Raw genomic sequence first — 115,343 nt, 5'->3', positions numbered from 1 at the left:
GACCACTGGTACGGCCCCAACGGCAACGCGCGCAGATTTACTGCGCGTGCATCCCAACGACTACATCGATGCCTTTAAATCAGCGTCAGACAACGGCGGAGGTGAATTGGGTCTGCGCACACCTTTTGGGCCCGGAGGATATGAAATCGCAGCACAATCTGCAGGACTAGCAAAGGAAGCAATATGCGCTGTAGCCCGGGGTGACTTGCAAAACTCTTATGCCTTAACGCGCCCTCCCGGGCATCATTGCACACCAGATTTTCCGAATGGATTTTGCCTGCTGTCTAATATCGCCATCGGCGTCGAGGCCGCTATTGCGCAAGGCTACACCAAACGCATCGTTGTGTTGGATTGGGATGTTCATCACGGCAATGGAACCGAAGCGGTGTTTTATGAACGCGCCGACGTTCTAACTATTTCAATTCATCAAGAGCATAACTACCCGCTTGATACTGGGGATGTAACGGACCGGGGTGCAGGCCCTGGGCGCGGAGGGAACATAAACATCCCTCTTCCCCCCGGCGCTGGTCACGACACCTATCTGGAGGCGATGCAGCGCATTGTATTACCGCAGATCGCGGCCTTCCGCCCTGATATGATTGTGGTTGCCTGTGGATATGACGCGGCGGCCATAGATCCGCTGGGACGTATGCTCGCAACCGCAGATACGTTTCGCCAGATGACACAGATGATATCTGAAGCCGCAGCGACCTTATGTCGTGGCAAACTCGCCATGGTGCACGAGGGAGGATATTCAGAAGTTTATGTGCCCTTTTGCGGCCATGCTGTGATCGAAGTGCTGTCAGGCACTAAGATCACGGTTGATGACCCATTTGCCCAAACCTTTGCCTTGCGCCAACCCAACGCACGCCTTACCTCTTTCTATAGCCAGCTGATTGACGAAATGCAGGATTTTTTCAACACCCCTGCTTGAGTTTCGCGCGCTACGTCCCACATCAACATCAGAGATTTATCGGAGCCCCGAATGCCCACACCCAATCCCGCTGCTATGGAATTCCTTCTGACACGCAGATCCCGTCCGGCAAAAACCTTATCTGGCCCAACTCCGGATCGCGCCGATCTTTTACCGATCCTCACTGCGGGGGCTCGTACGCCCGACCATGGCAAACTAGAGCCATGGCGGTTTATCGTTCTGGAAAAGAACGCAATGCAGCGTCTGGCTAAGTTGACCGCAAAACGCGGGGCTGAGTTAAACTTCGACGAGGCGAAAATCGAAAAATCCTATAACCAGTTCGCCTCTGCCAATCTCGCTATTGCTGTCGTTGCATCGCCCAAAGCATCAGAAAAAGTTCCTCGGATTGAACAAGAACTCTCTGCCGGTGCCGTCTGCCTATCGCTGCTAAACGCAGCACTTGCCTCTGGTTGGGGTGCCAATTGGCTATCAAATTGGATGGCTTTTGATCGCGATTTTTTAACCGAAGGGTTAGAACTTGCAGAACATGAATACATCACAGGTTATATTCACATCGGTACAGAAACCAGCACACCACCCGAGCGCCCCCGCCCCGACCTTGACGCCATAACCACATGGGTTGATGTATGATCTTTACGGATTTTGCAAAGGCACTTGGCCAATGGTCAGACCCTAAGTTCCGCCGCGTGGTGTTCATAGGGCTTGGCCTAGCCATAGCGCTTTTGTTTGGTATCTATGCGTTTTTTGTGGGCATGATTGGCTGGTTTTTACCTGGGACTTTAACCCTACCTTGGGTGGGTGAGGTCACTTGGCTTCATGACCTGCTCTCATGGGGATCAATCCTCATCATGGTGGTGATGTCGATGTTTCTTATGGTGCCCGTCGCCTCAGCCTTTACCGGGCTGTTCTTAGACGATGTCGCGGTGGCCGTCGAAAAGCGCCATTACTCCCACCTTCCTCAACCTCCACGCATCCCATTTCGCGAAGCATTACAAGACAGTCTGAACTTTCTTGGCCTTATGGTCGTTGCGAACCTTTTTGCGCTTATACTCTACGCAATTTTCAACATCTTCGCGCCGGTGATTTTTTGGTCGCTTAACGGTTTTCTTTTGGGGCGTGAATATTTTCAAATGGTCGCAATGCGGCGCATTGGGCGTACTGCTGCACGTCAACTTTGGCGACAGAATGGTTTGCAAATTTGGCTCGCAGGGGCATTGATGGCAATGCCCCTTTCGATCCCAATCGTGAACTTATTTGTACCAGTCTTTGGTGTGGCAACCTTTACTCACTTGTTTCACCGTATATCTCGCGATCATAGCTAAGTCCCCAGTAATCGAGGTCGCGCACGGAAATCCCACCATAAAGGATCACGTACGAAATACCGGCCCATAGAACGAAAGCAATCAAAGTTGTTATCTTGGCCCGCTTTTTCAACTGCGGGTCATGAGGCGCACCTGCATGGGTGCCAGGAACGATTTCTCCCATATCCCCTTGCGTTTTCAAACGAATAGGGAGCACGATCAAAAATGTCATGAACCAAATAACAGCAAAAAGAACAATGGCTGCAGTGATGGTCATTAGACTTGTTCCAACTCAATCAGGCATCCGTTGAAATCTTTCGGATGTAAGAAAAGGACAGGTTTACCGTGCGCACCAATCTTCGGCTCTCCCGTGCCTAGCACGCGGGCGCCTTCGGATTTCAAGTGATCACGTGCGGCTAAGATATCGTCAACCTCATAACAAACGTGATGAATGCCACCTGAAGGGTTCTTTTCAAGAAACCCATTAATCGGGGAATTTTCGCCAAGCGGATATAGCAACTCGATCTTGGTATTTGGCAGTTCAATAAACACCACGGTCACGCCATGATCGGGTTCATCCTGCGGAGCGCCAACATTTGCCCCCAAAGTCGCACTATATTGCGCGCGCGCTGCCTCAAGATCAGGGACAGCGATTGCAACATGATTCAAACGACCGATCATCATCATTCCTTTCCAAATTGGTGTGGCCGTTATGACTATTTGCCATTCGTTACGCAAGCGACGGTTGGACGCATCAGCTTTGTTAACGCTCCATTAGCCTTGAACGCGTCTAATCAGAATCAGCTACCGAAAGGAAAGGAAATGGACGATCTCGTCTCTCTCATGACTCCACGCAGCCCGACCAACGAACGCCCTTTGCTCGGCGTAACGGTTCTGGTTGTTGAAGACAGCCGTTTTGCCTGTGAAGCTGTACGGCTTTTGTGTTTGCGAAGTGGTGCGCGTATTCGACGTGCAGATTGCCTGGCGTCAGCCCGCAAGCATCTTCAGGTCTATCGCCCCACCGTTGTTTTGATTGACCTTGGCCTTCCTGATGGATCTGGTGCGGATTTGATCCGTGAACTTCATCTGGCGACACCGCGTGTTCCGGTCATCCTAGCCACCAGTGGGGATGATTATATGGCTGATCTCGCCCGTGATGCTGGCGCAGATGGCTTCCTGTCCAAACCGATCGAAAGCTTGGCTATTTTTCAAGAAATGGTTTTGGAAAACCTGCCAACAAATGACCCAAATGTGCCAATACGTGCATTACCAACTGGGGTCGTGAAACCAGATCCGATCGCATATCGCGATGATCTCGCCCATATCGCGAGCATCCTTTCGATGGGCACAGACGACGACACCTTGGCCTATATTGCACAGTTTCTAAGCGGCGTTGCCAAATCTGCGCATGATGAACCCATGCAAAAGGCCGCGACGGATTTAATGGAATTGAAAAAGACGTCTCCGTCTAATGTGTCCCACCTTGCCGATTTGGTACAGGACCGATTGCAGGCCTGCGCACAAATCTAACGCGCAAGAACCGGATCTGAACCAGAACGCACAAGCGCTGTCATATCGCCTAACCGCTCTATTTGATGGCCTTGTGCGTCGAAATTTTGTGGCAAAAGCCATGTTTTGAATGCCTCAGACAGGGCCTGCCATTCCCCATCAAGAATACTAAACCAAGCTGTATCGCGGTTGCGGTCGTTGACAACCAAATGCTGGCGAAACACACCTTCATAGCTAAAGCCATAGCGCTGTGCGGCGCGGCGCGACCCAATGTTTGCGGCATCACATTTCCATTCATACCGGCGATACCCGGCCTCGAATGCCCATTTCATCATCAGATACATCGCCTCGGTCGCGGCTGGTGTGCGCTGCAGTTCAGGCGAAAAATTGATGTGCCCAACTTCAATCGACCCGGCCTCCGGTGCGATGCGCAGATAGCTCGTAACACCGCAAAAATGGCCTGTTTGCAGAGATTTTATCGCAAAAAATACCGGATCTTGGCCCTCGGCCATTTCTCGTGCCCAGCGGTGATAGGCTGCGGCTGACGCAAATGGGCCATAAGGAAGGTAGTCCCAAATGCCATGATCCGCTGAATTGGCGCGATGTAAATCCGCAGCGTGGCGATCGGGTGAAAGCCGTTCAAGCCGCACATATTGACCCAGAAGATGATCAAAGTCTGGACGCGCCGGAGTTTTCCAATTTAGCTTTGGTCGTTCTGCTAAAATGTTGTTTTTCATGCAATCCGCACCCTTCATCCGCCGTCTTTTGTCACAGTGGCAAGGGTTGCTGCATCGTTTCAAGTAAAAACAACCGTCCAGCCACAATTCAGATCAAATTCAACCGTAATTTCCGCAAATTTGCCCTGCAAACATTCTTAACAAATTCTAAACGCCACAGATTTGGCGCTCTTGCAACTCGGGGACAACCAATGACACAGAACAAACTTCGCGCATTTTACAAAGACGAAAACGGCGCTGTTGCGTTAAATTGGATTGTCATGCTGTCTGCGTCTTTTACAGCGATGATTGCAATCACCGCGCTTTTGGGCGCGATCTAAGCTATCACACCCGGCGCCGTTGTTAAATCGACGCCCGGAAAGATTGAGCTTTCGATTTGACTGCGTTCTAAACCGAACAACCCGCTTATGACCTGCCCCGCGTAGGCCCGAATATCTGTGGTCGGCATGAGATCGCGCCCTTGATAAAGCGCGCCCTCATCAAGCCCGGGCCAACCGCCATACACTTGGCCGCCACGAACGGCCCCACCCGCCATAAACATCAGGCCACCCGTTCCGTGATCGGTGCCCCTTGTGCCATTTTCCCGCGCTGTACGACCAAACTCGGTCATTGCTAACACCGCAGTTTTAGACCAATCCGCGCCCAAACCTTCACGCAATGTAAGTATCACGTCAGTTAACTGCGTCGTATTTCGACGCATACCACGTGCCTGATTTTGGTGGGTGTCCCAGCCGCTCAGCGAAAATGCTGCAATCCTGGTTTCGGCCCGTAACCGTTCAGCTGCAAATTGGGCGAGGCGCAAATGCCCATCCCCGCCACGGCTACCTTCCACCATGCTTTCCATTGTGTTCAAGGCTTCAGCGTAGCTGTCCGCAACCGCGTCTCTATTCATGATTTGCGTCAGATCCATTGCCTCGTCTAGCGCGTCGCGAAATACGGGGTCATCGTGATAAACCACTTCCAACAACCGACGCGACGGCTCCGACAGGCGCAACTCTGTTTCTGGGGACCAGTTAGATACAGGCGCATTACCTGACATCACCAACATAGCCTCGGCCCCGATCGAGAACCCAGTTTGCGCCCGCGCCCCCGGCATGCGTTGCAACAGCCGGTTCAACCACCCCCCTTGGCCAAGCGAACTTCCAGTTCCGGCTTCCAATAAATCTTGGCCGTCGAAATGACTGCGCTTATCGCGGTAGGGTGTAGAAACGGCATGGGCAAACCCCAACTCACCAGATTGCCACAGGGGCATCAAAGGCGAAGCCGCCTCGTGCAAACCAAAAAAACCATCTAGATCAACGGATGCAGATGCAGCCAAGGTCGGGCGCAGTGCGCGCAGGTTGGGATCGCCATACGGGCGCACCATATCCAGCCCATCCATGCCCCCACGCAAAATAATAACCACCAAGCGCACATCCCCAGGCGCGCTGGCAAATGTAATTGGGGTAATCAAAGGGCTGGCGGCTAAAGAACAGCCATATCCAGCGGCACGTGTTAGAAATTTTCGACGTGAGACGACCATGTTTCTATCTCCGCTGGAAGGATGGCGAAGCAAGGATAAGCCCAACCCCTTCCCATTTTGTTTGGGCACCTTCTGCGGCAAATCGCACAGCGCTGTTCATTTGACTACCAAGTGCTGTTTCTGCAAATGCACGAGGATCAGGTAAATCAGGTTTCAGCACGCGCGGGATCGTGATCGCCCATTGAATACGTGCTGCAATTCCCTGCGGCGTTGTCCATGCAGAGACGGACTCTGGCCAGCCATCAGGGCCATTTGGATATTCCCAAGCCTGCCCCATCAATTGCATCGGCGCCCAAATATACTGGCGTGTTTTGGCCGCGTCCGCACGCAACAAACGGGACGTATCTGGGTGCAAAGCCCGCAGAGCAGATGCCACAAACTCCAATGGGCGTTTGACTTTCTGCGCTTCCGGATTCCATGCATCAGGGTGCGAAAGCAGGGCCTCGTAGACATCTGGCAAGTCCCCATTCGTGACAAAAAACCGATCAGCAATGTAGCTAACCAATGCCTCAGACGGGGAGTCCGACACAAAATGCACAGCCAGTTTTCGGGCTATATGGCGCGCCGTTGCAGGGTAAATGGACAAATCATCAAGCACAGCATAAATATCATTCACATCCGCTGTTTCGCCGCCGTAGGCTGATCCGAGCACCACCTCTGCCCCAGGCTCAGCAAAACTGGGATGAAACCGAAAGCTTTGCTCAACCCCCGTCCCCAGCCCCGTCAAAAGCAGAGCAAACTCGGTAACATCACCCTGTCGATAGGGGGCATCAACGCCCAATGTGTGTAATTCAAGCACCTCTCGCGCAAGGTTCTCATTCAGCCCGCGACCGGGACGCACCGCGTTTGAATTCGGCCCGACTGAAGATGTCTGGTTCAAATACCTTAACATCATGGGATGTGTCACAGCCGCCTTTAGCATATCGGCGAATGATCCACTTATATTTGGCCGGATCGCATCCGCGACAAAGGACGAAACAGCCTCACGCAACACCGGCCCTTGTCCACGCACAGTAAAATGATCTGCCCAAAACCATTCCAAACGTTCCCGAAACCCAACCGGAGCCTGTATCGCCCGCAGCAAGCTATGCCGCAAAGCTTCGGCCTGCCATTCACGTGTTTCACGTCTAATCGCGCGGATTTCTTGGCGTGCAGCTTGGCCTGTTTCTGTACCACGATTGGCGCGTTCAAGGCTGCGCGCTTCGCGATGAAGTCTGAATTGACGCCCCCATTGTGCAAAGTCCCGTATGGGAAACTGAGCCGCTGGCGCATCCCCATCAGACAACTCATCCAGTATCGCAGACATTCCGGAAATCGGCGACACATTCGGACTCAAGCCCGTTCCAAAACGTATTGCAGCAATATTAGGGTCAAACGGCATTACGAAACCTGCTCATCAATGTTGTGGCACCAATGTATTCTAGTTCACCAACATTTACAGCGCCCAAACGAAAAAGAGGCGCAAAAGCGCCTCTTTCAATTCTCAATAGGATATCGAATTATTCCTGTGGGATAACCCGCAACCCCAATTCGCGGAGCTGTTCGTTCATCGGATCGCTTGGCGCGGCCATCATCAGGTCTTCGGCGCGTTGGTTCATCGGGAACATGATCACTTCGCGAATGTTTGCTTCATTCGCCAACAACATCACAATCCGGTCGATCCCAGCAGCACAACCACCGTGGGGCGGTGCGCCATATTTAAACGCGTTGACCATGCCGCCAAAGCGCTTTTCAACTTCGTCATTGCCGTAACCAGCCAATTCAAACGCTTTGAACATGATTTCTGGTTTGTGGTTCCGAATAGCGCCTGAGATCAGCTCATACCCGTTACAGGCAAGGTCATATTGGTAACCCAGAACATCCAGCGGATCACCGTTTAACGCATCCATTCCGCCCTGCGGCATAGAGAATGGGTTGTGGCTAAAGTCGATCTTGCCGGTTTCTTCGTCTGCTTCGTACATTGGGAAATCAACGATCCAAGCAAAAGCAAAGCGATCTTGGTCCGTCAGACCCAATTCATCACCGATAACCGTACGTGCACGACCAGCGACAGATTCAAACGCGCTGGGTTTTCCGCCCAAGAAGAACGCCGCATCACCCAGCCCAAGGCCAAGCTGCTGACGGATTGCTTCTGTGCGCTCTGGACCAATGTTTTTCGCCAAAGGACCCGCCGCCTCAAGACCTTCGCCTTGATCACGCCAGAAAATATAGCCCATGCCCGGCAGGCCTTCGCCTTGGGCAAATTTGTTCATCCGGTCACAGAATTTGCGCGATCCACCTTTGGGGGCCGGAATGGCGCGAATTTCAGTGCCTTCATTTTCCAGAAGGTTCGCAAAGATTGCAAAACCAGAACCGCGGAAATGATCAGACACAACTTGCATTTTGATCGGGTTTCTAAGGTCAGGTTTATCGGTCCCATACCAAAGTGCTGCGTCACGGTAGGAAATCAGCGGCCAGTCTTGGTCCACCTTACGACCACCACCAAATTCCTCAAAGATGCCGCCAACAACCGGTTGAATGGTGTCAAACACGTCCTGTTGTTCAACAAAGCTCATCTCAAGGTCGAGCTGATAGAAGTCAGTTGGAGAGCGGTCAGCGCGCGGATCTTCGTCACGGAAACACGGCGCGATTTGGAAATACTTATCGTATCCAGACACCATGATCAGCTGTTTGAATTGTTGTGGTGCCTGTGGCAACGCATAGAATTTACCTGGGTGCTGACGGGACGGCACCAAGAAATCGCGCGCCCCTTCGGGCGAAGACGCGGTGATAATCGGCGTTTGGAATTCGTTGAACCCTTTATCCCACATCCGGCGGCGCATAGATGCCACAACGTTTGAGCGCAGGATCATGTTGTTCTGTAGTTTTTCGCGGCGCAGATCGAGGTAGCGATATTTCAGGCGGGTTTCTTCAGGGTATTCCTGATCACCAAACACCATCAAAGGCAGCTCATCAGAGGCACCCAAGACTTCGATGTCGCGCACAAACACTTCGATTTCGCCGGTTGGCAATTTCGGGTTGATCAGCGATTCATCGCGCGCCTTAACAGTGCCATCAATGCGGATACACCATTCTGAACGCACCTTTTCCACATCAGCAAATGCAGGGCTGTCCGGGTCACACAAAACTTGGGTGATGCCATAATGGTCACGCAGGTCGATAAACAGAATGCCACCGTGGTCACGAACCCGATGCACCCAGCCAGACAAACGAACAGTATCGCCCACATTGGCTTTGGTCAGTTCCGCACAGGTTTGGCTGCGAAATGCGTGCATAGATTTTCCCCTTGGGCATAAAAAACGGTCTGGCCCGATACATAGGACCACAGGGCGATTGTCAAGTCGCCAAGCCCACAAGTTCGGCCCGGATCAGCCCCCTGAGCGAATTCCCGACGTAAATTTCGTCAGCCGCCCGTAAATCGGCCACGAACAACAGCTGTTCACGACATTGCCCGGCGCCAATCAACGCGCGCCGCAACACCCCCGGTAACAGTCCGGATGACAGAGGCGGCGTTAACATCTGCCCCCCCGTTTTGAGGAAAATTGACGTGATGGTGCCTTCGCACACCTCGCCGCGTTCATTACAGAAAATCCATTCATCAATGCCGCTAGGCAACGCCGCACGCGCCTGATCATAGGTGTCGCGTTGTGTGGTTTTATGGCGCAGCCATGCATTGGCTGCGCAAAGCCTCTGCTCAGATACAGCAATTTTCCAAAGCTGCGGTTTTTCCCCGGCCTCGGCAACCGTCAGATCAAATTTCCCGTGCGCATCCAGTGTCAATCGGCACCGCAAAGCGGGCGCTGACGCCCCGCCAATCGGGCATGCCAAAGGTTGCGTCACCACCCCCGCCAGTGCGGCCCGCGCATGATCTTCGTGAAACGGATATCCCAAGACCCGCGCCGTTTCCGCCATCCGCCCAAAATGGAGCGGCAATCGGCCAAAGCCGCCTGCACGATCAAATCGAAAGGTTTCGATGATCTTTACCCCTGTGGGGATAGATCCGCGTAGCGCGCTTTCCATAGGGCTTCCTCATACTCAGACGGGGCGGTGCTGTCCCACACAACGCCACCACCGACGTTCAGACGCACACGTCCACCGTCAAACAGGCTCAGCGTGCGGATGGCAACATTAAAGGACGACGCACCATCCGGCGCCATCCAGCCAATTCCGCCACAATAAATGCCGCGCGGGGCATCCTCTAATTCATCAATGATCTGCATCGCCCGGTGTTTTGGCGCACCCGTGATGGAGCCACAAGGAAACAAGGCGCGGAAAATGTCGGTCAGGCTGGTTTCTGGCAACAACTGCGCCGTCACCTTGCTGACCATTTGGTGCACCGTGGCAAAGCTTTGGATCGAATACAGCTCAGGCACTTTCACAGATCCAATCTCAGACACCTGCGAAATATCGTTGCGCAGCAAATCCACAATCATCAGGTTTTCGGCCCGGTTTTTCGTGTCGTTGTGCAGCCAATCTTTGCGCGCCTCGTCCTCGGCATCTGTAAGCCCGCGCGCCACTGTGCCCTTCATTGGTAACGTTTCGATCTGACCTTGCGCATTTGTGCGGAAAAACAGCTCAGGCGAACGCGACAAAATCGTCGGCCCAACGCCAAGGTCTACAAATGCCCCATGCGATACAGATTGGCGTGCAACCAATTGCTGATAAAGCGCCTGCGCGTCGCCCGTGTATTCGGTTTCAATCGGAAAGGTCAGGTTGATCTGATAGGTGTCACCGGCTCCAATATAGGCCTTCAGCGTTTCAAATGCCCGCCTGTACCGCGCCAAATCCCAAGTCGGGCGCAATGGGCCAAGTGTGGCCTCTCCCGCGTCCAATTTTCCTTGTAGCGGTGCATCAAACACCCCAAATGCCATCAATGGCGTGTCGCGTTCAGTCGGCATTAAATCCGCCAATCCCGGCATCATCACATAACCAAGCTCATAGCTGCCATATCCCGCGATCCAGAGCCCATCTGCCTGCGCCCGCGCAAGTTCAACAAGCGCACCCGGCACCTCCTCAGGTGTATGCGCAACAATCAAACGCTTTGGGTTGCGAAACACTGTTCCCGCACCCATTGGTCCTTGATCAAAATAAATTTGCGGCTCTGACACGCGGAATCGTCCCTGCATTGCTAACAGGGACGATGTTTAACGTGAATTGAAACCAAATACCTGCGGAAAATTCGACAGATTATCTGTCATGCGCGTCATGCAATGCCGGTTGCCTGACTGCGTTGGTTTTCCATCCCCATCGAAATCAGACGTGGGGTGGTAGACTGCTGCGCCTGAAACGCTGCTTTGCCGTCCATACCGCGCCAGTCAGCGGCGATCATGGATTGCGCCACAGCCCCGCCCAGCGTCGTGCCGGGCCCCAATACGATAAACACATCTGGCATTAATTCGCGCGTTGCCGTGCGAATAGCGGCCGTGAAATCGTAAGGCTCCACCACTTGATGTCCCAAGGTATAAGACCACAGCGCCGATAGATCAGAGGCCTTAGGTGCCCAAAGCGCGCCGCGTCCATCAATCAGAGGAATGGAAGGTTGTGCAAACAAATCTGCAGACAGGCGTTCCCGCCCTTGCGCCGCCACCGGGCTTTGCAGATGTGTGTGAAACGCCGCGTGGTTTGGTAAACGCATTGGGAAACGCTCTTGCACACGGGGCATTTCGCGCTCGAACGCGGCCAGCCCGGCCTCATCCCCTGCCAAAACCAACATACCGCCCAATTCAATCGACAAGCCAAGCGTCGCGTTTGACCGTCCGTTGATCTCAGAAACTTTCGCAAACACCTCATCACGGCGGCTGGGGATGGCTTGCCAGTTTTCATCGACCACAGGGTAAATCAACTGCCCACCAATCAGGCTTTCTTGCATCAAGGTGCCCATAGTATTCACCACATCCAGCCCGGCCAGAGGGCTAAGTGCCCCCGCACAGGCAAGCGCGATATACCAGCCCATCGAATTCCCGGTCACGCCGACAATATCAAAACGATCCCGGTCAATAGACAGAAAATCCGCATAGGCGCAGCTATAGATCAAAGGCGACGCATGATCGCCACGCGTGTGTTTTGCGCCCTGAAACCGTGCAGCCCCGTCCAAATCGGAAACCGTTTCTTGGCCCTTTGCTGTGCGATACGCGTCAAATTCGGCAATCAACGCGGCCTTGTCACTATGGTGACGACGCAGATAGCCCAACTCAGTTTTGTTATAAGTGCCCCGGCCGGGTGCTACGACAACGGCTGTTTGTTTCATTTGGTCCCCCAAAGGGTTTCAGCAGCGGTTGCAATGCTGTCGGCTGAGGGCATCGTTGCCGCATAGGCTGGCCCGGTCGCGATAAAACTATCCTCGGCAGCGATGCGCGCTTTTGGCAAATCTGCTTGTTCGTGCAGCATCGCCATCAATGCCTCGGACTGGCTGCCAGTGGTGCGGCATTCATCCACGACCAAAACCTTTTCAGCCCCCTTAAGTGCGGCCAGGATGCCATCAACAGGCATCGGCGCAAGCCAACGCATATCAATAACGCGGGTTTGAATACCCTTTTCTGCCAATACCTTAGACGCTTGTTGGCTTAGGTAGTGGCCGTTCCCGTAGGTCACAATCGCCAGTGGGCCGTCACCCGTCACGCCAACCTCACCCAATGCAATACGTTCATCCGGTTTTGGATAGTGACGCATCCAACCGCCGTCTTTCACATCATGCAAATCCCGCATCGGATACAGCGCAATGGGTTCCACAAACACCACAACCCGTTGTTCTTCGCGCGCCAATCGCACACATTCGCGTAGCATTTTCGCCGCATCATCCCCGGCACTTGGACAGGCAATAATCACACCCGGAATGTCCCGCAGAACCGCCAGTGAATTGTCATTGTGGAAATGCCCGCCAAAACCCTTTTGATAGCCAAGCCCAGCAATCCGCAAAACCATCGGGTTGGTAAACTGCCCGTTGGAGAAAAATGATTGCGTCGCCGCTTCGCCGCGCAATTGATCCTCGGCGTTATGCAGATAGGCCAAAAACTGAATTTCGGGCATCGGGGTAAACCCGTTCTGCGCCATACCAATCGCAAGGCCCAGAATAGATTGTTCATCAAGCAATGTGTTGATCACCCGATCCGGCCCGAACCGATCACATAGTTTCTGAGTGACGCCATAAACGCCGCCTTTTTTCCCGACGTCTTCGCCCATCACTGCAATTTCACCGTGCTCCAACATCAGATCCGTCATCGCCCAATTGATAAGGCGCGACATGTGCTGCGGCTCGGCCATCGCCCGCATGTCAGAGCCAAACACATCGGCGCGCGCCTCATCTGATGGGCCATTTGTTGGCTTACAATCGCGTTTCGGCGGGATAAGGCTGGCCATCACATCGCCCGCCGTTTTCAACCGGGGCTTTGTTACGGCCTGATCGGCAACACGGGTGCATTGCGCGTCCGCCTCGTCATAAATTTCTAGGATTTCATCCGCTTTTAATGCGCCCGCCTCCTGCAACAGACGTGCGGAATGCAGCAATGGATCTTCGTCTTCCCATCCTTCAAAGACATCTTTGGACAAATAGGATTGCTGCATATCTGATCCCGCATGCCCATAAAGGCGCACAAGCGTCAGATGCAAAAACGCCGGTTTGCGCCGGGTACGCACATATTCCGCGGCCTCTTGTGCTACGCGGTAGGTATCGTACAAATCCAAGCCATTGGCGTGGAAATACTTTAGCCCCGGACGGTTCGAATAATTCGCCCCAACCCATCCCGTTGGTGTGCGGGTTGAAATCCCGATCCCGTTGTCTTCGCACACAAACAACAGCGGCATCGGCACCGATTGATAAGAGGTCCAAGCGGCCGAATTAATTGCACCCTGCGCGGTAGAATGGTTTGACGACGCATCACCAAATGAACACATGACAATGCTATTGTCATCTAAAACTTGATGCTCTGGTCGCACCCGTTTTGCCAACCCAATCGAATAGGCTGCGCCAACCGCCTTGGGCAAATGCGATGCAATGGTTGAAGTCTGCGGCGGGATCATCAATGCCTTTGATCCCAACACCTTATGACGGCCGCCGGAAATCGGATCTTCAGAACTCGACGCAAAGGATAACAACATATCCCAAGTCGGCGTGGTGCCCGGCACTTGGGCCGACCGACGGGTTTGAAACGCCCCATCCCGGTAATGCAAAAACGCCATGTCATCCGGGTTCAACGCAGATGCAACCGCCGCCATACCTTCGTGACCAGAGGACCCAATGGTGTAAAACCCCTGCCCCGCCTTTTGCATCTTGCGCGATGTCCGGTCCAGATTCCGCGACAGGCATTGCGCCCGAAAAATCGCGACCGCCTCCGCCTTGGTCAACGGTCCAGCAGGCCCCGCCCCACCGGGCAACGCCCCTGATTTCACCCGCGTTTGAAACGCCTCATGCACAATATCCGCGCGATCCATGCCGTATCCCTTCAAGCTGCATCCACCCCAAACGGATGGATGCAATATATGTCTTTAGAAAAATGCCTGTAGGCCAGTTTGCGCACGCCCCAAGATCAACGCATGCACGTCATGTGTGCCCTCATAGGTGTTCACCGTTTCAAGGTTCACCATATGCCGGATCACGTGGAAATCTTGGCTGATCCCATTGCCGCCATGCATATCACGTGACATCCGCGCGATATCCAGTGCTTTGCCACAGTTGTTGCGCTTCATCAGGGAAATCATCTCAGGTGCGGCATTTGCCTCATCCAAAAGACGCCCAACACGCAATGACCCCTGAAGACCCAGCGTAATTTCGGTTTGCATATCCGCCAGCTTTTTCTGGAACAGCTGCGTTTGCGCCAAAGGTTTGTTGAACTGTTTGCGATCCAATCCATACTGCAGCGCCGCATGCCAGCAGAATTCAGCGGCCCCCAAAACACCCCAGCTGATGCCATAACGTGCACGGTTCAAACAGCCAAACGGCCCCTTAAGCCCCTGAACATTGGGCAACAAAGCGTCCTCAGACACTTCGACCGCGTCCATCACAATTTCACCCGTGATCGAAGCCCGGAGTGAGAGCTTATTGCCGATCTTCGGGGCCGTTAGACCCTTCATGCCTTTCTCAAGCACGAAACCACGAATTTTTCCGCCGTGGGCTTCAGACTTGGCCCAGACCACAAAAACATCTGCGATCGGCGCGTTTGAAATCCACATTTTTGACCCGCTCAACACATAGCCGCCGTCGGTTTTCTTAGCGACGGTTTTCATGCCAGCGGGGTCAGACCCTGCATCAGGTTCCGTCAAACCAAAACAGCCAATCCATTCACCTGAAGACAATTTCGGCAGGTATTTCTGGCGCTGTTCCTCTGATCCATAAGCATAAATCGGATACATCACCAATGACGACTGCACAGACATCATGGATCGATACCCAGAATCCACCCGCTCCACTTCGCGCGCGACCAAACCGTAGGAAACATAGCCAGCACCGATGCCACCATATTCTTCTGGGATGGTTGACCCAAGCAGGCCCATTTCCCCCATTTCGCGGAAAATTTCCGGATCGGTTTCCTCGTTTTCAAAGGCTGACAAAATGCGCGGCTGTAGTTTTTCCTGCGCATAGGCCCGTGCAGAATCGCGGATCATCCGTTCGTCTTCGGTCAGCTGGTTTTCAATGCGAAACGCATCATCCCAAGTGAACGCCTCAAGATCAGGTTTGCTTTGTGGTGCTAAAGCCATGTCGTTTCCTTTTATTTCAAGTCAGCCAGCGCCGCAGCAATCCGCGCGCAGCCCGTTTTCAAATCATTCATGCTATAGGCATAAGACAGTCGAAAATGCCCCGGCAGCCCAAAGGCCCGCCCCGGCACCAGCGCCACCAATCCTTCGTTTAGGATATAAGCGCAAAGATCAGCGTCACTGGTGATCACATCCCCTTTGGGGGTGGTTTTCCCAATACAACCGCTGCAATCTGGGTAGACATAAAATGCCCCACCCGGCACGGCACAGCTTAGGCCCGGCACATTGTTCAACGCATCAACCACATAGTCGCGACGTTCACGAAACGCATCGCAGCGCTCTGCCAATAGGTTCTGCGGGCCCTCAAGCGCCGCGATCGCCGCCGCCTGTGAAATCGACGACGCGCCTGATGTTGATTGCCCCTGCACCGCGACCATGGCCTTGATCAAATTCGTCGGGCCAATGCCCCAGCCCAAACGCCAACCCGTCATCGCATAAGACTTTGACACCCCATTCACGATCAACGTGCGATCGGCCAAATCCGGCGCCGCCGCACGAAATGAAACAAAGGGTTCATAGGTGATGTGCTGGTAAATTTCATCCGCAACAATCCTAACATGCGGATGCTTGCGCAGTACGTCAGCCAAACTCTGCAAGTCCGCCTCAGAATACATTGCGCCCGATGGGTTGCCCGGCGTGTTTAACATCAACCACCGGGTTTTATCGGTGATTGCATCCTCTAGCTGCTCTGGTGTTAGGCGAAAATCTGCATTCCCTGAACATTCAACAGGCACCAAAACCGCTTCGCAGAAATCAATCATATCGGCGTAGCTGGTCCAATACGGCGCGGGCATGATGATTTCATCACCCGGATTCACCGTCGCCAAGAACGCATTCGACAGAACCTGCTTCGCCCCGGTTGAAACGATGATCTCAGCCGGATCGGGCGAAAACCCGGAAAATCGCACGGCGTCCATGGCAATCGCTGCGCGCATGGCAGGTGTGCCTTGCGTTGGTGGATAAGTCGTTTCACCACGCTTTGCTGCGTTCATCGCGCCTTCGATCACATGATCAGGTGTAGGGAAATCGGGCTCCCCCGTGCCAAATGTCAGAACATCAAGCCCCTGCGCCCTTAGCCCCCGTGCAGCCTCGGAAATCTGTACAATTTCAGAGAGTTGCAAAGATGCTGCGCGATCAGAGCGGCGAAAAGTAGCGTTTTCAGTCATATCATGCCATTTCGGAAAGGTTTCGAAAGCCTAGATTTCAATTTGCAGCAAAAGAATTGTGATATAAAGCGATAATCAGACATGACTTCATACCGAAATGGAATATTATGCTCGCCCCGCGTCGTTACCTCCCGTCGATCCATTGGCTCTCCGCGTTTGAGGCCGTCGCGCGCACCGGTTCTGTGTCTCAGGCCGCCGATGAACTTTCGTTGACCCAAAGCGCGGTGAGCCGTCAAATTCAACACCTTGAAACACAGGTCGGCACACCCCTTTTTGCTCGTGAAAAGAAACGCCTGCGCCTCACCCCCGCCGGTCAGGATTACGCCCGCGAAGTGCGCGGCGCCCTCACTAAAATTGCCAATGCCACCCTAAACCTGCGCGCAAATCCCGGTGGCGGCACGTTGGAATTGGCGATTCTGCCTGCCTTTGGCACCCATTGGCTCGCACCGCGCTTGGCCAATTTCATGACCCAAAGCCCCGGCGTGACCGTAAATCTATCGACCCGGGTGGTGCCCTTTGACTTTGACCAAGAACGCTTTCACGCTGCGATTCATTTCGGCACCAACGACTGGCCCGCAACAGATGCGCTAAAGCTGATGGATGAACGCGTGGTGCCTGTGGTATCGCCGGCCCTGTTGGAAAAGCACCCGGTCAACCACCCCAAAGACCTGTTAAACCTGCCACTTCTCCACCTCGAAACCCGTCCCAAGGCATGGACGCGCTGGATGGCAGAACATGATATTCCCTATCAACGTTCAGAAGGCATGGTGTTTGACCAATTCGCCACCATGGCCCGCGCCGCCGTGCATGGCGTTGGTGCGGCTTTGCTACCGGATTATCTGATCGAACGGGATTTGGCCGATGGTCAGTTGGTCGTCGCGACAGGCACCCCCGTCACGTCGATTGGCGCCTATTATCTAGTCTGGCCCAATGACACCGCCAGCCACCCCCCTTTGATCGCGTTGCGCGATTGGCTGCAACGCGAATGCGCGCCATAATGCAAGGGGCGACGCTCCGCCCCTTGCAAATCTACCGCAGTTAACCCGCGTATAATCCGCCAGTTTTAGTGGCGAGAAACGCCTCCAGCGGAATGTCTTCCTGCTTTAGGAAACCGTGTGATGGCAACACGCCATCGCGCACCATTTCGATCACTCCAACAACAGACCCCGCCGTTGTCCAGGCAATCGCGGTGCGGCTTTGGCCTGCGACCTCAATTGGGCGATAGCCACGCACAAATTCTTTGCGGGCCAAACGACCGTTGATCATCCCTTCGGCCGCGACATGCACGTACACCACGTCATCTTCGACCGGTGGCTTTGCATTGACCAAAATCCGCCCCGCCTCTTCGCGGTGGTCCCGCATCAACAGCTCATGGAAAAAGAAATTCATCTGATCCATATGGCCGGGATACCGCATGGTTTTGTAATCAATATTCGCCACACTATCCTGATAGGTTTCGCACATGGTGCCAAGACCGCCAGAGGTCGTGAAGGCCTCCAGTTTCACCCCATCGATATAAAGCGTTTCATGCCATTCCATCGGGGAAACCCACTTGCGTTCGCCCCCCTCAATAACTTCGCAATCGTTTAGGTATTCGTTCACCACACCTTCGGGCGACCAGTTAAACGCATAGCCCATTAACCCGGTTGGGTTCTGCGGCAACGCGCCAACACGCATGCGACACGACCGGCATTCATCAAATTTGGCAATCAAATCCGCCCCAACAATCCCGACAAATCCCGGTGCAAGCCCACATTGCGGCGCCATCAGCCCTTTGGCGGTTTTTGACATCTCTATAATCGCCTGAGTCGTCGGCACGTCCTCAGTCAGGTCAAAGTAATGTATGCCCGCTGCATGCGCCTCACTCGCAACGCCCACATTCAAATGATACGGCAAGCAGGATAAAACCGCATCCGTCGTCGCAAACACAGCGCCCAGCGCTGAAGGTGAACTCACGTCAACTGCCTGAGTATCAAAGGGAAAATCACGCCCTTCCACGTTCAGATCAACGCCAGTCACCTTAAACCCGGCTTCATGCAACAATGTCGCCGCCAGCGTCCCGACCTTGCCCAAACCCAAAACGATAATGCTATCCAAGACTTTTCTCCCCGTCTTTCTTTGCCCTTAGAATAGCAATTGCTTACAGTGGTAAAAATCACTAAATAAGCCTGCATTCATGAGGGAAAGGAATGATAAATGTCAAAATCCACCTACACGCCCATTCCATCCTTTGCTGCTTTACGCGCCTTTGAATCCGCCGCGCGCCACGGCAGCTTTACCCTCGCCGCCGAAGAACTGCACCTCACCCAAAGCGCTGTCAGCCGTCAGGTCAAAGATCTAGAGGCCATGCTTGGCTTTTCCCTGTTCCGCCGCAACGGTCGTCGCGTGGCCTTAACGGACGCAGGGTCCGGCTTTGCCGACGATCTCGCCGTTGATCTAGAACGCCTGAAACAAACCGTGACCCGCGCCGTCGCTGCAGGCAATCAGAAAAAATCCCTGCGTGTCGCAACTATTGCCTCTTTTGCCTCGCGCTGGTTGATCCCCCGCCTGTCAGAATTTGAGGCCCTGCATCCCGGTCTAGAAATCAGCCTGTCAGCCCGTACCAAACCGTTTAACTTTGACGAAGAACGCTTTGACCTTGCCATTCACTACGGCGTCGACGATTGGCCCGACACGCAAATGAGCAAACTCTGCTCGCAAGAAATATATGCCGTCTGCGCGCCTGATTTTCGCGAGAAACACAGCCTGTCTGATCCCGCGAGCATCGCCGCCGCCCCGCTCTTGCACGAAGAAAACCGTCCCACCTATTGGGCCGATTGGTTTCGCCTCATGGGCCACACCACATCCCATCCGCCGCGCGGCAAAATCTACGACCAACTGTCAATGACCATCGCCGCCGCAACCGCTGGCCTAGGCTCCGCGCTTGTCCCGCACTACCTCGTTGAGGATGAACTGACCCAAGGCAGCCTTGTCACTTTGGCCGACACCCCGTTGATCACCAACAATGCCTACTATCTCGTCACACCTGCCGGGGCCTCTAACCCCATGACGCACGCCTTTGCCCGCTGGATCAAAACCAAAGTATCCCGCCGCCCTAAATGAGTTATACGAACCAATAACCCAAGATTAGTAAATATTCACGAAGGCAAATTCAGCTTATCCTTGGATCAAACGCGCCGTTCCTTCTGCGCCTAGATCAAAGGATATCCCATGTCAGCCCCAACAGCCGCTGCTGAAATCAAAGACATCTTAACCCGCCTCGGCGTCGCTCCTTCTGCCTACACCGCAGGCGATACCGTGATCAAAAGCCCGGTCACAGGCGAAACCATCGCCCAAGTCAACGAAATGACGGCGGATCAGGCCAAGGCCGAAATCGAAAAATCAGCCACTGCCTTTAAGGCATGGCGCACCGTTCCCGCCCCGCGCCGCGGTGAACTTGTCCGCCTTCTCGGCGAAGAACTCCGAACAGCCAAAGAAGACCTAGGTCGCATTATCTCAATCGAAGTTGGTAAAATCCCGTCCGAGGGCCTCGGCGAAATTCAAGAAATGATCGACATCTGCGATTTCGCTGTCGGTCTGTCGCGCCAACTTTATGGCTTGACCATCTCAACCGAACGCCCCGGTCACCGTATGATGGAACAGTGGCACCCGGTCGGCCCCGTTGGCGTGATCTCCGCCTTCAACTTCCCCGCCGCCGTCTGGAGCTGGAACTCAGCTCTCGCCATCGTTTGCGGCAACCCCGTGATCTGGAAACCGTCTGAAAAAACACCGCTGATCTCTCTTGCCTGTGCAGCCGTGCTAGACCGCGCCATCGCCCGCTTTGGCGACGCACCTGCTGGCCTCCACACTCTCTTGATCGGGGATCGCGATGTGGGTGAGGTTCTCGTTGACCACCCCAAAGTCCCCGTCATCTCCGCCACTGGCTCCACCCGTATGGGCCGCGAAGTTGGCCCACGTGTCGCTGCGCGTTTTGGCAAATCCATCCTTGAACTTGGCGGCAACAACGCCGGTATCGTCTGCCCCTCTGCTGATCAGGACATGGCGCTCGCCGCGATTGCTTTTGGCGCGATGGGCACCGCAGGTCAACGCTGCACCTCCCAACGTCGCACCTTTGTCCATGACAGCATCTATGACACCTTCGTGCCCCGTCTTCAGGCCGCATATAAATCTGTCTCTATTGGCTCACCGCTCAACACCGACTCCCTTGTTGGCCCGCTGATCGACGAACGCTCTGACCGCGCAATGGTCGCCGCCCTTGACGCAGCCAAAGCAGCAGGCGGCACTGTCGTTGGTGGCGAAAAAATCGACGCGGGCTATCCAGACGCCTTTTACCGCCGTCCCGCCGTGGTCGAAATGCCAACCCACGACGGCATCGTCTGCGAAGAAACCTTCGCCCCGATCCTCTATGTGATGCGCTACACCGATCTCGACGACGCGATTGAACTGCAAAACGCTGTCGGCGCGGGCCTCTCATCCACCATCTTCACCCTCGATGTGCGTGAGGCCGAACAGTTCATGTCCGCCGCTGGGTCTGACTGCGGCATTGCCAACGTCAACATCGGCACATCCGGCGCTGAAATCGGTGGGGCCTTTGGCGGCGAAAAAGAAACCGGCGGCGGTCGCGAAAGCGGCTCTGACGCCTGGAAGGCCTACATGCGCCGCGCCACCAATACGATAAACTACTCCCGCGATCTGCCTTTGGCCCAAGGTGTGTCTTTCGACATCAGCTAGACGCGACCGCCGCGTGCCCGAAAGGGCGCGCAAACCGTGGCGGGAAAAGGCCGGGCGCAGCCCCGGCCTTTTTGCGTCGCCCCAAAGAAAAAACTGCAGACCCGCAAACTTCATGCTAAAGCACCAGCAACACCACAGTGGGCGAATAAAATCAGGACAATCTGTCCTTCCGGCGGTTTCGGGCTTGAACCTTTGACCGCGCTGTCTATAACCCACGACAATTTGCGCATATGGGGGCCGGAATCATGCCAAAAAGAACCGACATCAAATCAATTATGATCATCGGCGCGGGGCCAATTGTGATTGGGCAAGCCTGCGAATTTGACTATTCCGGCGCTCAAGCCTGTAAGGCCCTTCGCGAAGAAGGCTATCGCATCATCCTCGTCAACTCAAACCCAGCGACGATTATGACCGATCCGGGCCTTGCCGACGCAACCTATATCGAACCAATCACACCTGAAATGGTCGCAAAGATCATTGAAAAAGAACGCCCAGACGCGCTGCTGCCAACGATGGGTGGTCAAACCGGCCTCAACACCTCTCTCGCGCTCGAAGAAATGGGTGTCTTGGAAAAATTTGGCGTTGAAATGATCGGCGCAACCCGTGACGCGATTGAAATGGCCGAAGACCGCAAACTCTTCCGCGAAGCCATGGATCGCCTCGGCATTGAAAACCCCCGCGCTGCCATCGTGACTGCCCCGAAAAACGATGATGGCTCTGCTGACCTAGAAGAAGGCGTGCGCCTCGCACTGCAAGAACTCGAAGATGTGGGCCTGCCAGCCATTATTCGCCCCGCCTTCACCATGGGTGGCACCGGCGGCGGTGTGGCTTATAACCGCGAAGATTACATTCACTTCTGCCGCACAGGCATGGACGCCTCTCCGGTCAATCAGATCCTCGTTGATGAATCTCTGTTGGGTTGGAAAGAATACGAAATGGAAGTTGTGCGCGACACCGCTGACAACGCCATTATCGTCTGTTCCATCGAAAACATTGACCCAATGGGCGTGCACACCGGTGACTCTATCACCGTTGCCCCGGCGCTTACGCTCACTGACAAAGAATATCAGGCCATGCGCTCTGCTTCTATTGCAGTGCTGCGCGAAATCGGTGTTGAAACCGGTGGCTCCAATGTTCAATGGGCCGTTAACCCGGCTGACGGTCGGATGATCGTTATTGAAATGAACCCGCGCGTGTCGCGCTCCTCCGCGCTAGCGTCAAAGGCAACTGGTTTCCCAATCGCGAAAATCGCGGCCAAACTGGCGGTGGGTTTCACGCTTGATGAACTCGACAATGACATCACCAAAGTCACCCCGGCGTCGTTTGAACCGACCATTGACTATGTTGTCACCAAGATCCCAAAATTCGCCTTTGAAAAATTCCCGGGCTCTGAACCACACCTCACCACCGCAATGAAATCCGTCGGTGAAACCATGGCCATTGGCCGTACCATTCACGAAAGCCTGCAAAAGGCACTTGCCTCAATGGAATCCGGTCTCACCGGCTTTGACGAAGTTGAAATCGACGGTGCGCCAGAAAAATCAGCTGTGATCAAAGCGATCAGCGCCCAGACGCCAGACCGTATGCGCACCATTGCGCAAGCCATGCGCGAAGGTCTGACCAATGATGAAATCCACGGCGTCACCAAATTTGACCCGTGGTTCCTCGATCGTATCCGCGAAATCGTTGATGCTGAGGCTGACGTTCAATCAAACGGCCTGCCTGCGGACGAACGCGGGATGCGCGCGCTGAAAATGCTCGGCTTTACCGATGCGCGTCTTGCCATTCTTTCAGGTAAATCTGAAAACGACGTGCGCCGCGCACGGACCTCTGTTGGTGTGAACGCGGTCTTTAAACGCATCGACACCTGTGCTGCGGAATTTGAGGCCCAGACGCCTTACATGTATTCCACTTATGAGGCCCCAATGATGGGCGACGTCGAATGCGAAGCGCGCCCCTCTGATAAGAAAAAAGTCGTCATCTTGGGCGGTGGTCCAAACCGGATCGGCCAAGGGATCGAATTTGACTACTGCTGCTGCCACGCCTGTTATGCGCTGACAGAGCAAGGCTACGAAACCATCATGATCAACTGTAACCCTGAAACGGTTTCAACCGATTACGACACCTCAGACCGCCTATACTTTGAACCGCTAACCTATGAACACGTGATGGAAATCCTGCGTGTTGAACAGGAAAACGGCACCCTGCACGGCGTAATTGTTCAGTTCGGCGGCCAAACCCCACTGAAACTCGCCAACGCGTTGGAAGAGGCCGGCATTCCGATCCTCGGCACCACACCTGACGCGATTGACCTTGCCGAAGACCGCGAACGCTTCCAGGCGCTTGTGAATGAGTTGGGCCTGAAACAGCCCCGCAACGGCATCGCCTCCACCGACGCCCAAGCGCTCGAAATCGCCGAAGACATCGGTTTCCCGCTGGTCATTCGCCCATCCTACGTTCTGGGGGGCCGCGCCATGGAAATCGTGCGCGACATGGCCCAGCTTGAACGCTACATCAAAGAGGCCGTGGTCGTCTCTGGTGACAGCCCGGTTCTGCTCGACAGCTACCTCTCTGGCGCGGTTGAGATGGACGTCGACGCGATCTGCGACGGCAAAGAGGTCCACGTCGCTGGCATCATGCAGCACATCGAAGAGGCCGGTGTTCACTCCGGTGACTCCGCCTGTTCCCTGCCGCCCTATTCCCTCTCTGAGGACACGATCACAGAGCTGAAGAACCAGACAAAGGCCCTCGCCCTCGCCCTGAACGTCGTTGGCCTGATGAACGTGCAATTCGCGGAGAAAGACGGCGACATCTACCTGATCGAAGTCAACCCACGCGCCTCGCGCACCGTGCCGTTTGTGGCGAAATCCACCGACAGCGCGATCGCCTCAATTGCCGCGCGTGTCATGGCCGGTGAACCGCTGTCAAACTTCCCAAAACGCGCGCCTTACCCCAAAGACGCCGCCAAAGGCCTGCCCGAACCAATGGGCGATCCAATGCGCCTGATGGACCCCGAACAAATGCCGTGGTTTTCCGTGAAAGAGGCCGTGCTGCCCTTCAACCGCTTCCCCGGCGTTGATACGATCCTTGGGCCAGAAATGCGCTCCACCGGCGAAGTCATGGGCTGGGATCGCTCCTTCCCACGCGCATTCCTAAAGGCGCAAATGGGCGCTGGCATGATCCTGCCCCGCACTGGCCGCGCCTTCGTGTCCGTCAAAGACAGCGACAAAACCCCGATGATCATCGAGGCCGCAAAAACCCTCTGCGATCAGGGCTTTACTGTTGTGTCCACCGGCGGCACCGCGACATTCCTGCAGGAAAACGGCGTGGAGTGTGAGGTGGTGAACAAAGTCTATGAAGGCCGCCCAAACATCGTGGATCACCTGAAAAACGGTGAAATCCAACTGGTGATGAACACCACCGAAGGCGCCCAAGCGGTTGAAGATAGCCGCGACATCCGCGCCGTCGCCTTGATGGATAAAATCCCCTACTTCACCACCGCCGCCGCCTCCCACGCGGCCGCCTTGGCGATCAAAGCCCAAGCCGAAGAAGAACTCGGCGTGCGCAGCTTGCAGGGCTAAAATCCAAAGACCACCGACAAAAGAAAAGCGCCCTCCGGGGCGCTTTTCTTTTGTCGACTTTCAAGTAGATCTCCCGAAGATAAAATTTACTGAAAATAAACAATAAATTTCATAAAATTTAAATTTTATTAGAAACAGCCTTGAAATTCCCACCCGTCATCACAATTTCGTGAATATGGAACAAAAGTGAACACTCACACAAACACAAGTTTCCTAATCGGGTCGATGTACAAACCGGTTTTACCAGTAAAGGATAAATAAATGGCACGATATTACGTAAACAAAAATCAACAAGCGAATGGCGATCATGAAGTCCACAAAGACGGATGTTCACATATGCCTTTTACAACAAACCGGATCTATTTAGGCGATCACGCTTCATGTAGACCTGCAGTAACAGAAGCAAAGAAACACTATTCCAAATCGAATGGTTGTTACTACTGCTCAAACGCCTGCCACACATCGTAGAGGTCGCAAAAGAAAGGGCGCTCAAGAGCGCCCTTTCCGTCGTATTAAATACTCATGCAGCAGTATTTGATTTCGAGGTAATCCTCGATACCGTATTTTGACCCTTCGCGGCCTTGCCCGCTTTCTTTGACACCACCAAACGGCGCGACTTCGGTCGAAATCAGGCCAGTGTTTACGCCAACCATGCCGTATTCTAGGCCTTCCATCATCTGCCAAACACGTTTCAGATCATTGCTGTAAAAATATGACGCTAGGCCAAATTCTGTGTCATTCGCAGCAGCGAGCACTTCGTCAGTGGTGGAGAAGCGGAACACAGGCGCCAATGGGCCGAATGTTTCCTCTTTGGCTACAGCCATATCCGCTGTGACGCCCGCAATCAGAGTTGGTTGAAAAAACGTTCCGCCCAAGTCATGCGCTGCGCCGCCGGTGGCGATCGTTGCGCCCTTGGAGGTTGCGTCTTCGATATGTTCCTGCACCTTTGCCACGGCAGCGGGGGTGATCAGCGGACCAATCGCCACGCCGTCCTGCGCGCCATCGCCCACGGCCAATGCCTTTACCGCCACAGAGAGTTTTTCAACAAACGCGTCATAGACCCCATCTTGGACGTAGATGCGGTTTGAACACACGCAGGTCTGACCGGCATTGCGGAACTTCGAAATCATCGCGCCTTCGACAGCGGCATCAAGATCAGCATCGTCAAACACGATAAATGGCGCATTGCCACCAAGTTCCAATGACAGTTTCTTCACCTGAGCGGCACCTTGCTGCATCAAAATCTTGCCCACGCGGGTTGACCCGGTAAAGCTGATCTTACGCATAATAGGACTGTCACAGAAGGCTTTGCCAACCCCAACACTGTCCGTTGACGGCAATACAGAAAACACCCCGGCCGGAATGCCCGCTTCTTCGGCCAGGACGGTCATTGCAAGGGCTGACAATGGCGTTTCGCTGGCCGGACGCACAACCATCGAACACCCCGCAGCCAATGCAGGGGCCGCTTTGCGGGTGATCATCGCATTTGGAAAATTCCAAGGAGTGATTGCGCCAACAACCCCGATTGGCTGTTTCAAAACGAGGATACGTTTGTCACGCTGATGACCCGGTATTGTGTCGCCATAAATTCGCTTTGCTTCTTCGGCAAACCACTCGATGAAGCTTGCTCCGTACATGATTTCACCTTTGGCCTCAGCCAGTGGTTTGCCCATTTCTGCAGTCAGGATCGCGGCCAAATCATCGGCGTTTTCGACCATCAGTTCATACCAACGGTGCAAAATCGCGGCGCGTTCTTTTCCGGTACGAGATGCCCATTCTTTTTGTGCAACTTCGGCCGCATCGATTGCGTTGTTTACATCCGCGATCGTGCAATCTGTAACAGAGGCCAAAACCTGCCCAGTCGCGGGGTTCTGCACCTCAAAACGGGCAGTAGAGGAATGCCATACGCCATTGACATAGGCGTTTTCGGTCAGCAGTTCTTTGCGGTTCAAATTTAGCATGGGTGGTCTCCGGTCAATAAGAAACGGGCGGCAAAACACCGCCCGTTTGGTCTTTGTCAGTCAGTTAAGCGTGCAGGTCGCCGTCCAGAGCTGTGCCATCAGGTGCCGTTTTTGCAACTTGGCTAACAGCGGAAGGATCTTCCATCAGGGATTTGATAACTCCCCAAGACATCAAGACAACCAAGAGCGAAATCGGCAGTGCTGCGGCTATTGCAGCTGTTTGCAAAGCAGCCAGTCCGCCTGCCATCAAGAGAACAGCAGCGACCAAACCTTGGGCAGCGCCCCAGATAATGCGATGTTGCTTTGGCGGGTTTGCATTGCCCATGGATAGAATAGTCGTAACAACAAGCGTTCCAGAGTCAGAACTTGTGATAAACCAGGTTGCCAACAAGAAAGTCGCAAGCGCTGACACTATCCAAGACAAGGCGCCGTTTTCAGCCAAACGGTCAATTGTACCATACAGCGTACCACCGAGATTCCAGTTGTTCACCTGATCAATCAGGCCTGCCGTGCCAACACCATCAGCTGCATTCAATTCCATATAAAGCGCATTGCCGCTGAAAATAGAAATCCAAATGAACGCCATAGTGGTTGGTACAAACATCGCGCCTAACATGAACTCACGGATCGTGCGGCCCTTTGAGATGCGCGCAACAAACATGCCCACGAACGGTGCCCAAGACAACCACCAACCCCAGTAGAACAGTGTCCAACCACCCTGCCACTTCACATCGCCCGGCTCGGATGCAGTCCAGAAGCCCATTGACCAAAGCGTAGTCGCGTAATCACCCATCGCATTCAAGAAGAACCCAATCAACCATTGTGTCGGCCCCGCGAACAAGAAGAACAGAACCAAAAGGATGGACAAGATGATGTTCCACTCAGACAAGATGCGAATACCTTTGCCGATGCCGGAAACAGCTGACATTGTTGCAACGATCGAAATGACCACAACCAAGCCAACTTTTAGCATTGTGCCTGTGCCAGTGTTAAACAGCACGTTCAACCCCTCAGCCATCTGGGTAACACCCAGGCCAAGTGACGTCGCAATGCCAAATACTGTACCAAACACCGCCAAAAGATCGACAGCGTGACCAGCAGGACCATAGATTTTGTCACCAAGGATCGGATAAAGCGCGGAACGGAAAGTCAACGGGAGCTTTTTGCGGAATGCAAAGTAACCCAGAGCAAGGCCAGTCATTGTATAGATTGCCCAGCCGTGAAGGCCCCAATGGAAGTTGGTTGTACGCACCGCGTCCACCGCACGTTCCATGTTCATCTCGGTGTGGCCCGCAGCATCAGCAAACGGGTTGTTTGGATAGCCCCACGCCGAAGAGTTGTCGAAATAGAACAAGGGTTCCGCGATACCAAAAAAGAGGATCCCAATGGATACGCCAGCTGAAAAAAGCATCGCGAACCATGAAAAGTTCGAGAATTCTGGCCGTGAATCATCATCCCCTAAACGGATCGAGCCAAAGCGGCTGAACATAAGGAACAAACAAACGAAGAACAGGATTACAACGGAACTGATGTAATACCAGCTCAAGGCACCTTCGACCCAAGACCGGATTCCGCCGTAAACCTCCCCAGCGTATTCCACGTTCAAAATTGTGAACAACACAAATGCGGCGACCATTGCTTTTGATGCAATGCTCATCCCATTGTGTAGCCCCTTAAACAACCCTTTATCTGAGACCAGATGGTCCCCCCCTGAGGGCCTATTTTCCTGTGTCATGATGCGTTTCCTCCCATCAGAAAATTCAGGACTTCCTTAGGTACAGCGATGCGGCACCCGGCGATTGCTCTGTTTTGGTTACTTCAGCGCATTACAAATGGATCCGGAATCGGATCGTCACTTGTGCGCAACCAAACAGTCTTGATTTTTGTGTAATCCAAAGCGGCTTGCAGGCCGCCTTCGCGACCATGACCAGATAAGCCATGTCCACCAAATGGCGCGATCGGGCTAACGGCGCGATAGGTATTCACCCAGACGATGCCCGCACGGATCTTGCGGATCATGCGGTGAGCCCGAGTCAGGTTTTGAGTGAATACGCCCGATGCCAGACCGAACTCAGTGTCATTGGCTAAACGCACAGCTTCGGCTTCGTCCTCAAAGCTAACGACAGACAGCACCGGACCAAAAAACTCATTGCTAAGAGACGCAGCATCATGAGCCTCTGAACAATCTAGGATCGTCGGGGTGAAATAGAACCCTTCACGGTCCATAGCCTCACCACCTGTAATTAGTACAGCACCGGCTTCGACAGATTTTGCGATAAGTTCCAGCGCATGCTCACGCTGGCGCAGGGTGCACAGCGGGCCGACTTCAGTTGCCATGTCATCAGGCGCGCCAATAACCACGGCCTCGGCCTTGGCTTTCAGACGGCTCAAAAACTCATCTTTGATCGATGCCTGTACCAACAACCGTGACCCGGCAACGCAACTTTGGCCAGTGGCAGCAAAAATGCCTGAAACCTGCGCGTTAACTGCGCTTTCGATATCTGCGTCATCAAATACGATGAACGGGGATTTACCGCCTAATTCCAAAGACGTGGATGCCAAATTTTCGGCGGAATTGCGTACGATGTGGCGCGCGGTATCGGGCCCACCGGTAAAGGCAACATGATCAACCTTGCTGTGGCTGGTCAAAGCGACACCCGCCGCCGGACCGCCCGTAATCACGTTGAAAACACCTTTGGGAAAGCCTGCTTGATCAAAGATTTTTGCAAACTCCAGCATAGGTGCTGGCGCTTCTTCTGAGGCTTTCAGAACCATGGTGCAGCCTGCTGCCAATGCCGGACCAATTTTAACTGCGGACAGAAACAGCTGCGAATTCCAAGGAACTACGGCTGCAACTACGCCCACAGGTTCGCGGCGCAACCACACTTCCATATCAGGTTTATCAATTGGCAGATGTGCGCCTTCTATTTTATCAGCCAAGCCAGCAAAATACCTGAAATACTCAGCAACATATGCGATTTGTGCGCTGGTTTCGCGAATGATTTTCCCAGTATCACGGGTCTCAATTTCCGCCAAGCGTGGCGCATTTTCCGCAATTAAATCCGCGAGGCGAAATAATAATTTCCCCCGCGCCGTTGCTGTCATATCTGCCCATTCAGGAGCAAAAAATGCATCATGTGCCGCCTCGACAGCGTCATTGACATCCGCAACCTGAGCCTCAGCCATTTTGGCCCAAGGCGCTGCGGTAGCCGGATCAAGACTCTCGAATTGCGTAGTACCATCCGAAAACGTACCGTTTATGTACTGTTGAAAAATGTGCATTTTTTGCATCCTCTAGTCTCAAGCGAAGGCAGGCATTACGTCTTTGATAAAACGTTCAAGCGATGCTTTTTTACGCTCAAATGGCATCGAGCTATCGATCCAGAAAGCATATTCGTCGTAGCCAAGATCTTCGTATTTTTTCAAACGATTGATCACGATATCTGAAGTTCCGATCACCAAATCACGCTCCATTGCCTCAGGCGTGTAGAACGGATGAGCCGCGATTTCCTCTTCAGTCAGAGGTTCAATCAATCCCTGTGTGATGTCGCGTTTATTCATGAACCATGCGCCGAAATAGCAATAAAAACGGTTCAATTCGACAGCACCTTGCTTTGCGTCCTCATCGCTGTCTGCTACATATGTATGTTGCAACGGCATAATTTTGGGGCGCGGCTGATCTGCAAATTTCTCGCATGCATCATTGAATTTTTCCATCAAACTCTCGATTTCACCATCTCCATTCCAGAGTGGCGTCACCTGCACATTGCAACCGTTAGAAACAGCAAATTCATGGCTATTGGGGTCGCGTGCAGCGATCCAAATAGGAGGGCCATTTTTTTGTACTGGCTGAGGCGATGACGTCGTCTTGGGGAACGGATGGAACTCGCCATCATGTTCGTAATCCCCCTTCCAAAGCCCCTGTACGGCTGGCACAAGTTCGCGCATCCGCTGCCCAGCTTCCCAAGCGTCCATCCCTGGGACAAGGCGTTCGTATTCGAAAGAATAAGCACCTCGCGCGACTCCCAACTCAAGACGGCCATCAGTAATGATATCCGTCATTGCCGCTTCGCCCGCCAAACGGATTGGATGCCAAAATGGCGCAATCACCGTTCCGGTACCCAAACGTACGTTTTTGGTATGCCGCGCGATATCCACCAGATTCAGTAGCGGGTTAGGAGCGATGGTAAAGTTCATCCCGTGATGCTCACCAGTCCAAACTGCGTGCATGCCTCCGTCGTCCGCGATTTTGCAGAGTTCAATGAACTCTTCGTACAGACGTGTCTGATCTTCTTCTGGCGAGATCCGCTCCATATGTGCGAAAAGCGAGAATTTCATGTTCAGCTCCCTGATGTCAGAGGACGCACTTCGCCACTGACCTGATTTCCATAGTACACCCCAAAATTGCCCATCTGGCTTTCTTGCGCGAACCTTCCCAGCATGGTGCAAACTGCAGGGTCTGCTATGTCCATCAAGGTCGTTGCCGTAAGCTCCGTGAACACGCCTTGCTTTGCAGCTTCGCTGCTCGCTTGGCATAAAAATGAGATATGTTGCGTTTCGCGCGCTTCATCTTCGTAGACCGAGTAAATAAACCCTGGCTCGGCCTTTACGCCTGTTTCTTCGATCAGGCGTTTTAATGTCTCAGCGGCCCCGCCTTTGCCGACTTTCATTTCGGGCAACGTCATTTTGCCAGCGCCATTACCAGCAAGCAAAACTTTGCCCTCATATTCGATCAAGGCCGAGACCACTAAATTCGTACTATTGCTCAGGGCCTCTGCTTCTGCTGCAGGGGTTACATAAGCCCCGCGCGCATAACCAAGCCCTGGATGTGTATTATGTTCAAAGCTTTGGACTTGCCCAATTAAGATCAGGTGGTCACCGGCCTCAACTCGATTAAACATTGAACAATCAAACCAAGCTGAAACACCCTCAAACACAGGTGATCCTTGTGGCCCATTTTTCCAATTCACCGCAGCAAATCGATCTTCGACAGGTCGCGCAAAGGTGTTAGAAACATCTTTTTGATCTTCAGATAAGATGTTCACAGCAAACCCACTGGCGTTGCTAAATGCATCGTAATTACGAGAACTATTCGCCAGACAAACCAACACCAAAGGCGGCTCTAAAGAAACCGAAGTGAAAGAGTTCGCCGTAAAGCCAAGAGGATTGCCATCCTGATCATGAGTTGTGACAACCGTAACACCCGTCATGAATGCGCCGAATGCATTTCGTAAAAGACGCGGATCAATATCAGTCATGCTGTCCCCCAGTGTTAAGCCAATCTTTGAGCGCTGAATTTGTCTGTGCTGGCGCCGTAAGATTAACCATATGCCGATGATCTTTGATGACTATGCAGCGGCCGTTTGGTGCAGCCTCGGCCATTGCTTGGGCCATAGCAGCACTAGAGTTCAGATCCCCGTCGCCCGTCAAAGCGAGCATCGGGCATGTGATTTCGCCCAACCGATCAGCGTAAGTGGTATCGCCACGAGCAAATGCACCATAAGCTGTCGCATAGCCCGTTGGGTTCATTTCAGAGAGCCAACCAAAGACCTTGGCGCTTGCCTCCTGATCCTCGAGACTGTCACCGAACCAACGGCTCAATGGAGTCTCGAGATCAAATGTGCCTTCGCGGATCTGTTCCGCACGTGCAACAACGGCTGAACGGGCCGCATCCGTGCGCTTATGTACCCCGTTCAGTAACGCTACACGTTCAACCATTTCGGGATGCGAAACCGCAAACCCTCCGGCGACCAACGCTCCCATGGAATGCCCAGCAAGGCTAACCGGCCCTGTTTTCAAATCAACCAGAACGGCTTGCAACCATGCAACAAAATCTGGCAACTGAGCGTCAGACGGCAGAGGATCACTCCCGCCATGGCCTGGCATGTCCAAAGCAATCACTTGGTGTGTTTTTGACAAGCATTCCACTTGCGGAGCCCATGCAGCAGACTGCATCCCGACTCCGTGAATCAAGACCAAAGGTTGACCCACACCTGAGGTGTGGACCGCAACTTTGCCGTAGGGTTCAGACAGCTGCAGGATTGTCAACGTCATGTCCCAGTTCCTTCAAATCTTGATAACGATCGCCGATGCGGTGATGTGGACGTCCGCCGATAGACGCCCCTAGCGCAATTACGATTTCATCTGGCGCCGGGGCATCAGCGATTTGCGTCTGGATCGTCAGATAATGGCTGCGCTTGCCCCCATCATTTTTGTCCATCAATGGGATTTGGATAGAAGCGTTGGCGGGGCCGCGTGTGTTGGTAAACGATAGATACGACTTCGCGCCCACAGCATTTCGATAGAAGTTACCAAACTGCAAAGTGTGGATCAGAGCAGAACCGTGTTCGATTTCCCCGTTCACACCCACAATGGCCGACTTGCCATAACCTTCGACTTTATCTCCGCCACCCGCTGCATCCAGAACCATATCTGTCAGAAGCTGACCAAGCCCGGGCGCACATTCAAGAATTTTTGGCCTCAGATCATTAACAAACCCCATACCGGCCCATGGGTTGGTGATAACAGCCATCGCCGCGATCATTTTCAGCGGTGTCTCAGCGACTTTACCGCCCTCTATCAGGTTATCTTCAACATGCAGCAAGGTCTTGCGAATTTCAGCGGGCATATCGGCACTCTCATTTTTGATTCGTTAACGATCTTATGGTATACCATATTACTGTATGTCAATCCTCTCTTGCTCCCGGAGGATTGCACTGCTATCTCTGCCGCTATGAACAAAGCCGTACTTTCAAAGATTTCACACCCTCCAGCGACCTTGCGAGACATGGTTCAGGAACGCATGCGCGAAGCCATTATTGAGGGGCACTTCAAGCCCGGAGATCGCTTAGTTGAACGCCCCTTGTGCGAACAACTCGGCGTAAGTCGCACGGTAATTCGCGAAACTATTCGATATTTAGAAGCCGAAGGGCTGGTCGAAATTCTATCCGGACGTGGCCCTATCGTCGCAACAATGAACAGGGATGACGCCCGACAAATTTACGAAATTCGCCGCATGCTCGAAACGGCAGCCGCCCGTAAGTGCGCCGAGAACATCACCGAAGAACGCACGCTGAAACTTGAGACAGCACTTCTCCATTTGAAACAGGGGTTTTCTGATAAAACCCCTGGTGCATTATTTCGTGCAACTGCAGATTTCTATTCAGAAGTCTTTGATGGTGCAGGACATCATATTGCTTGGGAAGTTGTTCAACGGCTAAACGGCCGCATCAGCAGACTTCGGATGATGACGCTTACGACAGCGGAGCGCGCACAACCCGGTCCGGCACATATGCAAGCAATCTGCGATGCAATCGTTTCAGGAAATCCCGATGCCGCCGAAACAGCGGTACATAACCACCTGAACGATACAGCCGCAATCGCGGAACGGTTACTCGCCGAAGAAGAAAGAAATACCTGATCATGCCCAAAGCTTATTGGATCGCCAACGTAACAGTAACCAATGCAGATGCTTACAAAGGTTATCAGGCCATTGCACCCGAGGCCTTCGCTGAATTTGGAGCGCGTTTTCTTGCACGTGGAGAAGCCGAGACACTAGAAGGTGTCGCATGGGAACGCCGTGTAATTATTGAGTTTGACAACATCGAACAAGCACGTGCCTGCTACACCTCAGATAAATACCAAACTGCACGCGCAAAACGCGCCGATGCCTGCACCGCTGACATTGCATTGATTGAAGGCCTAGCTTGAACAAAGGAAATCCCATGACGACAACATTTGAAACTGGCCTTGCGAAACGCAAAGCTACGCTGGGCGCTGAATACGTAGAAAAAAATCTCGCGGCAGCAGATGACTTTAACAGGCCATTTCAAGAGGCGATGACCGAATGGTGCTGGGGATTTGGCTGGGGGGATGACGCGATTGACATCAAAACCCGCTCTCTCATGAATCTGTCGATGATTGGCGCTTTAGGCAAAATGCATGAATGGGAACTCCACCTCAACGGAGCAATCACAAATGGCTGCACCATGGAAGAAATCCGAGCTGCAATCCATGTCATTGCAATCTATTGCGGCGTACCTCAGGGCGTAGAGTGCTTTCGCATTGCGCGGAAAGTATTGGAAGAACGTAAATTAATCGGCTTTGACGAACCGATCGAACGAGACTGACTCTAATGTTAAGGCTTCAACACCTCTGAAGTCACATTAATGAGTCGTTGGATCATCTTTATGTAGCACCGAATTGGCCTCTGACAGCTCATCTGGGTCATCAGATGGGGTGGTATACGTCCCATCGAACCAGCGCCCCAGATCGATGTCCGCGCAGCGTTTTGAACAAAAGGGGCGGCACTTCGCGTCCGCCTCTTTTTCGCAAATAGGACAGGCCATTAGAACGATACTCCCAGCGGCATCCTCTCGCGTTTCCGCTGCAATTCATAATGCCCTAAAGGCGTCCAATCGACCATCGCTGTATCAATCGAATCCGCCCGGAACGCCGTGCGCATTGCGCTTTCCAATTGGCGGCGATCCTTCTTGGCCATCGGGGCGAAATCAATTGTTATCTGGCCGCCTAAACCGCGTATTCTCAATTGCTTAGGCAATTCTTTGACCACAGCCAAATTCGCCTTTAGCCCCGCTGCCGGGGATGTATCGCCGCCTGTGTTGACGTCCACAGCGATCAACGCGCGGGTCGGTTCAACATACATGCTCGCGCCGCCAGACAGCCGCACGTAAGTGCTGCGAAAATCTTCAAGCGCGTCCAGAATTCCGTGGTTTTCAAACGCGTCTTCGTCCGAGGCCACAAGGTCCGGTTTGTCCCATTCACGCCACGCCATATGGTGCGGATCAGGGCCTTCAAGGATCAGCTCAGGCTCACTGCCCTCCGCGTCCCCCATCACCTGAAGCGCCAGTTGGAACATCTCATCAATATCCTCAGCCACCTCATCCGGATCAGCCCCCATCGCACTAGAACGCACGATCAAACCAAACTCTTCACCCGCCATAATCTCATGCGCCACCCCCATCAACCGCGCACGTTCTTCTTCGTCTTTGATAGAGCGGGAAATGTTGAGGCCAGGCGCATCAGGCGTGACAATGGCAAAGCGGCTTTTAAACAACGGCTTATGCGTTACTGGGGTGGCTTTTCCCTCGTCTGCATACCCTGTTACTTGGACCAGCATAGATTGCCCCGGACGCAGTCCTTTGCCTTGCCGCAAAAAGGCTGTTCCTTCAGGAAGGCGCAGCATCATTCCGCCCTGCCCTTTTAGGGGGCGATCGCAAATCGCACGGTAAATCGCACCGGGTGTTGGCATATCCTCAACCGGTTCAATCAGGAAGTCCTGTAACACCCCATCCACCAGCAACCCAGCGGCACGGCGGCCATCAATTTCACCTAAGGCAGCGACGCGACCCTTCATGCGGTTTCTCCAATGATCCCAGCAGTTTGTAGTAGGCTCGCCGTTTCCGTAAGCGGAAGCCCGACAACACCGGTGTATGATCCGCTCAGCCATGGAATAAACCGGCCTGCGTAGCCCTGAATGCCATAACCGCCCGCTTTGCCATCCCATTCGCCCGTGGCGATGTAGGCGTCGATATCTGCCTCTGTCAGCTGTTTCATCTTAAGGGCGGTGACAGTTTCTTTTTCCCACAGGTTGTCGCCTAATCGCAGTGCCACAGCCGTAACAACTCGGTGGCGACGCCCCGAAAGCATCCGCAAATATTTGCGCGCTTCAGCCTCGCCCGCGGGTTTCCCCAAAATACGACGTCCAAGCGCAACAACCGTATCGGCAGACAGCACTGCCTCGGTTGGCAACGCTTTGACCGCCAAGGCCTTTTCACGCGCAAGCCGCACGCAGTATGGGCGCGGCGTTTCGCCTGGTTTTGGGATTTCGTCGATGTCTGCCGGACGAATATCATCCGGCACAATGCCGATTTGCGCCAGAAGCTCTTTCCGGCGCGGGCTGGCTGAGCCGAGGATAAGCGTCATCTGCTTACTTAAAGCGGTAGTTGATCCGACCTTTGGTCAGATCGTAAGGGGTCATTTCAACTTGGACTTTGTCCCCAGCCAGAACCCGGATGCGGTTTTTGCGCATCTTACCTGCCGTGTGAGCGATAATTTCATGGCCGTTTTCCAGCTCGACCCGAAATGTCGCATTTGGCAAGAGTTCCTTTACGACGCCGGGAAATTCGAGCATTTCTTCCTTGGCCATGTTCACTCCATAGTTAGCCACCCGACCAGATGCGGGCGCGGCTTAGATGCGCCTTTATTCCGGGTTTTTCAAGCGTTTTTCGGCAGTAGGTCCGCAATAGTGACAGTTTGCACCCTGCTTTCTTGTTCTGACCAGTGTGTTTTGTTCAGAACACGACCGTCGCGACGCACTTCTCGAATCGCATCTAGGGAAATTTCACCGTATACCCAACCCGGTTCATTCAACTTTCCCTCAGCAATGACACCAGTGTCGGGAAACCCGTTATCGGGCGGGCCATAGATCGCTGCGGCCCCTGTATTCATGTCAACAATTGGGTTCCATTCAGCGGCCCCAACAGTTGGTGAATGCACAACAACGCACTGACTTTCGAGCGCGCGCGCCATAGCGCCAATTCGAACGCGCCAATATCCCGACAGACCTTCCGTACAAGACGGCGCTAACAAAATTTCAACGTCTTGCTCAATCAGCGCACGCGACAAATCGGGAAATTCGCTATCATAACAAATAATCACCCCGATACGGCCGATTTTGGTATCAAACACAGTCAATGGACCGCCGGGAATAACATCCATTGTGTCTCGCTCAAAGCGAGTCATAATCTGCTTGTCTTGTTGCGCCAACTGTCCATCGGGGGTGAAGAACATTGCCCGATTAACCGGTCTTTTGCCCACATAGCAAGGTGCAGAAGCCCCTAGGATGTAAATCCCAAAAGACGCCGCAAGTTCAGCATAAAGCGCATTCGCCTGCTCTAAACTATCAGAAACAGCTTGCATGCTTGCCTCAATATCACCCGCCGCATTTGCGCCTGCAAGTGAAGCCAATTCCATCGCCCCATATTCAGGGAAAACCAACAAAACGGCGCCGTTATTAGCCGCTTCAGCCACCCATTTCGTTGTCTTTTCGACATAGGATGCCCAAGTTTCGTGCCAATCAATCGGATAGGCGGCAGTTGCGATTTTCATGAACATTCTCCTACATTTGAGGCACTCGGCAAATCCCGAATCCAGAACTGAAGCTCTTTTCCTGTTTCTTCGTTTTCGTCCAGATCCTTCCACCTAAACTTGGCACGCACACCCTCAAGCGGCGCATACCCCCGGCTTTGCCAAAACCTGTCTAACGGGCTGTAGTTTTCGGGCTTTAGCGGATGATTGTCTGGCCGTACCACGCTACAAAACGTCGATTTTAAAAACCCCAACCGCATTGCATGTGCTTCTCTCTGATCGAAAAACTGATGCCCTACTCCATGCCCACGATATTCAGGCAACAGTACAGATTCCGCGCAATAGAACACGTCGTTAAGATCGACGCTTACCCCAGAAAACGCCACCCCAAAATCGTCTGCATGCTCTGAAAGAGGCGTGCCCGTTGACGCCCCAACAAGCCGATCCCCATCAAAGGCCCCGACCAAAACAGCGCCGTCACTATCACGGTAGGTTTGCAGGTACTGTTGTTCATAGCCTAGATCCCCATCGTAAAGATAAGGGTAGGCCCGAAATACCGCGAGACGCAATTTTGCGACGTCATCCAACGCCTGATCCAATGCCGCCCCGGTCAGCACGTTAACGATCAATGTCATTGGCTAACCTGTTTGGTCCATTCATTCAGATTGTAATAAGTTGTAACGCGTGTGATTTTTCCGTCAGACAGGCTGAAAAATGCCCCAGCAGGCAATTTATAGGATTGCCCGTGGGCTTCAGGTAGACCCGGATCGGTTTTCAAATAGGTTCCGTTTACGATAAATTCTGCCGCGCCTCGTGATCCGTCGTCTGAGACAAACAATGTCATATCGGTCAGTACTTCTTTGTAGCATTCCGACATATGATCGCAGAACGTACCAAAGGCTTCTTTCCCCAGCCGCGTTTCACCTTCGTTCACATCGTGGGAAAATTCGTCGGAAAGTTCATCAATCATTGCGGCGGTGTCACCTGCATTGAAAGCATCGTAATAGCGTTTAAGCGTTTCAACAGACATATCGGTCTTCCAAGTTTTTGGCATACTGTTCAGATTTCAAACTGGGTTATACCCAATCCAATTTGATGCAGAACAATCCAAAGACATTCGCCTCGTCAATGCTGAACCTCCCATTCATCGACAAAGAGCGACAAAAATCAACATATCCAACACAATTAAGACAACCTTGGTGGCCCAAATCGTTCAATCAACTTATCGCTGATTTGATCGCGCGCTTGACGATAAGAACTCAATTTAGCTTCGCGCGTTTCTCCCAAACCGGTTGGGTCAATGATTTGCCAATAATCAACATCCAGGTGATAGAACCGCGTCAGATCGAGTGCCTTGCGCTGGCTAGCCGGGGAAAGAGCAACGACCAAATCAAAACTTGAAAGATCATCGCCCCACTCTTCCATTTCATCAAAAGAACGCGACCGATGGCGTGATAATTCAACATCCATCTCCTGACAAACCGCAATAGAAAAACCATCAATATCAAGATCGCTTTTCACACCTGCAGACTGAACATAGGTTGACGTGCCATAATACTTTTTCATCAGCCCTTCGGCCATTGGGGAACGAACAGCATTATAGTCGCAACAAAAAAGAATGGATTGTGGCAGTTCCTTAAAGGACACGCATTACCCCCCGAAATGCAAAACGCAGATCAGTGTGAACAACCGACGCGCGGTGTCAATATCAATCTCTGCCTTGCCTTCTAGACGTTCCTGAAGCACGCGCGCACCTTCATTGTGAATCCCGCGGCGTGCCATATCAATTGCCTCGATTTGTGATGGCGTGAGTTTTTTCACGGCATCAAAATAGCTTTCGCATATCTGAAAGTAATCTTTCACAACTTGGCGAAACGGCCCCAGCGATAGATGAAATTCACCTGCTTTCGCAGCGTCCTCAGTCATGATGTCAAACACCAACCGACGCTCTTTTATCGCAAGTCCGAGACGATAGGGCCCTGCCGGCACCTCACGCCCTTCACGCACGGGCAAGGTGAAACTGTTGTCTTCCAACAGATCAAAAATAGCGACTTTGCGCTCTTGCTCGATTTCTGGTGTCGGCACGGCGAGGCCGCGATCATCAATTTCAATATGGCAAATGCGGTTCATTGCAGTAACTTTTCAATCGTTTCATCGCTGATATCCTAGGTGTGCAAAAATATCGAGCAATTATTAAAGTTGGCTTAGGTGTTCAGATGATCCAACCGGAGCCGTATCGACAAACCATGCGCCTCAAGGCTTTCGGATTGCGCCAGTGTTTCACCTGCTGGGCCAATCGCACGCAATGCCATTGGGGTCATTTTAGAAAGCGTTGTGCGCTTTAGGAAATCAAGCACCGAAAGCCCGGACGAAAAACGCGCCGAACGGGCGGTTGGCAACACATGGTTAGGACCGCCGATATAGTCGCCGATTGCTTCGGGTGTATATTGGCCGATAAATATCGCGCCAGCATGTTTGATCTTTTCCGCCATGCCTTCAGCATCCTCTACGCAAAGCTCGAGATGCTCCGGCGCGATACGATCCGACAATGCAATGGCCTCGTCCATATTTTGAACAGTGATGATTGCCCCAAAATCACGCCAGCTAGGCGTTGCGATATCTGTGCGTTCCAATGTTTCCAAACGCTTTTCAACAGCTTTGGCAACATCCTGACCAAATGCAGGATCATCTGTTATTAAAATGGATTGCGCGCTTTCATCATGCTCTGCCTGAGACATCAAATCGACGGCAATCCAATCGGGATTATTGTTTTTATCCGCGACAACCAAGATCTCTGATGGGCCAGCAATCATATCAATGCCAACCTTGCCAAACACCCTTCGCTTTGCAGCCGCGACAAACGCATTGCCTGGTCCAGTGATCTTATCAACCGGAGCAATTGTTTCAGTTCCATAAGCCAGCGCTGCAATCGCCTGTGCCCCGCCAATGCGGTACACTTCATCGACACCCGCGATACGTGCGGCCAACAACACCAGCGGGTTAACAATACCGTCAGGGGTCGGCACACATATAGCCAACCGTTCAACCCCAGCCACCTTTGCCGGGATTGCATTCATCAAAACCGATGAGGGATAACTTGCCAATCCACCGGGCACATACAACCCTGCCGCAGAGACCGGTCCCCAGCGCCAGCCCAGCGTAGCGCCAGCGGCATCTGTCCAACTTTGATCCTCGGGCACTTGGCGCAAATGGTATGCACGGATACGATCCGCAGCAAGCTCTAGCGCGGCACGTTCTTCTGGCGAAACCTTGGCGCATTCCGCATCTATTTCGGCCTCTGAAAAAGCTAAACCATCGGCTGCCAGATCAAGCCGGTCAAATTTTGAGGTCAGCTCAATAACAGCACTGTCGCCTCTTTGACGAACATCATGAATGATATCCGCGACCACCGCATCGACATCTGGGCTATCTTCGCGCTTGGTCGTTAGAAACGTTGCGAAGTCTGCTTCAAAATTTGGGGCAGTTGTATCTAGAAACAGTGGCATGAGGGTCTCCTTTGATTGCCCTCATAGCGGTGTCCAGCGTTGGCCTCAAGCACCAAGCCGTCGCAGGAGCGCATCACAGCGCCCCTATTCATTGTTGCTTACAGACGATTAATCGTCGTGCTTTGGTGCTTGTTTCGATGGGGCCACGTAAGGACGAGTGACATCCTTTAGCGCAACGTCCAATACTTCAACGTCCAGCGCGATTGCGCCATCCCCTGCCAGTGTCAGGACCACGCGCCCTGTTCCATCTTCACCGGGCTCAAACTCGACCGACAACAAAGACAGGACCGTATCAGCGTCACCACGTTCAACCCCTTGGGATTTGACGTTCAGAACATCCTCAACCAGCAGCACAGATTGAACACGTTCATAAGAGCGTCCACGCCGCTCAGCCGCTGTTTTATCTTCCCAACGGAACCGATTTAACAAAATAGCAAAGCGACGCTGCGATTTCTGAAAAGAAATTTCGCTTGCAGGAAAAACAGCATCCTGTGCAAGCGACGCAATAATCGCCAGATCATCTGTATCGTTTGCTTTTAGACGAAGCGGCTGTTCACCACCCTCTTCAAATGTTGCGTCTTGTGCCATTATTCTTTGATCCTTTCGATCTTCGCCCCAACGGCAGACAGTTTCCCAACCACATGTTCATATCCGCGATCAAGATGGTACACCCGGCTAACCGTTGTTTCACCTTCGGCGGCCAACCCAGCTAGAATAAGCGAAACCGACGCCCGCAAATCCGTGGCCATCACAGGCGCGCCTTTTAGTTTATCCACCCCGGTAACCGTCGCAGTACCGCCTTGGACATCAATTTGCGCGCCCATGCGTAACAATTCAGGCGCATGCATAAAGCGGTTCTCAAAGATCTTTTCTTCCAGAACAGATGTGCCCTCTGCCGTACAAAGCAACGCCATCATTTGCGCCTGTAGATCGGTCGGAAAGCCCGGAAACGGTTCAGTCACAACATTAACCGCATTCACCCGCCCATTTTTACGGCTAACCTTGAGTCCCCGCTGAGTTTCCTCAACTGAAATACCCGCTGCATCCAGTTTTTCACAAAAAGCAGACAACAAATTAATGCGCCCACCAATCAATTCAACTTCACCGCCTGCGATCGCTGGAGCGAGCATGTAAGTGCCCAGTTCAATACGGTCTGTTACCACAGGATGAGTTGCACCGTTCAAACGATCCACACCTTGGATGGTAATAGAAGGTGTTCCATCCCCTTCGATCTGCGCACCCATCCGGCGTAGGCAGTCGGCCAAATCGACAATCTCTGGTTCGCGCGCTGCGTTATTAATAACGGTTGTGCCCTTGGCCAAAGTCGCTGCCATCAAAGCGTTTTCAGTTGCCCCAACAGAAGCAAAGTCAAAGTCAATCACGCCGCCCTTAAGACCTTGCATTGCTTTGGCGTGAACATAGCCATCTTTCAGCTCGAGCTCTGCGCCCATCGCCTCAAGCGCTTTCAGATGTAAATCAACAGGCCGCGCACCAATCGCACATCCACCGGGCAAAGATACGATTGCATGGCCGTCGCGTGCCAACATCGGCCCAAGAACCAAAATAGATGCGCGCATCTTACGCACGATATCGTAATCAGCTGTATGATTATGGATATTATGCGACGACATCGCCAAAACCTGCCCGTCCTGCATAGAGGTCACTTCGGCCCCCAGCGATTGCAGCAAAGTGGTCATGGTTTTAATATCAGACAGGCGCGGCGCATTGGTCAGCGTAAGCGGCTCTTCGCTGAGCAAAGTCGCAGGCATAAGTGTGAGACATGCATTTTTAGCCCCCGCGATTGGAATTTCACCATTCAGTGGCCCGCCGCCTGTAACAACTATCGAATCCATTTACTCTTCCTTTGCCTCGCTCGGGGTTGCCCCGGAATCATTGCGCGCACGTGCCTGCGCTTTGCGTTTCCCCATGTTCGCCTTTAGAGATGCCTTAAGGCGATCATCTCGGCTTTGACCTTTGGGGGCCTTTTTTTCAGTGCGTTTCTGTGTGTCGTTTGCCTTGTTCATGCCCCCTTCCTAACGCAGCTATTAAAAAGGGTCCAGATTAGGCTTGCACGACTTTGCGAATAGCATTAGAGAGCGCCACACAAGGCACAATTGCCTAGGCTGTGGTAGCTCAGTGGTAGAGCGCGTCATTGGTAATGACGAGGTCGGGAGTTCAATCCTCCCTCACAGCACCATTAACTTTTACACCCCTTGAAATCATACCTAACGCCTTGAACGGTAACGCTATTTCTGGTGTTCTAGGTCCATTTATCCGATGATACGAAAATCCGCCTGAAAACCCCAATCTCAGCACGATTCTGCGCAGGTTTCTATCGCCGCTTTCCCATATTTTCCAAGGGTTTGAGAGCACTGTAAGGGCGAGTTCTAGGAATGCTTCGTAGCTGTTCGATTTTTTCGGCGTTTTTGTGAGGTTTTCGGCCATAAGCACCTTTGATCTTTCCAATTTTGCGATCCTTTTTTCGTAAGCGCCGATGATTGAATCGTCATTCGTGCGCATGATGCGAGAAAGCAAAGCTTCGATTTTAGTATCAGTTTCAGTGATTTGCCGTTTCGCGGAACGTGCAGCGTCTTTGGTGTGTTCTATACGACCCTCCCACGCTCTTTTGAACATCTTCTTTGCCAAAATCATATATGTCGGGCTGGGTTGCAGAGACTTCACGACCTCTTCAAATGCTCCTTCAATTTTGGCACGTGAGATGGACTTCCCGTAACTTTCACAGTCCTTCGTGTGGCACAGGTAATAAGGATAATACTTGGTCTTCCCCTTTGACCAAGAAGAGCGCAGCTTGGCTCCGCAATCGCCACAGGTAGCAAAACCGCGCAAGGCGAAGTCCTCGCCGATATCTGCGCGTGCAGGGGCATAGCCTGTGTCATTAAGACGTGCTTGGACCTTTTCAAACGTCGCCATTGAAACAAGAGGCTCGTGTTGGCCTTTCAGCCAGTTCAGCTCATAGACCTCGCTACAGACGTAACCCGCGTAGAGAGGGTTGGTCAGTAAATCCGTAACACGTTTGTCCCGAACCTTACCGTCTTTTATGTGTGGATAATCAGGCTTGGATTCCAGAAATCGCTTCACTTCGGCCTGAGTGCGGAACCTCCCAATCGCAAAACCTTCAATAGCCTCACGCACGGCGCTTGCGTCTGGCTCATCTGGGTGCAGCAATTTACCATGGCCTTTTACGGTCTTGTATCGAAAGCCAACTGGTGCGTTGTGGACCCAATATCCCAACTGCATCCGCGCCTTCATCTTTTGCGCTACTTGCCGACCGTTTTGCTTGCGCTCTAATGCACCTTGGGCGGCCATGATCGTTTCGATAAATTCACCTTCGGGCGTTTCATCAAACTTGAAATTCAAACATTCAATCGTGGCACCCCGCACACGAAACGCCTCACGCAAATCAAGGTGAAACCGCGTGTCCCGCGCAAAGCGTTTGAGATCATCGAAGATCACGACAAACTGCGTATCTGGTTGAGCGTCCAAGAATGACAGCAGCGCCACCATTCCGGGTCTTTTCATGAAATCACCGCCGCCTGTGATCGTATCTGGAAACACCGCAGCGACTTCATGTCCCTGCGATGCAGCAAATTCACGACAACGGGTTTCTTGGCTCTGAAGACCGTGACCATCCGCTTCTTGCGCCCGTGACGACACGCGGCAATAGATCAGCGCCTGTCTCGGAGCATCTGTATCTGGTTTTGTGTATCTATTCTGACGCATGCGGATTCCTTTCACTCGACCCATCGCGATGTGGGGCTGATGCCTGTTCGAATTCTGATGTTGTATTGTCCAAGTTTAGCACATCTCGGATCGGCACTTCAGCCAAAGAGATGTCTTTTCCACAAGCCTGCTGGAGAGGGTGAACACCAAAGCCGAGATCAACAAAGTTGACGACAATCGACCATAGCGCCTCGATTAACTCGCGCTTGTCTTCATCTGAGATATCTTCATCTTCGAAGAATGGCAGATAGGCGTCCCAATCAATCGTCAGGCTAGGCGGGGCCGTTTCGGGATTAAACTCTGGGGGAATGTCGGTCATGGCCTGTCTCTTTCTGCCTCTTGGCGTTTCTCTGGTTGGGGGTCTCCTTTGTCGCCTCTCATTGCGAGAGAACGTAAGTGGAACATTATAGGATAATATTCCTAAGACCCAAAGCGTGAATTTTCTGGCTTTGAAATCTGGATATCCTAAAATACCACTGCAATGGCCGTAGCCTGCGGGTAAAATCGGGTAGCTTTGAGGCAAGGATTTTGATGTGGATAACAATTGGAAGACAGCTACCAAAGCCGATCGTGCCGCCCTTTATCACGTCGCCCGTGTTGTCGCAGACTCCACCGACATGAGCGTGGAAGCCATTATGGAGCAGGCCTTCGGTCATAAATTGATGGTTGGCACAGACTATCTATCTAACTTTCGCAGCGGAGCCATTGGACGCCCCAAAGCCAAGCTGATCCACGCTTGGATTGCAAAAAACCATCTCGAGACGGCACATGCAGTTGATCCCAAGTTATTTCCCAAACTGCATACAAACGCATGGGATGATTATCTAACCAATCATGCCATCCACGGCAAATTGCGTATCGCACGGTTCGACAAATCGATGGGGCTGGTGCAGCGCAAACGAGACCAACCGAAACCCGACGAAATATTAAAGTTGGGCGAAGAGTTCTGCTTCCACTTGGACAGTGATATCGCAGGTTATGCCGTAGCGTTTCAGATGTACGAAGGCACGATGCACCCAATGCCATTGGGTTTGAACGGAGAATTCCTGACTACGATCAATCGCGGCAAACAGTTCCTGCCAATCGATGAAACGGGAGAACCAGAAAAGCTAGTCGAGAGGAGTGATATTGGGCAACATCGGTTCATTGTCGCGGTAACAGAAGACCAATCAAAGTTACCAACAGTCACACAGCCGCCTCTAACAATCAGGGACGTTAGAGTGCATCATTTAGGTGTGCAAATAAGTATATGATTTGATGATGTGCTTCGAATCTGTAACTTTCAATATCATTGATCAAACCCTTGATCTCACGCCTATATTGGGAAAACAGATTTGACCAAACTGACATTAGAAAATCACCTTGAACGAGACACTCGCCTAGACGGCTGGAGCGTCAATGGAATCGGCCCGTATTCTCACTCAACTGAGGATTGGGTCAAAATGATATTGGATGTATCCCTTGATATCGATCTGCCTCCGTTTTTAGCTGAAATGTTTGATCGCGCTCAGGCAAGCATGGTCTACGGTTGTTATCACTATCCTCTCTTCACGCTGGGAATGGAGGAACTTTTCCGCTTCGGCGAAAGCGCGTTCCGCGAAGCAATCAAAGAAGCAGAACCACCAAACGGCCTCACTAAGAAAAGATATGTTGATCTGCAAAAGTGGGCTTCTGAAGAAGGCTTGACCGATATCGCCGCCGCTAATCGCTGGGATGCATCGCGCCAGCTACGTAATTCAGTCAGCCACAAGGATGGTGCGTTTTTGTTAGGCCCCAATGATGCGTTGAGCCAATTAGATATCACCAAAGAATTGGTAGAGGCGCTGTTCATCAACTGTCGAAACCATGCAAGGCACAAGGTAAGAGCTCAGATTGATGAATGACCGAGACTTTCCAATACTGATGCGTTCAACTCTTTCAATTCTGCCCACTGTTTCGCACCGACAGTCACAAGTTCATCCCATTGCCCCAATTTGGCGCGACCAATATCTTCGAAGAAAACTTCAGGCGATCCGAGGTCAGCAACAATAGATTTTGCCCCCGCAACCTCAGCAAGCGCTACAGCATCCCAAAAAGCAGGCAGGATCACCTTTTTGCTGAACGCCAGCTTTTCCTCGTGAGAGGGTAGCTCGTCTTCAAGGATAGACAGTTCGCCACGTGCCTTGGTCTTCGCATTGGCAGGAATTGACCACATCTCGACAACATGACCGAGTAATTGAAATATGCGCGTTACTGCTTTGGGATGCGTGGAATGTTCAAACCCGTTCTGTTCGTCAATGCTCTCGATTAGAACCATCACAACGATTATACTGGTGATCTTTCTTCGCAGCCCTGCCCAGCTTGTCGACGAATAGATGTCCAACATGGTATCAATCGCATCATGGTCAGCTTGTAACTCAAGGCACTGCAAAGTTGTTCCGTCAGGTCGACAAAATATGGCTGGTGGAAACTGTGTTTTTGGATGAAATCGCGAGACCAAATTTAAACTTGGATTAAATTCAAGGACTTCGAAATGCCCTAGTTCGGCATGCTGGAGCTCATGTAAGACTATCCAAGAAAGCGATGTTGCTGTGAGATTTTTCAAATCTCGCCCGACAAAATCTAAAGGATACAAGCGTACGAATTCAGCCCAAAGGTCAGAAACGGTATCAATTTGTCTTTCACCGATAGAGACATGGATGGTTTGACCACTTTTACGGACACTTGCCCAAAGGTATGGGTCATCCGCGTAGGCGAGTTGAAAGGTACTCTCAGCGGTGCCTTGTAAGCAGCTGACTACTTCGATCAAAATGTCGTCAGCCACACGTGCCTCCTCTGCCAGTGCTTCATTTCTTCGAACATCATGTTAAACTTGCAGCTCACGGCCATGTCAGCAGTATACAATCGAGTCCTACAAGCAGGAATAATCTGTGGAGAATTTGATCTCAATCATTGATTGCAATTTTCATCCCAAGTATCTTGTCGGCATTTAGAGTAAAGAGATTGTATTTGCTTAATAATTTAGGGAGGCGCCCATGCAGGAACCAATACTGGAATGCCCAAATTGTGGCACTGAAATTAAGCTTACAGATTCACTTGCTGGCCCGTTACTGGAAGCCACTCGGGAAGAGTACGAAGGCAAGCTGAGAGAACAAAAGCTAAAAATACAGACCCGAGAAGAAGCCATAAAGAGCAAAGAAAGGGAATTGGATCACAAGCTTGAAAATCAGCTGAAAGCTGAGAGGGAAAAAATTGCAACTGAAGAGAAAAGGAAGGCGCAGGCAATTTCTGCTTCTGAGTTAGAAGCCAAATCAAATGCCGTTAAGGAACTCGAAGAAGTATTAAAACAAAGCAACGTAAAACTCGGTGAAGCGCAAAAAGCTCAAGCTGACCTTATAAAAAAGGAACGACTTCTTGATGAACAGAGGCGTGAGCTTGAACTGACAGTGGAGAAACGCGTTCAACAATCTATCGCAGAGGTTCGAGAGAAAACCAAAACTGAGATTGAGGGTGAGCTAAAACTCAAAGTGTCCGAGAAGGAAGAACAAATTCTTTCGATGCAGCGGCAGATAGAAGAGCTTAGACGAAAATCCGAACAAGGTTCGCAACAGTTGCAAGGCGAAGTGATGGAGCTTGAACTTGAGCTTGAGCTTGTTTCAAAATTTCCACATGACTCAGTTGAACCTGTCCCAAAAGGTGAATTCGGAGGTGATGTCCTTCAACATGTCATAGCACCAAATGGTCTTCGGTCGGGGGCAATTTTGTGGGAGTCTAAGAGAACAAAAAACTGGAGCGATGGCTGGCTCTCAAAACTGCGAAATGATCAGCGAAACGCAAAGGCAGAGATTTCGATCTTAGTGTCGCGTGCATTACCAAAGGATATTGAGACGTTTGGTAACATTGATGGTGTTTGGGTTTCTGCTCCCCGTTTTGGCATTGGGCTCGCTATGGCGCTGCGCCAAACGCTGATTGAAGTTGCTTTAAGCAAACAGGCTGGCGAAGGGCAAGAAACTAAGATGGAACTGGTTTACGACTATTTGACGGGTCCACGTTTCAGGCATCGTGTCGAAGCAATCGTAGAAAAATTCACCGACATGCAAGCAGATTTAGACCGTGAGCGAAAAGCCATGACACGTTTGTGGGCAAAGCGCGAAACGCAAATCCAAAGCGTCATTGAGAGCACCGTGGGCATGTATGGCGACCTACAAGGCATCGCAGGTCAAGCGATACAAGAGATTGAAGGTTTAGAGCTACCTCTACTTGAGGCGGGCGAAGATGATTAACGCAGGAGAATATTTTGACTAGTTTTCACGATCCATACAGGCACTTAAAATACCTAAGGCAATCGCTTTCTCAGGATGGAGAAGCCATAGGTTTCTTCGTGTCGGCAGGTTGCCCACTGGCCGTAGACATGCCTGATGGACAGTGGCCGCTTATTCCCGATGTTGCCGCTCTGACAAAGAAAATCACCGACAAGCTGGGTGGCACCGAAAAATACGATTTACTTCTTTCGGAATTGGGAAAAGCCGAGAAGAACGTCGAAAATGTAGAAGACATACTTAGCTTTTTAAGAGGTCTGCGATCTGTCGCCAAAGGAGGTGACGTGCGTGGATTTTCCGAAACCGATTTGATGGCTTTGGAGCAAAGTATATGCGATGAAATTGTTTCAGTGCTTGATGTGCCATTGCCTTCGAACGAGACGCCTTACCACCAGATGTGTAGCTGGATTAGGTCCATTGATCGCAAGGTAGCGATTGAAATTTTTACAACCAATTACGACCTCTTAATGGAGCAGGCGCTCGAAGACTACGAAGTGCCATATTTCGACGGTTTCGTTGGAGCAAAGAAATCGTTTTTTGACCTGCGCGCAGTTGAAGATGACATGATTCCCAATCATTGGACGCGCCTCTGGAAGATACACGGCTCGATAAACTGGCATCAAGAAACAGTGGAGGAAAGCAAAAGAGTCTTCCGATCTTCTTCAGTGCATGAGTCTAATTCCCACCTGATATATCCATCGCATTTGAAGTATGAAGAGAGCAGAAAGATGCCCTATCTTGCTTTGATCGATCAGCTAAACAAGTTCATTAGAAGGAAATCATCGTTCCTGATCTTATCAGGCTATTCGTTTAATGACGGGCACTTGAATGATGCCATTTTGAACGCCTTGAAGGCCAACCCAACGGGAATGGTTCTTGCACTGCAATTCGGTACCTACGATTTCTCAGAGGACGATGTTGGTGTTGGAGAGCGTTACCCCAATGCCTATAGCCTAGCTAAGAGGCAACACAATCTAAACGTTTGGACATACGACAAAGCTATCATTGGGACAAACCTGTGCGATTGGAAAGTGCTTCAAAATCCTGATGACGTCGACAGAGACCTTCGCGAGTTTGTTCACAATATCACACTGGAAGACGAAGCTGGGGCTACACGGCAAGAAGTTCAACTTGGGAACTTTTCCGAATTGACGCGGTTCCTAAAAAACTTGATCGGCTCTGATCTTGGAGAAATCAATGCAAACTGATGAAAGCTACTTAGGAGAAGTTCAAGATGTAAGTGGCACCACGGTCCGCATAGAAATGTCGTCCAAATCTTTAACAGGTTTCGTATACATTGACGGGCAAGGGTACAGAGCGGGTCAGGTTGGCAGCTTCGTTCGCATTCCTATCGGGTTCGATAATCTGTTCGGAATAATAAGCAAAGTTGGCGCTAGTGCCGCACCAGCTTCGAGATCAGATAACACCGAAACAAGTAGTCGCTGGATGACCGTACAGTTAATCGGTGAAGGGCCGCGTAACGGCGTATTCCAAAGAGGGTTGTCACAATACCCCACAATCGGCGATCCTGTTCACCTCGTTTCAGAGAAAGAACTCAAAGATATCTATGGGCAACCAGACAAACCGTACTTTGTAAAACTCGGGCACATTTCAAATGCAGAATCCATTCCAGCACTTGTCGATGTAAATAAATTGATCACTCGACATTCAGCAGTTTTGGGAACTACGGGTTCAGGCAAATCTACGACTGTCGCCAGCTTGATGAATGCATTGTCTAACCAAGACAATTACCCTTCAGCCCGTATAATCATGCTTGATCTGCATGGTGAGTATGGCCGTGCATTGGGTGACAAATCCAATGTCTTCAAAATCGCACCAGCAAAGGCAACAGGCGAAAAAGTTCAAAAGCTTCTGATACCATACTGGGCTTTGAGTTTTGACGAATTGTCAAAAGTCGCCTTTGGTGAATTTAACAGTGAAAAAGACCGCAATGTGGTCATGGAGAGGGTTCACAAGTACAAACTGGATTCCTTAAGAGCAAACCCCAAGAAGGGCGTTACCGAAGACACATTGAGTGTGGATTCTCCAATTCCATTCAGTCTGCATGATTTGTGGTATGAGCTATTTATCGATACGTTTGCCACATACTATCGAGGTGGAGAAGGTGACCCTAAAGACAATCTGGCCTTCGATGTTGATGGTGAAGGCAAAGAGTTAAAAGGGGATGCTTCCAAAGGAATACCGCCGAAGTTCAAAAATATTGTCACGGCAGCAGGCGCGGACAAAATCGGGTACATTCCAGACTCTCTGAATATCGGCAAACAAGTACAGCTGCTGGGCACGAAGTTGAGGATTCCTAAGTATGACTACATTTTCCGCCCTGACCAATTTCTCGCTGACGCCGATGGGAAAACTGACGCCGATCTAGATGAGCTGCTGAAAAGTTGGATTGGAAGCGACAACCCAATTTCCATACTAGACTTGTCGGGAGTTCCGTCTGACACACTGAGAACAACTATCGGAGTTTTGCTGCGCCTACTGTATGATGCTGTTTTCTGGTCGCGTGATTTATCTCAGGGTGGACGATTTAGACCTCTCCTAATCGTAATGGAAGAAGCCCACATTTATCTAAACCACCAAGACCAATCAACAGCGTCACAAATCGTGCAAAGAATTGTCAAGGAAGGTCGAAAATACGGTATCGGTGCAATGATCGTTAGCCAACGCCCCTCCGAAATCGATCCGACGGTACTTTCACAATGTGGGACATTTTTTGCATTGCGTTTGGCAAACGCAACAGATCGGTCACAAGTGTCCTCCGCTATGTCTGATAATTTAGACGGATTAACGGGAATGTTACCTATTTTGAGAACTGGCGAAGCCATAATTTTAGGCGAAAGCGTCAAGTTGCCAATGCGAACCACCATTGAAGCTCCACCGGTTGACAAGCGGCCTGACAGCCAAGACCCAATTGTGTTTGATGAGGTTTCGCTTGAAGAGACACAACATCCAGGCGGCTGGGGAATTCCGATGGAAGAAAATCCAAATTACGGCGAACTTCTCGAAGTTTGGCGGTCTCAAAATCCAAAAATTGACAAAATAGTTAAGGAGTAATTCTATGGAAATGATTTCAGTAAGTTCAAGCAATGTAAGTGCAGTCGGTTACGACAGTGATACGTCCACGCTGCAAATCCAGTTTAATGACGGCTCGCTCTACCAATACTTTGACGTTCCAGAACACATCTTCGATGGTTTGCGTACTGCAGATTCCGCGGGAAGATATTTGCACCAAAATGTGAAAGGTGTTTTCAGATACTCTCGAGTGTGACTGAAAACTGGACAGCCACCTAACAAATAAAGAGATCAATCACACTTGAAAAGCCATTTACTAAAGTTCCGACAATCGCAAATGTTGCGTCTAATCGGAGCTTACGCCTCTCAATATCTGTGGCTTCCTTATCGCTCATCACGATAAGTGGAGAGTTCTTCTTAAGCTTACCTGCGCCAAAGTATATTGCGACCACGATAATTACTGCCCCCATTTCAGGGGCAACATTGTAGTTAAAATAACTTGCAGAAACAAAAATTACGACAATTGCCCCACCTAAGAGATAGGCATAAGTGCGAAGCAGTCCACCATAACTCAAAGGAGGCGTTCCTGAACAAAAGATTCAAGGTACATGGCCATAGTCCGAGCGGAGTAATTATGAAATTGCATTGAACGCAACACTTCATTGAACAAGTTACTGGACATAAACTTTTCGACTTTTTGCTCGGCGGTTTGCTTGTCGTAGAAATTGTCACACACCAGCGTCGCAAAGGCCACCAGTGCAGCAGTTTGATTTAAAGAGTGAGTTTGTATTCCTCCCAATGCGTCTTCCGGTATCTCGACCAGATTGGCATCTGCAGGAAACGCTTGTTTAAATACCGATAAAGCTATTTTTGCTACGTCGGAACTTCTAACAAAGCTAATTGGATGGAGCTTTAGCATCCAAAAACAAAGATGGGCGAACTTCTTGCAATTGCTGACATCTTTGGCAGCAATACCGTGGTACATAACGCTAGTGTTGGCAAGGTCGATAGCAGTATTTAGCGTTTTTGTATTCTTAATTACGACTATTCCACGCCCTGCATCGCGGAACGCCTTCTGCTGTTGTTTTGCTATATCGGAAACACGTGTGTTGATAAGATCGATGGAGTTCTGAGCTCCAAGATCAAAGTTTACTGTTGTCAAAGTACTTGCCTAGCGCTGGTACTACTCTTTGAATATGAGCAGTTTTGATCAAATTTTAGATAAAGTTCTTTAGCTGCCCAGTAGTTCTTAAACTGCCAGACGTCTTTGCATCAATCGACCTAGGCTATCCATATAGGAAGCCTTTCTTGCTTCAAAATTTTCGGCAAGTTCTTTTGAACTGAGGTTTGACTTCCCGCTATTCTTACCAAGGTACTCTTCAGAAAAAGTTTGGTAAAACCCGGCTCCGACTTCTATAATATCATCGGTCTCGAGAAGAAGCTTCTCGAGTTCCTGCTCAGTAATATTAAATTCTTTTTTCATCACCCGATCCTAAATTCGAATTGCAAGCACCCGATGTGGCGCGCGACTGTCCACAACTGAATACATATATTTTGTTAGTTTACATTTTCCAAATTCCAGCAGTGTTTATTAGCTGGTATTTTGGTGTATTTTGGTGTATTAATGAATTTTGAGAGAAAAATATGGTGTAAACATGGAAGGAACCACTCGACAAGTAAACGTCACAAGAATGTCATTACAAGAAAGGAGGTCTGCTCTTAAGAGAAAACTGCCTGACTTGGTGCACGAAATGAGTCGTGCTGGGCTGACATTGCAAGAAACTGCTTATTTACTCAATGTGACAGTTGATATTGTGAAAAACATTGCAAGTGGTAGGGTAACATCACCGCGAAACAGAACACTTGATAACGTCCTCAATAGCCTCAGGCGCATAAAGAATAGGTACCTCTCGCAAGAAGTCGATGATATTGTTCTTGAACTACTTGTGGATAGCGACTTTGCTCCCAACTCCCAATCACTTACGGGAGGAATTAATCGACAATCCCTTTCGGATTTCGCACACAACTGCGCAGGTGACTATTACGTTTATAGATTTTCTGGAGAAGGCAGATCTATTTCCAAATCGTTTCTACATATATCAAATTTTAATGAACATATCGGAAACGTAATCGGCGAGTTCACTTACTCCACTCGCGGCGGCAGAGTATATCAGCACAGAGGCCAGTTCCTCATAATGAACTCCGCTGCAATTTTGATGGCTATATCAGACAACGGAAATGGTCTCGTTCTTTTCACACTAGATAGAGGCTCACTATCGGAAACCCAATCGATGGTAGGATTGACTTTGATGAAATCAAACGAACTTCCGCCAATGTCGTCCAGAATTTTTCTGAAAAGAATTCAAAACTCAAAATCTGGCTTCAAAAAACATCCAATTGGAATAGTATCTTATGAACAAGCAACAAATGAAATTGGAACTTTGGCATTAAAAAATCTCGAGAATTCCGTAGATGAATTCTCGATATTAAAGTCATTCGTTGATCTCTAATCGAATTGAGGAAAAACCTCTTTTATGTTTTGGAAAAAATAGTTGCATTAAACCAATGGCGATCTCAAATTCCCTTCGCACCTTATTCCGGTACTGCTTGGCGGTTCAAGATATGGTTCATGTGACCCGATGCGCTGCGTCCCCTTCAGGTCACCTTACAGTCTAAGAGTGACTGCGAGATGTGGGTCATGCTGACCCGTTTGCGCTGCGACCCTACGGACAACTTCCATCATAAGAGTAACTGCGAGATGTGTGTCAGATGACACCATGCGCTGCGATCCCTGCGGACATCTTCCGCCATTAAGTGATGGCGCAAGATGTGTGTGGTAGTACCACACGATCTTGACAAGGGGGCTGCTGCGCTCCCCCGTTGTATCCCCCAAAGCTAATGGCTGAGATCGGTATTGAACCCATCCCAGCCATGCAAACATATCTGTGTTTGATCCCTCATCGGGGAGATTTCATCTCTCCCCAACACCCCATAGATCAACCCTGCGCGGATTGAATGCCGTCAGCTTGTCAAAGCTGAACCCGACCAAAGGGCGTATCGTCGCCCCTTGGAACCCGCTCGCAGGACTTGGAGAAACTGCCTCTCCACCTGCACCGAACCATGCACAATCCTTATGGTCGATTAATCCCCAATCAGGGGAGATTGTCTTCTCCCCCGATACCCCCATGACAACTAGGGCGGCTGCCCCCGCGCAGATCAAAGGGTGGGTCCTCGCCATGCTCGGTTCGCTGTGCTGCACCTGTGCGTGGCTCTGGTCCTGCGTGATCGCACCTTTGATCCTTGCACCCCCGCTCCTCGGCGGAAGCCAGACGGTTGCATGCGCAACCCGTCAGCAACAAGTAAGAGGAGAAAAGACAATGCCGCAATTACACGCTCAACCGTATGATATTTCCGCCAATGGTTTCTATTTTGAGAGCCTTGAAGAATATGCCGACAAGGCAAACAGCAACCGCAATGATTACGGCGATCCTGTCGAGGAATACGAAATCCAGTTCATTGATGGCGATCATATCGACTGTGATCTGGCCAAGGCATGGGGAATTAATCAAGCCAATGTTGGGCAGTATTTTGATGCCTGCCAAAGCTGGGACGATCACGAGAAAACAGTGTTTATCATTGCCGTTGGCGAAGCAGGATACAGCTTTGATCCTGAGGCCGTTTCACCATCAGATTTTGACGTTGATATTTACCACGTAGACAGCATGAAGGAACTGGCCGAGCAGCTTGTCGATGAAGGCTTGTTCGGAGCCATCCCCGACCATCTGGCCAACTACATCGACATGGACGCCATCACCCACGATCTTGCTATGGAATACACCGAAACGGAAGTCGCAGGTGAACGGCTGATCTATCGGGCTGCGTAATGTTATTGGCTGTCAAAGCGGTTGTGCTCATCGCAACGCTGGACGCTGCCAAGCCATGTAATGTCGCTGCGCCGAATGTAACGTGTCCCGTCTAGTTCAGGAACAACAACCCGTGAATAGTCAGTGACGGTTTTGCCGTCTGCGTAGAGTTCAACGACCTTTAGACACATGCCCCAAGATAGCCTTTCCGAAGTGCGCCCATTGGAGTCTTTGGGCCACCACTCCACGGCGGCAGATGATGCCGCGACATAGTGCGTTGGCACGAGGAAAGTGTCCCGCAGCGAGGTCATGGCAGGCACCATTGATCTTCCAGCAGCATCCAAATCCTCGGCAAAGGCAATCGCCAGATTGGCGGCAATAGTGATAACGGCCCCCGCGATCAGTCCCTTGCTCCCTTCGAATGCCAGCGTTGGCAATGCCAGAGCCATTGAGGCCAAGGCTGCAGGTAGCATCAAAAAGATCAGAACCAAAAAGTCACCATGGACCAAAATCCACCCACAGAAACAGACCATCAGCACTTGCGCAGTGATGGCAAAGGCCGTGCGGTTGATTGTTGAATGAGCGCCTTGACGAGAGGGCGTTTGTGATGTTGCCGAAGGCCATGGAGCTTTGGACATGTGACACTCGATTTTGCGCGAGCGTCAAAAGGGTTCCCTTTTGATAGAGATGCCACATCACGCCAGCAAAGTCACCTAACCCTTGTTTTCCACAGGAAATTTCTAAGGTGGATTACGCTGAAACCGTTCATCCACGCGGGCTTTGAAAGGGAACCCTTTTTTCAAGAGGAAAGCACCATGAAAACCGCTCAAAAGAACGACTTTAAGTGCTACTATTCCAACATGGATGATGACAAATCAAAGGGCCGCAAAGTTGGATATGTCCGTGTGTCTGACAAAGATCAAAGTGAGGCTTTGCAAATTGATGCGTTGAAAGCCGCAGGTTGCAATGTGATCTACGGCGATCATGGTGTGTCTGGAAAAATCAAAAAGCGCGTCGGCCTTGATGACATGCTGGCCAGTCTTGAGGCGGGTGACACGCTTGTGGTCTGGAAGCTAGACAGATTGGGACGATCAACCATTCACTTGCTGCAATTGCTCAGTGATTTGAGGGATCGTGGTGTGGACTTTCAGGCGATCACGCAAGGGATCGATACGACCACGGCGGTTGGGCGGATGCTTTATGGACAGTTGGCTGTCTTCGCAGAATATGAACGTAGCCTGATATCAGAACGGACCAAGGCGGGCATGGCTGCTGCCAAAGCGCGTGGCGTTCATGTTGGGCGGCCGAAAAAACACTCAAGAGTGCTGGACAAGGCATTAAGTGATCTTGAGACGTTCCGCATTCTAGGATGATCAGGGAACATTAAAGATAAGCCGCCAATCGCTGTCAGGATCGAACACATCAGGATCATCTTCATCGGCACACCACGCTCCAAAGTAGTCTTCAACATGCCCCTCGGTCATGACATGTAAGATATTCGGAGGCAGAGGATATTTCCGCATCAAATAGCCCAGCCTATATCGGTCTTCTCGATCAAAGAAGTTACGACCCTCGATAGTTAAGTCTGACAACTGCCTCGCATACCGAGGGAGAAAAACGCAATCTTCCTCCTTTGCGTTTTTTTGTATGGAGCGCTCTAATAGTTCCGAGTTCATTTGCGCAAGTTCTGCCAACAATGTGGCCGTCGGTACAATATCATCATGCGCAATGAGGTCTCCATCACCAGATGACGGGGAACAATAAGAAATCAGCTCTCTGTTCGCTTTCAAATCAAGCGTCAGGCGCTTGAGGTCACTTGATTTTTTCTTATCGTATTTGGCCATCTCATCGTAAGCCAAGTTGACGGCCTTAGTATGAGAAATCGCGGCAAGTTGGCCATCGTTCCAGTCTATTTCTGGCAACGTGTAGACGACTGCTCGAACTAACGCCAAAAATGTATAGTACTCCAGATATGGTGCGACTATCCGTAAATTCTGCTGCTTCGCGTGGAGCAATGACTCTAGTTGCAGGGTCGCGCTGAGGATCATTTTTGCTGAGAGATAAACACGACATATCCATTCCGAATTTCGCTCGGAATCCCAGTCTTTCGTAATTTTTGAATATCGCTGAGACAGGCCAGCTACATTTTTTTTGATTTTGACCTCTTCAAACTCGTCGAACAGCACTCGAAAGTCGTAGTGCCATTCGCGATCCGCGAACTGATGTGTCTGTGACAGAATTTTGGTCGTAACAATTGAGTTCATAAAACTGCATTCTCGTTTTCGCTATGGCGGTCTGCATGCATCGAAACTCCACCGAATTCGTTCCGTACAGATCTAGTTCACTATCGGCTCGACGTATTCTGTTTCGGTGGCATCGTGCCCTTGCTCTTCACGTAGCCTGAGATATTCATCGTAGTTCTCAGGTGGTGAATTTGGCGGACAATATTCTCCGCGACGATATCTCTCACACCACAAAACCCAAACTCGTTCCAAAAGATAATCATCGAAAGTGCGATCTTCGGGGCGCTTTTCGTCAACAGATATGACCCACTGCCTGACGTTTTCGCCTTGCTCATCGAGCCAGTCTAAAAACTCCCACGCTGTTTTCGGAAGGACAACAGTCTGTCGGGTTCCAAAGCAGTTTGGAATTTTCCGCCCGATTAATTTTTCCCCTTCAGTCTGTGGTCCTATTGTATCGTTCATCTTGAAATTATGTCATAAATGTTGACTTAAATTCAATAGTTATCGATCTCTATCCTCATCTTTCTTTGGCGCGATGGAATGAAATTCTCTTTCGTGGTCATGGAATGTTTCTTTTATTTTATCAATTTCAGGTCGATGCCGTTCATGATCTAAATCATCCGCCCAACCATTATCGAATCGCGCGACGAGAACACTGTCTTTGAACAAGTCGAGTTGCTCAATGTCGCTATCTTCCAGAAGCAATTTTGAGTTCTCGTCTTTCAACGTCAACGCAAAGGAATAGCCTTCCTTTGCGTTTCCGCCTTCGATTTTCCTATACCAGATCATATGATCTTTTTCAGGGATAAAACTGGCTTCAAGTCGTTCATCTTGCGTGTCGATTACAACATTTGCACGCCCGCCCTGAGTTCCATTAATCGTGAATTTCAAGGTGTCAGTTTTGTTGATGGCTTGGCCTTTATTTTGCTGGTCCGCTTTTCTTTCTTCTTCTGTTTGCGCATTAAATTTAAACGGGTTTTTAGGTGACTTCGGGTGATCACTCATTGCTAGCTTCCTCACTATCTGGCGTTTCAATTTCGTCGGATTGGTGCAGATTCACCCCCAGATTCTTCAACACGTCGTCATCAAACCAGTTTTCTTTATAGGCCAGCATCGGATGCATATTTTCTACGAATACCAGTTGGGTTTCAGGGGGCATTCGCATCAGTTCATCAGGAAATGCCAGTTTTCTCTGAGCCACGGCGTGATTTTGAGTTTGTGTAAACGAATGGCTTGATGATGGTCCAGATTGCCCCGTACTCGTGGTCACGGCACGTGCAGCCGCTGAGCTAAAATTCCACACCGTTTGCTCCCCACATAGGGCCGAGAAGTACTCAGCCGTTTTCTGATCTGATGATCCGAAATAGTTCACCATGCCAGCATTGGCGATGAAGGATTGCCAACCACTTTCATAGATGCGCTCAAGTTGGCTCAGGTCTTGGACAATGGCCCAGAGCTGCATCCCGAAGCCCGCCATCAGACCGTAAGCCTGTTCAACCATCGTCAAACGTCCAAGGGCTGCGAACTCATCCAAAACAAACAAAACAGGTTTTTTCGGTTTGATCTGAATGTTGCGGGCGTTGACGGTAATGGCTTGCTGGATCAGCAGGCGCAGCCATCGACTGAAGGTGTTGAGGCGATCCGCAGGAAGAACCAGATAGATCGTGATTGGCTTTGTTTTGAGGTCTTCGAATTTGAAGCTGGATGAAATCAAGCTGCTTCGCAGGCGCTCACTATCCAAAAAGTGGGTATGGGCTTGGGCCGAGGCAAAAACATTGGCCAGCAGCTTTTCTTCCTTTTGCAGACAGCGTGCCCCCGTGCTTTGAACAATATGATGTTGAGAATTTAGCATGTGCTCAAAGAACTTTTTGAGCGTTTGGCCATCCATCAGCAACAACTCACGCACGCGCCCCAAGTGTCGTTGCCCATCTTCGGCTGCGTCGGTTGCAACATAGAGGATAATGCCGTGCAGGAGTGCTTTGGCTTCCTCATCCCAGAACGCATCGCTACTTGTATTGGGCAAGATCAACGCATCCGCGAGGATCATAGCGTTCTCGGTAATGTCGGGATCACCGTCTTGCAGCCAATCCAACGGGTTGAACGCGGAAGCTCCATCAGCCGAACGGACATCTCCTTGCGAACTCACAACAAATACATCATCCGTTTCCGCATCTTCCTCTTCATTCACTAAATCCAAATCAACGACCCCCCAAGGATCGACGATATGAACCTCTTGGCCCATCTTCATACGCTGCTTGGCGGTGATCATTGCGTTTTCGCCCTTGGGGTCGATGACAAGCATCGAGCCTTCATAAGTCAGAAGATTAGGGATGATCTGCGTGGTGCCCTTGCCTGAGCGCGTCGGGGCAACGGTCAGAAGGTGGCGATCCCCATTGTAAGACACCCATTTGAAATCTTCCTCACCGATCACTTTGCCAAATCGAATGCCATCTTCGTTGACAAGGTTTTGATCTTTAATGTCATCCATGTTGGCCCATCGCGAAGATCCGAATGTGTTATCCACTCTGGAAAAGTTCGAAAACACCGTCTTAAACCAAAAAGAAATGCCGACAAAGAACCCACACACGGCGAACACGAACGCCGCAAACCAACCCAGATACCCACTGTTGAGGATGGCAACGAGACCAACCAAACCAGCAATGATCAACAGGCCGAAGCGTCGGAACGCGCGACCATGAGGCGACATGATCCAACCCAGCCCAAAGCCTATACCAACAACGATGCTTACCAAGACGACTTTGATCATAGTAAGTGCAAGAGCCTGTTGCCGAACACGACCGCTATTCCCGAAATAGCTTTGTGCCGACGCCTGATCAGCTATGAGAAAAAGCGCGAACGTCAACGCGACGCACACGAAGAAGATTTGATATTGACGAGACATAGGTTCCCCCGAAATGTTTAAATTGAAAGATCAGGTCCACGATTGCGGGACCGTTCGAATTGGTGTGATTGTGATTTATTGACCTTGAGCGCCTGTCTGGCTTTCTGAGCGATCAGGCTGCGTTCCTTCATGTGTTTGCGTCGGAGCTTCTGGAACTCTCGCTGCAATGCTCGTCGCTCCTTGATTTGTTCGACGACCATGAAGTCACGTTGTTTCTGGTCACGTTTTGCAGCCTTGCGAGCGTCCATTACGTTTTGCTGGCGGATGGATTTGCCCTTGCCTGTGAGACGGTCAAACAAGCCACGCAGACCTTTGTTTAAGCGGTCAGAACGGGTCTTGGTTTCTTGCGCCCAACGCGCGTCTTGGCCGTCCTTGAGCATCTGCCGTTCGTCACGGTGTGCCGTGTTCATGTCCCGCAACTTGTCGCGCAGCGGATCAAGATCGCTATTTTGGCGGTCGTTGATCTGACCGATATAGCCGCGCATCTGATCCGTGATTTTGGATCGAATGTTGGATTGGGTTTCATCCACGGATGGTAGGTTGTCAGGCGAACCCAGTTTTGCCTTCACATCCTTGGTTTTGAGACCTGTCCATTTGGCAATCGAATGAACATTGCCATCGACATCCAAGGCAACAAATCCACGGCGATCACCACGGGCGAGGAAATAGCCGCGATCTTCGAGTGCATTCTTGAAACCGATCTGACTGTCGCACCGTTCCCATGCTTGCTGGAATGCCTGTTTGATCTCACGTGGGTCAAGACCTTGGCGTTTGGCCTGCTGCCATTCTTCGAGGGTGAAGTTCAAAGGTGATTTGTTGCCGTAGGTGGCAAGCCCATCGGGCAACACCCATCCATGATCCAGAAACAGATCACGCGACAAATCCCGTAACTTGTTTTTGAAATGGGGCAGATTGATTGCCTTCATCTCATCAGCGTTGATACGCGACCACACCACATGCGCATGGCGACGACCTTCTTTCTCATGCATGACAATTGCGCGGGGCTGATCACTCAGTCCCAGATGTTGTTCTGCGCGGTCTGCTGCCTCAAGGAAGTCCTGTTCGGTGGCGATGTGATCTGTTGGTGGGTTCAAACTGAGGGAGAACATAAATTGCTTACATTGGGTGGCCTTGGAAATTGCGTGCATCTCATTGAGCGCACCATGAAGTTGATCAGATGAAAAATCACGCAACTCTAAGCATGACACATGATCATTGTCACGATCATTCATCAGATGGTCAGCCAATGCCTTTGCACCAGAGCGTTGAGAGCCTTTGAGGATCATGATTTTACCCCCAAGGCTTCCATCAAGGTCACCCGCATCCACGCCACTTCAGCCACGGCACGTTTGAGGTCTTCTTCCAGTTCAGGGTCGACGATCAACGTGCCTTGGTTCAGATGTTTGGCGATCTGATTGAGGTTGTTGGCCTGTCGTGTTTGGCCCAAACGAGCCAACACCTCGGCCAATAACTGTTGCTCCGCAACAGGTGGTTTGCGCCGCTTCCGATATTTGGGAGCTTCAGCGGCAAAAACCACGGATTTAATATACGAGGACAGCGGCATCGCCCCAGCCTGAGTTTCAAGCTGAGAGCGTTCCTCTGAGGTCAGGCGCAATGAAAACGGTGCGAGACGGCTCATGGGCGTGGCCCTCGCAACTTAGGACCCTTGGCCGTAGTAGGTGCCGCCGCCTGATCCAAAGCTCGTAACTTGTGGGCAACTTCAGGATCGGACTGTAAATACCGTTCCCAATCCTCTAGATTTTCAAGCAGAGCATTTGGGTCAATGGGTTCTACGGAATCTTCCGCAAGTGCACCAGATACTTTCTCAATAAACTATTAATGTCTGGTCTCTCATATCAGAGGGACTCCACGCGGTTTTCTCCCAGCCCTTATACCTACTTCATATTGCCCTTCCTTCCCATTATCCGGCTAAGTGTAGCGTCGTTGCTCTGGCGCTACATATACAACGCCCCGCAAATCTTTGATTCTTGCAATAAAATTGAATTTCGGTCATGCTCTGACGCAATTGGGCAAAAGACCCGACAAAATTGAAGTGATCGGAGAGGCAGGATCACATGAAATATAAGAAGTCATTTATGGCCGCCCTATTAGGGTTGGCTGTCTTAGTTGCAGGCGTTTCAAGCAGTATTGCTGAGACGTTGTCTGTGATGTCTGGGTCTGCGTCGAGTGCGCTTAATGTACCGATGAACCGTGCAGTGGTCGTCGAAAGCGATGTACCCTTTGCGGAATTATCAATTGCAAACCCATCTATCGCCGATATTTCGACTCTATCCGACAGAACCATCTATGTTCTTGGTAAAGTTCCGGGCCGCACTACATTAACCCTATTGGGGGGCGATGGCCGCTTAATCACCAATGTCGAAGTGCACGTCACCCCAGACATTGCTGAATTCAAAGAGCGTCTTCAGCAAATTTTACCGGGTGAACCTATCGAAGTGCGCACGGCAAACGATGGGATTGTCCTATCTGGAACCGTTTCAAGCATCGGACGTCTAGAACGCGCATTGGAGCTGGCTGAACGTTACGCACCTGAACGCGTTTCAAACCTAATGGGTGTTGGAGGAACACAGCAAGTCATGCTTCAGGTTCGTTTTGCAGAAATGCAGCGTTCTGTTTCAAGGCAGCTTGCTGGTGGTCTGGGCGTTATCAATAGCGGAACTGACGCCGCCGGAACACTTGGTTTAGGCAGCACCGCCATCCAACCGGGTCAAGCTTTTGGCTCGGCCAACTCTCTTGTCAATCGCGGCATTCAAAACGCCGTGGGTCAGTTGGGCTTCACTCTTGGCATTGGCAGCACACAATTGTCTGTTTTGCTAGAAGCTCTGGAATCGCGCGGAGTGGTTCGGACATTGGCAGAACCCAACCTTACCGCCCTCTCAGGACAATCAGCGCATTTCTTGGCTGGCGGCGAATACCCTGTCCCAGTGGGTCAAGATGACGATGGTATCACAATTGAATTCAAACCCTTCGGTGTAGAACTTATGTTCACGCCACGTGTGTTGGATGATAATGTTATCAACCTTGTTTTGTCCTCATCTGTGAGCAGCATTGATCCAACCGTGAGCTTTTCCGCTGGTGGTTTAACTGTTGCCGGTTTTCGTCGTCGCGAAGCCGAAACAACTGTTGAACTGCGCGATGGAGAAAGCTTTGCAATTGCGGGCATGTTGCAAGACGATTTCCGCAACAACAACACACAGGTACCTTGGTTAGGTGAAATTCCAATTCTAGGCGCACTGTTTCGCAGTGCGGACTACGCACGCGAACAATCAGAACTTGTTATCATTGTTACCGCCCATCTCGTGACACCAACACGTGGCGAAGCGCTGGCGCTTCCAACGGATCGTGTCCGTCTCCCAAGTGAGCGCGAGTTTTTCTTGAACGGTCGCGTCGAAGGACGCACCCAAGATGGCGGAATTGGCGAAGTATCACGTCAAGATTTCAGTGGCTCTTACGGTTATGTATTGGAGTAAGCCATGACCAAACGCATGACATATGCGCTTGCCTTAACCGCAAGCATCGCCGTTGCTGGGTGTTCTGACGATCCGTTTGCCTTTTTCACTGGTGAGTCCGGCGGAGCCATCAACAGTGCCGATTTTGGCAATGCCACAATGAATAATGTGCTTATTCAATCAGGGCAGCGCTCTTATGCAATCAGCCTCGCGCAACGTTTCGCTGGAGAGGTCACACCGACCGTAAACTTTGAGTTCAACTCAGCGCAACTGGACGATGGTGCACGTCAAGTCTTGATGCAGCAAGCTGAATGGATTCGCCAATTTCCTGAAATCACATTCCGTGTCTTTGGCCACACCGATCTTGTAGGTAGCGACAGCTATAATCGTCGTCTGGGGTTGCGTCGTGCGCGGGCTGTTGTTGCATTCTTGGCGACCCAGGGCATTGATCGTTCGCGGTTAGAGGCTGTCTCTTCGCTCGGTGAATCCGAACCGCTCATCAACACTCAGGGTCCGGAACGTCGCAATCGTCGGACAGAAACTCAGGTTTCGGGCTTTGTACAAAGCAATCAAACAATTATGGACGGCAATTACGCCCGCGTTATCTACCGCGAATATGTGGAAAGCGCCACTGTGGCCCATCCAATAGAACGCGGCGGATCACAAGGATCAGGCGACGGTGAAGGTAGCTCTGAGTAGTACCGTGCCCTATGCAATTCAAAAAAGGCGGCTGTTTTAGCCGCCTTTTTTTTGCCATGCTCTCACGACAAAAATTGAAAACAATTCAGTATTTTCAGTGCAATTAACCCCAATATACGCACAATTAGCAACGCACACTATTTCGAACTTTGCGACAATAGCCGAACAATTACGTTTTTTTAGCCCTAATGTTGCCAACATTCAGGGGCAATTTCATCTGCATAGAAACAAAAAGCGCGCAAAGTGAGTCGCGTAATAGCCCCAAAGGGCAGACGTACATTTGGCAGACCAAAACGCGGTCACGAGCGCAGAAAAGGAACAAGGCAATGTCAGCTGAGGCAGCACTTCATATAGAGCCCGCACCAATTGTGGCTTGTACAGTTTCGAAAGACATTCAAGATTTCGATTTGCTTATAGACGATATGGAAACAAAACTAGGCGAAACATGGGGCGATCTCGGTTTTGAGGATACTATTGCATTCCTTGACCAACCCGATGCAAAGTCGCTGGAGTTTCTCGTTCTAGCCCTTGCTGATGAAGATGAAGCAGAGTTGGACCTCATTTTGTCCATCGTGACTAAGGCCAACGATGCTGGCGTCAAATTGATCCTTGTTACCGATGACATCAGCCCATCTATGCTCCATCGCCTTATGAAAGGCGGCGTCGAAGAATTTCTCCCCTATCCGCTTCCGGACGGGGAACTCGGTTCGCTCATTGATAAAATGCGTCAGCCACCTGAGCAGGCTTATGAAGAGCCAGAGCTACCAACAGAAATGCGTACCAAGATCAAAGCAAAGGGTGATCGCGACGGCGTTGTTCTTCCGGTACATGGTTTAGCAGGCGGTACGGGTTCGACGACTCTTGCCGTGAATTTGGCGTGGGAATTGTCCAACATCGACAAAGCCAATCCGCCTCGCGTTTGTTTGCTTGATCTGGATTTGCAGTTCGGCGAAGTCGCGACCTATCTGGATTTGCCGCGTCGTGAGGCCGTGTTTGAATTGCTCTCAGATACAGAGTCGATGGACAGCGACAGCTTTTGTCAGGCGCTTTTGTCATACAACGAAGTACTGCATGTTCTAACGGCACCGTCAGATATCTTGCCGCTTGATTTGATCGGACCCGAAGACGTCCAACGCATAATCGAAGTGGCGCGAACAAATTTTGACTACGTCGTTATCGACATGCCATCAACGCTGGTGAGCTGGACCGAGACCGTTCTCGAAGAAAGCCATGTTTATTTTTCCACCATGGAATTAGACATGCGTTCTGCCCAGAATACACTTCGCATGATCCGCGCCTTGAAGTCCGAAGAGCTACCGGTTGAAAAGTTGCGGTTCGCGCTGAACCGAGCGCCAAAATTCACGGATCTTTCTGGGAAAGCACGTGTAAAACGTCTTGCCGAAAGCTTGGATATTAAAATCGAACTACTGCTTCCAGACGGTGGCAAGCCTATTGCACAAGCCTGCGACCAGGGCCTTCCATTGGCCAGCGGCGCCGCAAAATCACCACTTCGCAAAGAAATTCTCAAACTTGCGGGCTCTGTTCACGAAATCAACTTAGCCGCAGAAAACGCAGCTTGAGTTAGGGGTATCTAATGTTTTCACGGTATAAAAAAACTGCGGGCGCAACCCCAGTCAGCCCGGCTGCGGCGCCTAAGGCCTCCGCAGCCGCCCCATCAAAAGTTGCGAAGTCAGCGGCAAAAAAACCCGTCAAAGCGGCGGCACCTGCCCCTGTGGACAAAGAAAAGAAACGCAAAGACCGTTTGGCTGAGGTTAAATCCGAGCTGCACAAACACCTGCTCGACAATTTGAACCTCGCCGCACTTGAAAACGCTGCAGAAAGTGACCTGCGCGCAGAAATTATCGACATCGCATCGGAATCTTTGGATGAGATGGGGATTGTTCTAAATCGCGAAGAACGGTCTTCTTTAAACCAAGAGTTGTTTGATGAGGTCACTGGCCTCGGCCCCCTTGAACCATTGCTTCAAGATGAAACCGTCAATGATATTCTCGTAAATGGGCCTCAGCAAATCTTTGTAGAACGCGATGGGAAGCTCGAATTGAGCCCGATCACGTTCAAAGACGAAAAGCACTTGTTGCGGATTATCGACAAAATCGTTTCTGCTGTTGGGCGTCGTGTCGATGAATCCAACCCATATGTTGATGCGCGGCTCGCGGATGGGTCACGCTTTAACGCGATGGTACCTCCTGTTGCTGTGGATGGATCACTTGTTTCCATTCGGAAATTCAAAAAAGATAAGTTGGGAATTCAGGATCTCGTGAATTTCGGCGCATTTTCAGAAGAAATGGCCGCCTATCTGCAGGCAGCAGTCTCCACCCGCCTAAACGTTATCGTTTCCGGCGGTACTGGTTCTGGTAAAACAACAACCTTGAACGCCTTATCTTCATTTATTGATAACGCCGAGCGTATCCTAACAATCGAAGACACCGCCGAGCTTCAGTTGCAACAGACCCATGTTGGGCGGATGGAAAGCCGTCCACCAAACGTCGAAGGCAAAGGCGAAGTATCGCCGCGCGACTGTCTGAAAAATGCACTGCGTATGCGCCCAGACCGGATCATCGTAGGTGAGACCCGTGGCGAAGAAGTTATCGATATGCTTCAGGCGATGAACACTGGTCACGACGGATCGATGACAACTATTCACGCCAACTCTGCGCGCGACGGCGTTTCTCGCCTGGAAAACATGATCGCGATGGCCGGCATCGAAATGCCCCTGAAAGCTGTGCGCAGCCAAGTTTCATCAGCCGTAAACTTGATTGTGCAAGCATCTCGATTGCAGGACGGATCGCGTCGCATGACATCGATCACTGAAATCACGGGGATGGAGGGTGACGTTATTTCGATGCAAGAGATTTTCCGCTTCCAGCGCGTAGGTCTCACCCCCGAAAACAAAATCATTGGCCATTTCACCGCAACCGGTGTTCGGTCGCACTTTTCTGAGCGGTTCAAGTTGTGGGGCTATGATTTACCGCCTTCAATCTTTGATCCCGTAGTCGCGGAATAAACCATGTCAATTGATCCAGAACTCATCATTTACGGTCTTATCTTTGTTGCAGTCCTTTTACTGGTCGAAGGTATCTATCTGACTGTATTTGGGAAATCTATTAGCCTGAACAACAAAGTCAGCCGCCGCCTCGAAATGCTTGAAAAGGGCGTTGGTCGTGAAAAGGTTCTGGAGCAGCTACGTAAAGAAATGAGCCAACACCTTGGCTCCCGCTCTATTCCAATTTACTCTCTTCTTGCTGAAAAAGCCCAAAAGGCAAATATCGCCTTTACCCCGACACAATTGATGTTGGTGATGGCCGTTCTATGTGGCGTTGCCTTTCTCGGTCTGACCGTTGGAACGGATGCCTCATTGGCCATTCGCATTGGGGCGTCCATCGCGACGGGCGTTGGAGGTGTATTTGTCTGGATCAACGGCAAAGCTAAAAAGCGCATGTCACTCATCGAAGAGCAACTTCCAGATGCGGTTGAACTTATGGTGCGTAGTTTGCGTGTCGGGCATCCATTTACCTCTGCATTGACCATCGTTGCAGACGAAGTCCCCGATCCTCTTGGCACCGAAATGGGCATGATCTCAGACGAAAGCGCCTATGGTCGCGACGTCGGTGAAGCCCTTAAATCAATGGCCGAACGTATGGACATGCAGGATATGCGGTTCCTAGCTGTAGCTGTCACAATTCAGCAAACGTCGGGCGGGAACCTCGCAGAAATCCTACACGGATTGTCCAAAGTGATCCGTGCGCGGTTCAAGCTGTTCCGGCGCGTGAAGGCCATCACAGCCGAAGCAAAGTGGTCCGGTGTGTTTCTATCAATTTTCCCGTTGCTTGCGCTTGTCGCTATCAATGTCATTCATCCAACATACTACGACGATGTCCGCGATACCGCCGTCTTTATTCCAGCATGTCTGGTCGTGGCTGCCTTTCTGGTCGTGAACGTGTTTGTCATGAAATCTCTTGTGAATATTAAGGTTTAGGGGGTCGTATGCCGTTTCTGAATTCCGTAAATGAATGGCTCATTGGTCAGCTCGGTCCTTTAGGTCCTCTTATCGCGGTTGGTGCAGCTGGGCTTGTTCTCGTGTTGCTAACCTTGCCATTACTTCTAGCGCAAAAAGAAGATCCACTGGACAAACTTAAGCGGGAAAACGCGGCCCGCATTGCTGGTCAAAAACCAACGGAGCGCCTGCGGAACAAATCCAAAAATGATAAGCTCGAAAAATACTCAACCTTTCTTGAGCCCCAGGACGAAGGTGAATACTCAGCGGTCAAGCTGAAGCTCGTGCAGGCTGGTTATCGCGGCAAAGAAGCCGTGCGGACCTATCACTTCTTACAGTTTTCCCTTGGGATCATCCTCTTGATCATCGGATCTGCCATCGCATTTTATCGCTCTGGCGGAGAAGAAGAAGTCTCAACCCAGACCATGGTTCTAACAATTCTGATCCCAGCTGTGTGTGGATACATGTTGCCCAAATACTGGGTCAATCGCCGGGTGCAATCACGCCAAGAGGAAATCACTAACGGTTTTCCAGACTCATTAGATATGATGTTGGTTTGCGTCGAAGCCGGCCAGTCCTTAGATCAATCAATCATTCGTGTTGCACATGAAATTCGCGCTGGTTTTCCCGCACTAGCGGATGAATTCCAAATCGTAGCGCACGAAATGAAAGCTGGCAAAGACCGCGTATCAGTGCTTCGGGATATGTCTGAACGTGCTGGTGTTACTGATGTGACTAGTTTTGTTACGGTTTTGATTCAATCGACAAGCTTTGGTACGTCGATCGCAGACGCCTTGCGTGTTTACGCCGAAGAAATGCGGGACAAACGCGTTATGCGGGCTGAGGAAAAAGCAAATACTCTGCCGACAAAAATGACGCTGGCCACAATGATGCTTACCGTTCCTCCTTTGTTGATTATTCTGATCGGCCCATCTATCTATGAAATCAGTCAGACCCTAACACAAATGAATTTTTAATGGCCAAACGCCTTAGACTCGGTCTTTGCTTAACACTAGGATTTACAACCGCCTGCCAAAACGCAGGCGGTTTAAGCACATCAGACGACGGCCTTTTTGCGCCAACCGGTAGCTACGATCTCGAAGAATCCGTAGACGGCCTCATTGTAGGTCATCGCCTCATGGAAGCAGGTGAATATGAACTCGCGTTAAAGGCCTACCAACGCGCTGCTGGGCAGCAGGGTTTCAATGTAGACACCCTTTCTGCAATTGGTTCTGCTAACCTACGCCTTGGACGGTTGGGCCAAGCAGAAACAGACCTACGCGGGGCCACCGACCTTGACCAAGCCTCCCCCGCGGCTTGGAACAATCTAGGTGTTGTATTGATGGAGCGCGGAAACTCTGGCGAGGCCGAACAGGTGTTTCAACTCGCGTTTGCGCTGGATAGTGGCCAAAGTGACTCGATCAGAGACAACCTACGCTTAGCTATCGCCAAAAACCAAATTCCCGACTATGATGACAGCAATAATGAAGAATTCGAGCTGGTCCGCAGAGGGTACGGAGAATACCTACTGCTTTCCACGCCATAAATGAGTGAGCAGTAAGAGGACGCAAGGCAATGCGGCAATCTTTTATTTTGGCCCTCTGTGTTGCTGGCACAGTGGCGCTGACAGGGTGTCAAAAACCAAATGGTGAAGGCGAGGTCGAAGACGCGATGCGTGACCTCAACGTGATCGATGAAACTGACCTAAATGATATCATGCTGACGGTAAGTGACCCGAATGAGGCCGTCATACATTTCCGCAGGACGTCCGCCGCAAACCCAGAGCGTGTCGATCTAAAACGCGGTTTAGCTTTGTCTTTGATCCGCTCAGGCGCCTTTGAGGAATCCGTTCCAGTTTGGCGCGCGGTTGCAGACAGCGACGAAGGCACGCATTCAGACCGCGTAGACCTTGCTGATGCGTTGTTGCGCAGCGGGGAATGGGATGCTGCCGAGGCTGAGTTAAACAAAATCCCCCCCACTTTTGAAACGTACAAGCGTTATCGCCTGGAGGCGATAGTTGCTGATAGCCACGAAAACTGGGATCGCGCAGATAGTTTTTATGAAATCGCTGCAGGCCTGACGACGCGCCCTGCAGGTGTGTTAAACAATTGGGGTTATTCACTACTGACACGCGGGAGCCTTTCGCAAGCAGAACGTATGTTTGTACGCGCTCTGAACGCTGATCCAAACTTATTCACCGCAAAAAATAATTTGGTTCTGGCCCGTAGCGCGCAGCGAAACTATACATTGCCGGTTGTCCAAACCACGCAAATTGAACGTGCGACCTTGCTCCATACGGCAGCATTGACAGCTGTACGGCAGGGCGACATCAATATTGCACGCGGTCTACTGCAACAAGCAATCGATACACACCCACAGCATTTCGAAGCCGCCGTGAGCGCGCTCAATGCTCTTGATAACAGTGAGAATATCTAATGCTCTCAATTACAATGTCTTCGGCTATGTGGTTTTTCCCCCTTGCTGGTCTTATCGGTGTTTGGGCGGCGATTAGCGATCTTAAACGCATGAAAATCCCAAACCGGGCAGTGCTTGCCTTGGTTGGCGTGTTCGTGGTCGTTGGGTTAATCGCCCTTCCCTTTGCCGAATATCCATGGCGACTACTGCAACTGGTTGTTGTGCTAGTGATCGGGTTTGTCTTGAACATGGTTGGTGCGGTCGGCGCTGGGGATGCGAAATTTGCCGCGGCAATGGCCCCGTTTATCGCTTTGGGTGATTCAATGACATTTCTTACGCTTTTCGCAGCAGTAATGTTGGCCGCATTTGTCATCCATCGTTTGTTTCGCCGCATTCCAGCCATTCGCCGATTAACACCTGAATGGGAAAGTTGGGAAAACAACGATTTCCCAATGGGCCTCGCACTCGGGGGAAGCTTGGTGTTTTATTTGGGTCTAGGAATTTTATACGGTTCTTAAAGCAACCGTCCAAGTTCATCTAAAATGAACCAAACAAGGGCATATTTGACACAAACAGCAGTTTTTGTTGTTCTAACATTTATGCCCCGATAAGATCAGCACAATCACAAAGTGAGAGCAGTGCCGCCCATGAATAAGCCGATTACCTCCGTCATGGCCCCCCCCGCCCCGCGTGGCCTAATCGAAATGAAGCTCCCTATTGTTATGATGCGGGACATTTTGTTGAAAACGATTTTTCGCAGCAACGTAGAAATTGTCGCCGATATCGCCAAAGCGATCTGCCTACCAGTCCCCGTAACGCAAGAGCTTGTTGATCTTGCGCGCGAGCAAAAATTACTCGAGGCGACAGGCACCTTACTGGCCAATTCTGGCGGGTCGATGGGGTACCAATTGACGGACGCGGGTAAAGCGCGAGCGCATGACGCACTGACACAATCGGAATATTACGGCGCAATGCCTGTGCCTTTAGACGTTTACCGCGAGCAGGTCGAAAGGCAGTCTATCCGCAATATTCAAATCACACGTGACCAACTGACTGGTGCAATGGGTCACTTGATTTTACCCCCTGAGCTGTTGGACAATTTAGGCCCTGCTGTAAGCTCTGGTAGATCAATTTTGATGTATGGCCCCCCCGGCAACGGTAAATCATCTATTTCAAACGGTATTCGCGACGCGTTGGGCGACAAAATTTATGTCCCCCGCGCGATTGAATATGCCGGACAAGTCATTACCGTCTACGATCCAATCGTGCATTCAGCCGCTGAAGAACAGGTAGACGATCCCAACGCAATACGCCGAAGCTCAAACCGTTATGACACCCGGTATGTGCTATGTGAACGCCCAACTGTAGTGACCGGTGGCGAACTTTCATTGTCGATGCTGGATCTGGTTTACAACCCGACTGCGCGGACATATCAAGCTCCCCTGCAGCTCAAATCCACCGGAGGCGTATTCATCGTAGATGACCTTGGCCGCCAAGAAGAACCACCACAAGCGTTAGTGAACCGCTGGATTGTACCGCTCGAAGAAAGCAAAGATATTCTTGCATTACAATCGGGTGAAAAATTCACCGTTCCTTTTGACACGCTGGTCATCTTTTCAACTAACTTTCATCCGAATGAAATTTTTGATGGTGCGGCGTTGCGCAGGATCTTTTTCAAAATCAAAATCGACGGCCCAAGTCAGCAAGATTTTCTTAAGATTTTTGCCATGGTTGCACGCAAGAAAAAGATGCCGCTGGATGAAAAGACACTCGTGCATTTGTTAAAAAAGAAGTACCCAACAATCGACAATGAATTCGCCAATTACCAACCCGTATTTTTGATTGATCAGATGCGCGCGATTTGCGAATTCGAGGGTATTCCCTATCAAATGTCACCAGACCTTGTTGATCGCGCCTGGGCAAATATGTTCGTCAAACAAGAGGCCATCGCGAGGTAGAAAAACACCGACCAAAGCTAATTTTGATAACCCCTGTGCTTTGCAGACCCATAGTGCATTGCGGGCTGTATCACATAAGTAAATCGATGCCTCAGCGTGATTTTTCCTAATTTGACCTCACAGATCAATCCGTGAAATCATATCTTTGAAAAGCATGGGAAAAACAAATGAGCGCACCTGAGTATATTTTTGAAGCGTCAAGCAAGCCCTCGCTGCCATGGCATGAGGTTCCACTGATCCGAGCAACCGAGAAAACCGTCGAAGGCTACGGCCAATTGGTAGATGATCCCGCCAATTTTGAAATCGAAATCGCACGTTGGCCACAACAAGGGTGGCGCCCGATTGATGACGGAACAGGTGACGAAGGCGGCTGGGTCGAAGGTACCTTTAAATGCAACTGGAAAGGCGATGTGCTGTATGGCGAAAACGAAGCAGTCAAAGGCAATTATGTGCTTGGCTGGTCGCAAGATCCACAAAAAGCAAAAACCGAGGCCCAAACCACACCGCGCGATCAGGTGCTATTGTGGCATATGAATTATCATCCTGATGGTGGACAGATGTTCTTTCCACTGGATGGGAAGCCCTTTATCGTGCCTGTTGCTTTGCCCGGCGACAACTTGACACCAGAAAAAGTTGTGGCGTTTTGGTGTGATGGAACCAAGGGTCTCTATATCCACCCAGGTATCTGGCACGAGGGTATTTTCCCTGTCTCTGACGAAGGACGTTTTCTTGATCGTCAAGGCAAGGTTCATGCTCGCGTGTCCGCAGATATTGGTCAAGAGTTTGGTGTCTATCTATCTTGTCCGCTGACAGAACATAAAATCAAAGATCTATAATGGAAGAGGGCCGTTCTCTTATCTGTGAGCAGCCCTTTTCTATTTTTTTTGCGAACGAATCTTGAAAAAACAAGGCGGCTAACGGAAGGGGGCTGTGCCAGCAACTCGAAGCGACTTCAGGAGCCTGTGAACAATTGGTTCTTAAGGTGCAGCCGGAACACCAAATTCGGACAGCTGTCGTGAATCGGTCGACCCAGAACCGCCGTTTGACGCCGGTGTCAGATGCTGCGATGCTGATCACTGCAAGCGCGAGATCACTGACGTTTTGGCGGTTCAGGCGACACAGCCAAGCTGCGGTTGATGGTTGACGCGCAATATCCGCTGCTTGATGCAACCCACAACACCTACATCAACCCTAATCTCAGCGGTCCTTTGCTTTGTAATTTCACGTACGCTCGCAAGCTGGGGTGCCGGAGAAATCGCCGTCAGTTGCTTTCTGTATGCTTTTTGGTTCTGCATCGCCATTGCGGGTATAGGTCTTCTTAGACAGGTCCGGCTCTGGCGTGCTACGCCTTGCACTGGCACCAACAGGATTGCATGGGCGCACATATCAACTGGATGTCGACACTGGACCCGACAGCACCCTTAGTTTTGACAACAGCGACGGTGATGGCATTGCACTTGGAATCGTTGAAAACAAAATCCTTTACTGGCGCGAAAAGGTCACTTTTCCGGACGTACACCTACTGAAATGGGCAAAACAGAAAGCTCTCCCTTTGCGTGGTTTCGTTGCCTGCGGGCACTGCGAGCAGCCCATGACCGCTTGTTGGTCCAAAGGTCGTAGCGCAAAATACCATACTACTTGTGTGATACAAAAGGCTGCATCGAATATCGAAAATCTTTCCGTAAGGAAAAGCTCGAAGGCGAGTTTGAACTCCTTCTTAAAGATATGCGACCAAGCGCAAACTTGTTTTCCATGGCTTTCGATATGTTCCGTGATCTGTGGCAGGCGCGTCTGCAATCAGCAGAAGACGAAAAGCAATCTATGCAGAAGCAGTTACCCCAAATGGATCGCAAGTCAGCCCAGATTCTGGACCGCTCGATTGATACGAACAGCGACACGCTAATCTCTACCTACGAGGAACGGTTGCGCGAGATTGAAGAACAAAAGACATTTTTGACTGAGAAAATCCAGAAATGTGGCAAACTAATTGCCCCCTTTGACCAAGCTTATCGAACCGCTTTTGATTTTCTCGGAAACCCCAGTAAACTATGGGCTTCTGAGCGCTTTGAAGACAAGCGGGCGGTGCTGAAACTGGTTTTAGCTGAGAGGTTACCGTACACCCGAAATGAGGGTTATCGAACCGCTCAAACCTCCTTGCTTTTCAAGGCCTTGGAGGACTTTTGCCAAGGAAAGTTTGAAATGGTGCCCAGGGGCGGAATCGAACCACCGACACGAGGATTTTCAATTTTCCTAGGTTTCCATTCAAACCTTTGCAGAGCTTTTCAGCCCATAGCGAAATCTGTTTACCTTCAATTGCTTGTCACCTCCAGAGCGAACCAGACTAATCCACCGCATTTCATTCAAGCGCACGAATTCTTGCACCCATAGTGCACCCCGTTGCCCGTTTGGGAACTAAACCTCGCCCCCGACGCTCTTGAAATTTGACATTCAAGAACTCAGGTAAAGTCACACATTGAAATGTTAGAAAGTTTACAAACATGCTGATTGCAGAAGAGAAACACCCATTTGTGGACTGTGCAATCATGACTAGTAATGAAAAAGGCCAGTTCGTTGGCATCTTGTCATATCGTGGGTTTGAGAACGGAATACTGACGGGTGATAGTATAGCTGCTGTACAGCAGCAGTATCGGATTATTTGCGAATTGATAGACAACGAAGGGGGCATGTTAAGGCGCGGAACAATCATGTTGGGGTATCATAACGACGTGCTAAAGGGCGACGTGCTTTTGCCGGATGGTGAAGTCGTTGGTTGCTGGGAAATGGAAGATGATGACGATACCAGTCATTTCACACCGTGTGGACAGTCTGATCCTCAATGCAGTGCTCCGTCAGCGTGGGTGCTACAAGACTCTATCGCGAGTTGGTTGGTGAGCCAAAACAGAGAAGGCGAATTGATAACTTCCATGGGCAGTCCGCGATAACATCCCATGTTGGGAACCGAGAAAAGAACTCCTCGTAGATTGCAGATGCGGCTTCTAGCCAAGTGCGCTGTAGAAATAGCTTTACTCAGATGCGTTCGCAGTCAGGTGCTTCTGGCCGCCTTCATGGCAAAATCGCTTTGTTGATCTCGGACCACTCCAACGAGTTTCGCCTTGAAAGGGTCAGCTTTCGTTTCTTGCTACTGGTGACCACAGGGGAACGTGGTATTCGCGCTCATGGATGTTCTTTTTTTTGTTTCATTTTCCTGTTGCCAAATAGCTTAACCCAAAATTAGGTATGTCAGGTCAAGTTCAGGCAGGTTTAGTCGTTCACAATCTGCCTCGAACTAGATATGCTACATCAACGCCCACAACAGCTACATTTTCTGGATATGCTCGAAGCCGTGAACAAAGTTGTCGATATCGACCCTCTTGCCGACGAAAAAACCGGCTCTAATCGTCGCCCGATGTACATGGTCGACATGTTCGCAGGCTGTGGTGGCTTGTCCATGGGCATGGAGAACGCGGACTTCGTGCCAGTGTTCGTGAACGAGCTGAACCCTGACGCGATGGCCACGTACTTGAAGAACCGTCATCACTCGTTGGGAGGGCTGCACTTCTCGTCCAACGAGGACCTTCGGTGCAACGATGCCAACGACCTACGTGGTTCAAGGCTTGAGCAGTTGGTGTCCGACCTCAGGAACATCCCAGAGTTGGGCCTGCATTTTGATTTGGGAGCGAGCACAGCATCTGGCGCTGGATCGAACTTGGACGTTCTCGCAGGTGGGCCTCCTTGCCAAGGCTACTCCGGCATCGGCATCAGGCGTTCCTACGATGTGGACAAGGCTGACATGCCGTCCAACCATTTGTTCGTTCGTATGGCGCACGTCATTCGAAAGCTACGCCCCCGGATTTTCTTGTTTGAGAACGTGCGAGGTCTCCTGAACGCGAAATGGACGCGTGGTGGCGATGACCAGATTTTCCCAGACGTGCTATCCGAATTTCGTTCGATTCCCGGCTACACCGTTCGTTATTCGCTGGTGAAGGCAAAAGACTATGGCGTCCCGCAGAACCGTCCTCGCGTTCTACTGGTCGGCATTCGTGACGACATCTTGGATTCTTGTGATTGGTTAGAGCCTCAGGCTCACAAAGAAGACGCCGTAAAATGTGGCTTCCTCCCCAAACCCACGGGGGGCTTCCCTGACCTTATAGACCTTTTGGGCGACCTAATCGATGACGGTGTTGCTGATACCTTGCGCAGTGGCGATTTCGCGAAAGGGCCGTTCACGACGGATAATTATCCTTCGAAGCCAAAGAACGGTCTACAGCGAAGGCTTCGTACAGCGCCCCACTGGTTTCACAGCAAGATGGTGCCCTTGACCGAACAAGAGTACAGCAAGCACAAGCCGAACATCGTCGCCAAGTTCCAGCACATGATGGACAATAACGGCGAGATCCCTGACCAATTCAAAACCAAGAAATTTTCCCAGCGCGTTCTTCGTGCGCGTTGGGGTAACACCGAACCCAACATCACTGCGACTTCGCTGGCAGATGACTACGTGCATTTCAGCCAGCCACGCGCCCTGACGGTTCGCGAGTGGGCACGGCTTCAATTGTTCCCAGACTGGTACCAATTCGCAGGCAAGCGAACCACGGGTGGTCTGCGTCGCGCAGGCAATCCGCAAGAAGGTTTGTTCGACCGCGAAGTGCCAAAGTACACCCAGATCGGTAATGCCGTTCCCGTGGGTCTAGCCCAAGCTGTGGGTGAGCACTTCCGCAAAATTATCGACCCGGCTGTCTAACTTCCAAATAGACCCGTTTTAGCGTCAATTGAATTCTTTATGCTCGCGCGGACGTTCAAACTGAATGCGCTCGCGAAATTACTGTCGAATATCTCTGACAGTGACAGGGCAACGCCGGATTTCGTGGGCAAGCCCCAGTAGTTTCCCCCAGTGAGGTTGCAAACGCGCTTAACGGCCATCTGCGTGCTCTTGCTTGGCATACGTCCTTCTTTCTGTGACGGGACGGTTACGAACGAATAAGTGAACCTTTGAAGGTTCTTCACGCTGTAACCATTCTTCCCAATGTGGATGCCTGTTCCCGGCCCGAAACTCGCCCGATACACCATGTCCCAAAGCATTGGCACTTGAGCGTTATCATTCCAGTTCGTTTTGCATTGGATGATACCAAGTTCGATATCGCCAATTCGCTTGGCAATCTCGGCATCCAAGTTATTCATGAAGCTCTTATCGGCCACAGGGAAATCGAAGTCCTCGGGATACACAACAACGCAAACATCCGACTCCGTGTTTGTCTGGTGGTTCCCGTACCGGATCGTAGTAGCATCTAACAAGGTTCGCGGCACCACCGCTTTCGATTGGCGCATCGCGACCGCGTTCGTTCCCGATAAGATCAAGTTGAGGTACCAAGTGACGAGACTTTCCCAGCCTGCCCCACCGCCAGACAAAGATCCCTGATCGCGGCCACCTGTGTTTGTTGCAAAAAAGACTTCGCGAAGATGGTCCCCCACCTGATGTACCTTGGTTGCATCAGAAAGACTGTCTGTGAGGCCTGCAACGACCTTGCTCCAGATAGGCCAACAATCCTGCCAAGTTTTGATGGATGCCACGGCGTCCATCGCCAATTTCCTGTGGTATTCAGCAGTCATCCAAATCACTCGCTTCTTTAATGGTCTTCAGAGCTACACTCGATACACAATCAAGCCAAGCGATTAAGGCAAATGATTAGAATTTGGCACCCGATGCGAGACCCACATCACTGTTGCTTCAGAATGTTGGCTTTGATCACAGCTTCCCCACGACGTCTTTCCGTTTCTCGTGCATCACTGCTCGACACATTCTTGTTGTTTCCTGAGTACTTACATGAAATTCAATATACAGGGTTCGGGGAGTTGCGAGGGTCACTTCAAAGACTAAACCTCCCCAAGATGAAGGACAGCTTCACAAACCTCCCAGATATTCGGATCGTCTACCGTGAACTTCAAGTATTCCAGCGCGCTGCGTTGCACCAACTAGTGGCCAAAAATATACTTTCTTCACCCTCTTTCAAAGATAGTAGGCTTCAGATGTCCGAGGTGGGAATGCCCAGTGACTTGAAACAAACAATTCAAGCTTTCGTGGCTGAAAATTCCGCGCAGTTAGCATTCATAGCCAATGATCTAAACGCCATTCCGCTCGACGGCCCTATGGGTCTATTTCGCAGGACCAATTTGGAAATGGGGGGGCGACTTAGATAATGTCATCGATATTAAAGTTGAACCGACTAGTGGTTATGAAGAGTGGACAGCGAGCCTATGATGAGAAATTTCACTCCGGGTTGAACATTATTCACGGCGCTAACGGCTCAGGAAAATCAACGATACTGGATTTCATTTTCTTTGCTCTGGGTGAAAACCTTACAGACTGGAAGCAGTATGCTCAGTATTGCGAAGCTGTTTTTGCAGAAATATCCACAAACGGAACAATACTAACGCTCAAACGCGAAGTATCGAAAGACAACAACCGTCCGATGTCAATTTACTTCGGAAAACTTGAAGATGGTTTGACAAGTGCAGCCGAAGGCTGGCAGCGGTTCCCCTACGCTCGCAATGAACACTCACAAGCATTTAGTCAAATATTGTTCAAAGCGCTTGGTCTCCCCGAAATTCCCGGCGACGAGGGTTCGAACATTACGATGCATCAGATTTTGAGACTGATGTACGTGGACCAATCAACGCCGTTTCAGCGGATATTCCGAAGTGAAGACTTCGACCCAAGGGATACCCGAGAAGCTGTCTCGGAGCTTCTATGCGGTATTGGTAACAATGAGCTGTATTCCAAACGAATTTTACTTCGTGAGAAGAAAAAGAGTGAGTCCGAACTTGGGGCAAAGCTGACCAATCTAATGCGGGCTACATCCAATCTGGGTGAAAATTTCGTTGAAGGGGCGTTTGAATCCGAAACAAAAAATTTGACGGGCCGAAGGGAGACGCTTCAAAAGGAAATAGTTGCCCTGCACGAAGATGATATCGACAGTTCAAAAGTTGCGAAAAGCGCTGAGAATGACCGACGAAAACTGTATCAAGCTATAAGCAAAGATCGGGACACACTGGTTTCATCTGAACGGGAGATTGCAGCGCTAGAGTTTGAGATCAGGGATAGTGAACAATTCCTAAATCATCTTGCGCAGCTGCTAAAAGATTTTGATCGTACAGCCGTGACATTTTCTGCCATTGGCGACGTGCCGTTTGAACTGTGTCCAGCCTGCTTGCAGCCATTGACGGATACAGATGACAAACATTGCCACCTCTGCAAAGAAGCGCTTCCTAGAGATGAAAAAGATACCAAGCTGTTTGAGCTCCGAATGGATATCGACGGTCAGATAGTCGAGAGTAAACGGCTGCAGAGAAAACGAGTAGAAAAACTGGAAGAGGCTAAGAAATCTGCCACAGGCCTAAAGTCGCGTATGACACGGGCAATGAAACAGTTTGATGAGCTTCGCAACGCTTCTGTAGATGGGAGAACCGCGCTGGTTTCTGAAAAGAGCCGTGAACTTGGGAAAATTGACGCTCGGCTTGATGAGTTGAGCAAGTTTTCGGACCTTAGAAAACAAATCAATGATCTCAAAGAGGCGAAAGAGCGAGCCTCAGCTGAGGTAACAAAACTTCGAAATGCTATTGAAGCGCTGGAGCTTGCCCGCGAAACGCGACGTCGCGTAGTAAAGACCGAAATCGCCTCAGATACTAAACGGGTTCTGGAAAAGGACCTCAAAGAGCATAATGACTTCGAAGCGTTGGACAACTTTGACTTCAGCTTCGAAGACGATTGGTTCGCGATCAATGGCGATCCCATTATCACCACCAGCGCTAGTGGCATGGTCGTGGTGAAGAACAGCCTTTTTCTAGGTATGTTGCTTGCTTCGTTGAAAGACCATAAAATGATGTATCCGCGTTTCCTATTGTTGGACAACGTCGAAGACAAAGGAATGGTAGGCGACCGTGTTCGCAACTTCCAAAAAGCGATAGCTGACCTGATGGATCAAGAAAGCGCACCGCATCAGATTATTATGACTACTTCGACACTAAACCCAGCTTTGGCCCGTGAAGACTGTATCGTCGGCCCTTCGTACTCCAAACAAAACAGAACTCTAAAGATTCAAGGTGGTGCGTTGGGTGCATGATAATCGGAGCCTCGGCACCCAATTGGCACCCAGTCACGACGACCACAAATTACTAGCACACTAATTGCTGCATTAACCACTTGAATTTACTTGGTAAAAATGGTGCCCAGGGGCGGAATCGAACCACCGACACGAGGATTTTCAATCCACTGCTCTACCCCTGAGCTACCCGGGCACCGGGAACGCTGTTGCGTTCGGGTAGGCGGTTTCTATGCTTGGGGAGCAGCAGTGTCCAGAGGCGAAATTGAAAAAAATGCATTTTGCAGGATTTTTTTTATCGAGAGCGAAATTGAGCAATCTCAACCTTCGATTTCATCATGTTGGGCACGAAAACTTCCCCGGTCTCCGCGCCCAAACATTGCATATCTTCTAGGTTGAAACTACTGCACTTCTACTTTTAGCTTTTTGTGTCCCAACCGGGCTTTGATATGTGTTCGGCGTATTTGTTCATCTTCATTTATGCCTTGCAAGGTATCACCCATACCTTCGAAGGCTCCTTTTCCCGCCGCAAGGTTCAATACCATCTGTCGCGCAACCTGTGGCGCAGCACCACTTGTCCCAACCAGAAGTGAGCGCGAACGCGATCTTGAACCGCCGCCTAACATACCATGTCGGGACGGTCCCCTATCCGAAGGCGCGCATACAGTGGTCTGCGCCCCCGTCGGGTTGAGTGTTGTACCAATTCTAACTAAAGCCCCAGCAGAACTATAATGCGATGGGCGGCCAGTTGTTTGATCGTAGCCTGCGACTCGAATTGTTGATTTAGAATTCGCGACTCCGTTCATACTGCCATATCCACGAACCACTTCGAGTTCGTTTGGATATTCATCGCGATTCAGGTGGGTTCTTTTCGACAACGCATGAGACAAATAGCTTTGCTGCCCCCCCGTCTTCAATTCCGAAGGATCGTCATCCCTCTGAACCCATAATTCAATCGCTGCGTTCTGCGGCAGTGGGTCAAGAGCATTCGACTTGGCAACACCAATGGACCAACGCCCAATCGGAGCAACACGAGACCCTGTGCTGTGTTCGATCGTAGGGACGAGTGCGATTAGACAACGCCAACGTGTTCCTCGGTTTTTATCGACTGATAACTGTCCTACAATTTTCCCGTCTATAACCAAATTTTGGAATTGGCGCGCGTCCCCTTCGTTCAAATTTGGATCAGCGGTTAAGGAAATTGATCCCGCGCTATCTAAAACGATCCCCTTAGGCGGTGTAATTGAGATTTCAAAACTGCCATCGGCAACTTCCTCTGGAAACCAGATTTCTAAATAACTTGACGTACGATCATCCGGTAGCAAGTTCCAGCTAATCTCAGCAGCACCGTCGACAAAATGACCGTCGGAAAGTCGGGCATGAAGCTTGTCAGAAAACGTGTTTCCCGTAGGCATAACAAGAAATGAATTCTCACGAGAGTTCCCATTCGCATCCGTATTGCGTTGCGTAAACAGCTGTTCGATCGCAGTTTCCATTTCTGACTGGCCGTCATGTCGGCTTCCCGACCACCCGTAGCTGAAATTCACGACCAAAGGCAGCGCATCATCAGCCACGCCATAACTTTCGCAAATGCGGCGCGCTCTTTCAAAAATATAATGAAGCGCACTGAGCATATACATCTCTTTACCAAACCCTGAGGTATCCCATGCAATTGTATTGGGTAATTGCACAGCGATGATGTGAACATCGTCGTCCATTAAGGCCTGCCTCGGCCCCAAACCATGTCCTGCCGCAACGGACAGAACATGGGCTCCGTGTGTTGTGTGACGAGATAAATAAGTCCCGAGTTCAGGCAACCGCGCATTAACAGCGCCAGCATCGACGTAAAGGACATCTTCATCCTGCCCATGTATTTGGCGCAAAGCGTCTATTTCGCGATTGGTGAACTCTTTGCCAAACGGTACCGCAGAAATGTCGTGTGCAGCCTCAGCCGATTGCAGCCAACAATAATTTATTTTGCTTTGTCCATACGCGTCCAGAAAAGCTCTATTTGCAAAGGGAATGCCATCATCGATAACCGCTATGATCGCTTTCGGCGCCTTCTCAGACCGGCGATGACCCGGCCATTGGGCAGTGGTCGGATTAGGGATGTAAAACTCAGACCATGCTTTGGGGTTAATCGGGAAATTGACCCGAAAGCGCGGCTGCATTTCCTCAGGCCCAAGTTGGCAAACGGCATGAAGCGTTTGAGCAAGGCCCCCATCATCCACTGATGGATCGCCAAAACAAACCGGAGTTATAGAACGCCCCGCCCCGTTGCTTGACCAAAGTGGCGGGTAACGCAATTTAACTTCACGCTCTTCACCAGAGTTTGGGTCCGCAACAGACAAGGTTTCGGGTGGCGTAAACTCATGGGCCCCACTATCGATCAGTGCGGTAAAGTGCTGCCCTTTTCCTTTCGCGATTGCAGGGAAAGAAAAAGGACGCCCTAATTCAGAACGGAACACCCAACGTTCATATGGCCCCATGTAATGATCTACATCGTCATTCGAATGTGTGGGGGCCATGTTACGCCCCCGTTCCTTGCGCTTCGCCTACAGCCCTATCCCAAAGCCAAGCAAAGGTGTCCGTTTTGGTTGCCTCTGCTGCGCATCTGAAATCAAGCCCATAACCTTCGCCGCTGGCTTCGACTTCTTCAAATCGCCCTGCCATGAAATCAGCATCCACCGCAGTGTAGTGAAAAGCCTGACCACCGCCAACGACGCCACAACGTTGTAGAACAAGCTCTGCCACCAACTGCCCCAAAGCCGCCCCGGCCCAGCTATCCATAGGGTAATGTACGCCAGCAACAGTTCTATTCACGGAAATACGTTCGGCCAGTTTGCGCAGCAATGCTTTACGTTGGTCCATATCGGCCAAGCTACCCCATTCCTGAGACAATCGGTTCAATAGGGCAAATACTGCGTGTGCCTCGGTCGCGTGGGCGCTTGGAAAGCTCCCGTGACCGGGTGTTGTGATCATCGGCAAGACCCGTGCATCAACTTGATCAGGACGACGAATAGCCAACGCATGCTTGGCGATCATCGCGACGTGTGCCGATAACAATTGTGTTGCTGTAATAAGCTCAAATGTAAAACGATGCTGTGCCGGGTGAAGCCCTAGGATGGACGCAAAATACTCTGTTGGGAATCCTAACTGCGATGTAATTTCAGCTGTTCGATCAGCGCGTAAGCCCGCATAGTCAAGAACCCATTGCGTTTGTTCCTGAACCAATTGCGCAGAAGGTCGATCAAATCGAGCGACCTCAAAGGTTTCAAACTTTAAAACAATGTCGTCAGCCCCCTCAGTAGACGGCTCCCAGCTCAGGTCCTTCAAAAAATCAGTAAGATATAAAGAACCGCGGACCCAATCGGCCCAACGCCCCATATTTTGCGGTCCCTGTGCCAAATCTGTGGGTTGTTGAAGTGGCCCATCCCCAGCGATGTGTGCAATCCCTTCAGAACTGACCTGAAGCCCCAATGTCAGAATCGGATCATAGCCCTCGGCCGCCCCAGCACCCAGAAATCCGCCCAAACCGCTGGCGCCAATGCCACCGATACCGCCAATTCCGCCAATGCCTCCAATGCCGCCGATACCACCAATTCCACCGATACCGCCAATGCCACCATTTCTCGCCATATTAATTTCCCCCATATGGTATGCCCGCAGCTTTCAACGCTGCGAGGGCTCTTTGCCCGATTGAATAATTCATTGAAGGATGTGCCTTCTCGTAATCGGACAGTTTAAAATTTGGACTACGGCGCATTAATTCTAGCGCCGTTTGCTTTGCTTCTTCCCCACGATCAAGGTGATGAAGCGCTGTAATTTTTGCGCGCAATGTCGACAGATGCCGGTCATTTATCGCGAGCGAACGCTCAGATAGCTCCAAAGCCTTTTCGTACTGTTCATCCGCTAAATATGCAGTGCTGCTCAGTGAATCATAATAGGAATTGAAAGGGTCAACAGGAGACAGTTCACGCGCACGCACAGCAGAGGCCACGGCCTCTTTGCCGTTGTCTTGAAACGCAAGTAGAGCCGAGCGTAACAACCACGATAGCGATTCATTAGGATTGATATCCAACGCACTGCTGTATCGACGTTGTGCCACATCAAGCCGTTGCAATAAATTGTTGTTGGCAAACCCATCCACAACCAACCCGAATGAACATTCAGGATTTATGTCCAACGCCCGGCCAGTTGCCGCCAATGCATGAGAAACATCCCCTGCCCTGTCGGTCGTCCAGCCGTTGAACACGCTCAATACATACCATTTCCCCAACCATGCATGCGTTTCCGCAATTTGCGGGGCACGACGGGTGGCTTCTTCCAACAGCTCTTTTGATTTCGCAAATGCACGGAAAGTAGGTTGATGCATCAAGGATACCGCACCAATCACCAATTGATGATCTTCGATTTGGCCCAATGTACGATTATGAATGTACGAGATTGCTTCGTCCGCGATGGTTCGTCCGATGGACTGAACAACAGAAACCATCCGTGCAGACGCATCTGCCAAAAAGCTTTCGGCGTGATCTTTAACATTACGTGTCCAAAGGATGCAGCCATTTCGGGCATCAATAAAATCAAGATCAATTGAAATCTGGCCGCCAACCTCCCGCAAAGAACCATTCAAAAAATAATCAACCTGCAAAGTCTCACGCACTTGCTGTAAGTCTGCTGTGCGGGTTGCAATCACACGGCTGGAAAGATGAGAAATCACAGTGAGCAATTTTGAACGCGAAAGTGACCGACATGTTTCTTCAGCCAGCCAATCCCCCAGAATATTCAGCTGGGGATTTTGCATCACATTTCGAAACGGTAAAACCGTGATGCAGGGCATGGGGCGTTTCGTTAGAGATTCAGGCGATGTGCGAAACAATCCCTCCAGTTGCGCAGGATTGGCCCGTATTTCACGAACCCAGTTTACGAATCCTTCTTCGCGAACTCCGATTCCCTCCATGAATTGCCCTTCACGGGCCGACCCTAAAAAGGTGACGTGAGACAAATCTAATTCGATGTCCGCATTTGTGCAGTGGAAAAACTGCTCAAAATCATTGCCAAAGATTTTACGTAAATCTGCAAGCGCCCGACGTAAATTCTGCCTGCCACCGTCATAACAAGACACACCCCACAACGTGTCCTGTAAAAATGTACGTGTCCGCCGCCCCAGTGGCGCAGTCGCAAGCAGCGCAAACAACGCCTTTTGTTTTGCTCCCTTTATTTCGCGCCCCCCTTCTGTGACGCGAACGACACAAGCACCAAACAAAGAAATTTCAAGTTTCTTGTTCATGTTAACCACCTTCCCCAACTCGAACGCTACACAGGAAATGCCACCACTCAAAGCACCTCACGCTTTATTCACGCGTCTTTTCTTTATCCATTCGCTAGCCTTATCCTAACGAAATTGTTCGGAGACGAAGAATGCCAGCAGATACACCCATCGAAACAGACATCGCAGATCTATTTGAGTTCTATGAACGCTGGCCGATGCTGCGCAGCACAATTGTGCACCTCACGATTGATCCCACAATTAGCCCACAGGACCAAGAAATTTTGAATTGGATGGTGTTGCTCGTTGACCGGATCGGAAAGGCGGATATCGGTGCGAACCACACGATGTCCCCGCCGCCTCAGCAAGGCTATATTCCCGAACACGAAATGATTGCCTCATAATTACAAACTCCCTTTTACAAACAATTTATTTTAGCATGAAAATCTTTTACCCTTCTGATGCTTTTACCTCGCATCAGAAGGGATTTTTTTGGAAAAACATTACCTCCAGAAACACCTGAAACCCCATTTTCCTCAGGTTTTACAAATCTGTGGCTTTTCAAACGAAACTTGCACCCGATATATGTTTCACAAAACTATCGGAACGAACGTGCCACTTACTCCTATTCATCAACCCATCCGCTTTACGGACAATGGAAAACGAGATGTCAGCACCCAATTTGGGGCGCTCTGCTATCGTGTCAAAGATGGTAAGCTAAAGTTCCTTTTGATTACCAGCCGGAGCGCGGGACGTTGGATCATCCCAAAAGGTTGGCCAATGGACAATCACACCCCAGCTGAGGCTGCCACCCGCGAAGCCTATGAAGAAGCCGGACTTCAAGGGAAAATTTACCCGGATGCCATCGGGATTTATTCGTATAATAAAGAACATGGATCGACCGAAAGCCCCTGTGTGGTCGCCGTATTCGCCATGCGCGTCGACACAAAGTTGAAAAACTTCCCAGAAAAAGAACAACGAAAACGAAAATGGTTTGGACGAAAGAAAGCTGCAAAACTGGTCGCAGAGCCCGAGCTTGCCCAAATCATCCTTAATTTTTCGCCCTCGCAAAATTAGGTTGATTGTCTTTTTTGATAGAGTGACTATTTAAGACCTGTGATGAATAGGACCCGCTATGATTAAGTATGCATTGAAATGTACTGACGATCACAGCTTTGAAAGCTGGTTTCAATCAGCTGATTCCTTTGAAAAACTTCTTTCAACGTCGATGGTCGCCTGCCCAATTTGTGGCAACACAGATGTTAAAAAATCGCTCATGGCACCCCGTGTTAGGCCCGCGAGAGGGCAAGCCGTCATACCTGAAGATGAAAAACCAAGTCTCAGCAATCCTGCCTCCGAGGCAGAGACGGCCCTAGCTAAGGTCAAAGCTGAAATCGAGGCGAACTCAGATTACGTTGGTATGAATTTTGCGCAAGAAGCCCGCGCCATTCACGAAGGCGAAGCACCAGCGCGCGCCATCTACGGCGAAGCAAAGCCGGAAGAGGCGAAATCTCTTATCGAAGACGGAGTTCCCGTAGCCCCCCTTCCCTTTACTCCAAATCGCAAAACGAACTGAGGTAGCATGACTGTTCTTATTACTGGTGCCAATCGCGGGATCGGGCGCGCGCTTTTCGACCGATATGCCGACGTTATAGGCACATGTCGTGGATCAGCGCCAGAAACACCACATGGCGAATGGCTTACACTTGACGTCACATCAACAGCCTCTGTTCAGCAACTTTCGAACGATATCGGGCAACGCCCAATTGACCTCCTAATATGCAATGCGGGTGTATATGCCGATAAAGGCGACACATTAGGCGCCGGCTTTGAACCGGAAAAATGGGCCGCTACTTTTGCGGCAAACGTCACCGGAGTTTTTCTAACAATTGAAGCACTGCTGCCCAACCTTCGACAGGCAGAACAGCCAAAGATTGCAATCATTTCCTCAAAAATGGGGTCTGACAGCCGCGCTCCCGGCGGGTCATATATCTACCGTGCTTCAAAAGCTGCTGCACTTAATCTAGGACGCAACTTGGCTACAGATCTTAAACCTGAAGGAATCGCCCTTGGCATTTATCACCCAGGTTGGGTACGCACAGATATGGGCGGCCCAGAAGGCGACATCACCTTAGAACAATCCGCGCCCGGCCTCATGCGACGGTTTGAAGCATTATCTTGCGACACAACAGGCATATTTGAAGCTTGGGATGGGGAAATAATTCCTTTTTGATAAGGATATTGCCGAAGGTCCGCCTACGCCCTTGCGCAACACAACGAAGCCCCTTAAGAACTGCAACGTTTACTCGCAGGGACGAAGGGGCTGTCCATGCCACTATTGGTAATGAAATTCGGGGGCACTTCAGTTGGCTCCCTTGACCGGATCAAACGCGCAGCAAAACGTGTCGGCGTCGAAGTCGCAAAGGGCTACGACGTTATTGTTATCGTTTCAGCTATGTCTGGAAAGACCAATGAATTGGTTGGGTGGGTGTCTGAAACCTCACCACTATTTGATGCACGCGAATATGATGCTGTCGTCAGTTCCGGTGAAAACGTGACCGCAGGCCTTATGGCTCTGACGCTACAGGAAATGAATGTTCCCGCCCGCAGCTGGCAGGGCTGGCAGGTGCCATTAAAGACTACATCTGCACACTCCGCTGCGCGGATTGAAGAAATCCCAACCGACAACATCAATGCCAAATTTGGCGAAGGTATGAAAGTTGCTGTTGTCGCAGGTTTCCAAGGCATTAGCCCTGAAGGCCGTATCACCACGCTCGGACGTGGTGGGTCTGATACAACGGCCGTCGCTTTTGCCGCTGCATTTGATGCGGAACGTTGTGACATCTACACTGACGTTGATGGGGTCTACACAACCGACCCTCGCATCAGCGACAAAGCGCGTAAGCTTGATAAAATCGCTTTTGAAGAAATGCTGGAACTTGCCTCACTTGGTGCGAAAGTTCTGCAAACCCGCTCTGTTGAACTCGCGATGCGCTTTAATGTGAAGCTGCGCGTTCTATCCAGCTTTGACGAACAAACTGATACATCCGGCACACTGGTCTGTGACGAGGAGGAAATCGTGGAATCTAATGTCGTATCTGGCGTCGCCTATTCCCGCGACGAAGCAAAAATGACCCTACTGTCGGTTGCCGACCGTCCAGGCATTGCCGCCGCTATTTTTGGCCCATTGGCCGAAGCAGGCGTAAATGTGGACATGATCGTGCAGAATATCTCTGAAGATGGCCGCACTGACATGACATTCTCCTGCCCCGTCGATCAGGTTGCGCGTGCGCAAAACGCGATGCAGGCTGCGAAGGACGCAGGTGAAATTAACTATCACGATTTGGACGCTGATACCGATGTTGCTAAGGTTTCTGTTGTTGGCATTGGCATGCGATCCCACGCAGGTGTTGCTGCAAAAATGTTCAAATCCCTTCAAGATGAAGGCGTGAATATCAAAGTCATTGCAACTTCTGAGATTAAAATTTCTGTCCTCATCGATAGAAAATATATGGAACTTGCGGTCCAAGCCCTGCATGATGCTTTTGAATTAGAAAAAGCTGCGTAAGCTGGGGGCCCATGGCCGAACAAACAGAAAGTGAAAGTCGCAAGCTCCTCGGGCGCTTGCGCGAAGCGCTTGCAGATGACAGCGCGGGACAGGCTCGACTGGATCGGATCACGCATCTTATTGCGGATTCGATGCAAACCGAAGTGTGTTCAATCTACCTGTTTCGCGACGAAGACACATTAGAACTTTGCGCAACTGAGGGGTTAAACCCCGAAGCGGTTCACCAAACGCGTCTCAAAATTGGCGAAGGTTTGGTGGGACGTGTTGCCAAATTCACGCGCCCTATCAACGCTGCGAACGCTCCGCAAACCAAAGGTTTCAGGTTTATGCCCGAAACCGGTGAAGAAATATTTTCATCGTTTTTGGGTGTTCCCGTACAGCGTCTTGGCGAACGACTGGGTGTTCTAGTCGTTCAATCAAAAGAAGAGCGCGAATTTTCAAACGACGAAGTTTACGCACTCGAAGTGGTTGCGATGGTTCTGGCTGAAATGACAGAACTCGGTGCCTTTGTCGGCGAAGGCGCAGCGCTATCTCCGCTGCACAAACAACCGACAATGATCCGCGGTGACATCGCCCAAGAAGGTGTAGCCGAAGGTCATATCTATCTACATGAAGCACGGGTCATTGTAACAAACCCAATCGCAGATGACCCTGACGTTGAAATCAAACGGTTAAACGAAGCTGTTGAAATGCTTCGGGTGTCCGTCGATGAACTGCTCGAAAATGCAGGTACAGCTGACAAAGAACAGCTACAGGTTCTCGAAGCATATCGAATGTTCGCCAATTCCAAAGGTTGGATGCGGCGCATGACAGAAGACATTGCGCGCGGCCTATCTGCCGAAGCCGCAGTGGAAAAAGAACAATCGACAGCTCGGGCACGTATGGCACAAGTTCCCGATGCCTATTTGCGTGACCGCCTTCACGATTTAGATGACCTATCAAATCGACTTTTGCGCATTCTCACCGGACAAGGACAACACACCGGGGCAGAAATGCCTGCGGACCCCATTCTTGTTGCGCGCAATATCGGCCCAGGTGAATTGTTAGAATATGGTAGATCCCTAAAGGGGATTATTCTCGAAGAAGGGTCCGTCGGTTCGCATGCAACTATCGTAGCACGTGCGCTTGCCATTCCTCTGATTATTCATGCAACCCGTATCACCAACGAAGCGCTGAACGGCGATCACGTTATGATAGACGGCGAACAAGGTATTGTTCACCTACGCCCAGACGAAACAGTCGTTGGGGCGTTTCGCGACAAAATGGCCATGCAGGCAGATGCACAAGAGCGCTATTCATCTATTCGCGACAAACCAGCTGAAACCCTGTCAGGTGAATTCATTCAGTTGGATATGAACGCCGGGTTGATGGCCGATCTGCCGTCATTGGATAATTCTGGTGCCGAAGGCGTTGGGCTTTTCCGAACTGAACTTCAGTTTTTGATCCACAATAAAATGCCGAAACGTGCGGAACTTGCTTCACTCTATTCGCGTGTTTTAGATGCCGCTCATACCAAGCCGGTGATCTTTCGCACCCTCGATATCGGGTCCGATAAAGTTCTGCCGTTTATGAAGCCACAAGATGAACCGAACCCCGCGCTTGGATGGCGTGCAATACGGGTTGGGCTAGACAAACCGGGCGTTTTACGGATGCAGGCCCAAGCATTGCTAAGGGCGGCAAATGGTCGGCCATTGATGGTCATGTTCCCAATGGTTGCCCAGTTCGAGGAGTTTAAAGCCGCAAGAGATTTGTTCCTAAGGGAGGTTGAGCGAGAAGGAAGGCTTGGCCATAGCTTGCCCGGTATTCTGGAAATCGGGGCTATGCTTGAAACCCCATCATTGGCTTTTGCGCCCAAACAGTTTTTTGATCTGGCTGACTTTATTTCTATCGGCGGCAATGATCTGAAACAGTTCTTTTTTGCCGCAGACCGAGAAAATGAACTCGTACGGAAACGCTATGACACTCTGAACGTGAGCTTCCTCAGCTTTATCGAACAAATCGTAGAACGCTGTGCGACCTCAAATACAAAGCTATCCTTCTGTGGCGAAGATGCCGGAAGACCACTGGAGGCTCTGTGTTTTGCGGCAATGGGCCTTCGTACGTTGTCTATGCGTCCAGCATCAATCGGCCCGGTAAAACATATGCTACGGCGTTCCAATTTGGCGGACGTCAGGCAGGTGATTGATGATGCACGCAACAACGGCGTCCAATCCGTCCGCCCATCCCTCATGGAATACCTTAAGTCGACTTAAGCGTTTTTTTCGACAGTACCGCTGACTCCTTCCCAAACGCCCGTATGCAAAGCATACCCCAGAATACGTTCAGGGTTGGTCGGCGGGGGCATTATAATGCCTGACAACTTCTCAAATCCAAATTTGCCATAATATGGTGCATCTCCAACAAGCAATACGCGCTGCCAATCATGTTCTTCAGCAATTTGCAAACTTTCACGGACCAAGAAACCTCCCAAACCCTCACCTTGGCGTGTTGGATGAACCGCCACAGGCCCAAGAAGGAGTGCAAAAGCACCACCAATCCGAACCGGCCAATACCGAATAGCCCCGGCCAAAATGCCATCGTCATCGCGTGCAACCAATGACAGCTCAGCTACGGATGGCACACCATCACGTAAGCGATAGGAAGACAGCGCCTCTCGACCCGGTGCAAAACACAGATCATAAAGCGCTTCGACTTCCCACCAGTCATCTGAATTTTCTTGGCTGAGCTTATACACGGCCGCTGTCCCTTTTTTCTGGCATCGCCCCTAACACGGCGTTACTTCTGGGGCAAACAGAATGGACAACGCAATGTTTTACCAACCAAAAGACGGGCATGGTCTGCCGCATAACCCTTTCAATGCAATTGTAAGTCCTCGACCAATTGGATGGATCTCAACGCGGGATAAAAATGGGCAAGACAACATCGCGCCATATTCATTTTTCAACGCCGTAGCTTATGAACCACCACAGGTCATGTTCGCCTCAACTGGCAAAAAAGACGACCAGCAAGATTCAAAAGACACCGTTAGCAATATTCAAGAGACCGGTGCATTCTGCGTCAATGTTGTTGGGTTTTCAGAATTGCACGCGATGAACCTCACATCGGGTGATTATCCTGCGTCTGAAGATGAATTCACACGTGCAAACCTCGAAAAGACCGAATGCCAACAGATTTCATGTCCGCGCATTGCCCATGCGCCTGCTTCGCTTGAGTGTAAATTAACACAGATTATACGGCTCCCCGGTGCAAATAATTTTGCTGTTTTCGGCGAGGTCATAGGGGTTCACATCCGCGATGATTGTGTCGTTGACGGGCATTTTGACGTTACGACGTATCAACCTCTCGCGCGGTTAGGCTATCGCGATTATACGCATGTTACCGATGTCTTTAGCTTGGAGCGCCCAGAGGAATAGGTCGAAAACAACCCAAGCGGCCGGCGGAACCTTTCCTATTTCTCCCTTTGGATAAATCCCCTAACTTGCGATAAAACAACTGGAGGCAGTTCTATGAAAACAATGATTGGCGTTATCGGCGGTTCCGGCATCTATGAAATGGACGGCTTAAAAAACGCTGAATGGCAAACAGTATCAGGCCCTTGGGGCGCTCCTTCAGATCAGATCTTGACCGGTAGCTTGAACGGGGTAGACATGGCGTTTTTACCACGCCACGGGCGGGGACATGTTCATTCTCCAACAACGGTGCCTTACCGCGCGAACATCGACGCGCTGAAACGAATTGGTGTCACCGACGTCATCTCTGTATCCGCTTGTGGCTCTTTGAACGCTGAAATGGCGCCCGGCGAATTTGTTATTGTTGATCAATTTATTGATCGCACATTTGCCCGCGAAAAATCATTCTTCGGGGATGGCTGTGTTGCCCATGTCAGTGTTGCACATCCAACCTGCCCACGCCTATCTGACGCTTGTGAAACAGCCGCAACTGACACCGGCATAAAGGTGCATCGTGGCGGCACATACCTTGCAATGGAAGGACCGCAGTTTTCGTCACTCGCAGAATCAAAAATGTATCAAAGTTGGGGCTGCGACGTCATTGGCATGACCAATATGCCCGAAGCCAAACTCGCCCGCGAAGCTGAGCTATGTTATGCCTCTGTCGCGATGATTACAGATTTTGACTGCTGGCACCCAGACCACGGAGCCGTTGACGTTGCGGATGTCATTCGCACCCTTACGCAAAACGCAGGGAAAGCCAGATCATTAATCAGTAAGCTGCCAAACTTGCTGGGTGCTGAACGCGCGCCCTGCCCTCACGAATGTGATCGCGCCCTAGAATTCGCCATTATGACAGCCCCAGAAAAACGCGACCCCGCAGTGTTGGCCAAATTGGACGCCATCGCCGGGCGTGTTCTTTCATGACCGAAAAGGTTCTTTTGCTAGGCGCGGATGGTTTCATCGGCCGCCATATTGCTTTTGGATTGCGAACACGAGGGTATCATGTCCTTGCCAGCGCACGACGAACCAACCGGCTTTCGGAAATGGGTTTTGATACGCTGCAAGCAGATCTGACTGCCCCCGAAACACATAGATCAGATTTTTGGAAACCACACCTTCAAGACGTGAAGTTCGTAGTTAATTGTGCGGGCCTATTGACGGGTTCTCATACTGTTTTTGATGCAGTGCATGCCAAAGCCCCTGATGCAATTTACGGTGCACTACCAGAAGGCGCACGGGGGGTTTTATTGTCTGCGGTGGGGATCGATGCGGATACAAAGTTTTCCCATTATCGCAAGCTCGGTGAAAGTATCGCCATCAAACACAATATCACGATCTTGCGGGCCGGGTTGGTCATGGCTGATACCTCTTATGGGGGCAGTTCGCTTCTTCGTGGGCTTGCCAGTCTGCCCTTTGCAACACCTGTTATTGGAACTGGTGAACAACAGCTTAACCCCATTCACGCTGATGACTTATGCGAAGTGATCCACAGATGCTTTTCGGTAAACTTAGCACCTCAGCCGCATGACATCGGCGGTCCCGAATATGTTAGCCAATCCGCATTAATCGCTAAATTGCGTGGTTGGATGGGCCTTCCAAAAACGCGCGTATTCAAAACCCCAGACACCATTGCACGTTTGGTCGGGCGACTTGGCGATTTTTGTAAGCTGGGGCCAATTTCGACAATCGCTTTGGATCAGTTTAAATCGGGTGTCACCGCAAACCATTCCCCCCTTTGTGATAAACTGGACTATACGCCGCGAGGTGTGAGCGCCTTTTTAAACGCACGCCCCGCCGGAACGCAGGACGTGTGGCACGCGCGTCTTTATTTGCTACGCCCCATCCTTCGGTTCACTCTCGCATTTATGTGGTTCATTTCGGGGCTACTGGGTTTATTCCTCCCGAGCCAAGCCTTCCTTCCTCTGCTCTCAGAGGCGCCGTTTTCCGATACAACATTGATCTTTCTCGCACGTGGCGGTGGGTGCGTCGATTTGTTAATCTCGGCCGCACTCATACGTGGTTTTGCTTTGCGCAAAATTACATGGTTACAAATCGGGATGGTCGCGGGTTACACGATCGGCATCACCCTACTTTCGCCGATGCTTTGGTTGTTACCAATCGGAGGGCTGCTAAAAAATCTACCGATACTTGTGTTATTAACCCTCTATATGATCCTTGAGGACGAACGCTAATGGACCCTTATTTTCTCGCCAAATGGGTTCATATCCTCAGCTCAACTGTCCTGTTTGGAACAGGAATGGGCACAGCATTTCAGATGGTCTGGGCTATGCGCACAAGGCGCGTAGAAACGATACACTCCGTTTCAAGTGGGGTGGTCATAGCCGATTGGATTTTCACAACACCAGCTGGATTACTCCAGCCCATCAGTGGGTTATGGCTCATTTCCCTCACCGGATACTCCTTAACGGCCCCTTGGCTTATGCTAACCTATGGCCTCTATGTTCTCGCCTTTGTTTGCTGGGCACCGGTTGTGCACCTTCAAATGCGTATCAGAGACCTCGCAGCCACTGCACTATCTGAAAACAAGCCCCTACCCGCCGAAGCCCATCGCTTGTTTCGCATCTGGTTCGTCTTGGGATGGCCAGCCTTTGGGGCGCTAACAGGCATTTTTTACCTAATGGTCGCAAAACCTACCCTCTGGGGGTAATGCCGCGTTGCACCTACGCCGTCCTATGCGTATCAATTTAATCGACAAATCAATTGCGAAGGGACTGTCATGAAAAAGACCGTCAAAGACTACATCCGCACCATCGTAGATTTCCCCCACGAAGGCATAATGTTTCGGGATATCACGACCTTGTTCGCCGATCCACGCGGATTTCGGATGGCAATTGATCAGATGCTTCACCCCTACGCGGGTGAACCAATTGATAAAGTTGTTGGACTGGAAGCTCGCGGTTTCATTTTAGGTGGGGCTATCGCGCATCAGCTTTCGGTTGGTTTTGTTCCGATCCGTAAAAAGGGAAAGCTGCCGGGCAGAACCATCAGCCAAGATTACAAATTGGAATATGGCGAAGCGATCGTAGAAATTCATGACGACGCGATTAAGCCCGGTGAAAAGGTTCTGGTCGTTGATGACCTACTCGCCACAGGCGGAACAGCCGAAGCTGGAATCAAATTACTTGAACGTCTAGGCGCTGAAATCGTCGGGTGTGCGTTCATTATCGACCTTCCGGAATTGGGCGGTCGTCAAAAGTTAGAAAAACTCGGTATGGATGTGTTTTCTCTTTGTAAATTCGAAGGTTTGTAAACGATCCAGTAACAGTTTGCATCTTATCCTAACGCTGCCCGCTACCTACGGGCGCTGCTTGTAAACACACGTGAAGTGTTTCGCCCTGTCCCTCACCGGACGGGGCGTTTCTTTTTGGGTTAATCTCAAGGAACAATCACACCCGGGTTCATTATACCCAATGGATCAAGTGCGCTTTTAATAGCCACCATAGTCGCCAATTTGGCAGGGTTGGCATAGCGTATTAACTCAGTTGTTTTAATCCGCCCAATGCCATGCTCCGCGCTAAATGAGCCTTCAAATTCGGCTACGAGATCATGGATAATCCGTTGCACGTCGGAGCGCATTGGTTTGAATTTTTCCAACGTTTCACCCTTTGGGGGAAAAACATTGAAGTGCAAATTTCCATCGCCAAGGTGTCCAAAACAGTTTACGCGGACAGATCCATATTCACTCAAACGCTGCGTCGCAACTTCGATAAACGTGCCGATTTCCCCGAGCGGGATCGAAATATCATGACTACCGATTGCGCCAATCTTTCGATTTGCCAACGGAATGCTTTCGCGCAGTGTCCAAAACTCGGCCTGCTGGGATTCGGATTGGGCGATCACGCCGTCTGTCACAATACCCGTCGAAAATGCATGTGAAAAAATGCGTTCTAAGGCAGCCTGCGCAGATGTGTTCGCCGACAACCCAAAGTCGATCAATACCATCCACTCCGGAAAGCTCTCAAAGGGCAGACGCACCTCAGGCATTGTTTCTGCTAAAAAAGACAATGCCGTTTTTGAAATCAACTCAAACGCTGTAACCCCTTCGCCGACTTCGCCCCGTGCTATCGATAGCAACTTCAATGCGGCTGCGGGATTGGAAACAGCCATAAATGCTGTGCCATTGTTTTGTGGCCGGGGAAACAAACGCAGTGTTGCCGCCGTAATAACTCCCAATGCACCTTCCGCACCGATCATGAGATTGCGTAGATCAAATCCGGTGTTGTCTTTGCGCAATCGGGTAAGCCCATTCAGAATCTCACCGTTCGGAAGGACAGCCTCAAGCCCCAAACACAAATCGCGGGTATTTCCGTACCGTAAGACATTCACCCCCCCCGCGTTCGTCGCCAAGTTACCCCCGATTTGACAGCTTCCTTCCGACGCTAATGACAAAGGGAAAAGCCGATCATGGTCTTTTGCTGCCGACTGCACATCGGCCAAAATTGCACCGGCGTCCGCAACCAATACGTTTTCATCCGGGTGAACGGAGCGAATTTTATTCATGCGTTCTAACGACAGAATTAACGGTGCTGGTCCATCTGGCATAACTTGCCCACCGACAAGACCAGTCCCGCCACCATAGGGAACGATACCTACATTATGCTCTGCACATTGGCGAACCACTTGGCTGACTTCTTCGGTCGTTCTTGGAGCGGCAAGCGCTCCTCCCGTCCCCTTATAATAGCGACGAGGCTCTTCGAGATAGTTGGGGGTCAGCGGGCGCAACAGACCGCTGGGCAGGCTTTTTTCGAGTACTTCGCAAAAGGCGGCGTCGGCTGGATTTAACATTGCTATTTCCTTTGATCGCCAAGTCTACCCGATATCCGTACGGCCACGGCGATCCATCCGTAGATTGGCATAGAGCACATGTGAGCGCCAGCGCCCATCGATTTGCAAATAGCTTTGTGCGACACCTTCGTATTTAAACCCCGAACGTTCTAATACGCCACGAGAGGCCTTATTTTCAGGCAAGCAGGCCGCTTCGATCCGGCTGAGATCGAGGACCTTAAAGGCATAGTGAACAACACCTTCAATAGCTTCGCGCATGTAGCCTTGCCGCGCAAAGCGTGCGCCAACCCAATACCCTAAAGTTGCAGCCTGTGCGGGGCCACGCCGAATGGTATCCAGCGTTAAGGCCCCTATCAGTGCCTGATCTTCGCGACGTACCATAAAGAGTGGAAGCGCCGCACCAGAACTAATAGACCGCTGCGCCCAATACACCCGATTGGTAAAAGACTTACGACTAAAATGATCCTGCGCCCAACTGGGTTCCCATGGTTTCAGGAAATCCGCGCTGTCGCGGCGTAAATTCACCCAATCCGTATGATCGCTATGCTGCGGCGGGCGCAGCATCATCCGTTCGGTTTCGATCTGAACTTTGCTTTTACGTGCAAACATCAGTGTTTCAGGCCCGCCTCAATTTTCGCACGTGTAAGATTTTGACCAACAGGACCATACAAAGCAAGCGTCGGCGCAGATTTTGACAACATGTCTTCAGCCACGCGGCGCACATCAGCGACGGTAACACTATCAATCTTTTGAACGACTTCTGCCGGTGTTGGCACACGTCCCCAAATGGCGACCATACGTGCAATGCGTTCTGCGCGATTGGAAGCACTCTCAAGCCCCATCAGCATACCTGCCTTCATTTGCGCGCGTGCGCGATCAACTTCAGCGGCTGTCATGTCGTCCACACTCCGCTTCAGTTCTGAGATCGTAATATCTGCCAGGTCACCGACTTCTTCGCCGCTGGTTCCCGCATAAATCGTGGTCATGCCAGAATCATCAAATGCGCCGGTTTGCGCAAAAATCGTGTAGCAGAGCCCACGCTTTTCGCGCACTTCTTGGAACAGCCGTGATGACATCCCGCCGCCCAAAGCACCGGTATAAATCTGCGCAGCGTAAATATCAGGATCGCGGTAATTTGGTCCCTCAAATCCCAATGCAAAATGCACCTGTTCCAGGTCCTTCTGAACGATCCGCTCCCCGCCTTTATAAGAAGCTTGTTCAACAGTTGGCGCACTACGCGAAGTGAGATGGCCAAACGTTGCTTCAGCCAATCGGACAAGTTGGTCATGATCTACGGCGCCTGCTGCACTCAGGATCATCCGTTCAGGACCGTAATGTTCTTTAACAAATCCTGATAGGTCTTCTTTTCCAAACGCACGAATGCGCTCTTCTGGACCTAAAATAGTGCGGCCTAGGGCTTGATCAGGATAGGCATCTTCTTGCAGCCAATCAAAAATCACATCGTCAGGTGTATCAAGCGCCTGACCGATTTCCTGTAAAATTACGCCACGTTCAATTTCGATCTCGTTTGGATCAAACGCAGGATTCAGCAAAATGTCCGAAATAACATCAAATGCCAGCGGCACGTCCTGTTCCAGAACCCGCGCGTAATAGGCTGTCATTTCGCGGCTGGTATAAGCGTTTATAAAACCACCGACATCTTCGATGGCTTCTGCGATTTCCAATGCATTGCGACGTTCAGTACCTTTGAACGCCATATGTTCCAGAAAATGTGCAATCCCATTTTGTTCAATACGTTCGTTGCGCGCACCAGCGTTAACCCAAATACCGACAGAAGCTGAGGCAAGCCCGGGCATCTGTTCGGTTACAATACGAAACCCGTTAGATAGGGTGTGGAGTTGAACTGTCACCGGGCGATACGCTCTCGTACGAGTGTTTCAAGCGCAGTAAGATCGTTCTCGACCTCTGTGACCCGTTCATCGCGTGCGAATAGATTAGCCATACGTGGTGGCAGCGGCGCATCTTGACCACAAGCCGCTTTGACGGCAGCCGGGAACTTCGCAGGGTGGGCCGTTGCCAAAGTGATCATCGGCGTTGTTCCCAAGTGGGGCACCGCCACCTTTGCGCCAATGGCTGAATGCGGACAAAGCACTTCGCCGGTGCGTGCGAACATGTCTTTGATCGTCGCGGAGGTTTCGTCCTCAGAAACGCGTCCTGAATGGAACAACTCACGCAAGCCTTGAATAGCGCCTTGCGACACATCAAAGCTGCCTTTGTTTTTTAGATCATCCATCAACTGGGAAACAGCATTCCCGTCACGGCCATAGACATCGAATAGTGCACGTTCAAAATTTGAACTGACCTGAATATCCATGGACGGACTGATCGACGGTGTTACACCCATCGTTTCATAGGTGCCCGTGGTCATAGTCCGGTGCAGAATGTCGTTTTGGTTGGTCGCGATGACCAGCTTATCAATCGGCAAGCCCATGCGCTTTGCGATGTAGCCCGCAAAGATATCGCCAAAGTTCCCCGTTGGCACGGTGAATGATACTTCCCGGTGTGGCGCGCCCAACGCAACAGCCGACGAGAAGTAATATACAACCTGTGCCAAAACACGCGCCCAGTTGATTGAGTTCACACCAGCCAAACGCACGCCATCGCGGAATTCAAAGTCGTTAAACATGTCTTTCAGACGGGCCTGACAATCGTCGAAGTCCCCGTGCATCGCTAAGGCGTGTACATTGGATTCTGTTGGCGTAGTCATCTGCCGACGCTGAACCTCAGAAACACGGCCATGCGGAAACAAGATAAATACATCAACAGCGTCCAAACCGCGGAACGCCTCGATCGCTGCGGACCCAGTATCGCCAGAGGTCGCACCAACAATCGTGACCTTTTCGCCACGACGGGCCAATGCCGCCTGGAACAATTGCCCGATCAACTGCATGGCAAAATCTTTGAATGCAAGTGTCGGACCGTGGAACAATTCTAGTAAGAAGTGATTTTGACCAAGCTGCACCAAAGGGGCGCGTGCATCATGCCCAAAGCCTGCATAGGCCTTTGCGATGATGTCCGCAAATTCGCTATCGGTGAACGTGTCACCAATGAAAGGCCGCATAACTCGAAACGCAATTTCTTCGTACGAAAGGCCAGCCAAAGCAGCGATATCGCCCTTTGACATGGTTGGGATGGTTTCGGGCACATAAAGCCCCCCATCGCGGGCCAGACCCGTTAACATAGCGTCTTCGAATGTCAGAACCGGGGCAGTACCCCGTGTAGAGATATATTTCATCGACCTTAGCCTTTAGAGTACATTCCGCCTGATACGCCAGACGAGAATGGATGTCATCCCAAACCATATGATTGCAAGTGAAAACCAAGTCACAGCATAGCCCAAGTGATCATTGGAAATTGCGCTGCTGTCTACAGGTAATGGTGTCACCAAACTATTTATTTCCGAGGTTTCCCTTAAAATCACAAAAACTGGTTCTGTATTGAGCACTTCGGCAATCGCATCCGCATCTCGTGCAAACCAGATATTCGCGTCAAGATCCGGTTCGGGTGTATAACCGTCGACTTCGACGGGAGTGTGGAGGTTACCGATCACAACGGCTTCTCCTGAGGGGCGTTCACGGTTTACATGTTCGTCACGTACAAATCCGCGATCGACCAAAATGCGGCGCCCGCTTTCGGTGACGAACCCTTCGACGATCCTGTAGGCGGGACCAATGTTTTTGACACTGATCAATACGTGCACTGCATCTCCTGTGAAATGCCCTCGCACCTCGACGGGTTGATAATCCTGAGGTTGCGATAATGCGTGTTCCAACGGGATGGCAGGCGCTGCGATAAAACTATCAATCTCGGCCAGCACACTTTCTTTCCACTGAAGTCTTTGAATTTGCCAGACGCCCAAACTGATAAGAATAGCCGTCCCTATCAAACCAAACACCATTGGAAAGATCATCTTTTTCGTCACGGGATGCCCCCAAAAGTAAAAAACGCGAAGCTTCAGCTCCGCGTTTTTCTTTAGTCTGTTTAGTGACTGACTTTCAAGCTCAGCCGCCCCAAATGTAAACAGAAGCGAACAAGAAGAGCCATACGACGTCAACAAAGTGCCAGTACCAAGCTGCCGCTTCAAATCCGACATGCTGTTCTTGTGTAAAGTGCCCCTTCATCGCGCGCAGCATACATACCAACAAAAAGATGGTCCCGATGATAACGTGGAAACCGTGGAAGCCTGTCGCCATAAAGAAGTTAGCGCCGTAGATGTTTCCAGAGAACCCAAATGCAGCGTGGCCATATTCATAGCCCTGCAAGAACGTAAAGATCGCACCTAAGACAACCGCTATCAAAAGACCATTGATCATGTCTTTGCGGTTGTTTTCATGCGCCAGCGCATGGTGTGCCCAAGTACATGCAGCACCAGAGCACAGCAGGATAAGTGTGTTGATCAATGGCAAATGGAACGGATCGAATGTTTCGATTCCAACCGGAGGCCAAACGCCATCAATTGCAGGTGAATCAGGACCCATTGGGTACAGCGCGTGTTTGAAGAACGACCAGAACCACGCAGAGAAGAACATAACCTCTGACATGATGAACATGATCACGCCAAGGCGTAAACCAATGCGAACAACAGGTGTATGGTCGCCAACCTGTGATTCTTTGATAACTTCAGACCACCAGCCAAACATGACATACAGCACCAGCGCTAGGCCGATGAAGAACATATAAGGGGAGTCGTTGGACATCCACATAACCGCGCCAAACAGCATAACGAAGGCGCCAACGGCACCGAGCAGCGGCCACATTGACGGCGGGAGGATGTGATAGTCGTGATTCTTTTCGTGTGCCATGCGCGTCCCTCGCTAGGTCCTTTTTATCAGTTATAGCTGACTGAGGTTTCTTCTGCCAAGCTGGCAGTTTCCTCAGGCAGATCTGTTTCATAGAAAGTATAAGACAATGTGACCGTGTGCACATATTGCGCTTCGCGGTCCTCAGTCAATTCGGGGTCTACAAAGAAAGTAACCGGCATTTGTACCCGTTCACCGGGTTGCAACACCTGCATTTCAAAGCAGAAACAGTCAATTTTAGTAAAATACGCACCTGCTGAATATGGCGTCACATTATAGCTCGCACTGCCCGCAATTGGGCGATCCGTAGGGTTGTATGCCTCATAAAAAGCGAGCCCTGTTTCACCGATCCGGATTTCCATTTCTGTCGCCATTGGGGTGAATTCCCAAGGCATATCGCGATCCAGAGACGCATCAAAACGCACCGTCATCATGCGATCCAATACAACATCGGACCCAGCAGAAGCGCTTTGCGTGGTGCCGCCAAAGCCCGTCACTTTACAAAACCAATTGTAAAATGGGACAGACGCCCAGGCCAACCCGCCCATAAGCACAACAACCCCAACGAGGCTAAGTGCAGTTTTTGAATGATTTTGATGCTCATTCATTCGCTGATGCCTTCATTGATAATTCCGTTGCTCGCGTCATATCCGGTTGCAACATCCACACCTTTGACTTTGGCAATCGTCAGGCCAAAGACGATGGCAACAAATGCGGCAAGCACTACACCTAACCCAACGTTGCGGCCTTGGCGTCGCGTGTGTAATTCGTGATCTTTGGCAATAGCCATCACCAGCCTCCTAAGCCGAAGGGACGGAGTGTTGCTTCAAGCAACAAAGCTCCGAAATGAAGGAAGAGATAAATGAGCGACAATTTGAAAAACTTCCGCTCAACTTTGTGAGAATCTGCATCAGATTGCGCATCGTCACGCCGCCAAATATCAACTGCGCCCTTCACGAACCATAAGTTCATACCCAGCGCCAGCACAAGATAAAGCGGTCCACCAATGGAGGTAAAACCAGCGCCAATCGCAACAGGTGCTAGCAGCAGCGTGTAAATCAGAATATGCGTCCGCGTCGCCTTGCGACCATGGGTAACTGTCAGCATCGGTACTTTTGCTTTGTCGTAATCTGACTTTACGAACAAAGCCAACGCCCAGAAATGCGGCGGTGTCCACATAAAGGTAATCATAAACATCAGCACGCTTTCGACTGAAATGCTACCTGTCGCGGCCGCCCAGCCTATCATCGGAGGAAATGCGCCAGCCGCACCACCGATAACGATGTTCTGCGGCGTCCAGCGCTTTAGCCACATCGTATATATCACGACATAGAAAAAGATCGTAAAAGCCAGCAAACCCGCGGCAACCCAGTTGGCGGCAAGGCCGAGCATAATCACCGAAATCGCGGAGAGCGTCATTCCGATAGCATAAGCTTCGCCAGTCGTCACCTTGCCCGAAGGAATCGGCCGCGACTGTGTGCGTTTCATCACTGCATCAATATCAGCGTCCCACCACATATTCAGCGCACCCGAGGCACCGCCGCCAATTGCGATGAACAAAACAGAGGTAAAAACCACCATAGGATGCACGGGCACAGGTGCGACCATCAAACCAACAAAGGCGGTAAAAACAACTAATGACATAACCCGTGGCTTTAACAAGGCCACAAAGTCACGAAAACCGGCCTCGCCAGTTTCTGAAGTCATATCCATACTTGTATCAGTCATGACAGCCCCCCCGAGAGGCGGGCCAGCTTAATGGCCCGTCACAGGTTTTAGTCGATTGATGCAACGGTCAAAGTTTGCGGTAGACCAGCATATTCTTCAGTGGCCCGTAGGAGCCATGCATCATATTCTTCTTGGCTCACCACTTTGATCGTGATTGGCATATAAGTGTGATCTTTTCCGCAAAGTTCAGAACATTGTCCGAAATAGACGCCTTCGCGATCGGCGTTGAACCAAAGCTCTGCTAACCGCCCTGGTACGCCATCTTGCTTAACACCCAGTGCTGGAACAGCCCAACTATGAATCACATCTGATGCTGTCACCTGAACAACAACAGTAGAGTTCACCGGAACAACAACAGCGGTATCTGTGGCAAGCAAGAACTCATCACGAGAATAACCCCAACGTGCCAGAAGTGCTTCCATCGCGTCGTCTAAGATGAATGGCTGCACATCCGCATCCAATTCAGAATCGAGAGTCGCGTTTGAGCCAAGCATATAGCTATCAAAGCCAAAACCTTGATCCGCGTATTCGTATGACCAATACCACTGATTGCCAGTTGCCTTGATCGTGATGTCTGCTTCTGGAATTTCTTGCTGGTTAAACAAAACTGGCAAGGAGAACGATCCAATTACAACCAAAACGGCGATTGGCACGATTGTCCAAGCAACTTCGAGAGGTGAGTTATGTGTAAATGTCGCAGGAGTTTTGTTGGCACGCTGATTGTAGCGTACAATCACAATCGCCAAAAGCGCGACGACGAACAGCACAACAATTGCACATACGACCAACAGCAAGTTATCTAAAAACTGCTGTTTCACCGCCCCAGTCGAAGAGGCAGGCTGTAGGCCTATAGCGCCATCTACCGGAGCGCCGATGATCTCAAGGCCTTCGATTCCGTCCTGAGCTGCTACCATAGTTGATGATGCAGCTACCCAAAAAGCGGCCGTAAGACCGCGTAAAATGCTGTTTGCTCGCATTTTTGTTTCCCAATTTGCGTCCCGACGACAAATATCGCCTTCGAGTCACCAATCATGTTAGTGACCCATTGTGTCCGGCTCCGTTGAAACCATATTACGGAGGAGGGAACAAGTGAATCCTGCGCGGCAAACAGCCGCTTCTGTGATTTATTCACAAAAACCAGACGGAGTAACCATGGCACAAGCCCCATTTCGCCCTTTTGAAACCGATCTTGATGAATCAGTCGCACTTTCTCAACTCCGCGAAGCGACCCATGGCGCGGATGATGGGGAATTATTCCTAGAACGCCGCCGCGCTGAAGCATTGGTTTTAGATGACGGACGCATCAAAACCGCTAGCTACGACGCCTCTGAGGGATTCGGGTTGCGGGCCGTCAAAGGTGAAACAGCAGGCTATGCTCACTCAACAGAGTTATCTGAGTCGGCCATCAAGCGCGCAGTCGAAACTGCCCGGCTCGCAGTAGGTGATGGAGGCGGCACGTTGGCTGATGCCCCTGCGCGCACAAACAGTAAACTTTACACCGACAATGACCCGCTAACCGACGCAGAATTCTCTGTTAAAATCGATGTATTAAAGGAAATTGACGATTTCTTACGCAGCCTTGATTCTAGAGTTGTTCAGGTTTCGGCTACGCTCATGGCCTCTTTGCAGGAAATCGAAATTCTGCGCCCAGAGGGTTCACGTTTCACGGATGTACGCCCCATGGCCCGCATGAATGTATCCGTTATCGTTGAATACGAAGGCCGCCGTGAAAGCGGAAATGCAGGTGGTGGTGGACGTATAAACCTCGCGGGTTTGATGGAACGCAGCCATTGGGAATCAGCTGCACGCGAAGCCCTGCGCATCGCATTGGTTAATCTTACGGCTGTCCCCGCACCTGCTGGGGTCATGGATGTTGTTCTTGGCGCGGGTTGGCCCGGCGTTCTTTTGCATGAAGCTGTAGGGCACGGCCTAGAAGGTGATTTCAATCGAAAAGGCAGCTCGGCGTTTGCAGGCATGATTGGTCAACAGGTTGCGTCGAAAGGTGTGACTGTTCTTGATGATGGCACCATTCCCGATCGCCGTGGATCGATTACTTTTGATGATGAGGGCACTCAATCTGGCAAAAATGTCCTCATTGAAGACGGAATATTGGTGGGTTACATGCAGGATCGCCAAAACGCGCGTCTCATGGGCGTTGAGCCAACAGGAAACGGACGTCGCGAAAGCTACGCCCATGCTCCGATGCCACGCATGACCAATACTTATATGTTGGGCGGTAATTCTGATCCTGCGGACATCGTAGCCGACTTAAAAGACGGAATTTACGCTGTCGGCTTTGGCGGTGGTCAAGTTGACATCACCAACGGCAAATTCGTTTTCTCCTGCACGGAAGCCTACCGGGTCGAGAATGGTAAAGTCGGAGCCCCCGTCAAAGGGGCCACTCTTATTGGCGACGGCCCCGAAGCCATGAAACGCATCCGCGCGATGGGTAATGACATGAAACTGGACCCCGGTGTAGGCAATTGCGGCAAAGCCGGCCAATGGGTCCCAGTCGGCGTTGGGCAACCGACACTTATGGTGAGCGGCTTGACCGTTGGTGGGGCTGGATAAGAAAGCTCGCGATTCACGGGTCGTTAACACATTTTAACCATGCTCTGAGTCGTTTACGACGGAGCCCCTATGTCACAGGATTTGTTTGCACAGCCCCAGATAACCGCGCCTCTTTCATCAGAGGAGCGGTTTGCCCGACTGCGTTTATTTCGCTCACGCCGCGTGGGAGTTGCGACATTTCATAGGCTCTTACAGGAGTATGGCTCAGCAGTTCGCGCGTTAGAGGCATTACCTCAAATCGCGCAATCCGCTGGTGTGAAAGAATACGAAGCCTGTCCCTTGCCCGTTGTGCAGGCCGAAATCAGCGCCGCAAAAAGAACCGGAGCCAAGCTCATTTGCCATGGCGAGGCACATTATCCTATGGCGCTGAATGACCTTGTTGATGCCCCACCTCTTCTATGGACGCGTGGAGATCAAACCTTGTTGTCGCAACCCGTTATTGCTCTTGTGGGTGCGCGCAATGCCTCGAGTCTTGGAACGCGGATGGGGCGAAAACTTGCTGCAGAACTTTCAGAGGCCGGGTTTGTTGTCGTTTCAGGCATGGCCCGCGGTGTTGATGCCGCAGCACACCAAGGTGCCTTAGAGCGCGGTACGATTGCAGCTCTGGCTGGAGGCGCTGATGTCATCTACCCCACGGAGAACACTGAACTCGCCAGAGACATTCTTGACCAAGGATTAATCATATCTGAGCAACCTATCGGCATGCAGCCTCTTGCGCGCCACTTCCCGTTGCGCAATCGCATTATTTCAGGTCTGGCCCAAGCCGTTGTTGTCGTCGAAGCGGCCTTAAAATCAGGCAGTCTCATCACAGCGAAAAATGCACTTGATCAAGGTCGCGAAGTCTTAGCGGTACCCGGCCATCCAATTGACGCACGCGCCTCTGGGTGCAACGCATTGATCCGGGACGGGGCCACCTTGATACGAAATGCCGCAGACGTCATAGAAGCAATTTCACTGCCGGAACCATCGCCCCCCCCTACTCCGCCCGAACCTCAGGTAGCACCGCCTCCGTCGTCGCGAACTCTGGAGGAAACCGCCGCACTCCATCAACAAATCCTTGATCGGTTAGGCCCTAGCCCTTTGGCCGAGGATCAACTGATCCGAGATTTAAAACTCTCCGCCCGCCACATCAATCCTGAGCTTACCACGCTCGAGCTTGAGGGGCGCATTGAGCGGCGATCTGGTGGCCTTTTAACCCTAATTCGCTAAGTTCGTCTTACATGCCATTGACATTTCACAGCTTCCGTCCCCATTTTGCGCGGCCATAAGCTCGTGCAGAGTCGAGAGGAATTTTATGCCCGTAGTCGTTGTCGAATCCCCGGCGAAAGCCAAAACAATTAATAAATATCTAGGCGATAACTTTACTGTGCTGGCCTCCTACGGGCACGTTCGCGATTTGCCGCCCAAAGATGGCTCAGTCGATACTGAGAACGAATTCGATATGACTTGGGAAGTCGGATATGATTCCCGCAAGCACGTCAAAGCCATTGCTGATGCGCTAAAAGACGACGACGAACTGATTCTCGCAACCGACCCCGATCGCGAAGGAGAAGCGATCAGCTGGCATTTGCAGGAAGCCCTGACAAAACGGCGCGCGATTAAAAAATCGACCGATGTAAAACGGGTTGTCTTTAACGCAATTACAAAAACCGCCGTCACCGAGGCAATGAAAAACCCGCGCGATGTTGATGCTCCTTTGGTCGAAGCATATCTTGCCCGGCGCGCACTTGATTATCTGGTTGGCTTTAAATTGTCCCCGGTTTTGTGGCGCAAATTGCCTGGTGCTAAATCGGCTGGTCGCGTGCAATCAGTCTGTCTACGCCTTATCGTAGAGCGCGAAATGGAAATCGAAGCCTTCAACGCTCGCGAATATTGGTCAGTCAAAGCCATTCTTCAAACGCCGCGCGGTCAAGAATTCGAAGCCCGACTCACCGTTTTAGGCGGTAAAAAGCTCGATAAACACAGCATCGAAAATGAAACCGCTGCTGAATTGGCTGTTCAGGCCATCACATCGCGGGATCTCAAAATTGCGTCTGTTGAGGCTAAGCCTGCCAACCGCAACCCATCTGCGCCATTCATGACGTCTACCTTGCAACAAGAAGCCAGCCGTAAATTTGGCTTCGGGGCGCGTCAAACCATGTCGACAGCTCAACGTTTGTACGAAGCAGGCTACATAACCTACATGCGAACCGACGGCATTGATATGGCCCCGGAAGCAATTAGCGCGGCACGCGAAGAGATTGGCAATCGGTATGGCGCGTCTTACGTGCCGGAAACACCGCGCGTTTACAAAAACAAAGCCAAAAACGCCCAAGAAGCGCACGAATGCATTCGGCCAACAGATATGTCTGTCGACGCTGCACAATTGGCACGGCTAGAGCCAGATCAGCGTAAGCTCTATGATTTGATCTGGAAACGCACCCTTGCCAGCCAAATGGCTCAGGCGCGGCTTGAACGGACAACCGTTGAAATCCTGAGCGGCGACAGCCAAGTAGGCCTGCGCGCAACAGGGCAAGTCATGTTATTTGACGGTTTCATGAAAGTGTACGAAGAAGGGCGCGATGATAGTGTTGTCGATGACGACGACAAACGACTGCCTCAAGTGATGGAAGGCGAAGTTGCGGCGAAGTCTTCGATTTCACCTGAACAGCATTTCACCCAGCCGCCCCCGCGCTATACAGAGGCCACATTGGTCAAGCGTATGGAAGAGCTCGGGATTGGCCGTCCATCCACCTACGCATCAGTCATTACGACGATCCAAGACCGCGAATATGTACGCAAAGATAAAAACCGCCTGTTTCCCGAAGACAAAGGCCGAATTGTTACGATATTTTTGCTAAACTATTTCCGCAAATATGTTGGCTATGAATTTACCGCGAACCTCGAACGTGAACTTGATGACGTTTCAGCCGGTGAGATGGATTATAAGGCTGTGCTTGATCGGTTCTGGAGGGATTTCTCTGCGGCAATCGCGGAAACCTCCGAACTGCGCATTACCGAAGTTTTAGACACGTTAGACGAAGTCCTTGCGCCCCAGCTTTATCCTGCGCGTGAGGATGGTAGTGATCCGCGTGTCTGCCCGCTTTGCGGCGAGGGCAAACTGCACCTTAAAACATCACGGACTGGTGGATTTGTTGGATGTGGAAACTATCCTGAATGCAAATACACCCGCCCCATCGCAGGCGATGCAGCTGATGGCGGAGACCGTGTATTAGGCGAAGACGAAGGTGACGAAATTTCGCTGCGCTCTGGACGTTTCGGCCCATATGTTCAACGGGGCGAAGCCACCGAAGAAGTCAAAAAACCGCCGCGCTCTAGCCTGCCAAAAGGCTGGTCTCCCGACGACATGACTCTTGAAAAAGCGGTCATGCTGTTACAGTTGCCTCGTTTGGTCGGCGCCCACCCAGAAGATAGCGAACCTGTTGAAGCTGGCCTTGGGCGCTTTGGCCCATTTGTGCGCCATGGCAGAACTTATGCGAACCTTCCGTCGATTGAGGATGTGTTTTCTGTTGGGATGAACCACGCAGTTGAGTTGATCGCCCAAAAGGCAGCAAAAGGCGGTCGTGGAGCAGCAGCCAAGCCCCTTAAGGAACTCGGCGAGCACCCCGACAGCGGTGGTCCCGTGAATGTCATGGAAGGCCGCTACGGACCATACGTGAAGTGGGAAAAGGTCAACGCCACCATTCCTAAAGAGGTCGAACCAGCCGACGTAACCATGGAAATGGCTGTTGTGTGGATCGAAGAAAAAGCCGCAAAAAAGAAACCGGCGAAGAAAAAGGCCCCAGCCAAGAAACCTGCTGCTAAGAAAGCTACCGCAAAGAAACCAGCGGCGAAGAAAAAGCCCGCTGCGAAAAAGGCCCCGGCTAAAAAAGCTGCCGAAGCCAAGACCACAGAAACTGAATGAAGTTTAAAACGCCTCGCTTTTGCGGGGCGTTTTTCTGTGCACCGAACGAAGTAATGTTTCAACGGTTGCCGCAACGCAGCAATTTATTGACACTGCAACAAACTCTCGTCAAAACTCTGGCAACGAATTTTGATGGAGATCATGATGAAGAAAGTCTACGGCTCAGCCGCCGAGGCCTTGGAGGGGCTCCTCCATGATGGAATGTTCATCGCAGCAGGCGGATTTGGCCTGTGCGGCATACCTGAATTACTGCTGCAAGCGATCAAAGACGCGGGCACCAAAGATCTGACCTTTGCCTCAAATAATGCTGGTGTTGACGATTTTGGTATCGGGATTTTGTTGCAAACCAAGCAAGTCAAAAAAATGATCTCTTCTTATGTTGGCGAAAATGCAGAATTCATGCGTCAATATCTGTCAGGTGAGCTTGAGCTGGAATTCAACCCTCAAGGCACACTCGCAGAGCGCATGCGCGCTGGTGGTGCAGGTATTCCTGGCTTTTACACCAAAACGGGTGTCGGCACCGTCATCGCAGACGGCAAAGAAGAAAAAACCTTCAATGGTGAAACCTACATCATGGAAGAAGGAATTTTTGCGGATCTGGCTATCGTGAAAGCATGGAAAGCCGATGAAACAGGCAACCTTGTATTCCGTAAAACCGCCCGCAACTTCAATGCGCCGGCTGCGACTTGCGGAAAAATCTGCATCGCCGAAGTCGAAGAAATTGTGCCAACGGGATCATTGGATCCTGATTCAATCCATCTCCCGGGTATTTATGTGAATCGCATTGTGCAGGGTGATCACGAGAAACGCATCGAACAACGCACAGTGCGTCAGGCTTAAGGAAGGGCAACATTATGGCTTGGGATAGAAACCAAATGGCTGCCCGCGCGGCGCAAGAGCTTCAGGATGGTTGGTACGTTAATCTTGGGATCGGAATTCCGACCCTCGTGTCAAACTACATCCCGGAAGGTGTAGAAGTAACGCTCCAATCTGAAAATGGCATGTTGGGCATGGGTCCCTTCCCCATTGAAGGAAGCGAAGACGCTGACCTGATCAATGCAGGCAAGCAAACCATTACGGAACTTCCGCAAACAGCGTATTTCGATTCAGCGCAATCCTTTGCGATGATCCGTGGCGGTAAAATCGCAATGGCGATTTTGGGCGCGATGGAAGTTGCTGAAAACGGCGACCTCGCGAACTGGATGATTCCCGGCAAGCTGGTCAAAGGCATGGGCGGCGCGATGGACCTCGTTGCAGGTGTTGGTCGTGTTGTTGTGGTAATGGATCACACGTCCAAACATGGCGACAGCAAATTGCTAAAGGAATGCACGCTCCCACTCACCGGGAAAGGTGTTGTTGATAGGATCATCACCAACCTTGGTGTGTTCGATGTTGTTGAGGGCGGATTAAAACTGATCGAATGCGCTGAAGGCGTATCTGAAACAGAAGTGCGCGCTGCAACCGAAGCAACGCTTGTAAACTAATTAGCAGTGCCGGGACCAACCCGGCACTCTTCTCCTACCCATCCGCGCGCCGAAACACACAGCCATCTGTAATGAACTCCGGCGGCGTCAGGCAAAGTCCCCGCGCCACCTGCCAAGCCGCCAAAACTTTGGGCACGTAATTTCGCGTTTCCGCATAGGGTGGCACCCCGTTATTTGAACGCACAGCATTTTCGCCCGCATTGTACGCCGCAAGAACCAAAACCGGATCTCGATCAAATTGGCTTATCAACCAATCGAGGTATTGCACCCCACCTGATATGTTTTGTGCTGGGTCATTCGCATCTGTGACACCGAACCGTTCCGCCGTCGCAGGAATGAGCTGCATTAACCCCTGAGCCCCTGCACTGCTTATCGCCTCTGCACGCCCGGCTGATTCCACCCAGATAACGGCCAATGCAAAAGCAGGCGAAACATCCGTACCCACCGTCGCAATTAATATATCAGTTCCATAAGACTGCGCTACAGCGTGGATATCCTGTAGGCGCGGTGCTGACGGGGCCCGCCCCTGAGCTGCATTTGTTAACGCGCTCATTGCCTCAGAGAGCCGCCCTGGGCTTTGCGCGGACAAATCAGGCGATACGACCTCCCAAAACCAATCTTGCGTTTCACCGGCGTCAGAATGCGTGCCTGTGGACGAAGACGCAGGGCTTTCAGCAAGCGCCTCACTTTCTCCCCCCGCCTGAACCGTTATCCGAGGGCCTGAATGGCTTGCAGAGGGTACCGGCACCCGACGGAACGAAAAATCAGGATAGGGCTCTGGATCCTGAGCCAACACAGGAATCACCTGCAAAAAGAAGGCAAACAAAACCCCACATCCTATGCGCCAAGCCATTTTCAATACCTTCATCACGATAACTGCAGCCAATTTCGCAAAAAACCACCCTAACCGCCAGTTCTAACCCGTTAACCATGCTTCAATTACGCCACATTTGGGCCAAATATACGAATAACACCTTAACGCTCAAAAGTTTAATCAGTTTTTTAACACACAATAACAATAGCTTAATACGTTATTTCGGCTTTTTCTGCTTCGTTCCAAAAAAGTACGAACTGCGCCCAACTGTTGCCCGAATCCAAGTGCTTTATCGCTGCATACCAAGACGGCAACGGGCCAAACGATAACGGCCCAAGCCAAACTGTAGTGAAATACAACGAACAAACTTAGAGGGAATACTCCAATGCT

116 protein-coding genes and 2 tRNA genes (1 of these 118 running past the window's edge) are annotated in these 115,343 nt (G+C 51.0%); 55 read left to right on the top strand and 63 right to left on the bottom strand.

The features are described 5' to 3' along the window. The 3 genes in view from G9C99_RS10860 to G9C99_RS10850 are tightly spaced (at most 51 nt apart) and all read left to right on the top strand, a layout consistent with a single transcriptional unit that may run on beyond the window. Positions 1–934 carry the 3' portion of a class II histone deacetylase gene (locus tag G9C99_RS10860; RefSeq protein ID WP_166417504.1) on the top strand. The gene continues 179 nt to the left of window position 1, outside the view, so 934 of the gene's 1,113 nt are visible here — the last part of the coding sequence; its start codon lies off the left edge, out of view; it ends in the stop codon at positions 932–934. Positions 935–985: 51 nt separating this feature from the next. Next, positions 986–1,564: a nitroreductase family protein gene (locus G9C99_RS10855; RefSeq protein WP_166417503.1), complete on the top strand. Its 579-nt coding sequence runs from the start codon at positions 986–988 to the stop codon at positions 1,562–1,564. Next, positions 1,561–2,256, top strand: a complete 696-nt coding sequence (locus tag G9C99_RS10850; protein WP_166417502.1) for an EI24 domain-containing protein — start codon at positions 1,561–1,563, stop codon at positions 2,254–2,256. Before G9C99_RS10855 ends, G9C99_RS10850 begins: the two co-directional genes overlap by 4 nt. On the opposite strand, the gene G9C99_RS10845 is transcribed toward G9C99_RS10850, so the two are convergent. Next, positions 2,216–2,512 (bottom strand): DUF1467 family protein, encoded by a 297-nt coding sequence (locus G9C99_RS10845; protein ID WP_166417501.1) that lies wholly within the window; start codon positions 2,510–2,512, stop codon positions 2,216–2,218. The genes G9C99_RS10850 and G9C99_RS10845 overlap by 41 nt on opposite strands. Next, entirely contained in the window at positions 2,512–2,916 is a 405-nt protein-coding gene (gene mce, locus G9C99_RS10840; RefSeq protein ID WP_166417500.1) for a methylmalonyl-CoA epimerase, read from the bottom strand. Before mce ends, G9C99_RS10845 begins: the two co-directional genes overlap by 1 nt. A 141-nt stretch (positions 2,917–3,057) precedes the next feature. Between mce and G9C99_RS10835 the strand changes: the two genes are divergently transcribed. Further along, on the top strand, positions 3,058–3,765 hold the full coding sequence (locus G9C99_RS10835) for a response regulator (RefSeq protein ID WP_166417499.1): 708 nt from the start codon (positions 3,058–3,060) through the stop codon (positions 3,763–3,765). Here the strand turns inward: G9C99_RS10835 and G9C99_RS10830 are convergent. Continuing rightward, a complete protein-coding gene (locus tag G9C99_RS10830; protein ID WP_166417498.1) occupies positions 3,762–4,481 on the bottom strand; it encodes a GNAT family N-acetyltransferase in 720 nt (239 codons plus the stop codon). The genes G9C99_RS10835 and G9C99_RS10830 overlap by 4 nt on opposite strands. A 191-nt stretch (positions 4,482–4,672) precedes the next feature. Here G9C99_RS10830 and G9C99_RS18595 point away from each other — a divergent pair, with 191 nt between their 5' ends. Next, positions 4,673–4,801 carry a hypothetical protein gene (locus G9C99_RS18595; protein ID WP_269434820.1) on the top strand — a complete coding sequence of 43 codons (129 nt, stop codon included), beginning with the start codon at positions 4,673–4,675 and terminating at the stop codon, positions 4,799–4,801. On the opposite strand, the gene G9C99_RS10825 is transcribed toward G9C99_RS18595, so the two are convergent. The 9 genes from G9C99_RS10825 to G9C99_RS10785 form a co-directional block, all read right to left on the bottom strand. Then, on the bottom strand, positions 4,798–6,003 hold the full coding sequence (locus tag G9C99_RS10825) for a DUF1501 domain-containing protein (RefSeq protein WP_166417497.1): 1,206 nt from the start codon (positions 6,001–6,003) through the stop codon (positions 4,798–4,800). The two genes, G9C99_RS18595 and G9C99_RS10825, sit on opposite strands and share 4 nt — an antisense overlap. A gap of 4 nt (positions 6,004–6,007) precedes the next feature. Further along, entirely contained in the window at positions 6,008–7,384 is a 1,377-nt protein-coding gene (locus G9C99_RS10820) for a DUF1800 domain-containing protein (protein ID WP_166417496.1), read from the bottom strand. Between the two features lie 118 nt (positions 7,385–7,502). Continuing rightward, complete coding sequence (gene aspS, locus G9C99_RS10815) at positions 7,503–9,278, bottom strand: aspartate--tRNA ligase (protein WP_166417495.1); 1,776 nt, start codon at positions 9,276–9,278, stop codon at positions 7,503–7,505. 61 nt (positions 9,279–9,339) lie between these two features. After that, the gene (locus G9C99_RS10810) at positions 9,340–10,023 is read right to left on the bottom strand and encodes an aminotransferase class IV family protein (RefSeq protein WP_166417494.1); all 684 of its coding nucleotides are present in this window, start codon (positions 10,021–10,023) and stop codon (positions 9,340–9,342) included. After that, the gene (locus G9C99_RS10805) at positions 9,984–11,075 is read right to left on the bottom strand and encodes an aminodeoxychorismate synthase component I (RefSeq protein WP_231704054.1); all 1,092 of its coding nucleotides are present in this window, start codon (positions 11,073–11,075) and stop codon (positions 9,984–9,986) included. Before G9C99_RS10805 ends, G9C99_RS10810 begins: the two co-directional genes overlap by 40 nt. A gap of 131 nt (positions 11,076–11,206) precedes the next feature. Further along, positions 11,207–12,250, bottom strand: coding sequence for an ACP S-malonyltransferase (locus G9C99_RS10800; RefSeq protein WP_166417492.1), 1,044 nt, complete (start codon positions 12,248–12,250; stop codon positions 11,207–11,209). Beyond that, positions 12,247–14,430 (bottom strand): thiamine pyrophosphate-dependent enzyme, encoded by a 2,184-nt coding sequence (locus G9C99_RS10795; RefSeq protein WP_166417491.1) that lies wholly within the window; start codon positions 14,428–14,430, stop codon positions 12,247–12,249. The genes G9C99_RS10800 and G9C99_RS10795 overlap by 4 nt, the downstream gene beginning before the upstream one ends. Positions 14,431–14,484: 54 nt before the next feature. Further along, positions 14,485–15,693 (bottom strand): acyl-CoA dehydrogenase, encoded by a 1,209-nt coding sequence (locus G9C99_RS10790; protein ID WP_166417490.1) that lies wholly within the window; start codon positions 15,691–15,693, stop codon positions 14,485–14,487. 11 nt (positions 15,694–15,704) lie between these two features. After that, positions 15,705–16,916 carry a pyridoxal phosphate-dependent aminotransferase gene (locus G9C99_RS10785; RefSeq protein ID WP_166417489.1) on the bottom strand — a complete coding sequence of 404 codons (1,212 nt, stop codon included), beginning with the start codon at positions 16,914–16,916 and terminating at the stop codon, positions 15,705–15,707. A 107-nt stretch (positions 16,917–17,023) separates the two neighbouring features. Between G9C99_RS10785 and G9C99_RS10780 the strand changes: the two genes are divergently transcribed. Then, positions 17,024–17,914, top strand: coding sequence for a LysR family transcriptional regulator (locus G9C99_RS10780; RefSeq protein WP_166417488.1), 891 nt, complete (start codon positions 17,024–17,026; stop codon positions 17,912–17,914). Between the two features lie 40 nt (positions 17,915–17,954). Here the strand turns inward: G9C99_RS10780 and G9C99_RS10775 are convergent, their stop codons facing one another. Then, the gene (locus G9C99_RS10775) at positions 17,955–19,013 is read right to left on the bottom strand and encodes a saccharopine dehydrogenase family protein (RefSeq protein ID WP_166417487.1); all 1,059 of its coding nucleotides are present in this window, start codon (positions 19,011–19,013) and stop codon (positions 17,955–17,957) included. Positions 19,014–19,112: 99 nt separating this feature from the next. Here G9C99_RS10775 and gcvA point away from each other — a divergent pair, with 99 nt between their 5' ends. From gcvA to carB, 3 genes are all read left to right on the top strand, one after another. Then, positions 19,113–20,018, top strand: coding sequence for a transcriptional regulator GcvA (gcvA, locus tag G9C99_RS10770; RefSeq protein WP_166417486.1), 906 nt, complete (start codon positions 19,113–19,115; stop codon positions 20,016–20,018). Positions 20,019–20,126: 108 nt separating this feature from the next. After that, on the top strand, positions 20,127–21,647 hold the full coding sequence (amaB, locus tag G9C99_RS10765; protein WP_166417485.1) for an L-piperidine-6-carboxylate dehydrogenase: 1,521 nt from the start codon (positions 20,127–20,129) through the stop codon (positions 21,645–21,647). A gap of 245 nt (positions 21,648–21,892) precedes the next feature. Next, a complete protein-coding gene (gene carB / locus G9C99_RS10760) occupies positions 21,893–25,228 on the top strand; it encodes a carbamoyl-phosphate synthase large subunit (RefSeq protein WP_166417484.1) in 3,336 nt (1,111 codons plus the stop codon). 512 nt (positions 25,229–25,740) lie between these two features. On the opposite strand, the gene G9C99_RS10755 is transcribed toward carB, so the two are convergent. From G9C99_RS10755 to G9C99_RS10725, 7 genes are all read right to left on the bottom strand, one after another. Further along, complete coding sequence (locus G9C99_RS10755) at positions 25,741–27,189, bottom strand: NAD-dependent succinate-semialdehyde dehydrogenase (protein ID WP_166417483.1); 1,449 nt, start codon at positions 27,187–27,189, stop codon at positions 25,741–25,743. A gap of 64 nt (positions 27,190–27,253) precedes the next feature. Then, on the bottom strand, positions 27,254–28,924 hold the full coding sequence (locus tag G9C99_RS10750; RefSeq protein WP_166417482.1) for a BCCT family transporter: 1,671 nt from the start codon (positions 28,922–28,924) through the stop codon (positions 27,254–27,256). 83 nt (positions 28,925–29,007) lie between these two features. Next, positions 29,008–30,471, bottom strand: coding sequence for an aldehyde dehydrogenase (locus G9C99_RS10745; RefSeq protein WP_166417481.1), 1,464 nt, complete (start codon positions 30,469–30,471; stop codon positions 29,008–29,010). A gap of 18 nt (positions 30,472–30,489) precedes the next feature. Further along, positions 30,490–31,527: an LLM class flavin-dependent oxidoreductase gene (locus G9C99_RS10740; RefSeq protein ID WP_166417480.1), complete on the bottom strand. Its 1,038-nt coding sequence runs from the start codon at positions 31,525–31,527 to the stop codon at positions 30,490–30,492. A 2-nt stretch (positions 31,528–31,529) separates the two neighbouring features. Continuing rightward, on the bottom strand, positions 31,530–32,447 hold the full coding sequence (locus tag G9C99_RS10735) for a flavin reductase (RefSeq protein ID WP_166417479.1): 918 nt from the start codon (positions 32,445–32,447) through the stop codon (positions 31,530–31,532). Further along, a complete protein-coding gene (locus tag G9C99_RS10730) occupies positions 32,440–33,243 on the bottom strand; it encodes an alpha/beta fold hydrolase (RefSeq protein WP_166417478.1) in 804 nt (267 codons plus the stop codon). The genes G9C99_RS10735 and G9C99_RS10730 overlap by 8 nt, the downstream gene beginning before the upstream one ends. Further along, on the bottom strand, positions 33,215–33,817 hold the full coding sequence (locus G9C99_RS10725; RefSeq protein WP_166417477.1) for an amino acid synthesis family protein: 603 nt from the start codon (positions 33,815–33,817) through the stop codon (positions 33,215–33,217). The genes G9C99_RS10730 and G9C99_RS10725 overlap by 29 nt, the downstream gene beginning before the upstream one ends. Positions 33,818–33,922: 105 nt before the next feature. Here G9C99_RS10725 and G9C99_RS10720 point away from each other — a divergent pair, with 105 nt between their 5' ends. From G9C99_RS10720 to G9C99_RS10710, 3 genes are read left to right on the top strand one after another with little or no spacing between them, the layout of a single operon-like run. After that, on the top strand, positions 33,923–34,609 hold the full coding sequence (locus G9C99_RS10720) for a GntR family transcriptional regulator (RefSeq protein WP_166417476.1): 687 nt from the start codon (positions 33,923–33,925) through the stop codon (positions 34,607–34,609). Positions 34,610–34,611: 2 nt separating this feature from the next. Then, entirely contained in the window at positions 34,612–34,899 is a 288-nt protein-coding gene (locus G9C99_RS10715) for a DUF1330 domain-containing protein (RefSeq protein WP_166417475.1), read from the top strand. Positions 34,900–34,913: 14 nt separating this feature from the next. Then, positions 34,914–35,318, top strand: a complete 405-nt coding sequence (locus G9C99_RS10710) for a carboxymuconolactone decarboxylase family protein (protein WP_166417474.1) — start codon at positions 34,914–34,916, stop codon at positions 35,316–35,318. Between the two features lie 36 nt (positions 35,319–35,354). Here the strand turns inward: G9C99_RS10710 and G9C99_RS10705 are convergent, their stop codons facing one another. From G9C99_RS10705 to G9C99_RS10645, 13 genes are all read right to left on the bottom strand, one after another. Beyond that, positions 35,355–35,537 (bottom strand): DNA gyrase inhibitor YacG, encoded by a 183-nt coding sequence (locus tag G9C99_RS10705; RefSeq protein WP_166417473.1) that lies wholly within the window; start codon positions 35,535–35,537, stop codon positions 35,355–35,357. Beyond that, on the bottom strand, positions 35,537–36,565 hold the full coding sequence (locus tag G9C99_RS10700; RefSeq protein ID WP_166417472.1) for a ribonuclease E/G: 1,029 nt from the start codon (positions 36,563–36,565) through the stop codon (positions 35,537–35,539). Before G9C99_RS10700 ends, G9C99_RS10705 begins: the two co-directional genes overlap by 1 nt. Beyond that, the gene (locus tag G9C99_RS10695) at positions 36,562–37,134 is read right to left on the bottom strand and encodes a Maf family protein (RefSeq protein ID WP_166417471.1); all 573 of its coding nucleotides are present in this window, start codon (positions 37,132–37,134) and stop codon (positions 36,562–36,564) included. The genes G9C99_RS10700 and G9C99_RS10695 overlap by 4 nt, the downstream gene beginning before the upstream one ends. Before the next feature lie 4 nt (positions 37,135–37,138). After that, complete coding sequence (gene infA / locus G9C99_RS10690) at positions 37,139–37,357, bottom strand: translation initiation factor IF-1 (protein WP_011455993.1); 219 nt, start codon at positions 37,355–37,357, stop codon at positions 37,139–37,141. A 68-nt stretch (positions 37,358–37,425) separates the two neighbouring features. Beyond that, positions 37,426–38,319, bottom strand: coding sequence for a carbon-nitrogen hydrolase family protein (locus G9C99_RS10685; protein WP_166417470.1), 894 nt, complete (start codon positions 38,317–38,319; stop codon positions 37,426–37,428). Continuing rightward, positions 38,316–38,933 (bottom strand): GNAT family N-acetyltransferase, encoded by a 618-nt coding sequence (locus tag G9C99_RS10680; RefSeq protein WP_166417469.1) that lies wholly within the window; start codon positions 38,931–38,933, stop codon positions 38,316–38,318. Before G9C99_RS10680 ends, G9C99_RS10685 begins: the two co-directional genes overlap by 4 nt. Beyond that, positions 38,930–39,328 (bottom strand): ketosteroid isomerase-related protein, encoded by a 399-nt coding sequence (locus G9C99_RS10675; protein WP_166417468.1) that lies wholly within the window; start codon positions 39,326–39,328, stop codon positions 38,930–38,932. The genes G9C99_RS10680 and G9C99_RS10675 overlap by 4 nt, the downstream gene beginning before the upstream one ends. Positions 39,329–39,483: 155 nt before the next feature. Then, a complete protein-coding gene (locus G9C99_RS10670) occupies positions 39,484–39,945 on the bottom strand; it encodes an arsenate-mycothiol transferase ArsC (protein WP_331459991.1) in 462 nt (153 codons plus the stop codon). 3 nt (positions 39,946–39,948) lie between these two features. Next, positions 39,949–40,428, bottom strand: a complete 480-nt coding sequence (locus tag G9C99_RS10665) for a UPF0262 family protein (RefSeq protein WP_166417466.1) — start codon at positions 40,426–40,428, stop codon at positions 39,949–39,951. 74 nt (positions 40,429–40,502) lie between these two features. Beyond that, positions 40,503–41,804: a histidinol dehydrogenase gene (gene hisD / locus G9C99_RS10660; RefSeq protein ID WP_166417465.1), complete on the bottom strand. Its 1,302-nt coding sequence runs from the start codon at positions 41,802–41,804 to the stop codon at positions 40,503–40,505. Positions 41,805–41,912: 108 nt separating this feature from the next. Further along, a complete protein-coding gene (locus G9C99_RS10655; protein ID WP_166417464.1) occupies positions 41,913–42,392 on the bottom strand; it encodes a DUF2948 family protein in 480 nt (159 codons plus the stop codon). Next, on the bottom strand, positions 42,392–43,657 hold the full coding sequence (gene murA / locus G9C99_RS10650; RefSeq protein ID WP_166417463.1) for a UDP-N-acetylglucosamine 1-carboxyvinyltransferase: 1,266 nt from the start codon (positions 43,655–43,657) through the stop codon (positions 42,392–42,394). Before murA ends, G9C99_RS10655 begins: the two co-directional genes overlap by 1 nt. Next, positions 43,658–43,828 (bottom strand): hypothetical protein, encoded by a 171-nt coding sequence (locus G9C99_RS10645; protein ID WP_166417462.1) that lies wholly within the window; start codon positions 43,826–43,828, stop codon positions 43,658–43,660. A gap of 98 nt (positions 43,829–43,926) precedes the next feature. On the opposite strand from G9C99_RS10645, the gene G9C99_RS10640 reads away from it, so the two are divergent. After that, positions 43,927–44,001, top strand: a tRNA-Thr gene (locus G9C99_RS10640). Here G9C99_RS10640 and G9C99_RS10635 read toward each other — a convergent pair. Then, positions 43,980–45,545 (bottom strand): recombinase family protein, encoded by a 1,566-nt coding sequence (locus tag G9C99_RS10635; protein WP_166417461.1) that lies wholly within the window; start codon positions 45,543–45,545, stop codon positions 43,980–43,982. The genes G9C99_RS10640 and G9C99_RS10635 overlap by 22 nt on opposite strands. After that, positions 45,532–45,864 carry a hypothetical protein gene (locus G9C99_RS10630; protein WP_166417460.1) on the bottom strand — a complete coding sequence of 111 codons (333 nt, stop codon included), beginning with the start codon at positions 45,862–45,864 and terminating at the stop codon, positions 45,532–45,534. The genes G9C99_RS10635 and G9C99_RS10630 overlap by 14 nt, the downstream gene beginning before the upstream one ends. Positions 45,865–46,078: 214 nt before the next feature. Here G9C99_RS10630 and G9C99_RS10625 point away from each other — a divergent pair, with 214 nt between their 5' ends. Then, positions 46,079–46,798: a hypothetical protein gene (locus G9C99_RS10625; protein ID WP_166417459.1), complete on the top strand. Its 720-nt coding sequence runs from the start codon at positions 46,079–46,081 to the stop codon at positions 46,796–46,798. A gap of 81 nt (positions 46,799–46,879) precedes the next feature. Continuing rightward, positions 46,880–47,428 carry a hypothetical protein gene (locus G9C99_RS10620; RefSeq protein ID WP_166417458.1) on the top strand — a complete coding sequence of 183 codons (549 nt, stop codon included), beginning with the start codon at positions 46,880–46,882 and terminating at the stop codon, positions 47,426–47,428. Here the strand turns inward: G9C99_RS10620 and G9C99_RS10615 are convergent. Beyond that, positions 47,413–48,348: a hypothetical protein gene (locus tag G9C99_RS10615; protein ID WP_166417457.1), complete on the bottom strand. Its 936-nt coding sequence runs from the start codon at positions 48,346–48,348 to the stop codon at positions 47,413–47,415. The genes G9C99_RS10620 and G9C99_RS10615 overlap by 16 nt on opposite strands. Positions 48,349–48,559: 211 nt before the next feature. Here G9C99_RS10615 and G9C99_RS10610 point away from each other — a divergent pair, with 211 nt between their 5' ends. From G9C99_RS10610 to G9C99_RS10595, 4 genes are read left to right on the top strand one after another with little or no spacing between them, the layout of a single operon-like run. Then, complete coding sequence (locus G9C99_RS10610) at positions 48,560–49,807, top strand: DUF2130 domain-containing protein (RefSeq protein WP_166417456.1); 1,248 nt, start codon at positions 48,560–48,562, stop codon at positions 49,805–49,807. A 14-nt stretch (positions 49,808–49,821) separates the two neighbouring features. Then, positions 49,822–51,051 carry an SIR2 family NAD-dependent protein deacylase gene (locus G9C99_RS10605; RefSeq protein ID WP_166417455.1) on the top strand — a complete coding sequence of 410 codons (1,230 nt, stop codon included), beginning with the start codon at positions 49,822–49,824 and terminating at the stop codon, positions 51,049–51,051. Continuing rightward, entirely contained in the window at positions 51,041–52,918 is a 1,878-nt protein-coding gene (locus G9C99_RS10600; RefSeq protein WP_166417454.1) for an ATP-binding protein, read from the top strand. The genes G9C99_RS10605 and G9C99_RS10600 overlap by 11 nt, the downstream gene beginning before the upstream one ends. 4 nt (positions 52,919–52,922) lie before the next feature. Continuing rightward, positions 52,923–53,132 (top strand): KTSC domain-containing protein, encoded by a 210-nt coding sequence (locus G9C99_RS10595; RefSeq protein ID WP_166417453.1) that lies wholly within the window; start codon positions 52,923–52,925, stop codon positions 53,130–53,132. Positions 53,133–53,151: 19 nt separating this feature from the next. Here the strand turns inward: G9C99_RS10595 and G9C99_RS10590 are convergent, their stop codons facing one another. The 3 genes from G9C99_RS10590 to G9C99_RS10580 all read right to left on the bottom strand — a co-directional run bounded on the left by G9C99_RS10590 (position 53,152) and on the right by G9C99_RS10580 (position 54,359). Then, positions 53,152–53,451: a hypothetical protein gene (locus G9C99_RS10590; protein WP_166417452.1), complete on the bottom strand. Its 300-nt coding sequence runs from the start codon at positions 53,449–53,451 to the stop codon at positions 53,152–53,154. Continuing rightward, entirely contained in the window at positions 53,448–54,038 is a 591-nt protein-coding gene (locus G9C99_RS10585; protein ID WP_166417451.1) for a hypothetical protein, read from the bottom strand. Before G9C99_RS10585 ends, G9C99_RS10590 begins: the two co-directional genes overlap by 4 nt. Before the next feature lie 87 nt (positions 54,039–54,125). Continuing rightward, on the bottom strand, positions 54,126–54,359 hold the full coding sequence (locus G9C99_RS10580) for a hypothetical protein (RefSeq protein WP_166417450.1): 234 nt from the start codon (positions 54,357–54,359) through the stop codon (positions 54,126–54,128). A gap of 172 nt (positions 54,360–54,531) precedes the next feature. Between G9C99_RS10580 and G9C99_RS10575 the strand changes: the two genes are divergently transcribed. Further along, a complete protein-coding gene (locus tag G9C99_RS10575) occupies positions 54,532–55,386 on the top strand; it encodes a hypothetical protein (RefSeq protein ID WP_166417449.1) in 855 nt (284 codons plus the stop codon). A 516-nt stretch (positions 55,387–55,902) separates the two neighbouring features. After that, positions 55,903–56,760, top strand: coding sequence for an antirestriction protein ArdA (locus tag G9C99_RS18490; RefSeq protein ID WP_231704045.1), 858 nt, complete (start codon positions 55,903–55,905; stop codon positions 56,758–56,760). A 2-nt stretch (positions 56,761–56,762) separates the two neighbouring features. Here G9C99_RS18490 and G9C99_RS10565 read toward each other — a convergent pair whose 3' ends face one another. Continuing rightward, complete coding sequence (locus G9C99_RS10565; RefSeq protein WP_166417448.1) at positions 56,763–57,377, bottom strand: hypothetical protein; 615 nt, start codon at positions 57,375–57,377, stop codon at positions 56,763–56,765. Positions 57,378–57,554: 177 nt separating this feature from the next. Between G9C99_RS10565 and G9C99_RS10560 the strand changes: the two genes are divergently transcribed. Then, positions 57,555–58,112 carry a recombinase family protein gene (locus G9C99_RS10560; protein ID WP_231704044.1) on the top strand — a complete coding sequence of 186 codons (558 nt, stop codon included), beginning with the start codon at positions 57,555–57,557 and terminating at the stop codon, positions 58,110–58,112. Here the strand turns inward: G9C99_RS10560 and G9C99_RS10555 are convergent, their stop codons facing one another. From G9C99_RS10555 to mobC, 6 genes are all read right to left on the bottom strand, one after another. Then, entirely contained in the window at positions 58,113–59,003 is an 891-nt protein-coding gene (locus G9C99_RS10555; RefSeq protein ID WP_166417447.1) for a hypothetical protein, read from the bottom strand. It lies immediately after the preceding gene. Between the two features lie 72 nt (positions 59,004–59,075). After that, a complete protein-coding gene (locus tag G9C99_RS10550; RefSeq protein WP_166417446.1) occupies positions 59,076–59,444 on the bottom strand; it encodes a hypothetical protein in 369 nt (122 codons plus the stop codon). A 39-nt stretch (positions 59,445–59,483) separates the two neighbouring features. Further along, positions 59,484–59,987, bottom strand: coding sequence for a hypothetical protein (locus G9C99_RS10545; protein ID WP_166417445.1), 504 nt, complete (start codon positions 59,985–59,987; stop codon positions 59,484–59,486). After that, the gene (locus G9C99_RS10540; protein WP_166417444.1) at positions 59,980–61,884 is read right to left on the bottom strand and encodes a type IV secretory system conjugative DNA transfer family protein; all 1,905 of its coding nucleotides are present in this window, start codon (positions 61,882–61,884) and stop codon (positions 59,980–59,982) included. The genes G9C99_RS10545 and G9C99_RS10540 overlap by 8 nt, the downstream gene beginning before the upstream one ends. A gap of 17 nt (positions 61,885–61,901) precedes the next feature. Beyond that, entirely contained in the window at positions 61,902–63,170 is a 1,269-nt protein-coding gene (locus tag G9C99_RS10535; RefSeq protein ID WP_166417443.1) for a relaxase/mobilization nuclease domain-containing protein, read from the bottom strand. Continuing rightward, the gene (mobC, locus tag G9C99_RS10530; protein WP_231704043.1) at positions 63,167–63,523 is read right to left on the bottom strand and encodes a plasmid mobilization relaxosome protein MobC; all 357 of its coding nucleotides are present in this window, start codon (positions 63,521–63,523) and stop codon (positions 63,167–63,169) included. The genes G9C99_RS10535 and mobC overlap by 4 nt, the downstream gene beginning before the upstream one ends. 436 nt (positions 63,524–63,959) lie before the next feature. Here mobC and G9C99_RS10525 point away from each other — a divergent pair, with 436 nt between their 5' ends. The 15 genes from G9C99_RS10525 (at position 63,960) to G9C99_RS10460 (ending at position 79,182) form a co-directional block, all read left to right on the top strand. After that, a complete protein-coding gene (locus G9C99_RS10525) occupies positions 63,960–65,375 on the top strand; it encodes a type II and III secretion system protein family protein (RefSeq protein ID WP_166417442.1) in 1,416 nt (471 codons plus the stop codon). A 3-nt stretch (positions 65,376–65,378) separates the two neighbouring features. Next, positions 65,379–66,053: an OmpA family protein gene (locus tag G9C99_RS10520; protein WP_231704042.1), complete on the top strand. Its 675-nt coding sequence runs from the start codon at positions 65,379–65,381 to the stop codon at positions 66,051–66,053. Between the two features lie 326 nt (positions 66,054–66,379). Beyond that, positions 66,380–67,633, top strand: a complete 1,254-nt coding sequence (locus G9C99_RS10515; RefSeq protein ID WP_166417441.1) for an AAA family ATPase — start codon at positions 66,380–66,382, stop codon at positions 67,631–67,633. Between the two features lie 14 nt (positions 67,634–67,647). Next, positions 67,648–69,078, top strand: coding sequence for a CpaF family protein (locus tag G9C99_RS10510; protein ID WP_166417440.1), 1,431 nt, complete (start codon positions 67,648–67,650; stop codon positions 69,076–69,078). Between the two features lie 3 nt (positions 69,079–69,081). Further along, a complete protein-coding gene (locus G9C99_RS10505) occupies positions 69,082–70,050 on the top strand; it encodes a type II secretion system F family protein (RefSeq protein WP_168713289.1) in 969 nt (322 codons plus the stop codon). A gap of 8 nt (positions 70,051–70,058) precedes the next feature. Beyond that, positions 70,059–71,045 (top strand): type II secretion system F family protein, encoded by a 987-nt coding sequence (locus G9C99_RS10500; protein ID WP_166417439.1) that lies wholly within the window; start codon positions 70,059–70,061, stop codon positions 71,043–71,045. Further along, positions 71,045–71,614 (top strand): tetratricopeptide repeat protein, encoded by a 570-nt coding sequence (locus G9C99_RS10495; RefSeq protein ID WP_166417438.1) that lies wholly within the window; start codon positions 71,045–71,047, stop codon positions 71,612–71,614. Before G9C99_RS10500 ends, G9C99_RS10495 begins: the two co-directional genes overlap by 1 nt. 29 nt (positions 71,615–71,643) lie before the next feature. Beyond that, positions 71,644–72,504, top strand: coding sequence for a tetratricopeptide repeat protein (locus G9C99_RS10490; protein ID WP_166417437.1), 861 nt, complete (start codon positions 71,644–71,646; stop codon positions 72,502–72,504). Beyond that, positions 72,504–73,001, top strand: coding sequence for a prepilin peptidase (locus G9C99_RS10485; RefSeq protein ID WP_166417436.1), 498 nt, complete (start codon positions 72,504–72,506; stop codon positions 72,999–73,001). The genes G9C99_RS10490 and G9C99_RS10485 overlap by 1 nt, the downstream gene beginning before the upstream one ends. Positions 73,002–73,130: 129 nt before the next feature. Beyond that, positions 73,131–74,441 (top strand): P-loop NTPase family protein, encoded by a 1,311-nt coding sequence (locus tag G9C99_RS10480; protein ID WP_166417435.1) that lies wholly within the window; start codon positions 73,131–73,133, stop codon positions 74,439–74,441. A gap of 167 nt (positions 74,442–74,608) precedes the next feature. Next, positions 74,609–75,277 carry an ureidoglycolate lyase gene (locus tag G9C99_RS10475; RefSeq protein ID WP_166417434.1) on the top strand — a complete coding sequence of 223 codons (669 nt, stop codon included), beginning with the start codon at positions 74,609–74,611 and terminating at the stop codon, positions 75,275–75,277. 179 nt (positions 75,278–75,456) lie between these two features. Then, a complete protein-coding gene (locus tag G9C99_RS18590) occupies positions 75,457–75,585 on the top strand; it encodes a hypothetical protein (protein WP_269434819.1) in 129 nt (42 codons plus the stop codon). 494 nt (positions 75,586–76,079) lie between these two features. Next, the gene (locus G9C99_RS10470; RefSeq protein ID WP_166417433.1) at positions 76,080–76,829 is read left to right on the top strand and encodes a hypothetical protein; all 750 of its coding nucleotides are present in this window, start codon (positions 76,080–76,082) and stop codon (positions 76,827–76,829) included. 155 nt (positions 76,830–76,984) lie between these two features. Continuing rightward, positions 76,985–77,383, top strand: coding sequence for a hypothetical protein (locus G9C99_RS10465; protein ID WP_166417432.1), 399 nt, complete (start codon positions 76,985–76,987; stop codon positions 77,381–77,383). A gap of 350 nt (positions 77,384–77,733) precedes the next feature. Then, positions 77,734–79,182 carry a DNA cytosine methyltransferase gene (locus G9C99_RS10460; RefSeq protein WP_205859844.1) on the top strand — a complete coding sequence of 483 codons (1,449 nt, stop codon included), beginning with the start codon at positions 77,734–77,736 and terminating at the stop codon, positions 79,180–79,182. On the opposite strand, the gene G9C99_RS10455 is transcribed toward G9C99_RS10460, so the two are convergent. After that, positions 79,179–80,018, bottom strand: a complete 840-nt coding sequence (locus G9C99_RS10455; protein ID WP_205859843.1) for a hypothetical protein — start codon at positions 80,016–80,018, stop codon at positions 79,179–79,181. The genes G9C99_RS10460 and G9C99_RS10455 overlap by 4 nt on opposite strands. A gap of 102 nt (positions 80,019–80,120) precedes the next feature. On the opposite strand from G9C99_RS10455, the gene G9C99_RS18715 reads away from it, so the two are divergent. Together G9C99_RS18715 and G9C99_RS10450 are read left to right on the top strand one after the other, a co-directional pair. Next, entirely contained in the window at positions 80,121–80,636 is a 516-nt protein-coding gene (locus G9C99_RS18715; protein ID WP_407926014.1) for an ABC-three component system middle component 5, read from the top strand. Further along, on the top strand, positions 80,636–82,558 hold the full coding sequence (locus G9C99_RS10450; protein ID WP_166417430.1) for an AAA family ATPase: 1,923 nt from the start codon (positions 80,636–80,638) through the stop codon (positions 82,556–82,558). Before G9C99_RS18715 ends, G9C99_RS10450 begins: the two co-directional genes overlap by 1 nt. Before the next feature lie 100 nt (positions 82,559–82,658). Here the strand turns inward: G9C99_RS10450 and G9C99_RS10445 are convergent. From G9C99_RS10445 to G9C99_RS10430, 4 genes are all read right to left on the bottom strand, one after another. Continuing rightward, a tRNA-Phe gene (locus G9C99_RS10445) sits at positions 82,659–82,733 on the bottom strand. Between the two features lie 205 nt (positions 82,734–82,938). Continuing rightward, positions 82,939–85,065: a S8/S53 family peptidase gene (locus tag G9C99_RS10440; protein ID WP_166417429.1), complete on the bottom strand. Its 2,127-nt coding sequence runs from the start codon at positions 85,063–85,065 to the stop codon at positions 82,939–82,941. 1 nt (position 85,066) lies between these two features. Further along, positions 85,067–86,176 carry a phosphatase PAP2 family protein gene (locus tag G9C99_RS10435; RefSeq protein ID WP_166417428.1) on the bottom strand — a complete coding sequence of 370 codons (1,110 nt, stop codon included), beginning with the start codon at positions 86,174–86,176 and terminating at the stop codon, positions 85,067–85,069. A gap of 1 nt (position 86,177) precedes the next feature. Next, a complete protein-coding gene (locus tag G9C99_RS10430) occupies positions 86,178–87,827 on the bottom strand; it encodes a hypothetical protein (RefSeq protein WP_166417427.1) in 1,650 nt (549 codons plus the stop codon). Between the two features lie 131 nt (positions 87,828–87,958). Here G9C99_RS10430 and G9C99_RS10425 point away from each other — a divergent pair, with 131 nt between their 5' ends. The 6 genes from G9C99_RS10425 (at position 87,959) to ptsP (ending at position 93,626) form a co-directional block, all read left to right on the top strand. Continuing rightward, positions 87,959–88,210: a hypothetical protein gene (locus G9C99_RS10425; protein ID WP_166417426.1), complete on the top strand. Its 252-nt coding sequence runs from the start codon at positions 87,959–87,961 to the stop codon at positions 88,208–88,210. A 208-nt stretch (positions 88,211–88,418) separates the two neighbouring features. Next, on the top strand, positions 88,419–88,883 hold the full coding sequence (locus G9C99_RS10420; protein ID WP_331459990.1) for an NUDIX hydrolase: 465 nt from the start codon (positions 88,419–88,421) through the stop codon (positions 88,881–88,883). A gap of 58 nt (positions 88,884–88,941) precedes the next feature. Next, the gene (locus G9C99_RS10415) at positions 88,942–89,382 is read left to right on the top strand and encodes a DUF1178 family protein (protein WP_166417424.1); all 441 of its coding nucleotides are present in this window, start codon (positions 88,942–88,944) and stop codon (positions 89,380–89,382) included. A 6-nt stretch (positions 89,383–89,388) separates the two neighbouring features. Then, positions 89,389–90,039, top strand: coding sequence for an SDR family oxidoreductase (locus G9C99_RS10410; protein WP_166417423.1), 651 nt, complete (start codon positions 89,389–89,391; stop codon positions 90,037–90,039). Positions 90,040–90,135: 96 nt separating this feature from the next. After that, positions 90,136–91,374: an aspartate kinase gene (locus G9C99_RS10405; RefSeq protein WP_166417422.1), complete on the top strand. Its 1,239-nt coding sequence runs from the start codon at positions 90,136–90,138 to the stop codon at positions 91,372–91,374. 11 nt (positions 91,375–91,385) lie between these two features. Beyond that, positions 91,386–93,626 (top strand): phosphoenolpyruvate--protein phosphotransferase, encoded by a 2,241-nt coding sequence (gene ptsP / locus G9C99_RS10400; protein WP_166417421.1) that lies wholly within the window; start codon positions 91,386–91,388, stop codon positions 93,624–93,626. On the opposite strand, the gene G9C99_RS10395 is transcribed toward ptsP, so the two are convergent. Next, the gene (locus G9C99_RS10395) at positions 93,623–94,108 is read right to left on the bottom strand and encodes a GNAT family N-acetyltransferase (protein ID WP_166417420.1); all 486 of its coding nucleotides are present in this window, start codon (positions 94,106–94,108) and stop codon (positions 93,623–93,625) included. The genes ptsP and G9C99_RS10395 overlap by 4 nt on opposite strands. 73 nt (positions 94,109–94,181) lie before the next feature. Between G9C99_RS10395 and G9C99_RS10390 the strand changes: the two genes are divergently transcribed. The 5 genes from G9C99_RS10390 (at position 94,182) to G9C99_RS10370 (ending at position 98,097) form a co-directional block, all read left to right on the top strand. Continuing rightward, a complete protein-coding gene (locus tag G9C99_RS10390) occupies positions 94,182–94,787 on the top strand; it encodes a flavin reductase family protein (protein ID WP_166417419.1) in 606 nt (201 codons plus the stop codon). A 93-nt stretch (positions 94,788–94,880) separates the two neighbouring features. Continuing rightward, a complete protein-coding gene (locus G9C99_RS10385) occupies positions 94,881–95,750 on the top strand; it encodes an S-methyl-5'-thioadenosine phosphorylase (protein ID WP_166417418.1) in 870 nt (289 codons plus the stop codon). Further along, positions 95,747–97,018 (top strand): SDR family oxidoreductase, encoded by a 1,272-nt coding sequence (locus G9C99_RS10380; RefSeq protein ID WP_166417417.1) that lies wholly within the window; start codon positions 95,747–95,749, stop codon positions 97,016–97,018. The genes G9C99_RS10385 and G9C99_RS10380 overlap by 4 nt, the downstream gene beginning before the upstream one ends. Then, complete coding sequence (locus tag G9C99_RS10375) at positions 97,018–97,494, top strand: DUF2269 family protein (protein ID WP_166417416.1); 477 nt, start codon at positions 97,018–97,020, stop codon at positions 97,492–97,494. The genes G9C99_RS10380 and G9C99_RS10375 overlap by 1 nt, the downstream gene beginning before the upstream one ends. A 69-nt stretch (positions 97,495–97,563) precedes the next feature. Further along, positions 97,564–98,097 (top strand): adenine phosphoribosyltransferase, encoded by a 534-nt coding sequence (locus tag G9C99_RS10370; RefSeq protein ID WP_166417415.1) that lies wholly within the window; start codon positions 97,564–97,566, stop codon positions 98,095–98,097. Positions 98,098–98,222: 125 nt separating this feature from the next. Here the strand turns inward: G9C99_RS10370 and G9C99_RS10365 are convergent, their stop codons facing one another. The 10 genes from G9C99_RS10365 to coxB all read right to left on the bottom strand — a co-directional run bounded on the left by G9C99_RS10365 (position 98,223) and on the right by coxB (position 107,157). Next, positions 98,223–99,632: an FAD-binding oxidoreductase gene (locus G9C99_RS10365; protein ID WP_166417414.1), complete on the bottom strand. Its 1,410-nt coding sequence runs from the start codon at positions 99,630–99,632 to the stop codon at positions 98,223–98,225. A 24-nt stretch (positions 99,633–99,656) separates the two neighbouring features. Continuing rightward, positions 99,657–100,241, bottom strand: a complete 585-nt coding sequence (locus tag G9C99_RS10360) for a GNAT family N-acetyltransferase (RefSeq protein WP_166417413.1) — start codon at positions 100,239–100,241, stop codon at positions 99,657–99,659. Next, positions 100,241–101,503: a M16 family metallopeptidase gene (locus G9C99_RS10355; protein ID WP_166417412.1), complete on the bottom strand. Its 1,263-nt coding sequence runs from the start codon at positions 101,501–101,503 to the stop codon at positions 100,241–100,243. Before G9C99_RS10355 ends, G9C99_RS10360 begins: the two co-directional genes overlap by 1 nt. After that, positions 101,500–102,888 carry a threonine synthase gene (gene thrC / locus G9C99_RS10350; protein ID WP_166417411.1) on the bottom strand — a complete coding sequence of 463 codons (1,389 nt, stop codon included), beginning with the start codon at positions 102,886–102,888 and terminating at the stop codon, positions 101,500–101,502. Before thrC ends, G9C99_RS10355 begins: the two co-directional genes overlap by 4 nt. Positions 102,889–102,900: 12 nt before the next feature. Next, entirely contained in the window at positions 102,901–103,575 is a 675-nt protein-coding gene (locus G9C99_RS10345; protein ID WP_166417410.1) for an SURF1 family protein, read from the bottom strand. Between the two features lie 79 nt (positions 103,576–103,654). Next, positions 103,655–104,455, bottom strand: coding sequence for a cytochrome c oxidase subunit 3 (locus G9C99_RS10340; protein ID WP_166417409.1), 801 nt, complete (start codon positions 104,453–104,455; stop codon positions 103,655–103,657). Positions 104,456–104,481: 26 nt separating this feature from the next. Further along, a complete protein-coding gene (locus G9C99_RS10335; RefSeq protein ID WP_166417408.1) occupies positions 104,482–105,060 on the bottom strand; it encodes a cytochrome c oxidase assembly protein in 579 nt (192 codons plus the stop codon). Next, positions 105,057–105,242: a hypothetical protein gene (locus G9C99_RS10330; RefSeq protein WP_166417407.1), complete on the bottom strand. Its 186-nt coding sequence runs from the start codon at positions 105,240–105,242 to the stop codon at positions 105,057–105,059. Before G9C99_RS10330 ends, G9C99_RS10335 begins: the two co-directional genes overlap by 4 nt. Next, positions 105,242–106,180 carry a heme o synthase gene (gene cyoE, locus G9C99_RS10325; RefSeq protein ID WP_166417406.1) on the bottom strand — a complete coding sequence of 313 codons (939 nt, stop codon included), beginning with the start codon at positions 106,178–106,180 and terminating at the stop codon, positions 105,242–105,244. Before cyoE ends, G9C99_RS10330 begins: the two co-directional genes overlap by 1 nt. 47 nt (positions 106,181–106,227) lie before the next feature. Further along, the gene (gene coxB / locus G9C99_RS10320) at positions 106,228–107,157 is read right to left on the bottom strand and encodes a cytochrome c oxidase subunit II (protein ID WP_166417405.1); all 930 of its coding nucleotides are present in this window, start codon (positions 107,155–107,157) and stop codon (positions 106,228–106,230) included. A gap of 175 nt (positions 107,158–107,332) precedes the next feature. On the opposite strand from coxB, the gene tldD reads away from it, so the two are divergent. The 5 genes from tldD (at position 107,333) to G9C99_RS10295 (ending at position 114,139) form a co-directional block, all read left to right on the top strand. Further along, entirely contained in the window at positions 107,333–108,751 is a 1,419-nt protein-coding gene (tldD, locus tag G9C99_RS10315; protein WP_166417404.1) for a metalloprotease TldD, read from the top strand. A 69-nt stretch (positions 108,752–108,820) separates the two neighbouring features. Beyond that, complete coding sequence (dprA, locus tag G9C99_RS10310) at positions 108,821–109,960, top strand: DNA-processing protein DprA (RefSeq protein WP_166417403.1); 1,140 nt, start codon at positions 108,821–108,823, stop codon at positions 109,958–109,960. A gap of 85 nt (positions 109,961–110,045) precedes the next feature. Further along, positions 110,046–112,655 carry a type I DNA topoisomerase gene (topA, locus tag G9C99_RS10305; RefSeq protein ID WP_166417402.1) on the top strand — a complete coding sequence of 870 codons (2,610 nt, stop codon included), beginning with the start codon at positions 110,046–110,048 and terminating at the stop codon, positions 112,653–112,655. A 144-nt stretch (positions 112,656–112,799) separates the two neighbouring features. Next, positions 112,800–113,495: a CoA transferase subunit A gene (locus tag G9C99_RS10300; RefSeq protein ID WP_166417643.1), complete on the top strand. Its 696-nt coding sequence runs from the start codon at positions 112,800–112,802 to the stop codon at positions 113,493–113,495. Between the two features lie 14 nt (positions 113,496–113,509). Next, on the top strand, positions 113,510–114,139 hold the full coding sequence (locus G9C99_RS10295; protein WP_166417401.1) for a 3-oxoacid CoA-transferase subunit B: 630 nt from the start codon (positions 113,510–113,512) through the stop codon (positions 114,137–114,139). A gap of 34 nt (positions 114,140–114,173) precedes the next feature. Here the strand turns inward: G9C99_RS10295 and G9C99_RS10290 are convergent, their stop codons facing one another. Further along, positions 114,174–114,992 carry a lytic transglycosylase domain-containing protein gene (locus tag G9C99_RS10290; RefSeq protein ID WP_166417400.1) on the bottom strand — a complete coding sequence of 273 codons (819 nt, stop codon included), beginning with the start codon at positions 114,990–114,992 and terminating at the stop codon, positions 114,174–114,176. Positions 114,993–115,343: the final 351 nt, after the last annotated feature.

This window comes from Cochlodiniinecator piscidefendens (genome assembly GCF_011326755.1).
GTDB lineage: Bacteria > Pseudomonadota > Alphaproteobacteria > Rhodobacterales > Rhodobacteraceae > Cochlodiniinecator > Cochlodiniinecator piscidefendens.
Note: the sequence above shows the minus strand (reverse complement) of the source record. Positions and strands in the feature narration are given on the sequence as shown.

Coding starts and splice junctions, on each gene's coding strand:
- G9C99_RS10855 (WP_166417503.1), top strand. CDS start 986: ATGCCCACACCCAATCCCGCTGCTATGGAATTCCTTCTGACACGCAGA.
- G9C99_RS10850 (WP_166417502.1), top strand. CDS start 1,561: ATGATCTTTACGGATTTTGCAAAGGCACTTGGCCAATGGTCAGACCCT.
- G9C99_RS10845 (WP_166417501.1), bottom strand. CDS start 2,512: ATGACCATCACTGCAGCCATTGTTCTTTTTGCTGTTATTTGGTTCATG.
- mce (WP_166417500.1), bottom strand. CDS start 2,916: ATGATCGGTCGTTTGAATCATGTTGCAATCGCTGTCCCTGATCTTGAG.
- G9C99_RS10835 (WP_166417499.1), top strand. CDS start 3,058: ATGGACGATCTCGTCTCTCTCATGACTCCACGCAGCCCGACCAACGAA.
- G9C99_RS10830 (WP_166417498.1), bottom strand. CDS start 4,481: ATGAAAAACAACATTTTAGCAGAACGACCAAAGCTAAATTGGAAAACT.
- G9C99_RS18595 (WP_269434820.1), top strand. CDS start 4,673: ATGACACAGAACAAACTTCGCGCATTTTACAAAGACGAAAACGGCGCT.
- G9C99_RS10825 (WP_166417497.1), bottom strand. CDS start 6,003: ATGGTCGTCTCACGTCGAAAATTTCTAACACGTGCCGCTGGATATGGC.
- G9C99_RS10820 (WP_166417496.1), bottom strand. CDS start 7,384: ATGCCGTTTGACCCTAATATTGCTGCAATACGTTTTGGAACGGGCTTG.
- aspS (WP_166417495.1), bottom strand. CDS start 9,278: ATGCACGCATTTCGCAGCCAAACCTGTGCGGAACTGACCAAAGCCAAT.
- G9C99_RS10810 (WP_166417494.1), bottom strand. CDS start 10,023: ATGGAAAGCGCGCTACGCGGATCTATCCCCACAGGGGTAAAGATCATC.
- G9C99_RS10805 (WP_231704054.1), bottom strand. CDS start 11,075: ATGGGTGCGGGAACAGTGTTTCGCAACCCAAAGCGTTTGATTGTTGCG.
- G9C99_RS10800 (WP_166417492.1), bottom strand. CDS start 12,250: ATGAAACAAACAGCCGTTGTCGTAGCACCCGGCCGGGGCACTTATAAC.
- G9C99_RS10795 (WP_166417491.1), bottom strand. CDS start 14,430: ATGGATCGCGCGGATATTGTGCATGAGGCGTTTCAAACGCGGGTGAAA.
- G9C99_RS10790 (WP_166417490.1), bottom strand. CDS start 15,693: ATGGCTTTAGCACCACAAAGCAAACCTGATCTTGAGGCGTTCACTTGG.
- G9C99_RS10785 (WP_166417489.1), bottom strand. CDS start 16,916: ATGACTGAAAACGCTACTTTTCGCCGCTCTGATCGCGCAGCATCTTTG.
- G9C99_RS10780 (WP_166417488.1), top strand. CDS start 17,024: ATGCTCGCCCCGCGTCGTTACCTCCCGTCGATCCATTGGCTCTCCGCG.
- gcvA (WP_166417486.1), top strand. CDS start 19,113: ATGTCAAAATCCACCTACACGCCCATTCCATCCTTTGCTGCTTTACGC.
- amaB (WP_166417485.1), top strand. CDS start 20,127: ATGTCAGCCCCAACAGCCGCTGCTGAAATCAAAGACATCTTAACCCGC.
- carB (WP_166417484.1), top strand. CDS start 21,893: ATGCCAAAAAGAACCGACATCAAATCAATTATGATCATCGGCGCGGGG.
- G9C99_RS10755 (WP_166417483.1), bottom strand. CDS start 27,189: ATGCTAAATTTGAACCGCAAAGAACTGCTGACCGAAAACGCCTATGTC.
- G9C99_RS10750 (WP_166417482.1), bottom strand. CDS start 28,924: ATGACACAGGAAAATAGGCCCTCAGGGGGGGACCATCTGGTCTCAGAT.
- G9C99_RS10745 (WP_166417481.1), bottom strand. CDS start 30,471: ATGCACATTTTTCAACAGTACATAAACGGTACGTTTTCGGATGGTACT.
- G9C99_RS10740 (WP_166417480.1), bottom strand. CDS start 31,527: ATGAAATTCTCGCTTTTCGCACATATGGAGCGGATCTCGCCAGAAGAA.
- G9C99_RS10735 (WP_166417479.1), bottom strand. CDS start 32,447: ATGACTGATATTGATCCGCGTCTTTTACGAAATGCATTCGGCGCATTC.
- G9C99_RS10730 (WP_166417478.1), bottom strand. CDS start 33,243: ATGACGTTGACAATCCTGCAGCTGTCTGAACCCTACGGCAAAGTTGCG.
- G9C99_RS10725 (WP_166417477.1), bottom strand. CDS start 33,817: ATGCCCGCTGAAATTCGCAAGACCTTGCTGCATGTTGAAGATAACCTG.
- G9C99_RS10720 (WP_166417476.1), top strand. CDS start 33,923: ATGAACAAAGCCGTACTTTCAAAGATTTCACACCCTCCAGCGACCTTG.
- G9C99_RS10715 (WP_166417475.1), top strand. CDS start 34,612: ATGCCCAAAGCTTATTGGATCGCCAACGTAACAGTAACCAATGCAGAT.
- G9C99_RS10710 (WP_166417474.1), top strand. CDS start 34,914: ATGACGACAACATTTGAAACTGGCCTTGCGAAACGCAAAGCTACGCTG.
- G9C99_RS10705 (WP_166417473.1), bottom strand. CDS start 35,537: ATGGCCTGTCCTATTTGCGAAAAAGAGGCGGACGCGAAGTGCCGCCCC.
- G9C99_RS10700 (WP_166417472.1), bottom strand. CDS start 36,565: ATGAAGGGTCGCGTCGCTGCCTTAGGTGAAATTGATGGCCGCCGTGCC.
- G9C99_RS10695 (WP_166417471.1), bottom strand. CDS start 37,134: ATGACGCTTATCCTCGGCTCAGCCAGCCCGCGCCGGAAAGAGCTTCTG.
- infA (WP_011455993.1), bottom strand. CDS start 37,357: ATGGCCAAGGAAGAAATGCTCGAATTTCCCGGCGTCGTAAAGGAACTC.
- G9C99_RS10685 (WP_166417470.1), bottom strand. CDS start 38,319: ATGAAAATCGCAACTGCCGCCTATCCGATTGATTGGCACGAAACTTGG.
- G9C99_RS10680 (WP_166417469.1), bottom strand. CDS start 38,933: ATGACATTGATCGTTAACGTGCTGACCGGGGCGGCATTGGATCAGGCG.
- G9C99_RS10675 (WP_166417468.1), bottom strand. CDS start 39,328: ATGTCTGTTGAAACGCTTAAACGCTATTACGATGCTTTCAATGCAGGT.
- G9C99_RS10665 (WP_166417466.1), bottom strand. CDS start 40,428: ATGAACCGCATTTGCCATATTGAAATTGATGATCGCGGCCTCGCCGTG.
- hisD (WP_166417465.1), bottom strand. CDS start 41,804: ATGCCACTGTTTCTAGATACAACTGCCCCAAATTTTGAAGCAGACTTC.
- G9C99_RS10655 (WP_166417464.1), bottom strand. CDS start 42,392: ATGGCACAAGACGCAACATTTGAAGAGGGTGGTGAACAGCCGCTTCGT.
- murA (WP_166417463.1), bottom strand. CDS start 43,657: ATGGATTCGATAGTTGTTACAGGCGGCGGGCCACTGAATGGTGAAATT.
- G9C99_RS10645 (WP_166417462.1), bottom strand. CDS start 43,828: ATGAACAAGGCAAACGACACACAGAAACGCACTGAAAAAAAGGCCCCC.
- G9C99_RS10635 (WP_166417461.1), bottom strand. CDS start 45,545: ATGCGTCAGAATAGATACACAAAACCAGATACAGATGCTCCGAGACAG.
- G9C99_RS10630 (WP_166417460.1), bottom strand. CDS start 45,864: ATGACCGACATTCCCCCAGAGTTTAATCCCGAAACGGCCCCGCCTAGC.
- G9C99_RS10610 (WP_166417456.1), top strand. CDS start 48,560: ATGCAGGAACCAATACTGGAATGCCCAAATTGTGGCACTGAAATTAAG.
- G9C99_RS10600 (WP_166417454.1), top strand. CDS start 51,041: ATGCAAACTGATGAAAGCTACTTAGGAGAAGTTCAAGATGTAAGTGGC.
- G9C99_RS10595 (WP_166417453.1), top strand. CDS start 52,923: ATGGAAATGATTTCAGTAAGTTCAAGCAATGTAAGTGCAGTCGGTTAC.
- G9C99_RS10580 (WP_166417450.1), bottom strand. CDS start 54,359: ATGAAAAAAGAATTTAATATTACTGAGCAGGAACTCGAGAAGCTTCTT.
- G9C99_RS10575 (WP_166417449.1), top strand. CDS start 54,532: ATGGAAGGAACCACTCGACAAGTAAACGTCACAAGAATGTCATTACAA.
- G9C99_RS10565 (WP_166417448.1), bottom strand. CDS start 57,377: ATGTCCAAAGCTCCATGGCCTTCGGCAACATCACAAACGCCCTCTCGT.
- G9C99_RS10560 (WP_231704044.1), top strand. CDS start 57,555: ATGAAAACCGCTCAAAAGAACGACTTTAAGTGCTACTATTCCAACATG.
- G9C99_RS10555 (WP_166417447.1), bottom strand. CDS start 59,003: ATGAACTCAATTGTTACGACCAAAATTCTGTCACAGACACATCAGTTC.
- G9C99_RS10550 (WP_166417446.1), bottom strand. CDS start 59,444: ATGAACGATACAATAGGACCACAGACTGAAGGGGAAAAATTAATCGGG.
- G9C99_RS10545 (WP_166417445.1), bottom strand. CDS start 59,987: ATGAGTGATCACCCGAAGTCACCTAAAAACCCGTTTAAATTTAATGCG.
- G9C99_RS10540 (WP_166417444.1), bottom strand. CDS start 61,884: ATGTCTCGTCAATATCAAATCTTCTTCGTGTGCGTCGCGTTGACGTTC.
- G9C99_RS10535 (WP_166417443.1), bottom strand. CDS start 63,170: ATGATCCTCAAAGGCTCTCAACGCTCTGGTGCAAAGGCATTGGCTGAC.
- mobC (WP_231704043.1), bottom strand. CDS start 63,523: ATGAGCCGTCTCGCACCGTTTTCATTGCGCCTGACCTCAGAGGAACGC.
- G9C99_RS10525 (WP_166417442.1), top strand. CDS start 63,960: ATGAAATATAAGAAGTCATTTATGGCCGCCCTATTAGGGTTGGCTGTC.
- G9C99_RS10520 (WP_231704042.1), top strand. CDS start 65,379: ATGACCAAACGCATGACATATGCGCTTGCCTTAACCGCAAGCATCGCC.
- G9C99_RS10515 (WP_166417441.1), top strand. CDS start 66,380: ATGTCAGCTGAGGCAGCACTTCATATAGAGCCCGCACCAATTGTGGCT.
- G9C99_RS10510 (WP_166417440.1), top strand. CDS start 67,648: ATGTTTTCACGGTATAAAAAAACTGCGGGCGCAACCCCAGTCAGCCCG.
- G9C99_RS10505 (WP_168713289.1), top strand. CDS start 69,082: ATGTCAATTGATCCAGAACTCATCATTTACGGTCTTATCTTTGTTGCA.
- G9C99_RS10500 (WP_166417439.1), top strand. CDS start 70,059: ATGCCGTTTCTGAATTCCGTAAATGAATGGCTCATTGGTCAGCTCGGT.
- G9C99_RS10495 (WP_166417438.1), top strand. CDS start 71,045: ATGGCCAAACGCCTTAGACTCGGTCTTTGCTTAACACTAGGATTTACA.
- G9C99_RS10490 (WP_166417437.1), top strand. CDS start 71,644: ATGCGGCAATCTTTTATTTTGGCCCTCTGTGTTGCTGGCACAGTGGCG.
- G9C99_RS10485 (WP_166417436.1), top strand. CDS start 72,504: ATGCTCTCAATTACAATGTCTTCGGCTATGTGGTTTTTCCCCCTTGCT.
- G9C99_RS10480 (WP_166417435.1), top strand. CDS start 73,131: ATGAATAAGCCGATTACCTCCGTCATGGCCCCCCCCGCCCCGCGTGGC.
- G9C99_RS10475 (WP_166417434.1), top strand. CDS start 74,609: ATGAGCGCACCTGAGTATATTTTTGAAGCGTCAAGCAAGCCCTCGCTG.
- G9C99_RS10465 (WP_166417432.1), top strand. CDS start 76,985: ATGACTAGTAATGAAAAAGGCCAGTTCGTTGGCATCTTGTCATATCGT.
- G9C99_RS10460 (WP_205859844.1), top strand. CDS start 77,734: ATGCTACATCAACGCCCACAACAGCTACATTTTCTGGATATGCTCGAA.
- G9C99_RS10455 (WP_205859843.1), bottom strand. CDS start 80,018: ATGGACGCCGTGGCATCCATCAAAACTTGGCAGGATTGTTGGCCTATC.
- G9C99_RS18715 (WP_407926014.1), top strand. CDS start 80,121: ATGATTAGAATTTGGCACCCGATGCGAGACCCACATCACTGTTGCTTC.
- G9C99_RS10450 (WP_166417430.1), top strand. CDS start 80,636: ATGTCATCGATATTAAAGTTGAACCGACTAGTGGTTATGAAGAGTGGA.
- G9C99_RS10440 (WP_166417429.1), bottom strand. CDS start 85,065: ATGGCCCCCACACATTCGAATGACGATGTAGATCATTACATGGGGCCA.
- G9C99_RS10435 (WP_166417428.1), bottom strand. CDS start 86,176: ATGGCGAGAAATGGTGGCATTGGCGGTATCGGTGGAATTGGTGGTATC.
- G9C99_RS10430 (WP_166417427.1), bottom strand. CDS start 87,827: ATGAACAAGAAACTTGAAATTTCTTTGTTTGGTGCTTGTGTCGTTCGC.
- G9C99_RS10425 (WP_166417426.1), top strand. CDS start 87,959: ATGCCAGCAGATACACCCATCGAAACAGACATCGCAGATCTATTTGAG.
- G9C99_RS10415 (WP_166417424.1), top strand. CDS start 88,942: ATGATTAAGTATGCATTGAAATGTACTGACGATCACAGCTTTGAAAGC.
- G9C99_RS10410 (WP_166417423.1), top strand. CDS start 89,389: ATGACTGTTCTTATTACTGGTGCCAATCGCGGGATCGGGCGCGCGCTT.
- G9C99_RS10405 (WP_166417422.1), top strand. CDS start 90,136: ATGCCACTATTGGTAATGAAATTCGGGGGCACTTCAGTTGGCTCCCTT.
- ptsP (WP_166417421.1), top strand. CDS start 91,386: ATGGCCGAACAAACAGAAAGTGAAAGTCGCAAGCTCCTCGGGCGCTTG.
- G9C99_RS10390 (WP_166417419.1), top strand. CDS start 94,182: ATGTTTTACCAACCAAAAGACGGGCATGGTCTGCCGCATAACCCTTTC.
- G9C99_RS10385 (WP_166417418.1), top strand. CDS start 94,881: ATGAAAACAATGATTGGCGTTATCGGCGGTTCCGGCATCTATGAAATG.
- G9C99_RS10380 (WP_166417417.1), top strand. CDS start 95,747: ATGACCGAAAAGGTTCTTTTGCTAGGCGCGGATGGTTTCATCGGCCGC.
- G9C99_RS10375 (WP_166417416.1), top strand. CDS start 97,018: ATGGACCCTTATTTTCTCGCCAAATGGGTTCATATCCTCAGCTCAACT.
- G9C99_RS10370 (WP_166417415.1), top strand. CDS start 97,564: ATGAAAAAGACCGTCAAAGACTACATCCGCACCATCGTAGATTTCCCC.
- G9C99_RS10365 (WP_166417414.1), bottom strand. CDS start 99,632: ATGTTAAATCCAGCCGACGCCGCCTTTTGCGAAGTACTCGAAAAAAGC.
- G9C99_RS10360 (WP_166417413.1), bottom strand. CDS start 100,241: ATGTTTGCACGTAAAAGCAAAGTTCAGATCGAAACCGAACGGATGATG.
- thrC (WP_166417411.1), bottom strand. CDS start 102,888: ATGAAATATATCTCTACACGGGGTACTGCCCCGGTTCTGACATTCGAA.
- G9C99_RS10340 (WP_166417409.1), bottom strand. CDS start 104,455: ATGGCACACGAAAAGAATCACGACTATCACATCCTCCCGCCGTCAATG.
- G9C99_RS10335 (WP_166417408.1), bottom strand. CDS start 105,060: ATGAATGAGCATCAAAATCATTCAAAAACTGCACTTAGCCTCGTTGGG.
- G9C99_RS10330 (WP_166417407.1), bottom strand. CDS start 105,242: ATGGCTATTGCCAAAGATCACGAATTACACACGCGACGCCAAGGCCGC.
- cyoE (WP_166417406.1), bottom strand. CDS start 106,180: ATGACTGATACAAGTATGGATATGACTTCAGAAACTGGCGAGGCCGGT.
- coxB (WP_166417405.1), bottom strand. CDS start 107,157: ATGCGAGCAAACAGCATTTTACGCGGTCTTACGGCCGCTTTTTGGGTA.
- tldD (WP_166417404.1), top strand. CDS start 107,333: ATGGCACAAGCCCCATTTCGCCCTTTTGAAACCGATCTTGATGAATCA.
- dprA (WP_166417403.1), top strand. CDS start 108,821: ATGTCACAGGATTTGTTTGCACAGCCCCAGATAACCGCGCCTCTTTCA.
- topA (WP_166417402.1), top strand. CDS start 110,046: ATGCCCGTAGTCGTTGTCGAATCCCCGGCGAAAGCCAAAACAATTAAT.
- G9C99_RS10300 (WP_166417643.1), top strand. CDS start 112,800: ATGAAGAAAGTCTACGGCTCAGCCGCCGAGGCCTTGGAGGGGCTCCTC.
- G9C99_RS10295 (WP_166417401.1), top strand. CDS start 113,510: ATGGCTTGGGATAGAAACCAAATGGCTGCCCGCGCGGCGCAAGAGCTT.
- G9C99_RS10290 (WP_166417400.1), bottom strand. CDS start 114,992: ATGGCTTGGCGCATAGGATGTGGGGTTTTGTTTGCCTTCTTTTTGCAG.